Annotated in this window: 70 protein-coding genes and 1 other RNA gene (1 of these 71 cut by a window edge); 43 read left to right on the top strand and 28 right to left on the bottom strand. The window is 48.7% G+C overall.

The features are described from left to right. Window positions 1-1055 precede the first annotated feature (1055 nt). Window positions 1056-2033 (bottom strand): GlxA family transcriptional regulator, encoded by a 978-nt coding sequence (locus EJV45_RS03135; RefSeq protein WP_129714188.1) that lies wholly within the window; start codon window positions 2031-2033, stop codon window positions 1056-1058. Window positions 2034-2319: 286 nt separating this feature from the next. Here EJV45_RS03135 and EJV45_RS03130 point away from each other — a divergent pair, with 286 nt between their 5' ends. Further along, complete coding sequence (locus tag EJV45_RS03130) at window positions 2320-2748, top strand: iron chaperone (RefSeq protein ID WP_129714187.1); 429 nt, start codon at window positions 2320-2322, stop codon at window positions 2746-2748. After that, window positions 2745-3317, top strand: coding sequence for a dihydrofolate reductase family protein (locus EJV45_RS03125; RefSeq protein ID WP_129714186.1), 573 nt, complete (start codon window positions 2745-2747; stop codon window positions 3315-3317). Before EJV45_RS03130 ends, EJV45_RS03125 begins: the two co-directional genes overlap by 4 nt. On the opposite strand, the gene EJV45_RS03120 is transcribed toward EJV45_RS03125, so the two are convergent. The 3 genes from EJV45_RS03120 to lpdA all read right to left on the bottom strand — a co-directional run bounded on the left by EJV45_RS03120 (window position 3314) and on the right by lpdA (window position 7950). Beyond that, on the bottom strand, window positions 3314-5512 hold the full coding sequence (locus tag EJV45_RS03120) for a tetratricopeptide repeat protein (RefSeq protein ID WP_129714185.1): 2199 nt from the start codon (window positions 5510-5512) through the stop codon (window positions 3314-3316). The two genes, EJV45_RS03125 and EJV45_RS03120, sit on opposite strands and share 4 nt — an antisense overlap. A gap of 102 nt (window positions 5513-5614) precedes the next feature. After that, complete coding sequence (locus tag EJV45_RS03115) at window positions 5615-6454, bottom strand: MBL fold metallo-hydrolase (RefSeq protein WP_129714184.1); 840 nt, start codon at window positions 6452-6454, stop codon at window positions 5615-5617. 107 nt (window positions 6455-6561) lie between these two features. Beyond that, a complete protein-coding gene (gene lpdA / locus EJV45_RS03110) occupies window positions 6562-7950 on the bottom strand; it encodes a dihydrolipoyl dehydrogenase (protein WP_129714183.1) in 1389 nt (462 codons plus the stop codon). Window positions 7951-8445: 495 nt separating this feature from the next. On the opposite strand from lpdA, the gene EJV45_RS03105 reads away from it, so the two are divergent. Both EJV45_RS03105 and EJV45_RS03100 read left to right on the top strand, forming a co-directional pair. Beyond that, window positions 8446-11724 carry a TonB-dependent receptor gene (locus EJV45_RS03105; RefSeq protein WP_129714182.1) on the top strand — a complete coding sequence of 1093 codons (3279 nt, stop codon included), beginning with the start codon at window positions 8446-8448 and terminating at the stop codon, window positions 11722-11724. Window positions 11725-11966: 242 nt separating this feature from the next. Continuing rightward, complete coding sequence (locus EJV45_RS03100) at window positions 11967-14030, top strand: prolyl oligopeptidase family protein (protein WP_129714181.1); 2064 nt, start codon at window positions 11967-11969, stop codon at window positions 14028-14030. A 34-nt stretch (window positions 14031-14064) separates the two neighbouring features. On the opposite strand, the gene EJV45_RS03095 is transcribed toward EJV45_RS03100, so the two are convergent. Further along, entirely contained in the window at window positions 14065-15186 is a 1122-nt protein-coding gene (locus tag EJV45_RS03095) for a PLP-dependent aspartate aminotransferase family protein (RefSeq protein WP_129714180.1), read from the bottom strand. Between the two features lie 170 nt (window positions 15187-15356). Here EJV45_RS03095 and EJV45_RS03090 point away from each other — a divergent pair, with 170 nt between their 5' ends. The 7 genes from EJV45_RS03090 (at window position 15357) to EJV45_RS03060 (ending at window position 22868) form a co-directional block, all read left to right on the top strand. Beyond that, on the top strand, window positions 15357-15848 hold the full coding sequence (locus EJV45_RS03090) for a lipocalin family protein (RefSeq protein ID WP_129714179.1): 492 nt from the start codon (window positions 15357-15359) through the stop codon (window positions 15846-15848). 675 nt (window positions 15849-16523) lie between these two features. Continuing rightward, complete coding sequence (mqnE, locus tag EJV45_RS03085; protein WP_129714178.1) at window positions 16524-17717, top strand: aminofutalosine synthase MqnE; 1194 nt, start codon at window positions 16524-16526, stop codon at window positions 17715-17717. 6 nt (window positions 17718-17723) lie between these two features. Next, window positions 17724-18350, top strand: a complete 627-nt coding sequence (locus EJV45_RS03080) for a histidine phosphatase family protein (protein WP_129714177.1) — start codon at window positions 17724-17726, stop codon at window positions 18348-18350. Window positions 18351-18354: 4 nt separating this feature from the next. Continuing rightward, window positions 18355-19089 (top strand): menaquinone biosynthetic enzyme MqnA/MqnD family protein, encoded by a 735-nt coding sequence (locus tag EJV45_RS03075; protein WP_129714176.1) that lies wholly within the window; start codon window positions 18355-18357, stop codon window positions 19087-19089. A 125-nt stretch (window positions 19090-19214) separates the two neighbouring features. After that, a complete protein-coding gene (gene mutS, locus EJV45_RS03070; RefSeq protein ID WP_370291141.1) occupies window positions 19215-21791 on the top strand; it encodes a DNA mismatch repair protein MutS in 2577 nt (858 codons plus the stop codon). 11 nt (window positions 21792-21802) lie between these two features. Continuing rightward, on the top strand, window positions 21803-22318 hold the full coding sequence (locus EJV45_RS03065) for a C40 family peptidase (RefSeq protein WP_129714174.1): 516 nt from the start codon (window positions 21803-21805) through the stop codon (window positions 22316-22318). A gap of 4 nt (window positions 22319-22322) precedes the next feature. Beyond that, window positions 22323-22868: a redoxin domain-containing protein gene (locus EJV45_RS03060; RefSeq protein WP_129714173.1), complete on the top strand. Its 546-nt coding sequence runs from the start codon at window positions 22323-22325 to the stop codon at window positions 22866-22868. A 213-nt stretch (window positions 22869-23081) separates the two neighbouring features. On the opposite strand, the gene EJV45_RS03055 is transcribed toward EJV45_RS03060, so the two are convergent. Next, window positions 23082-24983 carry a DUF3857 domain-containing protein gene (locus EJV45_RS03055; protein WP_129714172.1) on the bottom strand — a complete coding sequence of 634 codons (1902 nt, stop codon included), beginning with the start codon at window positions 24981-24983 and terminating at the stop codon, window positions 23082-23084. Further along, window positions 24983-26962 carry a DUF3857 domain-containing protein gene (locus EJV45_RS03050; protein WP_129714171.1) on the bottom strand — a complete coding sequence of 660 codons (1980 nt, stop codon included), beginning with the start codon at window positions 26960-26962 and terminating at the stop codon, window positions 24983-24985. The genes EJV45_RS03055 and EJV45_RS03050 overlap by 1 nt, the downstream gene beginning before the upstream one ends. A 154-nt stretch (window positions 26963-27116) precedes the next feature. Between EJV45_RS03050 and EJV45_RS03045 the strand changes: the two genes are divergently transcribed. From EJV45_RS03045 to EJV45_RS03035, 3 genes are all read left to right on the top strand, one after another. Then, window positions 27117-28121 (top strand): 3'-5' exonuclease, encoded by a 1005-nt coding sequence (locus tag EJV45_RS03045; RefSeq protein ID WP_129714170.1) that lies wholly within the window; start codon window positions 27117-27119, stop codon window positions 28119-28121. Between the two features lie 94 nt (window positions 28122-28215). Next, window positions 28216-29235 (top strand): FAD:protein FMN transferase, encoded by a 1020-nt coding sequence (locus EJV45_RS03040; protein WP_129714169.1) that lies wholly within the window; start codon window positions 28216-28218, stop codon window positions 29233-29235. Next, window positions 29235-30431, top strand: coding sequence for a Gfo/Idh/MocA family protein (locus EJV45_RS03035; RefSeq protein ID WP_129714168.1), 1197 nt, complete (start codon window positions 29235-29237; stop codon window positions 30429-30431). The genes EJV45_RS03040 and EJV45_RS03035 overlap by 1 nt, the downstream gene beginning before the upstream one ends. An 83-nt stretch (window positions 30432-30514) precedes the next feature. Here the strand turns inward: EJV45_RS03035 and EJV45_RS03030 are convergent, their stop codons facing one another. Beyond that, window positions 30515-30925 carry an organic hydroperoxide resistance protein gene (locus EJV45_RS03030; RefSeq protein WP_129714167.1) on the bottom strand — a complete coding sequence of 137 codons (411 nt, stop codon included), beginning with the start codon at window positions 30923-30925 and terminating at the stop codon, window positions 30515-30517. A gap of 51 nt (window positions 30926-30976) precedes the next feature. Then, a complete protein-coding gene (locus EJV45_RS03025) occupies window positions 30977-33163 on the bottom strand; it encodes an FUSC family membrane protein (RefSeq protein ID WP_129714166.1) in 2187 nt (728 codons plus the stop codon). 678 nt (window positions 33164-33841) lie between these two features. Here EJV45_RS03025 and EJV45_RS03020 point away from each other — a divergent pair. From EJV45_RS03020 to EJV45_RS03010, 3 genes are read left to right on the top strand one after another with little or no spacing between them, the layout of a single operon-like run. After that, the gene (locus tag EJV45_RS03020; protein ID WP_129714165.1) at window positions 33842-35200 is read left to right on the top strand and encodes a PhoH family protein; all 1359 of its coding nucleotides are present in this window, start codon (window positions 33842-33844) and stop codon (window positions 35198-35200) included. A gap of 29 nt (window positions 35201-35229) precedes the next feature. Then, a complete protein-coding gene (locus tag EJV45_RS03015) occupies window positions 35230-35691 on the top strand; it encodes a DUF4268 domain-containing protein (RefSeq protein WP_129714164.1) in 462 nt (153 codons plus the stop codon). Between the two features lie 5 nt (window positions 35692-35696). Then, on the top strand, window positions 35697-36065 hold the full coding sequence (locus EJV45_RS03010; RefSeq protein ID WP_240755176.1) for a DUF2784 domain-containing protein: 369 nt from the start codon (window positions 35697-35699) through the stop codon (window positions 36063-36065). A gap of 35 nt (window positions 36066-36100) precedes the next feature. Here EJV45_RS03010 and EJV45_RS03005 read toward each other — a convergent pair whose 3' ends face one another. The 4 genes from EJV45_RS03005 to EJV45_RS02990 form a co-directional block, all read right to left on the bottom strand. After that, entirely contained in the window at window positions 36101-37357 is a 1257-nt protein-coding gene (locus EJV45_RS03005; RefSeq protein WP_129714163.1) for a TCR/Tet family MFS transporter, read from the bottom strand. A gap of 284 nt (window positions 37358-37641) precedes the next feature. Beyond that, window positions 37642-37839: a hypothetical protein gene (locus EJV45_RS03000; RefSeq protein ID WP_370291139.1), complete on the bottom strand. Its 198-nt coding sequence runs from the start codon at window positions 37837-37839 to the stop codon at window positions 37642-37644. A gap of 59 nt (window positions 37840-37898) precedes the next feature. Then, the gene (locus EJV45_RS02995; RefSeq protein ID WP_129714161.1) at window positions 37899-38591 is read right to left on the bottom strand and encodes a DUF3291 domain-containing protein; all 693 of its coding nucleotides are present in this window, start codon (window positions 38589-38591) and stop codon (window positions 37899-37901) included. A 4-nt stretch (window positions 38592-38595) separates the two neighbouring features. Next, the gene (locus EJV45_RS02990; protein ID WP_129714160.1) at window positions 38596-40758 is read right to left on the bottom strand and encodes a S46 family peptidase; all 2163 of its coding nucleotides are present in this window, start codon (window positions 40756-40758) and stop codon (window positions 38596-38598) included. A 160-nt stretch (window positions 40759-40918) separates the two neighbouring features. Between EJV45_RS02990 and EJV45_RS02985 the strand changes: the two genes are divergently transcribed. The 8 genes from EJV45_RS02985 (at window position 40919) to EJV45_RS02950 (ending at window position 46880) form a co-directional block, all read left to right on the top strand. Next, window positions 40919-41401, top strand: coding sequence for a GAF domain-containing protein (locus EJV45_RS02985; RefSeq protein WP_129714159.1), 483 nt, complete (start codon window positions 40919-40921; stop codon window positions 41399-41401). Then, window positions 41391-42008 carry a DNA-3-methyladenine glycosylase gene (locus EJV45_RS02980; protein WP_129714158.1) on the top strand — a complete coding sequence of 206 codons (618 nt, stop codon included), beginning with the start codon at window positions 41391-41393 and terminating at the stop codon, window positions 42006-42008. The genes EJV45_RS02985 and EJV45_RS02980 overlap by 11 nt, the downstream gene beginning before the upstream one ends. A gap of 73 nt (window positions 42009-42081) precedes the next feature. Next, window positions 42082-42573 carry a pyridoxamine 5'-phosphate oxidase family protein gene (locus EJV45_RS02975; RefSeq protein WP_129714157.1) on the top strand — a complete coding sequence of 164 codons (492 nt, stop codon included), beginning with the start codon at window positions 42082-42084 and terminating at the stop codon, window positions 42571-42573. Between the two features lie 78 nt (window positions 42574-42651). Next, a complete protein-coding gene (locus EJV45_RS02970) occupies window positions 42652-43341 on the top strand; it encodes a phytanoyl-CoA dioxygenase family protein (protein WP_129714156.1) in 690 nt (229 codons plus the stop codon). Window positions 43342-43348: 7 nt separating this feature from the next. Continuing rightward, window positions 43349-43726, top strand: a complete 378-nt coding sequence (locus EJV45_RS02965; protein ID WP_129714155.1) for a VOC family protein — start codon at window positions 43349-43351, stop codon at window positions 43724-43726. A gap of 57 nt (window positions 43727-43783) precedes the next feature. Continuing rightward, window positions 43784-45076: a kynureninase gene (gene kynU / locus EJV45_RS02960; RefSeq protein ID WP_129714154.1), complete on the top strand. Its 1293-nt coding sequence runs from the start codon at window positions 43784-43786 to the stop codon at window positions 45074-45076. A gap of 42 nt (window positions 45077-45118) precedes the next feature. Then, window positions 45119-45985: a bestrophin family protein gene (locus EJV45_RS02955; RefSeq protein ID WP_129714153.1), complete on the top strand. Its 867-nt coding sequence runs from the start codon at window positions 45119-45121 to the stop codon at window positions 45983-45985. Beyond that, on the top strand, window positions 45978-46880 hold the full coding sequence (locus EJV45_RS02950; RefSeq protein WP_129714152.1) for a histone deacetylase: 903 nt from the start codon (window positions 45978-45980) through the stop codon (window positions 46878-46880). The genes EJV45_RS02955 and EJV45_RS02950 overlap by 8 nt, the downstream gene beginning before the upstream one ends. Here the strand turns inward: EJV45_RS02950 and xerD are convergent, their stop codons facing one another. Beyond that, window positions 46881-47780, bottom strand: coding sequence for a site-specific tyrosine recombinase XerD (gene xerD, locus EJV45_RS02945; RefSeq protein ID WP_129714151.1), 900 nt, complete (start codon window positions 47778-47780; stop codon window positions 46881-46883). Between the two features lie 42 nt (window positions 47781-47822). Here xerD and aroQ point away from each other — a divergent pair, with 42 nt between their 5' ends. Beyond that, window positions 47823-48242, top strand: a complete 420-nt coding sequence (gene aroQ / locus EJV45_RS02940) for a type II 3-dehydroquinate dehydratase (RefSeq protein ID WP_129714150.1) — start codon at window positions 47823-47825, stop codon at window positions 48240-48242. Between the two features lie 303 nt (window positions 48243-48545). Here aroQ and EJV45_RS02935 read toward each other — a convergent pair whose 3' ends face one another. Beyond that, entirely contained in the window at window positions 48546-52511 is a 3966-nt protein-coding gene (locus EJV45_RS02935; protein WP_240755175.1) for a hybrid sensor histidine kinase/response regulator transcription factor, read from the bottom strand. Window positions 52512-52725: 214 nt separating this feature from the next. On the opposite strand from EJV45_RS02935, the gene EJV45_RS02930 reads away from it, so the two are divergent. The 7 genes from EJV45_RS02930 (at window position 52726) to EJV45_RS02900 (ending at window position 63673) form a co-directional block, all read left to right on the top strand. Further along, window positions 52726-55770: a TonB-dependent receptor gene (locus EJV45_RS02930; protein WP_129714149.1), complete on the top strand. Its 3045-nt coding sequence runs from the start codon at window positions 52726-52728 to the stop codon at window positions 55768-55770. Window positions 55771-55781: 11 nt separating this feature from the next. Beyond that, on the top strand, window positions 55782-57308 hold the full coding sequence (locus EJV45_RS02925) for a RagB/SusD family nutrient uptake outer membrane protein (protein WP_129714148.1): 1527 nt from the start codon (window positions 55782-55784) through the stop codon (window positions 57306-57308). A gap of 43 nt (window positions 57309-57351) precedes the next feature. After that, window positions 57352-58425, top strand: a complete 1074-nt coding sequence (locus tag EJV45_RS02920) for a family 43 glycosylhydrolase (RefSeq protein ID WP_129714147.1) — start codon at window positions 57352-57354, stop codon at window positions 58423-58425. A gap of 24 nt (window positions 58426-58449) precedes the next feature. After that, entirely contained in the window at window positions 58450-59589 is a 1140-nt protein-coding gene (locus EJV45_RS02915) for a cellulase family glycosylhydrolase (RefSeq protein ID WP_129714146.1), read from the top strand. A 173-nt stretch (window positions 59590-59762) separates the two neighbouring features. Beyond that, window positions 59763-60707: a glycoside hydrolase family 43 protein gene (locus tag EJV45_RS02910; protein WP_129714145.1), complete on the top strand. Its 945-nt coding sequence runs from the start codon at window positions 59763-59765 to the stop codon at window positions 60705-60707. A gap of 20 nt (window positions 60708-60727) precedes the next feature. Continuing rightward, on the top strand, window positions 60728-61669 hold the full coding sequence (locus EJV45_RS02905) for a glycoside hydrolase family 43 protein (RefSeq protein ID WP_129714144.1): 942 nt from the start codon (window positions 60728-60730) through the stop codon (window positions 61667-61669). A gap of 84 nt (window positions 61670-61753) precedes the next feature. Further along, window positions 61754-63673 carry an alpha-L-fucosidase gene (locus EJV45_RS02900; RefSeq protein WP_129714143.1) on the top strand — a complete coding sequence of 640 codons (1920 nt, stop codon included), beginning with the start codon at window positions 61754-61756 and terminating at the stop codon, window positions 63671-63673. A 45-nt stretch (window positions 63674-63718) separates the two neighbouring features. On the opposite strand, the gene EJV45_RS02895 is transcribed toward EJV45_RS02900, so the two are convergent. The 5 genes from EJV45_RS02895 to ffs all read right to left on the bottom strand — a co-directional run bounded on the left by EJV45_RS02895 (window position 63719) and on the right by ffs (window position 68273). Beyond that, window positions 63719-65779, bottom strand: coding sequence for an OPT family oligopeptide transporter (locus EJV45_RS02895; protein WP_129714142.1), 2061 nt, complete (start codon window positions 65777-65779; stop codon window positions 63719-63721). Between the two features lie 114 nt (window positions 65780-65893). Beyond that, window positions 65894-66733 carry an alpha/beta fold hydrolase gene (locus tag EJV45_RS02890; protein ID WP_129714141.1) on the bottom strand — a complete coding sequence of 280 codons (840 nt, stop codon included), beginning with the start codon at window positions 66731-66733 and terminating at the stop codon, window positions 65894-65896. Window positions 66734-66812: 79 nt separating this feature from the next. Further along, window positions 66813-67295, bottom strand: coding sequence for a hypothetical protein (locus tag EJV45_RS02885; protein ID WP_129714140.1), 483 nt, complete (start codon window positions 67293-67295; stop codon window positions 66813-66815). Window positions 67296-67428: 133 nt separating this feature from the next. Then, window positions 67429-68088: a fructose-6-phosphate aldolase gene (gene fsa / locus EJV45_RS02880; RefSeq protein WP_129714139.1), complete on the bottom strand. Its 660-nt coding sequence runs from the start codon at window positions 68086-68088 to the stop codon at window positions 67429-67431. An 85-nt stretch (window positions 68089-68173) separates the two neighbouring features. After that, an RNA gene (gene ffs, locus EJV45_RS02875) (signal recognition particle sRNA small type) lies at window positions 68174-68273 on the bottom strand. 377 nt (window positions 68274-68650) lie between these two features. Between ffs and gltB the strand changes: the two genes are divergently transcribed. The 5 genes from gltB to EJV45_RS02850 all read left to right on the top strand — a co-directional run bounded on the left by gltB (window position 68651) and on the right by EJV45_RS02850 (window position 78529). Then, complete coding sequence (gltB, locus tag EJV45_RS02870; protein WP_370291135.1) at window positions 68651-73153, top strand: glutamate synthase large subunit; 4503 nt, start codon at window positions 68651-68653, stop codon at window positions 73151-73153. Between the two features lie 2 nt (window positions 73154-73155). Then, window positions 73156-74625: a glutamate synthase subunit beta gene (locus EJV45_RS02865; RefSeq protein WP_129714138.1), complete on the top strand. Its 1470-nt coding sequence runs from the start codon at window positions 73156-73158 to the stop codon at window positions 74623-74625. 157 nt (window positions 74626-74782) lie between these two features. After that, window positions 74783-75409 (top strand): (2Fe-2S)-binding protein, encoded by a 627-nt coding sequence (locus tag EJV45_RS02860; RefSeq protein WP_129714137.1) that lies wholly within the window; start codon window positions 74783-74785, stop codon window positions 75407-75409. Next, on the top strand, window positions 75406-76389 hold the full coding sequence (locus tag EJV45_RS02855) for a xanthine dehydrogenase family protein subunit M (RefSeq protein ID WP_129714136.1): 984 nt from the start codon (window positions 75406-75408) through the stop codon (window positions 76387-76389). The genes EJV45_RS02860 and EJV45_RS02855 overlap by 4 nt, the downstream gene beginning before the upstream one ends. Window position 76390: 1 nt before the next feature. Further along, window positions 76391-78529 (top strand): xanthine dehydrogenase family protein molybdopterin-binding subunit, encoded by a 2139-nt coding sequence (locus EJV45_RS02850; RefSeq protein ID WP_129714135.1) that lies wholly within the window; start codon window positions 76391-76393, stop codon window positions 78527-78529. A gap of 11 nt (window positions 78530-78540) precedes the next feature. Here the strand turns inward: EJV45_RS02850 and EJV45_RS02845 are convergent, their stop codons facing one another. From EJV45_RS02845 to EJV45_RS02835, 3 genes are read right to left on the bottom strand one after another with little or no spacing between them, the layout of a single operon-like run. Beyond that, on the bottom strand, window positions 78541-79191 hold the full coding sequence (locus EJV45_RS02845) for a YdeI family protein (RefSeq protein ID WP_129714134.1): 651 nt from the start codon (window positions 79189-79191) through the stop codon (window positions 78541-78543). Continuing rightward, window positions 79181-79723 carry an RNA methyltransferase gene (locus EJV45_RS02840; RefSeq protein WP_129714133.1) on the bottom strand — a complete coding sequence of 181 codons (543 nt, stop codon included), beginning with the start codon at window positions 79721-79723 and terminating at the stop codon, window positions 79181-79183. The genes EJV45_RS02845 and EJV45_RS02840 overlap by 11 nt, the downstream gene beginning before the upstream one ends. Next, the gene (locus EJV45_RS02835) at window positions 79716-80882 is read right to left on the bottom strand and encodes a galactokinase (protein ID WP_129714132.1); all 1167 of its coding nucleotides are present in this window, start codon (window positions 80880-80882) and stop codon (window positions 79716-79718) included. Before EJV45_RS02835 ends, EJV45_RS02840 begins: the two co-directional genes overlap by 8 nt. Window positions 80883-80962: 80 nt before the next feature. Between EJV45_RS02835 and EJV45_RS02830 the strand changes: the two genes are divergently transcribed. Beyond that, a complete protein-coding gene (locus EJV45_RS02830) occupies window positions 80963-82006 on the top strand; it encodes an aldose epimerase family protein (RefSeq protein WP_129714131.1) in 1044 nt (347 codons plus the stop codon). Between the two features lie 2 nt (window positions 82007-82008). Next, window positions 82009-82398 carry a DUF1398 domain-containing protein gene (locus tag EJV45_RS02825; protein WP_129714130.1) on the top strand — a complete coding sequence of 130 codons (390 nt, stop codon included), beginning with the start codon at window positions 82009-82011 and terminating at the stop codon, window positions 82396-82398. Between the two features lies 1 nt (window position 82399). On the opposite strand, the gene EJV45_RS02820 is transcribed toward EJV45_RS02825, so the two are convergent. From EJV45_RS02820 to ribD, 4 genes are read right to left on the bottom strand one after another with little or no spacing between them, the layout of a single operon-like run. Beyond that, window positions 82400-83257: a nucleoside phosphorylase gene (locus EJV45_RS02820; RefSeq protein ID WP_129714194.1), complete on the bottom strand. Its 858-nt coding sequence runs from the start codon at window positions 83255-83257 to the stop codon at window positions 82400-82402. A gap of 30 nt (window positions 83258-83287) precedes the next feature. Next, entirely contained in the window at window positions 83288-83902 is a 615-nt protein-coding gene (locus tag EJV45_RS02815; protein WP_129714129.1) for a YigZ family protein, read from the bottom strand. Then, complete coding sequence (locus EJV45_RS02810; protein ID WP_129714128.1) at window positions 83892-84758, bottom strand: EamA/RhaT family transporter; 867 nt, start codon at window positions 84756-84758, stop codon at window positions 83892-83894. Before EJV45_RS02810 ends, EJV45_RS02815 begins: the two co-directional genes overlap by 11 nt. After that, a complete protein-coding gene (ribD, locus tag EJV45_RS02805) occupies window positions 84755-85810 on the bottom strand; it encodes a bifunctional diaminohydroxyphosphoribosylaminopyrimidine deaminase/5-amino-6-(5-phosphoribosylamino)uracil reductase RibD (RefSeq protein WP_129714127.1) in 1056 nt (351 codons plus the stop codon). Before ribD ends, EJV45_RS02810 begins: the two co-directional genes overlap by 4 nt. 70 nt (window positions 85811-85880) lie before the next feature. On the opposite strand from ribD, the gene prmC reads away from it, so the two are divergent. Together prmC and EJV45_RS02795 are read left to right on the top strand one after the other, a co-directional pair. After that, window positions 85881-86735, top strand: a complete 855-nt coding sequence (gene prmC, locus EJV45_RS02800; protein WP_165304966.1) for a peptide chain release factor N(5)-glutamine methyltransferase — start codon at window positions 85881-85883, stop codon at window positions 86733-86735. 73 nt (window positions 86736-86808) lie between these two features. Then, a complete protein-coding gene (locus EJV45_RS02795; RefSeq protein ID WP_129714125.1) occupies window positions 86809-87168 on the top strand; it encodes a hypothetical protein in 360 nt (119 codons plus the stop codon). On the opposite strand, the gene EJV45_RS02790 is transcribed toward EJV45_RS02795, so the two are convergent. Continuing rightward, complete coding sequence (locus tag EJV45_RS02790) at window positions 87162-87647, bottom strand: DUF4442 domain-containing protein (RefSeq protein WP_129714124.1); 486 nt, start codon at window positions 87645-87647, stop codon at window positions 87162-87164. The genes EJV45_RS02795 and EJV45_RS02790 overlap by 7 nt on opposite strands. Window positions 87648-88989: 1342 nt before the next feature. Between EJV45_RS02790 and EJV45_RS02785 the strand changes: the two genes are divergently transcribed. Further along, a protein-coding gene (locus EJV45_RS02785; protein WP_129714123.1) for a glycoside hydrolase family 172 protein crosses the window boundary here: on the top strand, window positions 88990-89583 show its 5' portion. Its footprint extends 603 nt past the window's final position; the window shows 594 of its 1197 coding nt (coding positions 1-594); its start codon is at window positions 88990-88992; its stop codon lies off the right edge, out of view.

Genomic DNA, 89583 nt, shown 5'->3' with positions numbered 1-89583 from the left:
TCTCAAAGGCTTCGACAATTTCACGCTTAAATTCCTGCGAATACACCCGATGTGTACTGATTATTTTTCCTTGTGTTCTCATAATTTTTGTTCCCATTTTTGGGCAACTTATATCAGGGACATACAGGCGCACCACCACTCATAACGCCGTTTTATGTCTGAAGCTGAGAACAGCCGGGCCTTTTCCCGCCGCCGTCGGACTTTTGATGCTTTTATGCAAGAAGAGATACACAGCCTTGATTTTATGCCGAACGCAGTGTAACGCGGAGGGATCTGCCTGGTGCTGGGCATTGCCGTCCCCTTGATTAAAGAAGCTATGTAACGAGCAAAGGTGAGATTCCTCACCGCACAATTCGCAGCAAAAACAATTTGGCTTGCGGTTTCGGAAGGAGCCCCGCGGCGGTGAGCGGTCCGATGCTATAGGCTCACATCTATTGGAAACCAAAGGACTATAGGCTTTCGCAAACTTTCCCCGGACAACAGTGAGCAACGAATCATGAACCAAGACCATGGCGCACCACCACTCATAACGCCATTTTATGTCTGAAGCTGAGAACAGCCGGGCCTTTTCCCGCCGCCGTAGGACTTTGATGCTTTTATGCAAGAAGAGATACACAGCCTTGATTTTATGCCGAACGCAGTGTAACGCGGAGGGATCTGCCTGGTGCTGGGCATTGCCGTCCCCTTGATTAAAGAAGCTATGTAACGAGCAAAGGTGAGATTCCTCACCGCACAATTCGCAGCAAAAACAATTTGGCTTGCGGTTTCGGAAGGAGCCCCCGCGGCGGTGAGCGGTCCGATACCACAGTTTCACCGTTGTTGGCAACCGAAGGACTATATACTTTCGCAAAACTTTCCCCAATAACAGTAAAATACAAATCATCAGCCGGGCAACAGTGCGCTACTGAAACGGATCCATGGGAAGTTTGACAACTATAGAAATTCAGGCATTTCACTGGGCCGCGTAAGAGTGATTAATTGTTTTTGGGCCTCCCGGATTGTTATTTGCCATCCGGGGCTGCCATGCAGCGGTTTCTTGCCCTCTGGTCGAAAGGTCAGACAACAGCCTCCTTATTGTATTTGTTGCGGTATTCGATAGGCGAGAGGCCGGTAATCCGTTTAAAAACGGTCCTGAAAGCCTTGGTATCTGTGTAACCGACGTTGTACATGACTTCATTGACATTCTTACGTGTGTTTTCGAGGTGTTTCTTCGCCGCCTCAATTTTTACGCGTTGGATGTATTCAACAGGTGTGTTATTCGTTGCTTTCTTGAACCGGCGCTCGAAGTGACGGCGGCCAATGGCGAAGCGCGTGGCCAGATCCTCGACCGAGATGCGTTCGGTTACATTACTTTCTATAAATTCCTGGGCTTTCCTGATTGGTTCATCCTCGTGCTTTTTCTGACCATTAAACATGGCGAATGGCGACTGGCTTTTCCGGTCAATTTCGATGGCAAAAAACTTGCTGGCGCGGATCGCCATCTGGCGGTCTGTAAACTTTTCTACCAGGTGCAGCAGCAGATTCCAGTATGAATTGGCGCCGCCGCTTGAGTACAGTCCCTGCTCTTCGGTGATGATACTGCCATCAGTAAGGGTGATCTGCGGAAACCGCTCTCTGAACTCTTCGGCAAAAAGCCAGTGGGTTGAGCACTTCCTGCCATCCAGCAGCCCCGTAGAGGCAAGCAGGAATGCGCCGCTGCATAAAGAGGCCACCTCCGCACCGGCCTGGTGTTGCTTAACGATCCAGGGTATAACCTTTTTATTGTTGCCAAGCGCCAGGTCCATATCTGCAATGAGCGCCGGTACTATAATCAGGTCAGTTTTTTTGATATCTTTCAGGAGGGCATCGGTACGGACAAAAAAAGCCCCGTTATTCAGCGGAATTTCTTTCGTAAGACCGACCATCTGTACATCAAACGCAGGCTCCAGTCCGCGGTCTGCCAGAAAACCGTTCACCGCGGTAAACATGTAACGCGGGTCGACGATGCTTGCCGGCACAGCCTCCGGCATGATCAGAATAGAGATATGCTTCATTTGCTCAGGTTAACTTTGCCGGATACAGATCCGGATTACTGCTAAAATTACGGAAACCGCCAGTGTATTTCCAAATCCGGCGGCAGCCGAAAAGATTTTGTCATTATTTTAAGCTACTCCCGTCGCAACCGGCCCCTGTCAAGGTCACAAACATGACCCATCCCGAGCCTGTAGCCGTCCTAAATTTGTAGCGGGCCGGGAAAGTGAAGTGGTCCTGTTTAGCGGCTGACTAAACGAAGAACATTGATCAGACATTTAACCGGCACAGCAAACGAATCAATCTGATATGAAAAAGCAGGAAGATCTTCCGGAAACGGTCGAAGAATACATCAGTGCGCGGAGTATGGAGGCTGCCCGTTCGCTCAGGGAAACACGTGCGCAGATCACAAGCCTGGTTCCAGGAGCCACTGAACTGATCAGTTACCAGATTCCCACGGTGAAATACCGGGATGCACCGTTACTGGCTTATGCAGCCTATCCGGCGCATTGCAGCCTCTATACCATGAGTAAGGAGATCATGCACCGCTACCGCGACGAATTAAAAACCTATAAGACTACGCTGGTTGCTATTCATTTTAAACCGGGAACCACGCTGCCGGATACACTGGTCGCAAAAATCGTTGCAGACAGGATGGCCGAAACCGACATGATGTTGAGGGAGCGGGAGCTGCGAAAACAGGAAAAACGGGCAGCAGGGAAGAAGTGGCAGGTATGAGAAAACTAATTGTTTCAATGAATGTAACCCTGGACGGATTTATGTCCGGACCAGATTGCGAGCTCGACTGGCATTTTGAGGCCTGGTCTGCTGATATGGCCCGCGAGCTTTCTGCACAACTGCAGGCTACAGACACCATTCTGCTGGGCCGGATTACCTACCAGGCCATGGCCCACTACTGGCCTTCACGCAGCCAGGACCTTTCGTTCCCCAGGGAAGACCTCGCATTTGCAGAAATGATGAACAAGCACCGTAAAATCGTTTTTTCGAAAACACTCGATGAGGCATCATGGAACAATACGATTGTGTGCAGGGGTTCAGTCATCGCAAAGATACGCGAGCTGAAGCAACAGCCCGGCCGCGACATTATTGTGTATGGCAGCGGGCAGCTGGTAAACAAACTGATGGCTGATAACCTGATAGACGTCTACACACTTTGGCTCCATCCGGTAGCAATAGGAAAGGGAAAGCCACTGTTTAAAAAACTGAGGCGCAGGATCAGCGTCTCCGCACAGTCAGTCACGCAATTCAGTTCGGGCGTGCTGGCACTTTCCTATCATTCGCGTTAATCGGTATAGTCTTCCATTGCCTGGAAAATGTGATCTACCTGGATTGGTTTAGCCAGAAAACCTGCAAAATACTGCTGATAATCCTTTTCATGCTTGGCGGTTACGTCTGCTGTCAGCGCGAAGATGGGCGTTTCCTTGTTAAGCTTTTTCTGGCTGCGGATTTCCTTTGCGGCATCAAAGCCATTCATCTGTGGCATATGAATATCCATCAGGATGTAATCAAACTGCAGGCTGGCCGCTTTTTCTACAGCTTCGTTGCCATTTGCAGCGTGTTCGCAGATAATACCCTGCCTGCTGAGTAACTTCATTGCCACCATAGCATTGATCATATTGTCTTCAGCAAGCAGAACCTTTTTACCTTGCAGGTGATAGGCCTGACCGTCTGCAGTTGATACAGGCGCCGCTACACGTTTCAGCCGCAGGCTGAAAGAGAAAACCGAGCCCTTTCCGCGGGCGCTGCGCAGATGAATTTCGGTACCGAACACGCCGAGCAGTTTTTTGACAATAGCCAGGCCAAGTCCGGAGCCACCCTGCGGACGTGTTGTAACAGACGGCGGCTGGTAAAAATTTTCAAAGATGGCTTCCTGGTTCTCGGGCGCAATGCCAACTCCAGTGTCTTTGACCGAAAAGGAAAGCTCGTCAAATACATCGTCAACCGGCTTACGCGATACATGCAGGCTGATGCGGCCGGTATCCGTATATTTGATTGCATTACCCAGCAGATTGGCAAGAACCTGGTGTAACCGTATTTCGTCTGTCAGAAAGGCGAGGCCGTCTATACCCTGTACGTCCAGCTGCAGGTGCAGGCCCTTTTCCTCCGCCATTTTCAGGTAGGTCTGGTAAAGCTGCCTGGTCAGCCTGGTCAGGTCAACCGGTTTTTCGTGCAGGATGACCTTTTGTTCTTCAAGCCGGGTGAAATCGAGAATATTATTGACCAGCATCAACAAACTTGAAGAGGCAAAATCGAGCGCATCCAGAAGCTGGCCGTTATCCTGGTCAGCCCGCCCGCGCAGCAGCGTAGCAATACTGGTTACTGCGTTAAGCGGCGTACGGATCTCATGACTCATGGTTGAAAGAAAATCCTGCTTTACACGTGCCAGTTGCTCTGCCCGGTCTTTTTTTATGATAATCGCCGCCTTTTCACGCTCGGACTGCAGTTTTTTCTGGATGGCCTCTTCCCTGAAGATCAGTTCATATTGCTCAATGATTTTCAGCGTCTGGGTGCTGATCACCTGTTCCTTTTGTTCCAGGTAGGCTTCCAGGTAAGACATCGCCGCGAGGCGGTCTCCGCCGGCTTTATGCAGCAGGTACAGCTGATAGTTGCTTTTAAAACCAATAAAAGCCATGGTGTATTTCCTGCTTAATTCCAGCGCCTCGCTGAAATGCCGCTCGGCCTGAACCGGATCGCCCTGCTGTTTGAAGAGCATGCCAAGGCGATACAACGCCATACCGGTTCCAAGTTTGTCGCCTGCTTCGCGATGCATGGAAAGGGCAAGCAGCAGGTCTGACTGGGCACGATCGTAAATACCCTGAGCCATGCAGACCTTTGCACGGCCGTATATGGAGAAGGCCATGCCCCGCGTATCGCCGGTTTGGGTCTTCATCTCTATGGCTTCATTGATCAGTTGGGCTGCCTTTTTGATATTGCCCTTCTTTAAATAAATGCCTGATAATGGATTATAGGCGTTTGAGATAAGGTTTAAATCGTTTTTCCGCTTGCCTATGCGAACAGCTTCTTCATAGGCTTTGCCAGCATTCCGCTGGTCGCCGATGTACTCGTAAACCGTACCGAGCGACTTTTGCACGCGCGCAATCTGAATGCTATCGTTCAGTTCCCTGTACAGTCGCAAACTGGCAAGCAGGTGCTTCAGGCCCTGGTCAAAGTTATTAGATTTGTAATAGACGCTGCCGATATTATAATGCGCTTCAGCAATACCTTTCCGGTTGCCGGTCTGTTCGCAAAGCCGTATAGCATGCCGTGCGTGGCGAAGTGCCTGTTTCTGACTGCCTGTAATCATGTAAAACAGCGAAAGCCGGTTCAGGCACTGAATAACCAGGCCCGTGTCTTTAGCGTTTTGGGCAATGGATAGTGCTTTGCGGCCCAGCCTGATACTCTTTTTGAGATCGGTTGTGCGTGTGGCGTAGGCGGTATCAAGAAAAGTGAGCGCGTCTGAAACCGTGTGTTGATCCCTCATTCAATACGATGGTAAAACTTAGATATTTGGTAAAGCAAAGTTAAAGTTAGCCATTTCGTTGCGGGAATTCTTATGGCAGAAAAAAGATTTTTTCGAAAGCGCTTAAATCTCTGCCAGACTAAACGTTTCACCCAACCGGGCGCCTTTTTCGGTTTGTTTCAGGGTGCAGCATTCAATAACCGGATCGTGCTCAAAAAAAAGTACATAATCGTTCGCAAGGGCTTCCTCAAAAAACAACTGTTTTTCGCTGAGTGTCTTAAGCGGAAACATATCATAAGACATCACATAGGGCAGAGGGATATGTCCCGCCGAAGGCAACAGGTCTGCCATAAAAACCACGGTGCGCCCCTTGTAACTGAGCTGTGGCAGCATCATGGCATCAGTATGCCCGTAAACAAACCTGATCCGGATGTCCTGATGAAAGGCCGTGTCATTTTCCGGGCTTACAAAGTTCAGTTGCCCGCTTTCCTGTATAGGCAGAATATTCTCTTTCAGGAACGAAGCTTTTTCGCGCGGGTTCGGTTCAGTAGCCCATTTCCAGTGCTGTTCGTTGCTCCAGAACTTTGCGTTTCTGAAGGCGGGCACCAGCAGGTCTCCTGCACGTTCAATTGAGCCACCGCAATGGTCAAAGTGAAGGTGCGTGAGAAATACGTCGGTAATGTCGTCGCGGTGGAAGCCCAGGTTTTTCAGCGAACCATCAAGCGTTGCCGATCCATGGAGTGCGTAATGACCAAGAAATTTTTCGTCCTGTTTGTTGCCAATACCATTGTCGACCAGGATGAGCCGGTCGCCATCCTCAATAAGCAGACAGCGCATGGCCCAGGTACAAAGGTTCTGTTCGTCGGCCGGGTTGCTGCGCTGCCAAAGCGATTTGGGCACGACGCCGAACATAGCGCCGCCGTCAAGTTTGAAAAAACCGGTATCAATTGTATGTAAGTTCATGCTACGATCTCCTTAAAACAAACATACTAAATTTAGTCAGGGGAGGGCGCCAGAAAACAAAAAGCCCCTTCGTGGTGCGAAGGGGCTTTTAAATAAATGATGAATAGTTATAAGTGAATGACTTCGCCGTATGCATCGGCGGCAGCTTCCATCACCGCTTCGCTCATGGTTGGATGCGGGTGCACAGCCTTAATCATCTCATGACCTGTTGTTTCAAGTTTGCGGGCAACCACGATCTCGGCAATCATTTCGGTTACGTTAAAACCGATCATGTGAGCACCAAGCAGTTCACCGTATTTTGCATCGAAAATCAGTTTTACGAAACCGTCTTTTGCACCTGCAGCACTTGCTTTGCCTGAGGCTGAGAAAGGGAACTTACCGATCTTCAGTTCATAACCTGCGGCTTTTGCGGCTTTTTCGGTGTAACCTACAGAAGCAATTTCCGGTGTGCAGTATGTACAGCCCGGAATGTTGTTGTAATTCAGCGGCTCAACATGCTGACCTGCGATCTTCTCTACGCAGATAATGCCTTCGGCCGATGCAACGTGCGCCAGGGCCTGTCCGCCAACCACGTCGCCGATTGCATAATAACCTTTTACCGATGTATTGTAATATTCGTCGACGGCGATTTTGCCTTTCTCGGTTTTGATTCCGGTTTCTTCCAGCCCGATGTTCTCGATGTTTGCTACAACACCGGCGGCGGAAAGCACGATTTCACATTCAAGCGTTTTCATTCCTGAAGGCGTTTTTACCTGTACTTTACAGCCTTCTCCCGCAGTATCCACAGACTCTACGCTTGATGAGGTCATGACCTCAATGCCTGCCTTTTTAAAGTTGCGCAGCAGTTGTTTTGAAACATCTTCGTCTTCTACGGGAACAATATTGTCCATAAATTCGACTACGGTTACTTTCGTACCCATGGTGGCGTAGAAATAAGCGAACTCAACGCCGATCGCACCTGAACCAACTATAACCATCGATTTAGGAAGCTCAGGAAGCACCATGGCCTGGCGATAGCCAATCACCTTTTTGCCATCCTGCTTAAGACTGGGAAGCTCTTTTGAGCGGCCGCCGGTAGCAATGATAATATGTTTGCCGCTTACCTCTTTGCTGCTGCCGTCTGCTGATTTAACCTCTATTTTATTACCGGGTTTTACCTTACCGGTACCCATGATCACTTCGATCTTATTTTTTTTCATAAGGAACTGAACGCCCTTGCTCATACCGTCTGCAACTGCGCGGCTGCGTTTCACCACGGCTGCGAAATCTGCGGTTGCTTCTGCGGTCTGAATGCCGTAATCGGCTGCATGGTTGATGTATTCGAAAACCTGCGCACTTTTGAGGAGTGCTTTGGTGGGAATACAGCCCCAGTTGAGGCAGATTCCGCCGAGGGATTCGCGTTCGATGATAGCGGTTTTTAACCCGAGCTGGGAAGCCCTGATGGCGGCCACATAACCACCCGGACCGCTTCCTAATACAATAACGTCGTAGTTCATACTTCTATTAAAGGAATAAAGTTTTCACCTCTGCGTTTGTTTCAGCCGCAGATGGTTCGCCAAAATTATAAAAAAATGTGGTTATGCAGCGGAACGCTTGTCTATGGTCGATTTAAAATGACCTGAAAATGCTTGTTGTCTCGTTTCAATAGGCTGTATATGCGATGGTTAGGCGAAAGAACCGGAACAGGCTGTTGGGCATGTGTTACCCATGCATCATAAAAATTACACACATATGTGCAGATGCTGAGCGGGAGCGTTCCCGGAATTCACGCCGATGTGAACCTTCTGATAGCTGACATAGGTAGGTATTCGTGGTTTAAATAATTGGGGTACAGTAAGATGTGATCAATTGTTAATAGATTGCAAGAAAGATGGTGCTTAACAATTATTTAATATCAGGGTGTTTACTTGCGCAATTTAAATATCTACCTTTGCAGCGGTGAAAAACAATACCAGCAAAGAACAACACAACTATTCATTAAAAAAACAAGCATGAACAAATCTTTACTAGTCAAATTTTTAGTAATTGTACTTGCGTTTGTAGGCGTTACGCTTGGCTCAGATGCCCAGGTAACGACTTCATCGATGACGGGTACAATTACTGACGGAAGTCAGGTGTTGCCTGGCGCAGGGATCAAGGCAAGACATACGCCATCTGGCACTGTCTACAATGCAACTACCAACGAGGGCGGAAGGTTTACAATCGCTGGCATGCGCGTTGGCGGTCCCTATACCGTCGAAGTAAGTTACGTTGGGTATCAGTCAAAAACATCGACCGATATCTACCTGAAGCTTGGCGAAACCGTCGTTCTAAATTTAGCACTGTCTGACTCTGCCCAAGAGTTGGCCGATGTTGTTGTTCGGTCTGCATCTGGCGCGAGCAAGTCGAAAACGGGTGCGGCCAATTCTGTTTCCCGCAAGCAAATCGAGGAACTCCCTACTTTTTCGAGGAGTGTGACTGACCTTACAAGATTAACGCCGCAATCAAATTCAGCAGGAAATGGCTTCTCATTTGCAGGCAGAAATGCATTATTCAACTCTTTGACACTTGATGGTGCACAGATGAATAACGTATTTGGTCTATCCTCACTCCCTGGCGGACAAACGGGAGCTCAACCATTTACGCTGGATGCAATCGAGGAACTTCAGATAAACTTGGCACCATATGATGTAAAACAGAGTGGTTTTACTGGAGCTGGCGTTAACGCGGTCACAAAAGCTGGCACAAACAAATTTTCCGGGTCATTTTATACATATTATAAAAATCAAAATCTTCAGGGATACAAAACCGGCGACTTCGAAGAACAAAAATCTCCGGATCGTGCCTTCATGTATAAACAGTTTGGTTTTCGCTTAGGTGGGCCAATTGTTAAAGACAAGCTTTTTTTCTTCGTAAATGGTGAAATAACCAGGCGATCTGCACCATTCTCAGCTTTTCAGGCTAATAGAGGTACAACAGGACCGAACATTTCTCGTGTTGCTTATGCAGATATGCTAACAGTTCAGAACTTGATGATGTCTAGGTATGGTTATGATGTAGGGCAAATTGACGGTTACACCAACGAGACTGAGGCAAATAATATTACAGCGAGACTAGACTGGAATATTAGTAATACCCAAAAGCTGACTATCCGGTATAATTATTTGAACTCTTTCGATGATAAGTCACCAAGCGGTTCGGGTGCTCGCGGTAGCGGCGGTCGCGGTCCGGGTCTGAACTCAATGATTTTCTCGAACCTTCGGTATCAACAGTATAATAACCTGAATTCAGTAACTGCTGAATTGAACTCTCGATTCGGGAACAAATTTGCAAATAACCTGCAATTAGTTTATTCCGCATTTCGCGACTATAGAAAGCCTTATGGTGGTGCATTCCCGCTCGTAGATATCGAGGATGGCTTTAGCGCAAATTACATTTCGTTTGGAGGTGAGCCTTTCAGCGGTTTGAATAAACTTAATCAGGACATCTATACCCTGAATGAGAACTTCAATATATTCGCCGGAAACCATACAATCACCCTGGGTGGTACACTTGGTTACCAAAAGTTCGCTAATGCCTTCGCCCAATTCACTGCAGGTCAGTTTAGATATAGAAATTTATCTGATTTCATCGCTGCAGCAAACGGCAACACGTCAATAGTGCCCTTACAGTATCAGTTAACTTATTCAGCTGATCGTAACGATCCTGAGCCATTTGCAACATTCAGCCAAATGCCTGTTGCAGTTTATGCGCAGGATGAATGGTATGTCAAGCCAAATTTCAAATTGACTTATGGACTTCGCCTTGACATGCCGATCTATACAGCAGATATTCCTTCCAATGACCGTGTTACACCACTTAGTTTTCGCGAAGGAGAGAAGCTGGATGTGGGTCAGTTGCCAAAAACACAACTTTTATTTTCGCCTCGACTGGGATTCAATTGGGACGTCCTGAAAAATTCCAAGTTGATTCTTCGCGGTGGATCGGGGGTTTTTACCGGTGCATCTACAGGCGTTTGGCTTACCAACCAAGCAGGAAATACTGGTTTGATGTTTGGCCAGGATTTCCTTACAAATCCTACAAACCGGCCATTCAATCCTAATCCGGCTGCGTACATCCCAGCTAATGCAAATATCCCTTCATCTTTTGCTATAAATTTAACGGCTCCGAATTTCAAGGTTCCGCAGATCTGGCGCTCGAGTTTCGGTGTTGATTACAGATTGCCTGGTGACATTCTTGCAACTGTTGAGGGTATGTACACTCAATCCTTGAATGAATTATATCACCGCAATGCTAACCTTGTAACTCCGAGTGGAACCTACGGAAATGGTGGAGAAACAAGACCTTATTTTCCTGGCGTTACGACTTCGGCAAATTCCAACACGGGCCCTAACCGTATCAATTCATTTATTACAAATGCTATTGTTATGGACAATACGACGCAGGGTTACGCATGGAACGTGACTGCGCAATTGCAGAAGCGTTTTGGTAAAATTGCCGATGCATCTATAGCCTATACACGTAGTGATGCTAGAGATATCACATCTACGCCTGGTTCACAGGCTAATTCAGCCTTCACAGGCAATCCGATTGTCGGCGATCCAAATAATCCAGTTCTTGCATATAGTAGCTTTGTTGTCCGCGACAGAATCATTGCTGCCGTTAATTTCAACTTTAACATTATCCCTAAATCGCCAACTACCATCGGAGTAATTTATGAAGGTGCACCAAACGGTGATGCCTTTGGCAATACCCGTTTCTCATACCTTGTCTCAGGTGACGCAAACGGAGATAACGCCTCGAATGACCTGATGTATGTGCCACGTGATCAAAGCGATATACTGTTAGTTCCTATAACTGCGAGCACTACCACTCGTGCGGAATCAGTAGATGCCCAATGGCAACGTTTAAACTCATATATTGCCCAGGATGAGTACCTAAGCACAAGACGTGGTTCGTTTGCAGAACGCAATGGGGCTGAGTATCCATGGATGAACCGTTTTGATGTACGTATCATGCAAGAGGTTAGAACACTTTTTGGCGCTCAAAATGGCAACCGTTTCAATTTCAGCCTCGATATCGTGAACTTTGGTAATCTCCTTAACAAGAACTGGGGACAAGCTCAAGTTCCTGCCTTGGCAAACTTTTTACAGTTCCAGGGAAGAGACGCAGCTACGAATAGGCCGAAATATACAGTTAGTCAAAATCTCGGTAATTCAACTTTCATACCTAACACATCAATTTCCTCTAGATATCAGATTCAGGTCGGAGCGCGTTATAGCTTCAACTAAGTTTCATAGATGGATATTCAACCGCCAGGCTTATGCCTGGCGGTTTTTTTTTGCCTTCTTTTTACTTTATTCAGGTTTCTTGTATGGTTCCAACAATTAATATCATTGCGGTTAGTACAGTCCCTTTCTTTTGACTAATCGGATTAGATAGATTTCATTTAGCTAACTTGCCTGCCATTCGTTATTTTTACTGTTGCCATAGGAATAACACCACGTTATCCACCTAATTCATGATTATGTAAATGTCAGTACAATATCCCATATCCAAAAAAACCGATCAAACCGACAACTATCACGGAACCGTTATCAGCGACCCGTACCGCTGGCTTGAAGATGACCAGGCGGCCGACACGGGAGAATGGGTCAGGGCACAAAATGAGGTTACAGAAAATTATCTCTCAAAACTACCTTTCCGGCAACAGATCCATACCCGCCTTACCCGGCTTTCTGACTATCCGCGCGAAAGCGCACCTGTTGTAAGGGGCGAGCTTGTTATTTATTCAAAAAATACCGGTCTGCAAAACCAGGCTGTGTTATATGTGCAACACGGATTGTCTGGCGAGCCCGAAATACTTATAGACCCAAACACATTTTCTGACGATGGTACCGTAGCCCTTCAGGCCACAGCTTTTTCTAAAACGCAGAAGTATTTTGCCTATTCGGTTGCAGCTTCCGGCAGCGACTGGCAGGAGATTTATGTGATGGATTTTCAAAGCCGGAAACTGCTCGCAGAAAAAATCACTTACGTCAAATTCACCGGGATCAGCTGGGCCGGCGATGAAGGCTTTTATTACAGCGGGTACGACCGCCCGGCCGATGAGGCTGCGAAGTTCAGCGCCAAAAACGAATTTCAAAAAGTGTATTACCATCGGGTCGGCACACCGCAGGAAGATGATATCCTGATCTATCAGGATCCCGAACATCCGCTAAGGTATGTTGATGTCAGCCTCACGGAAGATGAACGTTTTCTGGTGCTTCATATCGCCGAAGGCACAGACGGCACAGAAATTAAGGTGCGCGACCTACAGGCTGAGGATCAATCGGGCTTTACAACCTTAGTTGCGGGGTTCGGCACGAACGCTGCTGTTATTGATAATATTGACGGGAAACTGCTGATCCAGACCAATGCGGGCGCACCAAGATTTAAGGTTGTGATGGTCGATCCTGCTGAACCGGGAAGCGAAAACTGGCAGGTCATCATAGCGGAAGCAGAGGAGCCTTTGATTGAAGTAGGCACCGGCGGCGGAAAGCTGTTTGCATCGTACCTGAAAGACGCGGCAACCGAAGTGATTCAATATTCCCGGAACGGATCACCTGAGCACCGGATTACGCTGCCCGGGCCGGGAACGGCATCTGGTTTCAGGTGCAAAGCAGGTCAGGACTTTTTCTTTTATACCTTTACCTCATTCACCTATCCGGCAACTGTTTTCAGGTACGATATCAAGACGGGAAAATCGGTGTTGCACAAAACTCCCGGGCTTACTTTTGACCCTGCGGCCTTTGAGACAACACAGGTTTTTTATCCGGGGAAGGATGGCACGCGTATTCCGATGTTTATAACCGGAAAGAAAGGACTTGAACGTAACGGGGAAAACCCGGTGCTGCTTTATGCCTACGGCGGATTTAACGTCAACCTGACACCTGCCTTTTCAAGTACGAATATTGTGTTTCTGGAGAACGGTGGATTGTATTGCGTTGCCAACCTCCGCGGGGGCGGAGAGTATGGCGAGGACTGGCACCAGGCGGGCATGCTCGATCGCAAACAAACGGTGTTCGACGATTTTATCGCCGCTGCAGAATTCCTGATCCGCGAGAAGTATACAAATACAATGAAGCTGGCGATTCGTGGTGGCAGCAACGGCGGACTGTTGGTGGCGGCCTGTATGACCCAGCGGCCCGATCTGTTCAGGGTTGCGATTCCACAAGTCGGCGTATTGGACATGCTTCGCTACCATAAGTTTACGGTGGGCTGGGGCTGGGTAGTGGAATACGGCAGCAGCGACGATCGAGAACAGTTCGGCTATTTACTTAAATATTCTCCGTTACACAATCTCAAAGCCGGAACCTGTTATCCGGCCACATTGATCACGACGGCAGATCATGATGACCGGGTGGTCCCCGCACATTCGTTTAAGTTTGCTGCAGCGCTTCAGGAAGTGCAGGGCTGCTCAGCGCCTGTGCTCATCCGCATTGACGCCCGGGCCGGCCATGGCGCAGGAAAGCCGACGGCAAAACTTATCGATGAAATGGCAGACGTTTGGGCGTTTGTGTTCGCGAATCTGGATATGGTTGCCGGCGACACTTGATCCCGGCTCCACAAACATAGATCGCAGGCAAAAGTTACAGCTCAGCAAGAACCCGCCCCATATCCTCAATCAGATCGTCGATATGTTCCAGGCCTGCCGATACGCGAACCAGGTTGCGTGGTGTTTTTGAATCCGGGCCTTCAATCGAGAAACGGTGCTCGATCAGGCTCTCTACACCGCCAAGGCTGGTGGCCTGTGCAAAAAGCTTCAGGTTATTTACCAGTTGCCGGGCAGCTGCCTCGCCACCCCTCAGCAAGAATGAGAACGTACCGCCAAAGCCGGACATCTGTTTTTTAGCGGTTTCATGCTGAGGATGATCGGCATGGCCGGGGTACAGGACTGACTCAACTTTTGGATGATCGCGGAGAAAACCTGCCAGTGCAGCCGCATTTTCGCAGTGACCGCGCATGCGGTAGGCCAGCGTCTTCAGACTTCTAAGCAGCAGAAAACAATCGAACGGGGCCGCCACCGCGCCGCCGGTCTGCTGGATATTTTTGATCCGTTCCCAGAATTCGTCGCGTTTTGCCGTAATCAGCACGCCGCCGAGTACATCACTGTGCCCCCCAATGTACTTGGTGGTCGAATGCATGACCATGTCGGCGCCAAAGGCAATCGGGTTTTGAAGAACGGGTGAAGCAAAGGTACTGTCGCAGGCAAAAATAAGCTGGTGACGCTTTGCCAGCTGTCCGATAGCTTCAAGGTCAGTAATCTTCAGCATAGGGTTCGATGGTGTTTCCACCCAGATCAGCCGCGTTTCCGCTTTCACCGCTGCTTCGACTTTTTCCAGGTCTGTCTGGTCAACAAAATCAAATGTCAGCGTTTTATTAAAAATTGTAAGCAACTGTTTTTTAAATCCCCAGTACATATCGTCGGGAGCGATAATATGGCTGCCAGGCTCCAGTGCCTGAAAGAGCGACATACCTGCAACATTGCCCGAAGAAAAAGCTGCTGCAGCTTCGCCATTTTCCAAAGCGGCAAGCACAGTTTCAAGTGCTTCCCGGTTAGGATTACTCACCCGGCTGTACATGTGTCCGCCCGGATAACCACCCGTCTCATCACGAAAAAATGTAGTAGACAAGCTGATAGGCTGCGTTACATCGCCCGTAGCCGGTTTAACGAGATTAGCTGCGTGGATGCTGATGGTTTCTGGTTTCATGCTCAAACGTGTTAATGTTTCGGATGGCTTTGTATTTACGCAAATGTATCCGCTAAAAACGAAAAACAGGCCGGTTTGGCAAGATTTATGTAAAGTTCAGGACGAAAATGGTATCGTACAGTCGAGATGCCTTCAAACATAAGAAACTTAAAAACTTAAATGATCTGAAAATGAAAAAGATAGTGTTCATCATGGCGCTCGCCATCAGTGCTCTCACCATTCAAAGCTGCTCTACACAAAATGCTGCAAGCACGCCCGCAACTGTACGTCGCGGAAGTGTTGTAGGTAATTGGGTACTGAACGACATTACTTTTGAAGGTATTCCTGCGCAGGCAGTTCGCGGTCTGTTTGGTGAAAACTCTTACGCCTGCTTTACAGGCAGTACCTGGAATCTGACCAATAGCGGTAACGGATCATATACGCTTACTGGCGGCACCGGCTGCGCATCGGGAACACAGAACATCTTCTGGTCTGCAAGTCCGGCAGATCAAACGTTCCAGTTCAAAAAACTGATGGAAGGACAGAAAGCAAAAGACATTGCTGACGGCTACCGTCTGATCCTGGTTTCGGCAGACAAACAGTCTATGGTCTTGAAGTCGCCGATCGAATATGGCAGCGCCACAGCAAATGTTGTTCTTAACTTTACACGCGCCGCAAAATAAAACGCCGATAACATATTTATTCCAAGCACCTGAACGGGTGCTTTTTTTTTTGCTCAAGAAATTTGAAACCCATGTTGCCTGCTCCGGATTCATCATTCAACGATTAAACTGCTGCAACTAATCTTAAAGCGGCGGCTGTTTTTTGACAATATTCCACAAAGAACCCAGGTGTCAACCTGCGATCCGAACTGTTTCTGCTTGTTTTCCAGTTAAGAAAGTCGCGTTCATACAGCACTTGTTACATGCTGTCCGGACAGGAGAGCACCCCCGTTCGAAAGTACCCGCTTATATCCGTTTATATCCGGATATAAACGGATATATCCGGATAACATCGGGCTAACAGGTTGCGCTGTGCCCATCTTTGCATAAGCGGAAGGCAACATCGCTTATCCATTGCAAGACATAAAACAGCAAAAAATATGGAATCGACAGCAAAAATTATCAGGCTTTACACCCCCTCAGTGCCGGTACTCGGCGTTATTAGAGGCAGTCACCCAACAGATCACCAAGAGCCGGCACGGTCACAAAAAAAGTGGCATCCGGCACGCGGGCACAAGCCCGGGGGCAAACCGCCCTTTACCCTGTTCTACTGCTACAGTGCGTTAGCAAGCTTACAACAAAATGATGCGCATTCGCCCTGATAGTTGTATTTTTGCCGCACCAATACCGATTTTTATGTCATCAGCAGCAAGCCTACAGGCGCTTATACAAGATTCCGCTCTCGACGCAACGTTAAGGGCCATTGCAACGAAAGTTTCAGCCGGCGAGCGCGTAAGTTTTGATGAAGGCGTCTACCTTTACGAGCATGGGGAATTGGCTTATCTCGGTATTCTCGCCAACTTTATCAGGGAGAAAAAACACGGCGATCATACTTACTTCAACAGGAACTTCCACATTGAGCCCACAAATCTTTGTGTTTACGACTGCAAGTTCTGTTCGTATTCACGGATGCTCAAAGAGCGCGAGGAAGGCTGGGAAATGAGCGTAGACGCGATGATGGAAACCCTGAAAAAGTATGATGATGAACCTGTTACTGAAGTGCACATAACAGGTGGGGTTGTTCCCAAACAGAACCTAGACTTTTATGCAGAATTTTTCAGACGGGCCAAGGCACACCGGCCTGACCTGCATATCAAGGCGCTGACCCCGGTTGAGTACTACTATATTTTCAAGAAGGCAAAGCTGAGTCATTATGACGGAATGAAATTTCTGAAAGAAGCAGGATTGGATTCCATGCCTGGCGGGGGAGCTGAAATTTTCCATCCGGAGATTCGCGAAAAGATTGCTCACGATAAGTGTAATGCGGAACAGTGGCTGGATATTCACAGGCAGGCACACAGCCTCGGCATGCGATCAAATGCCACCATGTTATATGGACATATCGAAGCCTACTGGCATCGCATTGACCATATGGAACGGCTGCGCCAGCTGCAGGACGAAACCGGGGGCTTCCAGGCCTTTATCCCACTGAAATTCCGCAATCAGCACAACCAGATGGAGCATGTGCGTGAAGTTTCTGTGATCGAGGATTTAAGGAATTACGCTGTAGCGCGCATTTATCTTGACAACTTTGAGCACATTAAGGCATACTGGGCAATGATAAGCAGGGAGACTGCCCAGCTTGCGCTGAACTTTGGTGTAGATGATATAGACGGAACGCTGGATGACACAACCAAAATTTACTCGATGGCGGGTGCAGAGGAACAGACACCGGCCATGAGTACCCGCGAACTTGCCAGCCTGATAAAACAGGTTAACCGGAAACCGATTGAGAGGGATACGCTGTATAACGTTGTAACTGATTACTCGACCTATGTATTTGAAGAGGAAGCAAAACCTCAGTACTATAAGTTGCCCGTAATCAACTAATTATTCATGGACAAGGAACTTTATATTATAAGACACGGCGAGACCGAATTAAACCGGCTGGGCATTGTACAGGGCAGGGGAATAGATGCCGATCTGAATGATACCGGTCGCGCGCAGGCGGCAGCTTTTTATGAAACTTACAAAAACGTTGCGTTCGACAAAGTTTATACTTCAACACTGAAACGCACCCACCAAACCGTCCAGGGCTTTATCGACTCCGGTTTACCCTGGGAGCAACTCTCCGGCCTTGACGAACTGGCCTGGGGCGAATGGGAGGGACAGCCAAATACCGAGGAGGCCCGGGAAGTCTTCAGGCTGCTCGTCGAGGAATGGCTGAACGGCAACTACGACGCCAAACTGAAAGGCGGCGAAAGTCCACGTGAGGTAGCCGAACGCCTCAAAGCAGCCATGCTCACAATTGCCGCGCAGCCAAACGAAAAAACCGTACTTGTGTGCATGCACGGCCGGGCATTGCGAATTCTGCTCTGTGTTTTGCTCAATAAGCCGCTAAACCAAATGGCCGAGTTTGCTCATGTAAATACAATACTGTACCGCGTTTCGCTTACGGGCGATATTTATGATATTATCGATCCCAACAACAGCGATCACCTTCAACTACTTACACAATCATAGACCTTTGGAAAAAATCCGTATCTCTGCCGTTTCATATACCAATACAAAACCATTTATCTACGGACTTGAACACGCCTCAGTTAAAGAAAGTATAGACCTGTCGCTTGATATCCCTGCCGACTGTGCGGCAAAACTCATCGAAGGTCAGGTAGACGTCGGACTTGTTCCGGTCGCCGTTTTCCCACTGGTTCCGAACGCAAATATCATCGCCGATTATTGCATAGGTTCTGACGGAGCCGTTAACTCGGTCTTTATTTTTAGTCAGGTGCCCGTTCATCAGATCCGAACGCTTAGACTCGACAGCCACTCGCGTACTTCCAATCAACTCGCACGGGTGCTGCTTAAGTTTCACTGGAAACAGGAAGTGTCTTTGGTTAGCGGAGATGTGGCGGCAGATGCATTCGTATTAATCGGCGACCGTACATTCGGTCAGAAAGACAAACACAGTTTCGCCTACGATCTTGGCGAGGCCTGGAAAACACATACTGGGCTTCCCTTTTTATATGCCGCCTGGATCGCCAACCGGGAAATAAGCAACGAATTTAAAATGCAGTTTAACGAGGCGCTCAGGTATGGACTCGACCATCGGAAAGAAGTAATTCAGGCCCTTCCCGATTTTCCTGAATTCAATAAGGAAGATTATCTTATGAATAAGCTGGATTTCAGTCTTACCCCCGAGAAACGACGGGCTATGGACCTGTTTTTGGCTTACATAAAAGAACTGGAAAACACGCAGTAGCCATTTCTTCAACACTGCTGCGAATTTTCAACAATAAAGCGCCTTCCCGAAATTAGGCGTTATCTTTAGGGTTTTCGTAAATCGCATTTATTTTGGCAAAAAGCACGACAAAAGAAACACCGTTAATGCAGCAGTACAACGCAATCAAAGCGAAGTACCCGGGTGCTCTCCTGCTGTTCAGGGTTGGTGATTTTTATGAAACCTTCGGTGAGGATGCCGTCAAAACCGCCCAGATCCTGGGAATCGTGCTTACACGCCGGGCAAACGGAGCTGCTACACATATTGAGCTGGCTGGTTTTCCGCATCATTCACTGGACAATTACCTGTCAAAACTGGTTAGGGCGGGGCAGCGGGTTGCCATCTGTGATCAGCTTGAAGATCCGAAAACTACCAAAACAATTGTAAAACGGGGAGTAACGGAACTGGTTACTCCGGGTGTTGCCTACAGCGACAATATCATCAACCAGAAAAGCAACAATTACCTGGCCTGCGTTTACTTTGACAAAACGCAGACGGGTGTTTCTTTTCTCGATATCTCAACCGGGGAGTTTCTACTCGCCCAGGGAAACAATGCCTATGTTGACAAACTGCTGCAGGGTTTTAAGCCGAATGAAGTCATCTTTCAAAAGTCTAAGAGAGGAACATTTCTTGAAGAATTCGGCGATAAGTTTTACACCTTCGGCATGGACGAATGGCCTTTCACCAGCGATTATGCGAACGAGGTTCTGACAAAACATTTTGATGTCAGCTCGTTAAAGGGATTTGGCATCGAAAAACTACAGGCAGGAATCGTAGCTGCCGGAGTGGCGCTGCATTATCTTGGTGAAACGGAACACCGGAACCTGCAGCATGTAACTGCGCTGACGCGGATCGAAGAAGATAAATACATGTGGCTGGACCGCTTCACCATTCGCAATCTCGAACTGGTTAACAGCACAAATGATAATGCCGTTACGCTGTTTAACGTTCTCGATCAAACGGTTACACCGATGGGTGCAAGGATGCTGCAGCGGTGGATCGTCATGCCGCTCAAGGAACTTCAGCCCATTACCGAACGACTGGAGATGGTCGATTTTCTTTTGCAGCAGCCCGAACTTCGGGAAGACCTTATTGGCCGGATCCGGCAGATCGGCGACCTCGAACGGCTGATATCAAAAGTAGGCTTGCAGAAAGCTGGTCCGCGGGAACTCGTTCAGCTAAAAAGGGCCTTACAGTCAATTGAAACCATCAAGACCTTGCTGAAAGATCATGAACATGCCTATCTCCAAAAGTTTGCGGCAGCGCTCGATCCCTGCAGCGTATTACACGAGCAGATTGCCCGCCAGCTGCAGGAAGACCCGCCGGCGCTGCTTATCAAAGGCAACGTGATCGCTGATGGGGTAGATGAAGATCTGGATAAACTCCGGAAAATCGCTTTCGGGGGGAAAGATTACCTGGTTGAATTGCAAAAGCGCGAAGCCGAAGCTACCGGTATACCGTCACTGAAAATTGCCTTTAACAACGTGTTCGGCTATTACCTTGAGGTTACGCATACCCACAAGGACAAGGTCCCGGAGAGTTGGATCCGGAAACAGACACTGGTCAATGCAGAGCGTTATATTACCCCCGAGCTTAAAGAATATGAAGATCAGATTCTGGGTGCGGAAGAGAAGATCCAGCACATTGAACAACGGCTCTATGCACAATTGCTGCATGATGCCGCCCGGTTTATAAAGCCCATTCAGAAGAATGCATTGCTCATAGCCCGGCTCGACTGCCTGCTTTGCTTTGCCTGCCTGGCGGAAAAAAATCACTACGTAAAACCGGTCGTCAGCAAAAGTAAAGTGCTTGATATCAAAGGCGGAAGGCATCCTGTTATTGAAAAACGCCTTCCCGCCGGCGAAGAATATATCACGAATGATGTCTACCTGGACAACGAATCGCAGCAGATCATTATCATTACAGGCCCGAACATGGCGGGTAAGTCGGCATTGCTGAGACAAACCGGTCTGATCGTGCTGATGGCACAGATGGGATGTTTTGTGCCGGCAAAAGCTGCAGAGGTAGGCCTGACTGATAAGATATTTACCCGCGTAGGCGCGTCTGACAACCTATCCTCCGGCGAAAGTACTTTTATGGTTGAAATGAACGAGACGGCCAGCATCCTGAACAACGTGTCAGATAACAGCCTGATTCTTCTTGACGAGATCGGTCGCGGTACGAGCACTTACGATGGCATTTCGATAGCCTGGGCTATCGCAGAATTTCTGCATCAGCAGCCCAATGCCAGGCCAAAAACACTGTTTGCCACACATTACCACGAGCTTAATGAGCTTTCGGCTACTATGCCCCGCATTAAGAACTTCAATGTTTCGGTGAAGGAGCTCGGCAATAAAGTGATATTTCTGCGCAAGCTCGTGCCGGGTGGCAGTGAACACAGCTTCGGGATCCACGTGGCTAAAATGGCAGGAATGCCGCCACGGCTGGTACAGAGGGCCGGGGAGATTCTCAAAAAGCTGGAGATCGACCGGACTGAAGGGCAAAGTATAAAAGACAGTATTAAAAAGGTTCAAAACCAGGCATATCAGCTTCAGATGTTTGCCGTCGATGATCCGGTTCTTATCAAAATAAGGGACAGCCTCAATAATCTTGATGTAAATGCGTTAACTCCGGTAGAAGCGTTGCTCAAACTGGACGAGATTCAGCGCCTCATAAAGACCTGACAAACCATCATATGACCTGTATACGAAGAAACGCCGTCTTAGCAGTTATTTTTCCGATCCTTCTGTTAATGGCATCCTGCGGTGCCAGAAGACATCCCGTAACATCAAATACAAAGGCTGCCATGGCCGCAGATGCCATGTCAAAGATTGGCAATAAAGACTTGTACCGGTTTATCAATGACTGGGCAGGCGTTCGCTACCGGTTCGGCGGTCTTGATAAAGGTGGTGTGGACTGTTCGGGCTTCGCCTATCTTTTGCAGAAGGAGATTTATGGTCATGTGCTTCCGCGCAGATCGCGCGATCAGGCTACCGTGGTAAATCAGCGGTCTGAATCGAATTTAAGGGAAGGGGACCTGATCTTCTTTTCATTCGGCGGCGGGGAAATTGACCATGTCGGCGTTTACCTGAACAACGGATTTTTTGTTCATGCTTCAACAACACGCGGCGTCATTGTCGATGATCTTAACCTGCCTGCGTATAGAAAGGTTTTTACCGGGGGCGGATCCGTCAAAAATATAACAAGATAACAGCATGAAAAGAACTTTTATTTTCCTCCTGCTTTTTTGCCTGGCGGCACCGGCCTTTGCACAGAAGGCATTGAAAGCGGGCGATTTTGTCGACAACATTGAGCTCATGAATGTAGATGATCGGATGTACAGCCTCAATGCGCAAAAGAATGCCAAAGGTTTTATCCTCGTATTCATGTCAAACACCTGCGATCATTGCATCCGTTACAAAGACCGCATTATCGCCCTCGACCAGAAGTTTAAAAGCCGGGGTTATCCGGTTGTAGCCATAGCTCCGTATGGTGATGACCCCATCAAATATCCGCTGGATGCGATGCCGAAAATGAAAGAATGGGTGAAGCAAAAAAACATTCGTTTTCCTTACCTCGCCGACAGGGCATTTAAGTACTCTTTTCTGTTTGGCATCAGGCACACGCCTGAAGCAGTGGTGTTACAACGTAAAGGATCCAAGTACGAGATTAAATACATCGGTGACATCGATGACAATCCAGATCAGAAAAAACCGCTGACAAACCGGTATGTAGAAAATGTTCTGGCCAGAATCGGGTAATCTTGATTGTCCGGTCAATACCGGCAAGGGGATCCGCTCAACTACCCACCATGCCACATTCAATCAGCAACATCGTTATCATTAGTGAGAAACACGCCACGTAAAACAGACGATTCCTTCTGGACCAAATACAAGAAATTCGCTGTGACCGAAATTCTCATGTATCTGATCATGATTATCGGCATCGGTCTGGGAATAATTTTGTTAAGCTGATTAGCGCGTACCTTTCATAAACACGGCCCGATGCTGGTCAAGCTCATGAACCCGCATCCTGAATTTACTGAACTCCTCGTAGGCCGCCGGGGCGAATGTACCCTCCTTTATTACCAGTTTTCTTCTGTAAAGCAACCGGTTCCCGCTCTGCGTAACTTTCAGCTCATAAGTTCCGAATTGATTGTCTATGCGTACATCTTCAGGTTTCGTTTCCAGCCGCAGATCAGTCGGCATGGTGTATACGATAGAATCGATATCGGTATAGCCGCGGTTCAGATAAACCGGCATGGTACGTGTTCGCAACTCGGGTATTTGTCCGCTGCGGTTAAATGCGTTCAGTACAAGGTAAGTCCGGTTGGTGCTTCCTGTTGCATACGACGGGAGTCTGCAATTGAACGATTCGATGAAGCTCGGCACCGGCTTTTCTTCGTTTAGGTATTTGATATCAGAGACGATGATGTTGTCGACATCATAGATTTCCTTGAGCGCCTCCAGCTGCTCGCCAGCCTGTTTGTTACTTATATATTGGTGCGCATCGTACTGACTGCCACCAAAACGCGTTTCGACGGTACCGGTTAGTGTGCCATTGGCCGCAACCTCAAAGAAGGCAGTTCGCAGTTGAATATTATCTTCAGGTCTTAGCTTCGGCGTGCGGAGCAGTTTACCGCCCTCGGGCGTACAGGCGAGAACGGTCCGGTCATCGGTAAAGTCGCCCAGAAAACCAAACGGTAATTTTTGATTGGTACACTCAAGCCAGGTCGTATCTCCTTTGAGCGGCAGACACAGGATGATGTGGTTACCCTGCCTCATGTCTGCAAAGTCGGCCATCATACTTTGTTTATAATTTCCCGCATTAACAACACAGTAATAAGATTCGATGCCGGCTGCATCAAGCAGCGACTGCATGTAGTTTACAAGCGCTTTGCAATCACCGTACGATAGCTGGTCTACTTCCTGGGCAGACATTGGCTGCAACCCGCCAACGCCGATCTGCACACTGATGTAACGAACCTTTTGCTGCAGGTACTGATATAATCTTTTTGCCTTTGCCTTATCATCCGGTAGGTCACGTACCATGTCTGCCACAGCAGCGGCTGTGTAAGGCGATAACTGCCGTTTCCCTTTTAAAAAGTTCTCATAGGTCCATCTGCCAAGTTCAGTCCAGTCGCGATACTCGCCCCTGAAGCCATGATAATAAAACTTCTCTACAGCAATGCGTACGGCAGGCAAAAATGTTTCTGTATCCGGACCGTAGACTTCCTGTCTGACAGCCGGAAGATTTTCGGCTGTCCAGGTTATTTTATGTTGTTTTTCCGTCTTTTCTTCAAAAGGCTTTCCGGTAAAGTTGCTGGTCTTTATGCGCAATTTATCTTCCGGCTGCGAGATAAAAACATACTGGCTTTTCTCAACTGAGATATCAAATCCGGGTATCGGCTGCCACTCGGGCAACACAAGATTTTGTTTGTACCGTTTTTCATACTCATATACGACTGTGTAGGGATAGAGATGCTCATCAGGCAGGTAGTGTTTTAGCCTGTCATCACTGAAGAGCGTGCCCCCGTCAACGGCACTCTCATCTGAAAAATCAGACAGACTGAATTTGCCTTTTACAGCCCCCCATTCGTTAATTACCTGACCGCGAACATACTTAATGCTGGAATTTTTGTTGTACATAAGCACCAGGCGGGCGTGTTCGCGTCCGTTTTTGTTCAGAATGGTAATGGCTGTTTTTATCCGTACACCAACATCATTCGGTGCGCGCATGTCTACGGTAGTTTCCATGTCCCGCACAACTGCATTTGCCCTTACTTTCAGGGCGGCCGGTATTTGTGCTGCCGGATATTGCGCACTTGCAACAGCAGCAAGCAGGCTAAAGAGAAGCGTGTAAAGTGATGAGCGCATTAAAGTGTTTTCTTAAGAACAATATCTGTTTTCTGCAACTGGATAATCCGGCTATAGAATTCCTTCAGACTGAGGTACTCGTTAGGCGTATAGATCGATTTATCTAGCGTAAGCATTTGTGAAAATGTAAGTACGCTGTTTTCAAAGGTAGTCTGTGTCAGGAACCGGCCGCCTTTATCCGGAAGCCCGATTGAAAGATCGGCAGGTTTATCTACAACCGCATACTTGTCAGGAAACCGGATATTGGCAACTATGCGAACATCGCGCTGAGCACCCAGATCGACCGGATAGTTGCGCTCACTGAGGTTAAATGGGTTTTTTTGGATTCTGTCAACTAAAAACGGGTTGAAATAAAGTTGATTGTGATCGGTTCCGTCATACATATCCATCTCAATTTGATAGATCTCCGAAAGCGCCATATCGACCGTGTCGAGGTTAGAAAATGCGTATTTCAGGATCTTTGTCTTGGGCATCTTCTCGTCATACTTTTCGACATACTCATCCGGACTGTTATAACTGTTTATCTGTTTACGCCTGTCTAACGCCGCATATCCGTTGGTATAGATGTTCATGGTGCCGACGAGTTTCCCTTTCTCATTGATTTCGCCGTTCAGCACATACCGGGTTGCTTCGCGTTGTGTAGCTTTCAGGTCTATCCATTCTGAGGCTTTTTTAAGGCTGATCACACGCCCCTGGTCATTAATACAGCGTAAGGGCAGCAGACCGAAAGGAAGCAGGGGGTCGGTTGCGTCGAGCAGGTAACTTTTGTCGCCTATATTCAGCCGGGCTACGACGTAATCAAAGTCGCTGATAACCGGAAACAGCTTGTTTATTGCGCCGTTGGCCCTGGTAGAAAGCATCACGGCCTCAGCCTCGAGACCGGCCGCGGTCAGCGCTGAGATCAATGCATAGTTGATATCGGCCACATTTCCTGAATGGGTTTCAAATGCTTTTTTTACGCCCGCGTCAGAAGATATGCCCCGGTAGTTGTTCCATTTAATATTCTTTTTGATATAGGCATAGATAACCTTTGCTTTGGCCAAAGGATCTGATATGTCTTTCAGAAGGGGAGCCACAACGTCTTTGAAGACGTCTGCCCGTTTCATCTGGGTGCCAATATTTTTATCTGTTTTTAACTCATAATCGACATCCTTCCAGCTCTTGGTGTAGTTGATTTTAGCGCCCTGCAGTGTCTGCTGGTCGCTCAGCTCAAAATATATCGCCGACATAAAGTTTGATGCCGCAGTCATGAACTCTTCTGAACGAAAAGCAGGTATCGAATCCATCCTGTAAGTGATCTTAGAACAGTCTATCGCAACACCATTAATGCGCAGGCACTCCCGGTCAAGCGCTGCATCCTGTTTGCTTAATTTATAAGGTCCCCTGAGTGCGACGTTATAGTTATAGATGGCCGGTATCCTTGCAATGTAGGTACTGGTACGCTTTGGAATCTCTGATTGAAACTGCCAGGTCCTGAAGTTAAATAACCTGGGCGATTTTATCTTATAACTGTATTCAATTACGCTGCCTGGTTTGAGGTTTGGCATGCTGAATTTGACCAGTTTGTAACTTCTGTTTACATCTTCATAGTAGATCTTTTTCGGATCGAGCGGCGTTCTTACCCATACCCTGTCTTCTGCGTTGAAGGTAGCAGCGACAATCTCAGAAATTTCTTCGTTGTTATCATATGAACTGCTCTTATACAGCGGAATGGAAATATCGCCGTTCGAAAAGCCTTCCTGATTCAGGATTTTAATCCGGGCATGATAACTGAAAAGAAGCATTGTCTGTCCCTTTGCATCATCCAAATCGATTCGTGAAAGTCCAAATTCATTGAGTACGGCTGCATTAGCCAACGGATCAAATTTCCGGATATCAAATTCCGCATCAACCGCTTCCATACGGCCAAATTCAAAGTCCTGAGCTTTGGAAACAAAGGTTCCCAGCCCAAGAAAAAGGGATAATAAAAGTTTTCTCATTACAGTTTGTTTGCAGAGCCAAGATAAGGACAATAGATAAATCGTGGCACACGAGGAAAAAAAATATTTTTTAACGATTTCCCGATGAAATTGCCATTTTTGAAAAACGAAAGGGCAGTTTAAATCTTTACCTGCTGCCAGAAATCCATTCTGCATGAAACTACAACTGAAACGTCCGCTGGCTTTTTTTGATATTGAAAGCACAGGTGTGAACGTAGGCGCTGACCGCATTGTTGAACTCGCGGTACTGAAAGCTATGCCAGACGGAACCGAGCAGTTGAAAAGCTGGCGGATCAATCCGGGAATGCCAATTCCATTACAATCCTCACTGATTCATGGTATTTATGATGAGCATATCGCCGATGAACCACGTTTCGAAACGTTAGCTACAGAGATTGCCGGTTTTTTTGCAGACAGTGATCTCGCCGGTTACAACTCAAATAAGTTTGATATTCCCTTGCTGCTTGAGGAATTCCTGAGAGCCGGTGTAGATTTTGATATGACCGACCGCAAATTTGTCGATGTGCAAAACATCTTTCACCAGATGGAGCAGAGAACGCTCCGGGCGGCGTATAAATTTTACTGCAATTCAGACCTCATCAACGCGCACTCGGCAGAAGCAGACATTCGTGCAACCTACGAAGTCCTGCTTGCCCAGCTGGAAAAATACGCGGAGACCGAGTACGAGGACAAGCAGGGCAACAGGAGTTTCCCGGTCAAGAACGATGTCGAAGCGCTGCATGTGTTTACGAATCTGCAAAAACCGGTAGATTTTGCGGGCCGCATGGTCTATAATGAAAACAACGAGATCACTTTCAATTTTGGTAAACACAAAGGCAAAACGACCGATGCTGTATTCGATATCGAGCCCAGTTACTATGCCTGGATGAAACAGGGCGACTTTCCGCTTTACACCAAAAAGAAACTTGATGAATGCTGGGCAGCCTGGAATGCTAAAAAGCAGGAACAACGCCTGGCCAGGCAGCCGGATGCTGATTCAAATCAGCAGCCAAGACCACAGCAACAACAACGGCCTCAGCAGCAACAGCAGAAAACCTATCGCAAGCCGCATCCTGGCTATCAGCAGCAGAAGGCAAAACCTGACGGTCCGGTAACAGACGATATGTTGGAACAGCTTAAACTGAAATTCGGGAAATAAACGCCCGCTGTCGAAGTTGTTACACGTCGCGTTTGTTGAAGGTTATAAAAAACGGTAAATTTACCGAAACACCACTCCGCTGGGCTAACCACAGATGAAACAGTTGTGCTTCTTTATTTTGCCTGCACTGCTTTGCCTATCCTTAACCGGGCGGAAGCAGTGGCAGAAAATTTATTTCGAAGGTCCTGCACAGGGCACCAGCTACCACATTACCTATTACGCAGCAGATACCCTGGTAAGGCAGAACCAGATCGACAGCCTGCTTGCAGTGATTGATGGCTCAATGTCTTTATACCAACCATCGTCACTTATATCACGATTCAACAGGGGAGACGGGCAGATCGTTCCGGATGAACACCTGATGCGCGTCGTAAAACGTTCAGTCGATATACAACGGCGTACCAACGGTCTGTTTGATATGACTATCCAGCCGCTTACCCAGCTCTGGGGTTTCGGAACCGGCAGCCTGAAGCAGGAACCCGATACGCCCATGGTAAAGGCTGCCCTCAGCCTTGTTGGTCCGGATAAAATTGTTATCTCGGGCAATCGTTTAATTAAGCGAACCAAGGGTGCCGGTTTAGACTTAAACGGCATAGCGCAAGGTTATACCGTAGATGTCATTGCCGCTCTGCTGAAAAAAAACGGCATCTCCAATTTCCTCGTTGAGGTTGGGGGCGAGTTGCTTGTTTCAGGGCGTAAAATGCCTTCCGGCGATGCCATGCGTATCGGTATCGAATCCCCGGTAGAATATGGCCCCGGCCAGCACGCCATGCAGCGCATCCTTACACTGGAAAACGGAGCGATCACCACATCCGGCAGCTACCGCAAATTTTACGAACGCGGGGGAAAACAAATCAACCACATCATTAATCCAAAGACAGGGTTTCCGGTCAATAATGAATTGATCAGTGTAACGGTACATGCCGGTGATGCCATGACGGCGGACGGCTATGACCAGACGTTGATGCTGATGGGATTAAAAGAAGCTATGGATTTTGTAAACCGGCAAAACGAGATTTCAGCATATTTTATTTATAAAAAACCAGACGGCAGCGTTGCAGATACCGCATCAGCGGGGTTCGGGCGCCTGCTCAAACAAACACATACGAGGTAATGCAGAGGAGAAAATTTATCAGGAACACCGGCTTGCTTACGGCCGCAGCATTATTTGATGCCCCGCTTAACCAGGTTTATTCCATGACAGCGGGCCCGGCCGTTAACCTGGGGATTATCGGAACAGGAGACAGGGGAACAGGGATGATGAACGTTATCAATTCCATGAAAGAGCGGTTCACCATCAAAGCAGTCTGCGATATCTTTGATTTCAGGCTGGCCGCAGCAAAACGACTGAGCCCGGCTGCCCGGGAAGTAAAGGATTACCGCCGTATTCTGGATGACCGGAATATAGATGCAGTGGTGATTGCGACCCCTTTGAATCTTCACTATCAAATCGCGCTGGAGGCGCTAGAAGCCGGCAAACATGTCTACCTCGAAAAAACGATGACGTTCGACATACCGCAGGCGCTGAAGCTCGTCGAACAATCGGCCCGTTATAAGGGGCAGATCCTGCAGGTCGGGCACCAGTACCGCTACTCGCCACTCTATTACAAGGTAAAAGAGATGATTGAAAAGGGTTATCTGGGCAAAGTTTCACAGATCGACTGCCATTGGGACCGTAATTGGGACTGGCGCAGGTCTGTGCCGGCGGGTTACAACGACAAACAGATTAACTGGCGGCTGTATCGGGAATTCTCAGGCGGACTACCGGCCGAGCTCCTTTCTCATCAGATTGATTTTGTGAACTGGGCATTTAACACTCATCCTGATCAGGTGCTTGCTACCGGGGGTGTGGATGTGTACAAAGACGGACGGGAGACTTTTGATAATATTCAGGCCTTGCTTCGTTACAATAAGGAAGGCATGGTAGGAAACTTTGGTGCTACCTGCGGAAACGCGCGCGATGGTTACATATTTAAGATCAAAGGAAGCAAGGGCATGATTTCGCTGCTGGTCAATGAAGGAAAGTTTTACCCCGAACCGGAAACGCGGAAGGAATTGCAGGTAGTTGATGGTGTATCAGGCGCAACCAAAATTGAATGGACACGCGATGGCGGAATTGCTGTCCTTCCTGAAAAAACGAAAGACGGAACTTATTATGCCTTTGAAGACTTTTACCGCGCCATTCGCGAAAACAAACAGCCTTCCTCAAACGTGCACACCGGTGCAACAACCGCCGTATGCGTGCACATGATCAATCAGGCGGCGTTTAATGGTACGGTAGAAAACTGGAAGCCGCGGTATCAGGTATAAAAAAAGCCCGGACGTTTTCATATCCGGGCGCTCGTATGCATAAACAGGGTTGATTGCCCGAAGGCGTTGAGTTGATTAATTTATCAGACGGCGGTTACGCGTGTTTCCACATTTCCACGTGTGGCTTTTGAGTAAGGGCAGGCACGGTGGGCCTTATCCGCAAGTTTTTGAGCTTCCTCAATGGTTATTCCCGGTATATGAACATCCAGATCCGCTGACAAGACGAAAGCATTTCCGTCTTTATTAAACGAGATGTTCGCAGTCACAGTTGCTTCAGTTACGTCTACGCCTTCACGTTCGGCAACCGATCCGAGTGCCCCAAGATAACAGGCGCCCCATGCTGCGCCGAACAATTGTTCAGGATTTGACGCGCCTCCCTGACCGCCAAGTTCTTTTGGCTTTTTTAGGTCAAAATCAATAATTCCATCGTTAGATTTAACATGCCCGTCGCGGCCGCCTGTAGCTGTAACAACAGCTGTATATAATTTTTCCATTTCTTCCAAAGGTTATCGTTGTACTTAAACAACCAGCCAACACTTTGGTTTTCAGATGTTGATCTTTTCAGTTAGCCGGTAAATGTCGTAAGCGATCTTCTGGATGCGGTCAAACTGTTCAGCGATGAACAATTCCTCTGAATCACCCGCATCGGCAGGTGCATCTTTCTGTTTGATCAGTGGTACGTTTGCACGTGTATCGCTGGCTTTTGACAGGATATCCATCCCGTTTTCGAGCAGGTAAAGTGTATTGCTGTAAACGGGGCGAATGTCATCCGGGTGGTCATGGCTGAAATCATGCTCCTTATTGTAAAGTGAAAGCGTGGCGATATGGGAAGACAGGAGATGATTAAGCGCTGTAAACTGATGTACTTCTTTAATATAGAGTTGCTTACTCTTTGGCTCCGAGAACATGCGCTGAAACAAACTTGCAAGGTTGGCGGTGCTTACATAGACTTGTTTACGGGCAAGCTTGTAACTGGTACGGTCATAACTGCGGTCAAAATAAAGCCTGGCGACCTGCTTAAAATAGTTCATGTTGGCTTCCAGAATTTCAAGCATTGCTTCCTTTAGCTTTTCCGATTCCCAGTTCGGAAACAACGAATAACTGGCTAAAAAGGCGATGGCCGATCCAATCAGCGTGTCATATATGCGTTCCTTCGCAATATCCATGGTTCCCATGCCGAGAAAATCAAACAGGATCAGGATGTATGGCGTCATAAACAGCACACTTACCACATAGTTCTTCCGCTGAAAGCTGTAACTGCCGATCATGCAGATCAGCAGGATGACGAAAAGCGTTCGCTGGTCGTTGAAATAGTAGAGTACAACGGTGCCCACAATCCCGCCAATCACTGTGCCGATAATTCTTTCAATATTGCGCTGTTTGGTCAGGCTGAAACCAGGCTTGGAAATGACCAGGATTGTAAGCAGGATCCAGTAACTGTGCGAAGAGTTTAGTGATTTCGCTACCACAAAACCTATCAGCATGACAACAGCCACCCTGAGCGAATGCCTGAAAACGGAAGATTTAAGCGTCAGGTTATCAAAAAACAGCTTTTTGTCAATCGACTGCCTGGTAATAAATTTTTCCGTATCAATTTCCTCACGTTTTTGATCACGGCTGTTTCTGGTCTTAAAATAACCGATAATGGTTTTAACACGGCCAAGTATATTTTCCAGGTTGACCTCAATATTCTTGAGCGCCAGAATTCCATTTGTACTTATTTTTTGCGCGGCTGCATTTCTTTCCAGATTGGCGATTTCTTCCTTTAAAGCGTTGATGTCTTTAGCCAGCTGCCGTGGAGGAGCGGGGCGCCCACCGCTTTTCAGTGCAAAAGCCACATCATCAAGAGACTGCGCAATTTTGTTGATGATCCGTTCGTAAGTATGCAAAATACCGATCGAATCAAATTGTTCATGAAGCGAGCGATAGTTATAATAGGTAGACATGACCTGTTCAAACAGATCGACCATATCTACAAAAACGAGCAGGAGAAACCTGCTCTCTGGATTGGAATCGCGAACAATTTCCCTGGTCTTAAACATGATCTCCCTGACGGCCTCCTGCTTTTCATGCACGGAGACCTGAAGTTTCAGCAATTCAGCATACTGCGCATCGTAGTCGACGTTCTGGTGATAAAAGCGAGCCTTTGCGCGAAGGAAATCGCTCACCTCAAGTATTGAGTCGCTGAGAAACTGCTGCAATACACGGTAAGGACGTAAACGGTAAAACACGTAACTGAGTCCCGAGTACCATAATGCTCCGATCAGGATCAGCACGGCATGTAAAAGGACTTCCTGCCACGGCCTGATGTCGTCAATGCTCAGCACCATGACCAGCAGCGTAGCCGTGCCGATTGCCGCGGCCCTGGTTCCGTACAGGTTGAACATGGACAGGGCAAAACTGCTTACGACAAGCAGAATTCCGATAAAATAAGTATTCCGGTTCGTTAAGCCGGTTAAAATAGAAAATATGAAGATCAGCGCGGTGGTAATAAGCATGGCATTGCGCCGGTGAACGGCGGGGCCGGGCGTATCGACAACACTAGCACAAAGCGCCCCCAGAGAGAGTGTCATGCCATAATTAAAATGACCAAATTGTGCCAGGATCAAGGGCGGCAGCAGGACGCCTGTTGTGATACGCAGCCCGTCTGCAAAATAGGTGCTCAGCAAAAAATCCTGTATGTTTCTGACCGGTTCGCGAAGCTGCATGTATCGACTTTCGTGTTGTGGCATAAAGATAGTCTTTTAGCGTTAATTGACCTTTGAAGCGACAAACAACTTTTGAAGCCTGGTAGTTTTTCAGGAAGGATGTTAACAAGCTATGAAGTTCTGAATGTTAATAACGACATCGTTCAAATAACAAAAGTTGCTGTATACAAGTCAAGTCAACGATTTCATTTCAATTGATGTGTTAACAAAAAGACTTTATCAGGTTGATAACGTGTTAAAAAAATAAGGCAGTCAAAATTTGCATCTTCGAAAAAAAGTTCTGAAATTAGATAGTATCAAACACGTAGTACTTTGATTGTCTGAATGAAAACCAAAAGATACCTTGATCGACAGATCAGTATCGGAATTTCAAAAACCAAATTGGGACAACGGAAACGAAAGTTACCGCACAAGCCCGTAAGTCGCCGAGAGGCAGACAACAATGGACAGACGCCGACGGAGTGAGGAATGTTCTATGGAACAGTAATCAGGAAGACGGGTTGGAACCGGAAGGCAGCTCAGCGCTGACCGGAAGGAGAAACAAAGTGAAGACCGGTTTGATGCCTTGCTTGATTTTACGAAAGAAAGCAAGGTCGAACGGAGAAAAGATTCGCAAGAAGACGTTCTCCGTTTTTTTTTTGCTACCACTAATTAATTCGGTCATCCATTTTATTAAAGCGCATGAAATGCTAATTTTAGCGCATGGCCGAAAAGAAAACCGGGAACCGCCCGGACAATCAGCGCAAAATATTCGTATTGGACACCTCGGTGATACTCTATGATCATAACGCCATAAATAGTTTTATGGAGCACGACGTTGCCGTACCGGTTCAGGTCCTTGAAGAGCTTGACAATTTCAAAAATGGCAATGAGACGCGAAATTTTGAGGCAAGAAGTTTTTTCCGGCTGATTGACCGGTTATCAGGTCAACACCTGATCAGCGAGTGGATACCTTTGAGCGGCAGCGGCAGCGGTCAGTTCAAGATCGCCCTCGATGAACAGCCGGAAGGTCCTGATGCCGCCAGGATCTTCGGAAACGCAAAGGCAGACCACCGCATTCTAAATTCTGCGCTGGTTCTGAAGGAACGGTATCCGGCACAACGCGTGGTACTCGTATCTAAGGATATCGGGTTGCGTTTGAAGGCAAAATCACTCGAATTGCAGGCAGAAGATTATGAAACCGGAAAGGTAAAGAACGTCGAGGAATTATATACCGGACGCACAATCTGCAAAAACTTTCCTTTGCAGTTATTTGAAGCTGTCAGGGCCGGAGCTGCCGGGGGCGATGCTGTCAGGGCCGCTCTACCCGTTAATGATGCCAATCACTTTTATACGCTCAGAGCCGGCCGCAAAGGTATGAACGCATATTTCAGTCAGGCCTCCGGGACGCTCATACCGGTTCATAACCGCAATGCATTCAACATCACACCGAGAAATCCCGAACAAGCATTCGCGATGCATGCCCTGCTTGACCCGGCGCTGAAACTCGTCACCATCCAGGGCAACGCAGGTACCGGAAAAACGCTGCTGGCATTGGCCTGCGCTCTGGAGCAACGCAAAGATTTCAGACAGATTTATGTAACCCGGCCGATCGTCCCACTGAGCAACAAAGACATTGGTTACCTGCCCGGCGACGTAAAATCTAAGATCGATCCGTATATGGCGCCTATCTGGGACAACCTTCGTTTTATCAGGGAGCAGTTTACCGGCGACGACAAGACGGCACAAAAGATCGATGAGCTGGTCAGTACAGATAAGATCACCATATCGCCGCTGGCTTTTATACGCGGACGCACGCTGACAAAAATATTTTTTATCATTGATGAAGCCCAAAACCTGACACCCCATGAAGTAAAGACGATTATTTCCAGGGCGGGGGAAGGCACAAAAATCATATTCACCGGCGATATTTACCAGATTGATACACCATATCTTGACACGGCCAGCAATGGCCTGAGTTACCTGATCGACAACGCCAGGAACCATCCGCTATACGCACACATCACGCTGCAAAAAGGCGAGCGGAGCGAACTGGCGAACCTGGCTACCGAATTGCTTTAATGCTTCACGCCATCGCATAATTTCTGCACATGTATTCAAAAGACGAAGCAAAACGCATCAGACAGGCATTCTGGACAGCCCTGGGACAGTATATGGGGCTGCATGCATCTGCCGAAGGTCAAAAAGTAAACTGGATCAATTATAAGACCGGCCTCAAACATCTTTATTTCAGGATGGAAGCAGGTAGTCGGGAAGCTACGATCTCGATCGAAATAGCTCATCCCGACGAAGGAATCAGAGCGCTCATGTTTGAACAATTCCTTTCATTCCGGTCGCTGCTTCACGGAATGCTGGGCGAAGAGTGGAATTGGATACAGGAACATACTGATGAATACGGTAAGACGACAGCACGGATCAGTCAGACTATAAGCGGGGTAAGTGTTTTTAACCAGGCAGACTGGCCGCAGTTGATCTCGTTTTTCAAACCGCGCATGCTCACGCTGGACGAGTTCTGGACGGATGCGCAATATAGTTTTGACTTATTCAAATAGACTCAATGATGTATTTGTTTCTGGATATCCTGCTTACCTCTGTACATCTGGTCATTATACTTTTTAACCTGTTCGGCTGGCTCTGGCGTCGAACCCAACGACTTCATCTCGTTGTTGCCGGTCTCACCGCAGCGTCCTGGCTTCTTTTGGGCATCTGGTTCGGGTTGGGCTATTGTCCCGTTACCGACTGGCAGTGGCAGGTAAAAGAAAAACTTGGCGAACGTAATTTGCCGGCCTCCTTTATACAGTATTGGCTGAACACCGTATGGGGCTTTGATCTTCCGACTCCGCTGATCGACGCCTGTACGGCGGGCGGTTTTGCTGTGGCAGTGATCTGCAGTGTTTGGGTAAACAGAAGAAGGACCGTCGCATAACATGGACAATCCAGTGCTGACTACTCCCCGTTTTGCTAATGCTCAGTTACCGGTACTACCGGGATTGCAGCATTTTTCAAATTGTGATATTTACGCAGCGAACGGAGACAAATCAACAAGCCGGCAAGCGTCAGCACGGCACTTAGATAAAACGGTGCACCAGGCAAATAGGCGGGTGCACGTTTGTCAATAAAAAAGGAGAACAACTGTGTCATGATCAGCGGGCCGATCATAGCCGTAAGACTCATCAGCCCTGACATAATACCCTGGAGTTCACCCTGTGCATTGTCAGGGATAACATTTGAAATAATTCCCTGTACCGCCGGCCCGGAGATACCCGCCAGCGCATAAGGCACCAGGAAAGCAAACATCATCCAGCCAGATGTTGCCAGGCCGAAGCCGATAAAACCGGTTATGTATAGAAACAGTCCGATGAAAACGGCCCGCTTTGCACCCAGTTTGGGCATGATGATCCGTATCAGCCATCCTTGGATGACTGCCATGGCCACACCGACAAAACCGAGTGAGTACCCGACCATTGTTTCACTCCATTGAAAACGGTGCATGGTGTAATAGGTCCAGACTGATTGAACAGAATGCCCGGCGATGTATAGCAGCACCATAGACCCCAGAAGTCCGGCAATTGAAGGATAACGACCCATGTGTCGCAGCGAGCCCACCGGGTTTGCACGCTTCCAATCAAATCTGCGCCGCTTCTCGACGGGGAGTGATTCCGGTAAAATAAAATAGCCATACAGGCAATTCAGCAGCGACAACCCGGCAGCAAAAAGGAAAGGGGCCTGAACACCAAACTTGCTGAGTAAACCGCCGACAACCGGCCCTATAATAAAACCCAGTCCAAACGCTGCCCCAACAAGACCAAAGTTCTGGGCTTTTGTTTCGGGTGTACTTACATCAGCGATATAAGCCTGCGCGGTACTGAAACTTGCGCCGGTAATGCCGGCAGTGATACGACCAACAAAAAGCCAGAAAACAGTAGGAGAAAAGGCCAGGAAGAGGTAGTCAAGTCCGAGTCCAAGCAGTGAAGCAAGCAGGACCGGCCGTCTGCCAAACCTGTCGCTTAAGCCGCCCAGGATTGGCGCACTTATAAACAGCATGGCTGAATAGGCAATCGTTAACCAGCCGCCATAATCGGCAGCACGGGCAATGCCCCCGCCGGTCAGGCGCTCAATGAGTGTAGGTACCACTGGGATAATGATGCCGACTCCTGTAAAGTCGATCAGCATAGTGATAAATATGAACGTGATCGCAGCGTTACTCTTTGATTTCATTCGAGCAGGGATTAGAATCAAAGATATTAATTGACAAACTATCTGACCGTATTTTTATTGACAAATAATGATGATCACATCCAAAAAAATGGAATATATCAAGACAAAATGTAATTTTGCTAGACATGATAATATTTTGATATTCAATTTAATATATAACAAATATAATCTGCTACTTTACGTGATACAGATCGAAGTTTAGTCTGGGTATCCCTGCCGCCGAATTAAATTCTGTATTTAAGTAAATGCGATTGATTATCAGATATTTATACTATTTATGTAATCTAATACTGCTGACGCTGGTAAGCATCTTTGAAATCGCTGCGCATCAATGCAAACCTACTTACTACGGTGGCAATAAAAGCTTCATCAATGATCTGAAAGACCTCATCAACACCCCCGCCGGTCAGGTCAAGTTCGGCAAGCTTGTAAATTTGTTCAAGTGTTCCCTGTTCAAACTTCACAATGTATTTTTGATTCATTGAGAAGATTGTAATCTTACAATCGGGATGTGGTAGCTCGGCAATGACGCGCATATCTGTTATTGATTTGAATAGGTTGTTCCGTTTAACGATCCTTCGATCGCGATAATTTTGAAGCGGGCAAAAAGCTCTTCGGTATACCAGCCATCTTCGCGGGTACGCTTGATGACCGCAGCATGATCAACATGGCGGTAGGCGTAATCTTTCATAAGCGCTGCGTTCTCCCAAATCGAGAAAGTAGCCTGTCTGAAAAAGGGGTTTTCGCCGAGGCCGGCTGCCAGTACAAACCCCGGGGACTCGCGCATGGCTGCAGAAGCCTTTTTTATATCGGCTCGGAACGCTTTCATTTTGTTGCCGCGAATCGTTGCACGGGTGAGTACGCCGACCTGGCCGTTATATGAACCCGTCTGCTTTTTGTAAATGAAGGGCTGTCGGCCGTCCCAAAGGCCATGCGCACTGATCGGTTCAAGAACAACGTTAAGCTGCTCTGCCCCGAAAAAACGGAACCAGGCTGAGACAAACGATCGCGTGGCGAACCGGGTTAACTGTTGATCATTTTCAAAGCAAACCAGCAGTCCCCAGTGCCGGTAATCCGCCGGGACATCTGGCTGGGCCTGGCCACCTGCACCCAGAAGCTTGTAAAAGCTGATTTTTCGGTTCAGCCATAGCGGAAGATGCAGCAGCGCCATTCCGACAAAGGCGAAAGGAATAAATACCGTTTTGAAACGCGTTACCGTTAACAATACCCGCATGCGTTTAAATCCTTATGCCCATTTCGCGAAGCAGAAAATCTGCCTGATCGATCTTTTGCGCCACCCAAAGCACATAACGGATATCTACACCGATTGACCGGCTGTATTTTTCATTCCAGGCATAATCGTTTATGGTCGCGCCATACGCACGGTCAAAATTTACACCGATCAGTTCGCCGTCTGCGTTCATAATAGGCGATCCGGAATTGCCGCCTGTGGTGTCCATATTATACAGGAACGCTACAGGTACGTCGTTCAGGTCTTTTTTTGCAAATGCACCAAAATCCTTCGCTTGCCAGCGCGCTTTGATTTGCGGCGGATAGACAAAATCAGGATTACCTGAAGCGCCTTTTTCGAATATTCCGGCTATCGTGGTGTATGGTTTCATGTAGGTGGCATCTGCCGGACTATATCCGCGAACATAGCCGTACGTCAGGCGAAGCGTACTGTTGGCATCAGGAATAAAAGAGCGCTTCATGAACTGCTCTTTCACGTTGACGTAATCGCCCATTAACTTGTTCAGCAGCCCATCACGACGGTCTTTTTCCGGTTTCAGGCGGGCAATAAGCTGGTCTGTCTCCCGCGCAAAATCAAGGAGCGGATCTTTTAGCGCAAGCAGCCGGTCAGGACTTTTCAGGACATCTTCCAACACAGCACCTCGTTCCGCTAATTTGCTTTCCGTAATCAGTTTCCCCGCCAACTGATCTGCACCCTGGCCGGTCTTTGCGCCCATTAAACGATCGACTGGCGCAATACGCTGATTTTGAGGAAGGGCGGACGCATCAGCCAGCATACGTCCAAATATGCGCCGGTCGGCTTCCGCATCGAAAGAGGAGTAAATGTTGTCCAGTTCTTTTTTTAATGCCGGCAGCCTGTCATTAAACCAATTCTGCCGGCTGCCACCTGTCTGCATGGCAAGCTCTGTTTTAAAACCATTTATGGTCGTAGCGACTTTAAGCAGGCTTGTGGAATTATAGATCTGACCCAGCCACATATCGCGGCCGGCATCGCTGTAGATAAGCTTGTAGAGGGTGTTGATGTCGGTCATCAATGTTCCGTAACGAGACTTCAGTGCCGGGTTTTTCTCAATAAATGCGGCGAGATCTGCATCCTCTTTGCGCTTGTCATTTATCAGACCTATGCCCTGCAGGCCCTGGAGTTTTCCGCGGTAGTTTTTCATCACGTTCGCGTTCCGTTTGATGCGCGTGGCCAGGCGCAAGGCAGTAGCAGCGTCCTTTTTGCCGGCAGCCTCCATCGCCTTGTTTTCAAATTCGTAAAGATCTGCTGTATAAGGCAAGAGGTAGTTCTGCTGATAACTAATGAAATCTGCCGGTCTGTGACGGAAGGTGCGTCCGGGATAACCGAGAATAAAAACAAAATCCTCCTCATTCGTTCCCGCAGGATTCACCTTAAGAAATTTCTTTGGCCTGTAAGGCACATTGTCTTTTGAGTAAGCAGCAGGTTTGCCGTCTTTACCTACATAAGCGCGCATAAAAGAAAAGTCACCTGTATGACGCGGCCACACCCAATTGTCGGTTTCGCCGCCAAATTCTCCTATACTTCTTGTAGGCACATAGACCAGGCGCACATCCCGGATGATCCGGTATCTAAAAAGCACGTAGGTTTTCCCGATAAACATTTCCGAAACCTCAGCTTTAATTCCTGGATCGCGCTTTTCTGCTTCTATAGCCAGGTGCTTCATTGCATTGTTAATGACCGCCAGGCGTGATGCAGGATCGCTGATTTGTGACGCTGCTCCAAGGACCTGATCAGATACATCTTCATAACTTTCTGTAATTCGGCAGGTTAGGCCTTTAGCCTCAATTTCATATTCATGTCCTCTGGCAACAAATCCTTTGTTCAGGTAGTCGTGTTCCGGGGTACTTGCCTGTTGCACGGCTGCGAAGGCACAATGATGATTTGTGATAATCAATCCCTGCGCAGATACGAAGGATCCCGTACAGCCACCCACATTCACCAGTGCATCAACAAGACTGCTTTTGCCGGTCGTACTGTAAATGTCTTCCTGACTGATGCGTAGACCGGCCTTTTTGAGGTCGACTCTGTTTAATTCACTAAGCGGGTACATGCCCTCTTCAGGTGGCAGCCCGGATGAGAAGAAACCCAGACATAAGAGTGAAGTGGCCAGTAAGCTTTTTATATTCATGTTAGTGGATGTTAAGCGATAATGCGGTAAATCTAGGCAATTTTATGCGCTGCCGGTACCTGTGTTGAGAAGTTAGCCTAGTGTTGAACACTTGTCACGATTCCTACAGCCCGCACAAATTCGACGGTTAATAGTTAATTTTGTTGAAATACTATATCAAATGGCAGAAGATCTCATTATTAAACATCATATCGATAAGTCTGAACAGTATGAATCGCTGCTCCCTCAGATCGCCGCATTGGTCGAAGGCGAAGTCGATCGTACGGCCAACCTGGCGAACGCCTGTGCTGCGCTAAAAGAACAGTTTAACTGGCTTTGGGTAGGCTTCTATCTTGTTAAAGATGCGCAACTGGTGCTCGGACCGTTTCAGGGACCTGTGGCCTGCACCCGCATAGCAAAAGGCAAAGGTGTCTGCGGGAGCGCCTGGGCGGAAAAGAAAACACTGATCGTGCCCGATGTTGAAGCCTTTCCCGGCCATATTGCCTGCAGTTCAATGTCAAGATCAGAAATCGTTGTTCCGATGTTTTCAAACGGAGAAGTGGTCGGCGTCCTCGATGCTGATAGTGCGGATCTGTCGGCCTTCGATGAAGTTGATGCTAAATATCTTGAGCAGCTCATTACATTTATACTGAATGACAAATAAGCACAAATTACCACTCAGTTATTACCTAAACAATAAAGTGACTGAACTAGCCGTAAGTCTTTTAGGTAAAGTGCTTTACACAAACATCGGTGGAGAAGTTACAGCAGGGATCATTGTCGAAACCGAGGCCTATAACGGTGTAACTGATAAAGCGTCGCATGCGTTTGGCGGGCGCCGGACGAACAGAACAGAAGTGATGTACAGACAAGGAGGTCATTCTTATGTCTACCTCTGTTACGGAATGCACTGTCTCTTTAATGTGGTCAGCTCGGTTGAGGGGGAGCCACATGCTGTTCTGGTACGTGGCATCGAACCGCTCGAGGGGCTTGATATTATGCTCCGAAGAAGAAAGGCTTCGGTACTGAAGCCGGGCCTTACCGCCGGGCCCGGCTCGGCAGCCAAGTCCCTTGGCATAGACCGGAACCTGAATGCCCTTGATCTGACAGGCGAAGAGATCTGGATCGAGGATCATGGTATCAGGCATGCACCTGAAGATATTGTTGCGGGCCCCCGCATCGGGGTCGACTATGCAGGCGAAGATGCCTTATTACCCTGGCGTTTTTATGTCCGGGGAAACCCGTATGTGAGTAGACCAAACAAGGGATAAAGTATTTCCGGAAACCTTTCAGCGGGGTCATTGTTTGCATGGTAGGACCATAGGTCTGTTTAAACTAAAATCCATGAAAAACGAGAAAAACATAGCCATTCTTAAAGAGAAAGCAGAATCAGTACGCATCTGCATGTTTACCACACTTTCAAAAGATGCTGACGAATTATCGGGACGCCCTATGGCTACAGCAAAAATTGAGGAAGATGGAAGTATCTGGTTCTTTACCAATGAATACTCGCTAAAATCAGCGGAAATTTCCAGAGAAAATGAAGTGCTGCTGGCCTATAGCAACCCCGCTGACAACACGTACTTAGCGGTAAACGGCAAGGCTGAGCTGGTAGACGACCAAGCGCGTAAAGAAGCGTACTTTAATCCATTTGTAAAAGCGTGGTTCCCCGACGGTTTAGAAGATCCACGTCTTACACTTATCAAAGTTACACCAACCGTTGCCGAATACTGGGACAGCAGTTCATCTAAGATGGTTGTTTTATTCAACATGCTGAAAGCCGTTGTGACAGGTACCACTCCGGACATGGGCGAACACGATAAAATCAAATTTTAGCAATTGCCTGAACTGATTGGTATCTTCGGAAATGGAAATTCCGGAGAATGCTCTCGAATCTTTTGCTGAGCAGGGCTTTTGTTTCTTAAACGATATTTATACAAGCACGGAGCTCGATTAATTTGCAAACGCATTGATGCGCTTAAAGATAATGGCGAAGACTTTCGGAAGAGTTCGGAAGTTTTTGCCATTCGTCGTTTTTTAATCCAGGCTCCTGAGCTTGCCAAAGACTTATTTAATCCGAAGGTATTATCGCTGATCAGATCCCTGTCACCGTACGCGGCTGTGGTGAGGTCAGTCTATTTCGATAAGCCTGCCGCTTCAAACTGGTTCGTGGCACCACATCAGGATCTCATTGTTCAGGTTAGTGACCGTATCGTTTCTCCCAATTACACAAATTGGACTTTCAAACACGGGCGGTATGCGGTCCAGCCGCCGGTTAAGATTCTGGAAAATATGTTCACATTACGGCTTCATCTCGATGCCGCAGATGAAAGGAACGGTGCCCTGCAGGTCTTACCCGGTTCGCACCTTAAGGGAATTGTTCGTCGTGATCAGCTTGGCAACCAGGCAGCGTATGTAAATTGTTATGCAGCGGCTGGTACGCTAATGCTGATGAAACCACTTTTAATGCATCGTTCATCAAAAAGCAAACATCACGGCAGGCGGCGGATTATACACATCGAACTATCGGGAGATGAACTTCCTGATGGCCTGAGGTGGTCGGAACGTATGGCGGTATTTGATTCAAACCTTTCACTTCAATAAATTTATTATGGCATTAAACATTCCGCAGGGGCACAGCAGGGTAAATCCTTACTTGATCCTGCAAAACGCAGAAAGATTTTTCCATTTTGTACAAACGGTTTTCGGTGCAACAGAAAATTCGCGGGTACTGAGAGAAGATCAGCAATCAGTTATGCATGGCGAATTGCAGATGGGTGACACGGTCATCATGTATGCAGGTGCAACTGATGAGTGGCCCGCCCAGCCGGCCGGCTTTTTTATTTATGCTGAGGATGCTGACCTGACTTACAAGACGGCGCTTGAAGCCGGTGCACAAAGCTTAATGGAGCCTTCCGATCAGTCTTACGGGCGCAGCGGCGGGGTAAGGGATCCCTTCGGCAATACCTGGTGGATTACCACACCGTAGCGTCAAAAAACACCCGGTGCTTCAATGAGCGCAATCTTTTTGTTATAATTGACACCTATGGATTTTGAGAATACGCTTGCCTTTGCGCAGTTGCTGGATGAAGCCGACGTCCTGAAAGACTTCAGAAATGAATTTCTGTTTCCCACGCAAGAAGGGAAACCGGTGCGGTATTTCTGCGGCAATTCCCTCGGACTTCAGCCCGTGTCGGCCCGTGCTGCACTTGAATCGCAATTGGATAACTGGCAGCAGCATGCGGTAGAAGGCTGGTTTGACGGCCATCAGCCCTGGATGTTTTATCACAAAGAATTAAAACGCCTGATGGCGCCTGTCGTTGGCGCCCTGCCTGCTGAGGTTTGCCCGATGAATACGCTCACGGTTAACCTGCATCTGTTACTTGTCAGCTTTTACCGGCCAGACCTGAAGCGTTTCAAGATTATCATGGAGGCAGGCGCCTTTCCGTCGGACCAGTATGCATTGGAAAGTCAGGTTCGCTTTCATGGACTGGACCCCGCAGACTGTATCATTGAAGTATCACCGCGGCCGGGCGAATACCTGCTCCGCACTGAAGACATTCTGGATGCAATTAATTACCATCGTAATGAGCTCGCGCTTGTGCTCTTTGGCGGAATCAATTACTACAGCGGGCAGCTTTATGATATGAAACAGATCACACAGGCCGGTCATTCGGTGGGTGCACTCGTTGGTTTTGATCTTGCACATGCCGCGGGCAATGTCCCCCTGTCTCTGCATGACTGGGGGGCGGACTTTGCCTGCTGGTGTTCTTATAAATACCAGAATGCTGGTCCCGGCGGCATCAGCGGTATTTTTGTACACGAAAAACACTTCAGTAATCGTGATCTGAAACGTTTTGCAGGCTGGTGGGGCTACCAGGAAAACACGCGTTTCCTTATGCAGAAAGGATTCGTCCCCGAGGCCGGCGCAGACGGCTGGCAGGTTAGCTGTACGCAGGTCATGCCAATGAGTCTCTACCACGCGTCGCTGCTGCAGTTCGAGCGGGCCGGGTTTATGCCCGCCTTGCGGGAAAAAAGCCTGAAACTAACCGCCTACCTCTACTGGATCATTAACGAGGTAAACCGGAGCCATGGCTCGGTCTTATTTGAGATCATTACTCCTCAGGCTCCCGAATGGCGGGGTGCGCAGCTTTCAATTATTGCAAAAGCACGAGGTAAGGAGGTTTTTGACGGACTTGTTGAGCGACAAATTTTAGGCGACTGGCGCGAACCAAATGTAATCCGTCTGAGCCCTGTTCCGCTTTACAATTCGTTTGAAGATGTGTTCATTCTGGGTCAGGCATTCACCGAGAACAGCGGCAAACTATTTGTTTCATAATTTCGTTATGACATCACCTGTAGGTTTACCGAACAAGACTTTATGATCAATTATAACCCCAAAGACTGGATCAGCTTTATTTTCAGAATCCACCGTGCGGATACTTTTTACAAACTCTGGCCGCTTATGATCAGCGTCGCTGCGCTATCGGGCGGCATTGCGTTTCTGGAATTGAATTTTCTTAAATTGTCTGAGAGCGATCATGTAAAAAATGTAAGCATGATGCATAACCTGCTTGGCTTTGTTATCTCAATGCTGCTCGTGTTCCGAACCAATTCATCATATGATCGCTGGTGGGAGGGGCGCAAACTGCTCGGCGGGCTGACAAACGTTAGCCGGAACTTCGCGATGAAGATCAGGGCATTGAAGCTTGACACGAAGGATAATGAGTTTTTCGAGTATGCGATCCCAAAATACGCCTTTGCGCTCAAGGAGCATCTTCGGGAAAAAAAGTATTTCGGCAAAAACAGCATCCTGATTGAGGTAGAGGAGTCAAAACATATCCCCAACCAGATTGCCGGCAGAATGATCAGCAAAATTTACGAGTTGGTGGCTGCGGGAAAAATTCCGCAGGAGCAGCTGATCAGCCTGAATGCGGACCTCAATGCTTTTACAGATATCTGCGGCGGTTGCGAACGGATCAAAAACACACCGATCCCATTCTCCTACAGCGTCTTTATTAAAAAATTTATTTTTGTATACGTCATCACGCTGCCAATAGGCTGGGTTTTCAGCCTGGGTTATTGGGTCATTCCGATTGTTCCGTTTATTCTTTATGTGCTCGCCAGCCTTGAGTTGATTGCTGAGGAAATTGAAGATCCCTTTGGTTATGATGCCAATGACCTGCCGGTTGATACGATCTGTAACAATATAGAACGTCATGTGGGTGAGATTTTAGGACATGCTTAAGATTGCCTACGATCCGATTTATGCTCATCCGCTGCCGGAAGGGCATCGCTTCCCGATGCTCAAATACGAGCTGATACCCGGGCAGCTGATGCATGAAGGCACAATCAGCCCGGAAAACCTGTTTGGTCCGGAACCCTTGCCAGAAGAATATGTACTGCTTACGCATGATGCCGGTTACTGGTCATCATTAAAAGCACTCACACTGGCTGCTGCTTCACAAAGACGAATCGGCTTTCCGCTTACAGCGGAGCTGGTAGAGCGTGAGATACGCATAGCACAGGGGACCCTCGATGCCTGCAGGTATAGCTTTGATCATGGGATCGCATTTAACGTAGCCGGCGGCACACATCATGCCGGCACCAGCTGGGGGGAAGGCTTCTGCCTGCTGAACGATCAGGCCATGGCAGCAAACGTATTGCTAAAAACCGGTGAAGCCAAAAACATTCTGGTCATTGATCTTGATGTTCATCAGGGAAACGGAACGGCGCAGATCTTTGAAAATGAACCACGCGTTTTTACTTTTTCTGTTCATGGAGAGAAAAATTTCCCATTCAAAAAAGAGCGCTCTGATCTGGACATTCCCCTGGCCGACGGGACAGATGATGACACCTATCTCGGCTTGCTGCACCACCATTTGCCACGGCTTTTTGAGCGTGTAAAACCCGACTTTGTATTTTATGTAGCGGGGGTCGATGTGCTTGCTACAGATAAACTTGGCAAATTTGCGCTTAGCCGCGGCGGCTGCAAGGAAAGAGACAGGCTTGTACTGGAGGCATGCAAAAACCGTGGTATTCCTTTGCAGGTAAGCATGGGCGGCGGTTATTCAGAAGACATCAGGCATATTGTGGAAGCGCATTGCAATACTTTCCGGCTCGCGCACGAAATTTTTGGCTGATCAGCTCCGCGGATGGTATTGAGTAATCACTTCGCGCAGATAGTTTCTGTCCAGATGGGTATAGATCTCTGTGGTTGTAATGCTGGCGTGGCCGAGCATTTCCTGGACCGCGCGAAGATCGGCGCCGCCTTCAACAAGATGTGTGGCAAAAGAATGCCTGAACGTGTGCGGGCTGATCGTCTTCCTGATGCCTGCCTTTAGAGCGGCAGCCTTTACCAGGTTGAATACAGAAATACGCGACAGACGTTTGCCGAAGCGGTTAAGGAAAACATAGTCCTCATGACCTTTTTGCACCGCCAGATGAACGCGAACTTCACGCAGGTATATATCGAGCAGTTTTGACGCAACACTTCCCATAGGAACGAGCCTTTCCTTGTTGCCCTTACCGGTCACCTTTAGAAAACCGATCTCTGTGTGCAACCCCGAACGTTTCAGTTCGGTGAGCTCAGAAACCCGGAGCCCGGAGCCGTATAACACCTCAAGCATGACTTTATTGCGCATTCCTTCCGGGCGGGAAGCATCTATCGTTGCAATCATAGAATTGATCTCTTCCAGACCAAGCGTGTCCGGTAACTTTCGCGCCAGGCGCGGTCCCTCGAGCAGGCTTGCCGGATCATTTTCAATGGCGTTCTCAAGCAGGAGGTAGTGGAAGAAAGATTTAAGACCCGAAATGATACGTGCCTGGCTGCTGGCTTCCATCCCCATCTCATACAACATAACAAGCAGGCCTTGGAGGTCGTCCAGTTTTATTTCGGCTGCCGCCGGATCTTTCCCTTCCAGCGCCAGGTAAGACAGTAGCTTTTGTACGTCTTTCAGGTAAGCAGCGATGGAATTGGCGCTTAGTCCGCGCTCCAGTTGCAGGTAAGATCTGAAGCCGTTGATATAGTATTCCAGCTGCACAAAGATTTTTTAGTGAGTGATTTTAAAGTTATGTTTGGAGGCATGAAGATACAAATAATTAACGGACCGAACCTGAACCTGCTGGGTGTCCGCGAACCTTCGGTATACGGAAATATGGATTTCGAAACCTATATTGCACAGCTAAAAGAAATATTCCCTGACGTGCAGATTGATTATTATCAAAGCAATATTGAAGGCGAGCTGATCAATAAACTTCATGAAACAGGATTTACCTACGATGGTATTGTGCTGAACGGCGCAGGCTTTACGCATACCTCTGTAGCCATAGGTGATGCGATTGCGGCTATCAAAACACCTGTCGTTGAAGTTCATATCTCAAACATTTATGCCCGTGAGGAATACCGGCACATGTCGCTCACGGGGAAACATTGCAAGGGTGTACTGACCGGTTTCGGCCTGGATGGTTACCGGATGGCAATTGATTGCCTGATCAGAAGTTAGCCGCCCGTAACAAAACTGATAGGGTTTTGTGATTGGTCGCTTAAACGTTAATTTTACGATGAGCACGTTAATTTAGATATGGCGGTTGTGGCTTTGGCCTCAGCCGCTTCTTTTTTGGAACTGGCAGGGGGGCGGGGGCAGCGTGGCGATGGAGCATAAATCCAACCTGGACGTTCCCACCCGTTCCGAAGCGCCGAAACATGCCCGGCAGCAGACACAATCAATCACCTTTCAGTATACCGGGCCGTTGTAATGTTCCACGCTGTGCCTGTGGTCCGGCATTCACGGTCCGGCATTTGCCGGCTACATCACCCTCGTCTTCCGCGACTGCACATAATCCTTCGGACTTAGTCCGAATTGTTTCTGGAAACTCCGGGTAAACTGAGATTGTGAGCTGAACCCGGTTATGGCCGCAATGCGATAGATCTTGAAATCGGTTTCGAGCAAGAGCTCGGCACCCTTTTTCAGCCGTGTCAGGTTCATGAGTTCATGCGGCGTCATTCCTGCCACGGCTTTGATCTTGCGGTACAAGGTCGGACGGCTCATATTCATGTGGCCGGCCAGCTGATCGATATCAAACATGCTGTCTGCCAGGTAACGTTGAATAATATGGTCTAATCTATCCAAAAAGTCCTTATCTGCCCTGTTACTCGCTACGCTCGGCAACAAGGCAGCCGGCGAGCTGGCAAAATGCCTGCGGATATTTTCACGGCCGGTAAGCAGGGTAACGATTTGCTTTTGCAGGTGTTCGGGCGAAAAGGGCTTTTCAATATAGGCGTCGGCGCCAGACTCCAGACCTTCTATACGCGAGCGCATGTCGTTCCTTGCAGTAAGCAAAACAACAGGTATGTGGGTAAAGGCCGTATCCTGTTTTACCTGTGCACACAAAGTGAATCCGTTCATGCCTGGCATCATGACGTCACTTACAATTAATGAGATGTCTTCACTGTTTAAAGCAGACATCGCTTCTTCACCGGTAGCTGCGGTAAACAACTGATACGAAGGGCTCAGAAGGCGGATCAGGAACTTGCGGATATCTTCCTGGTCTTCAACCACGAGTATTTTTATTCGTTCGTCACCCTGGCAATCATCAATCGCAAAACCCGGTTCAGGAACGGCCAGCCCGGGTGCCGCAAACTCAAATTCATCAGTATGGTGATGCGGCAACCGGAGCACAAATACGTTCATGCCCGCTTCATCTGCCTCGGCTGCCAGGATTCCTTCGTGTAACTGCGTGAGCGCAGCGGCCAGCGGCAGGCCAATGCCCGTTCCCGATTCCTTCTCTGATATCCGGTAAAAAGGCTCGAAAATTCGCTTACGAAGTTGAACCGGGATCAGATCTCCGTCGTTTGTGATCCGGATCTCAAAATGCTGTGACGATGTTGTCAGCGACACGTTCACCTGAAGATCAGCATACTTAAATGCATTTTGGAGCAGGTTGCTCAAAATCTTATTTAATGCTTCAGGATCCGCGTAGGCCTCAAACGGGGAAGCAGGAAGGTCAAGACTGAATGAGAAACCTTTTCTTACCGCTTCCGACTCAAATTGCCGGCAGTTTTCCCTCAGCAAGGCTGCAATATCCACCCGTACAAAGCTCAGACTGAATCCGCGCTGCTCGGCTTTACGGAAGTCAAGTAACTGGTTTGTCAATGACAACAGCCGGTCCGTGTTTTTTTCAACCGACTCTAAGTTCGCGCGCACGTTACCAGACGGACCTGCCTGCCGCATGACCTCCTCGAGTGGTCCTTTGATGAGGGTAAGCGGGGTACGGATCTCATGCGTCAGGTATGTAAAGAATTCAATCTTAGCCCGATAAACCTCTTTTTCCTTTTCTGCCTCAAGCAGGTCATATTTTCTTCGGTTCTGTTCGTCTATCTTTCTATGATAGTTACGCAGCAGGAAATAAAACAGGCAGGCGCCCGCCAGAAAATAACAGAGATAAGCCCAGCTGCTTAGCCAGAAAGGCGGTAAAACTTCAATCTCAAGTTTCGTAACCGGGCTGTTCAGGGAACCACCGCCCGTCGCTGCCCGGACAAGGAACGTGTACCTGCCCGGCGCCAGCTTTGTAAAGTAAACTTTTCGATTGCCCTTCAGATAGGTCCATTTTTTTTCCAGGCCCTCCATTTTGTAACGATAGCCGGTCATTTCAGGCGCTGTGAAACTAAGTGCCGCAAAATCAATGCTGAAGGTCGATTCCAAGTGCCGGAGTTTGATTTTCCTGGTAAAATTGATTGACTGCGAAAGCGGTGATCCTTTTTCCTTAATCGGTACTTCGTCGTTATAAATTTGAAAGCCTGTGAGATAGACGGGCGCCGCGTAGGCGTTTTGTCTGAAGGCGTTAGGATTGAAGCGCACAAGGCCATTAACGCTGCCAAAATACATTCTACCTTGTTTGTCTGTGTATCCCGAATTGTAATTAAACTGGTCACTTAACAAGCCGTTGGCCTTACTGTAGTTTGTTATTTTTTTACTTTGCAGCCCATATGAACTGAGGCCACCGGCTGTCGTGATCCACAGGTTTCCCTTTTTATCTTCAGCTATCTTATAAAAAACGTTGCTCGGAAAACCGCTGTTTTTATCCAATATGTCAAAATCGCCTGTTTTTTGCCTGTACCGGCATAGTCCATGTTCGGTGGCTATCCAGAGATCGCCATGACTGTCTATAAAAAGACCGTTGATGGAATTATTGCTCAGACTGTGCCGGCCGCTTCCGGAGGTGAAGGAAGTTGTTTTGCGCGACTTTTTGTTATATGAAAGCAGTCCGTTGCGCAGCGACCCGGCCCAGAGATTACCGCTGCTGTCTTCGGCGAATGCACAGTAGTGGTACCAGGCAGGAAAATATTGCAGCCGGTCAAAGTTGTTCTGCATCCTGTTGTATGCGTAAACGCCCATTGAGGTGCCGATCAGGATGCGTCCCTCGCTGGTCCCGTAGATCGACTCAACGAAATTGCTTTTGAGATCGTTCGGGCCGCTTCCTGCAGCATAGTGCCTGATCACCCTGCCCGTGCCAACATCCATCACATCCAATCCACGCTCAAAGGTTCCGATCCATAGTTCATTACCGTGTGTCAGCAGTCCGTGGATGTTATAGTGTGCAATTCCGGAACTACCCGTTGGACGGAAGTTAACAAAACTTTCAGAAGCCGGATCAAACCGGTTAAGACCGCCGTCTTCTGTACCCACCCAGATTTTGCCATTGCGATCGCTGGTAATCTCGCGCACAGCGTTCCCATGCAGCGCACCAGGTGCTCCTGTATCAAAAAACTTTTCAAAAGGTGCGTAGGGGACAGCGCAATAGTTCAACCCGCCGAAATACGTGCCACACCAGATTCCGCCTTCCCGGTCTTTGCACAGTGTATACAGTGCATTGTCTGAAAGTGCGTAGGGATCCGGACGGTGTTTTACCAGCTGTTCATAGGCGCCGGTTGTCAGGTTGTAGATCAGCAGTCCGGATTCTGTAGCGATCCAGTATTCATCACCACCGCGGTGTATGAAGTCGCGGGCATAAATTTCGGTTCCATCCTGATTGTAGGTAATCGCATCCCGGTAACTGCCGCTCCGGATATCAAATAGCTTTACACCCTGGTTGGATGTCCCGATGAGGAAGGAGTTCCGTCCGGTATCGTAGATCTTATCGACCCAATTTGAAATCACCGGCTTCGAGTTTCTGAATACGTTATGAGGCCGGAAGGTATCACGCCTGGCGTCGTATTGCTGGAGAAAGCCGTCGGTTGTGGAAACCCAGATCTCACCGTTTTTTCGAACGCAAATGGAAGTGGCATTAAAATATCTCCCCGGAGGGTAAGTTCTGACGATCCGGGTAACAGGATTATAACAAGTGAGGTTATCGCCAGCAATATACCAGAGGTTTCCCGCGAGGTCTGATTCGATATCACGAATATCATCGTTCCTGGAAGGCGCAAAGAGAGCGAATGTTTCTGTCAATGCATTGTAGCTGTAAAGGCCGCGGAGCGTGCCTACCCATAAAATGCCCTGCTGGTCTACGTGCAGGCTGTGAATAAAATTACTGCCCAGACTGGAAGGATTACCGCGTTCATTGCGGAATACCTTGAATGTGTAGCCGTCAAACTTATTCAGCCCGTCTTTGGTACCAAACCACATAAAGCCGCGACCGTCCTGTACGCTGCAAAGCACCGAATTATAAGACAGTCCGTTTTCTACCAGGTAGTGTCTGAAACTCGGCGGTTGTGCCTGAAGACCGAGCCCCCCCAGCATGATCAGGAATAAGATGAGCGATAGTTTTTTCACAGGTTATATTTGGTTGATAGCGAATTTATCCTTTTGCAGCCAGATATCCGAGTACTATTGATAAATCGCCTTCTGGGCGCCTGAATAGCTAATTTTGACACGCCGGGACAAATTTTTGATCGGAAAGATCAAAAAATAATGATTCATTTTGGGAGATACGGACGGCCGGTCTTCACCAGCAACCAGGAAGCCGTCCTGAAAAACCTAACCAGATATGAGCAAAACTTTACCATTTCAGCGGCGCTTCTGGCGCCCCGGAAAACGGTTGTTCCCCGGCGGAAAGACCGTTCTCACCCTTTTAATTCTGTGGCTCGGAATCTCAGCGGCAGTACATGCGCAGAACCAGAGAGTCACGGGTACAGTGGCCGATGCAAAAGGCGAAGCTGTTCCCGGCGTCACCGTGAAAATCAAAAACACGAACCGCGTTACAACCACAGACGGCAGCGGCAGGTTCAGTATCGATGTACCAGACCTTCAGGTTACGCTTGTTTTCAGCAGCATCGGTTATGCAGAGCAGGAACAGGCCCTTGGCGGCAGGACATCCATCACCCTAACCTTACAGAGTGACGAGCAGGCCCTTGAGGAGGTTGTTGTTGTAGGCTATGGAACGCAGCTGAAGAAGGATTTGACAGGGGCAGTTTCGGTTGTCAGGGCGCAGGATGTAAAAAAACGCCAGTCTACAACTGTTTCCGAATCCCTTCAGGGACTTGCGTCGGGCATAAAAGTTCGGGGTGGCGGTCAGCCTGGTTCTGAAGCACAGATCCAGATCAGGGGATTAAAAAACCTGTCAGGAACGAACCCTTTGTATGTAATTGACGGGCTTGTTACCAACGCAGGCCGTGACTTTAACCCGGCCGATATTGAATCAATCCAGATCCTGAAAGACGCCTCTGCAGCCGCAATTTACGGCTCGCGTGCGGCGAACGGGGTCATCATTATTACAACCCGGAAAGGGAAAGAAGGTCCGCTGCAGGTAGAATTCAGCGGTAAAAGCAGTATCCAGACTATTCCAAGGTATGATCTCGCCGGCACCGAAGAATTTTCCAGGATCAATTTCATGGCTTATGACAATGCCGGCGCCAACAGGCAAAATCTTGATCTGACCGTCAATACCGACTGGCAGGACGTGGCCTTCAGAACCGGAAATGTTCAGGATCATAACATCACTTTTTCAGGTGGATCGAACACGGGCAACTATCTGGTGTCTGCAGGTTATTTTGGCAACAAAGGCGCGGTGATCAGTACCGGCTTTGACCGCCTGAGCTTCCGCGTTAACACCCAGGGAAAAAAAGGAATTTTCACAATTGGTCAGAACCTGGCTATCACAAACGCCAAAGCGGATGAAATGTCAGGCAACCCGATCATCGACGTCATCCGGATGCTGCCGACAATTCCGGTTTATAATGCGGCAAATCCGGGTGGTTATGGCTACGGAGACGAGCAGCGTGCCCGTACGTTCGGCACGAATCCGCTGGCTATTGCAGATCTTGAAGACCGCTCCCTGGAAAACCTTCGCCTTCGCGGAAACATCTTCGGCGAACTTCAGATCTTAAAATCGTTGAAATACCGCCTCAATCTTGGGTACGAAACCAGCAGAGACCATTATAAATATTTAAAGAAAGACGGTTTCTGGACGCTAAACCAGGCATTTGATCCGGCTATTGCCAATGAAAACCGGGCAGAGTCTGCGACCAAGCTAATCGAAAACACCCTGACCTTTACTGAGAACTTTGGTAAACATAGCATCAATGTGATCGCGGGGCAGTCTTACCAGCAGGACAGTTACGCACAGATATGGGGAACGAAACGAAACCTGCTTCCGAATCCGAGCGGTGGTTACTATGATGTGCTGGATCAAGGTAACGAAGGTTTGACCGGTGGTTTCCGCAACCGCACAGACATCATTTCTTACTTCGGCCGGGCAGAATACAATTATGCCGATAAGTATTTGATCAATGGCGTATTCCGTCGTGACGGCGTTTCGAGATTCGGACCGGAGTACAAGTTTGGTAATTTCCCATCGGTGTCTGCTGCATGGCGGATCAGTAACGAGGAATTTTTTAAAGTAAAATGGCTCAATGACCTGAAATTACGAGCAAGTTATGGTACGCTTGGCAGCAGTAACATCGGGCCATACGACTACATCCCGCTTATCAATACATTTTCTACCATCGTGCTGGGACCAGGGCAAAACGTTCAGCCTGGCGCAACACAGGTGAAACTGGCTAACAGCGACCTGCGCTGGGAAGAACTGGTACAGCAGAATTACGGGTTCGATGCTGCTTTTCTTGACAGCAAACTTACCGTCAGCGCTGAATATTTTATTGCAAAAACCAAAGACGTGCTACTCGAATATCCGTTGCTGATTTCGACCGGAAACGACGGTGGAAATCCACGCGTGAACGGTGTGACGCTTGGAAACCGCGGATTCGAAGTAACTGCAGGTTATGCAAACAATGATAATCCCCTTAAATACAATGTCACGGCAAACTTTACGACCCTGCGCAATAAGGTGCTTGACCTGGGCTACAATAAAAATAAAACATATGTTGGCAATACGGTGACTGAAGTTGGTCAGCCAATCGGTATGTGGTATGTGCTGCAGACAGACGGGCTTTTTCAAAACCAGGCAGAAGTCGATAACTATCGAAACGCCCAGGGAACGGTCATCCAGCCTGGCGCCAAACCAGGCGACATCCGCTTCAGAGACAACAACGGCGATGGACAGATTACAAATTCTGACAAGGTTGTTGTAGGAAGCCCCTGGCCGAAATACGAGCTGGGCCTGAACTTTGGTTTATCTTATAAGAACTTTGAATTTTCGATGGACTGGTTCGGCTCTTTTGGCTCGACGGTATTTAATGGCCCGCGCAGCGTTATTGAGCGGTTTGACGACAACTCAAACTATCCGGCCGGCATACAACCCTGGACACCGCAAAATCCCAACACCACAACACCACGCGCATACTACGCATCGACCCTCAATTCTAGGGGCGATACTGACCGCTGGCTGGAGAACGGAAGCTTTGCCAGGATGAAATATGTTGCAATTTCATACAATCTTCCTGCTGATTTTGTAAAGCGGGCTGGTTTCAGCCGGGCGCAGATTTCAGTTTCGGGCCAGAATCTGATCACCATTACCAAATACACAGGTTTAGATCCTGAATTCAGCAACGGAAGCATTTTCGAGAAAGGTTACGATTTTGGTGCCTTCCCGAATCTTCGCACCGTTTCAGTTGGCCTACAGTTTGGATTTTAACACAGAACAAAATGAAAAAGACTTTTCTCATCATATTTTTTGCGGGTCTGCTTGTCAGCACGGCCGGCTGTAAAAAAGACCTGCTGGACCAGAGCAATCCGAATACCTTAACAACGGATCAGTTCTGGAGAACCGAAGCAGATGCACAAAAGGGCGTCAATGCCATTTATCACATGTTTTATCAGAACGGAGGCTTCAACCGCTGGATTTATTTCCGACTCGACCTCACCTCTGATGAAGGCTTCAGTAAAAGTCCCTGGGTAGAGCTTGCCGACTGGACCCGCTTTCAATACGTAAACTATAATTTCTGGGAAGGTAACGTAAACACCTACCGCGACTTTTATAAAGCTATATTCAGGTGCAATCAGGTACTTGAAAATGTGCCGAATATACAATTTGACCAGACCCGCAAGACTCAGCTTATTGCGCAGGCAAAATTTCTTCGCGGTTTTTACTACTATTACGCAGCCGTACTCTGGGAGAATTTCCCCATCGTAACCACAACGCAGCGTCCCGAAGACATGCCAAAACAAAGCACACTGGCTGAAGTATGGGCGCTTGTAGAAAAGGATCTGACTGAAGCGAGTTCAGGCCTTCCGGAGCAATGGACAGGCAATGACCTTGGCCGAGCTACGAAAGGAGCTGCGCAGGCCATGCTTGGCCGGGCACTTATGCAGCAGAAAAAATGGGCTCAGGCAAAAACCGCTCTCGACTACCTGGTTACGGGCACGGGCAGAAACTTTTATGACCTTGTTAACTACCAGGACAATTTCAGGGCGGAAAATGAAAATAACAAGGAGTCGGTTTTCGAGATCCAGTTCTCTGATGTAAATAAGAATGCGGAGGGCGACAATCCGAACTCAAATATGGGCAGTAACCGCTCACAGTTCTTTGCGCCGCGGAGTATCGGGTGGTCTGACGGCCAGGCCAGAAACTGGATAGTAGCAGAATTTAAAAAGGAAAAAACGACAGACGGTCAAATTGACCCGCGTTTGCAGCATACGTTGTTTTATCCCGGGTCTGAAACTGATTTCGGTGTAAAAACCTACGGCCGGAGTTGGCAGTGGGATGCCGACGAGGCCTGGTTTAAGAAATACTCGCGCGATTACATGCGCAGTAACGAAGACTACTTCAACCAGATCAATAACCGCGTAATCCGCTATGCTGACGTCTTGCTGATGTATGCCGAAGTGCAGAACGAGCTTGGCCAGACTGCAGATGCGTATACCTATGTAAACCGGGTTCGCGCGCGGGCAAAGATGGCGCCTTTGGCCACCGCTTACCCCGCCATCGGGAATGATCAGGCTTTGTTCAGGGAACGCCTGAAAACCGAAAGACTGCTCGAACTATGCGGAGAAAGCGTTCGCTGGGCCGACCTGAAACGTTGGGGAGACCTGGATACGCAGGCTGGCGTAAACCGGGTGGCTGAACGTGATCCGGATTTCAGAAACTTCGTTGTCGGGAAAAGCATTCGTTTGCCGCTTCCTCAGATCGAAGTAGAAAACAATACAAACCTCCGGCAGAACCCGGGGTACTAACTTATATGGCCGGCAGCACGGCTGCCGGCTTTAACTCATATCTATGAACAGACGTTTCTATTTTTTTTCATTATTCATTCTGCTGGGCTGCGGAAAAACGGACCAGGCGACACAGGAGCCTGTTCCTGAACCAGTCAAAAAGACAACTTATACCAACCCGGTATTTATCCCTGTTATGGCAGATCCGTCTATCATGCGCGATCCGGCTACCGGCTATTTTTACGTTTTCGGAACAGAAGATTTCTGGGGTGCAAGCCAGGGGCATAAAGTTGTTCCTATTGCCCGGTCAAGGGACCTCACAGACTGGGTATACATCCGCGACGCATTCGCAAGCAAACCCGCCTGGAAAGCAGAAGGCGGTATCTGGGCTCCCGATGCACATGTTATAAACGGGCAGTATTTTCTGTACTACTCTTATTCGGTCTGGGCCGATTCAAATCCCGGTATCGGCCTCGCAACGGCTGCGAAGCCTGATGGCCCGTATACAGACCATGGAAAACTTTTCCTGAGCTCAGAGATGGGTGTTCCGAACGCAATTGATCCGTTTTATATGGAAGACAATGGCCAAAAGTACTTGTTTTTTGGCAGCTACAGCTCTGCAGCTAACAACGGTACCTGGGGAGTGCCGCTTGCTGCCGATGCTAAATCGGTGGCAGACAAAAATGCCAGGTTCAAGATTGCCGCCGGCGACTTCGAAGCTGTTATGATTCATAAAAGAGGTAACTATTATTATTTCTTCGGTTCAAAAAACAATTGCTGCGATGGCGCCGCAAGCATTTACCAGGTGCGTGTCGGCCGTTCTGAAAATTTGCGCGGGCCCTATCTGGACCGGGATGGAAAGGACATTGCCCAGCGTGGAAACGGGACCCTGCTAATTGCACGTAACGATAAAATAGCCGGCCCGGGCCACAATGCCAGAATCATTACCGATGATGCGGGCACCGACTGGTTTATCTACCACGGTATCGAAGTCTCAAATCCGATGATCCCTAATGGTCCGAACCGCAGGGCTTTGTTCCTCGATAAACTTACCTGGGCGGACGGCTGGCCGGCAATATCCGGTGCAACACCTTCCACAACGGCTCAACCTATTCCTGTCTTTAAAACGAATAACTAATCTTTACATATTAATTTAAAACACATGAAAAAAATGAACCTGAACCTTCTGGTTCTTCTCAGCCTCTTTCTGTTCTGCTGCAAACAGCCGGCAAAAAAAGACGAAGCGCGGCAGATCTGGACCAAAGAAGAAGCCGGCGAATGGTACGGAAAACAGAAGTGGATCGTAGGCTCGAACTTTTTACCCAGTACAGCCATCAACCAGCTCGAGATGTGGCAGGCGGACTCTTTTGATACCGTTACAATTTCAAAAGAGCTGGGCTGGGCAAAGTCTCTTGGTATGAATACCATGCGTGTATACCTGCATGACCTGCCATATCAGGAAGATTCAACCGGCTTTCTTAAACGCATTGATTCTTTCCTTGACCTCGCTAAACAGCAGGATATCAGACCCATTCTCGTCATTTTCGATTCTTGCTGGGACCCCAACCCAAAATCAGGCAAACAGCGCGATCCGAAGCCGTTTGTTCACAATTCAGGCTGGGTGCAGAGCCCTGGTCTGGAGGTGCTGCGCGATACAACAAAACAGGCGCGCCTTGAAGGTTACGTGAAGGGACTTATCTCTCACTTTGCCGGTGACAACCGCATTCTGGCCTGGGATGTTTGGAATGAACCGGATAATCCGAACACATCGTCATATGGGCCGATTGAATTAAAAGACAAGGAAAAATACGTGCTGCCACTGCTACAGAAAACATTTGCCTGGGCACGGGAAGCAAACCCGACCCAACCACTTACATCGGGTGTCTGGAGAAATGATTGGTCAGCCGATTCCCTGTTAACACCCATCGAAAAGGTTCAGCTTGATGAGTCTGATGTAATCAGCTTTCACTGTTATGACAAGCCCGAAGATTTTGAGAAACGCATTCATCAGCTTGAGCGTTATGGCCGGCCAATGATTTGCACCGAATATATGGCCCGGCCGAACGGAAGTACCTTCCAGGGATTTCTGCCTATTGCAAAAAAGTACAACGTAGGTATGGTAAACTGGGGTTTCGTAGACGGTAAAAGCCAGACGATCTATCCATGGGATAGCTGGCAGAAAAAATATACCGGAGACCCTCCTTTGTGGTTCCACGATATCTTCCGTAAAGATGGTACACCTTACAAAACCGAAGAAACCGATTTTATCAAACAAATTACCGGTGTTCAAAAAAGCTCGTAGCACAGCTAACCGTTTTTAAAAAAACGAAGAAAACATATCCTGCCGGCACAACAGTCTGCTGCCGGCAGGAATTGTTGCGTAGCGGCTTTTCCGCCAGCAGCAACCTTACTGGTCAGAACAACTTACGCCTATCCTGCGAAGCAGAAATCTATATATACCACACATAAATACAAATGAAACCTGTTTACATCTTTATACTGCTGATTTTCACGCTCCTCAAAGTCACCGCCCAGGACCCGCCAGCCAACAACGTTTTGCTGGCCGATCCGACAATCTATGCCGAAAAGGGCATTTATTATTTATATGGGACGGGCGAGCCCGACGGGTTCAAGGTCTATACCTCCCGCGACCTGAAAAATTGGAAGGAGCAGGGGTATGCCCTTAAGAAAGGCGAATCTTTTGGCGACCACGGGTTTTGGGCGCCCCAGATATTTAAGTACCGCGGCCGTTACCATATGGCTTATGTAGCCAACGAACAGATTGCCATTGCAAGTGCAGACAGTCCGCTGGGCCCTTTCAGGCAAACTCAAAAAAAATCACTTACTTCAGGGCAACGGCAAATCGATCCCTACATTTATATGGAAAAGGGAAAGGTCTATCTCTATCACGTCCGCGTACACCCGGGCAACCATTTGTACGTAGCTGAAATGCTGCCCGATCTCTCAGACATAAAACCCGAAACGCTGAAACATTGTGTCTCTGCAACACTTCCATGGGAAAACACAACAAACAGCGGCCCGGTTGCCGAAGGCCCGACATCGATTAAACACAAAGGTCTGTACTACCTTTTTTACACGGCAAATGATTTCAGAAACCCTGATTATGCAGTGGGGTACGCCACCTCTACAAGTCCGGCAGGGCCCTTTACAAAGTTCAGCGGGAATCCAATTTTGAACCGGAGCCTTACTAAAATTAACGGGACGGGGCATGGCGACCTCTTTACCGGGCCGGCGAACAAATTATATTACGTGTTTCATACCCACTATGACAACAAGCGCGTAGGCCGGCGGCGTACAGCCATCGTGCCCATGAAATTCGACAAGACAAGCGGTCCGGACCAGGCGATGCCAGATGCGGAAGGGCTGATATTCCCGGTTCTCGATAAAATAAGCAATTGACAGTACCATGCACCTTTAACATGAAAGCCATAGCCATTCTATCCATCTTGTTGTTTGCCGGGCTAGGCAGGGGTTATGCCCAGATTCAGAACCCGGTCATTGCCCGCGATTTTCCTGACCCGACAGTTGTTCAGTTCAATGGGGTGTGGTATGTGTATGCAACTGAAGGGAAATCGAATATCCAGGCTGCCCGGTCAACCGACCTTCAGAACTGGCAGGAACTGCCTGATGTGTTACCTGAAAAGCCATCCTGGGCAAGCGGACATTTTTGGGCGCCACATGTCATATATGATGCACGCTTAAAAAAGTATGTTCTTTTTTACTCAGGGGAATCTACCGATGATAAAACCGGGAAGTGCCTGGGTATTGCTTATGCCGACAAGCCCGAAGGACCGTTCAAAGATAAAGGCAGCCCGCTGATCTGTGGTGAGACATTCGTCAATATTGACCCTTTCGCTCTTCGGGATTCCGCCGCCGGGAAAAATCTGCTGATCTGGGGTTCCGGTTTCCAGGCTATCCGCCTCCGGGAAATGAATGCAGACTGGAGCGATTTCGCACCTGGCTCAACTGCGCGTGACTTGTTGCCGCCAGGGCAGGAGAGCCGCTATACCAGGCTCATCGAAGGTGCCTGGATAGACCATCATGACGGCTACTATTATCTGTATTATTCGGGCGATAACTGCTGCGGCGACAAGGCCGACTATGCGGTTCTGGTTGCGCGTTCAATAAAAGTCGAAGGACCTTATGAAACACGCGGCCAGGTTTCAGGCTCAGGCAGCAGCGCCATTCTGGAAAGCCGTGGCAAATGGGTTGCGCCAGGACATAATTCAATTCTTCGTGATAGAAAGGGAAGGACCTGGATTGCATTTCACGCTATAGACCGGGATGCGCGGAAAAAAGGCCGACAAATGTTGCTCGCACGACTAAACTATGAAAAAGGCTGGCCGCGGGTAACCTGGTAGCCGGTATTGTATAACATGTAGCGCCGATAGTTGATAAGTTTGAACAGTCCTGTATTTATTGCTTTCGTTGACCTATATTGTGCTATGAAATCTGTCGTTCGACTCTTCTATTGTATCACGCTGATCCTGCTGAGCAGTACGCTATCGGCACAGCAGGCGGCGCCGCCAAAACCATATGGTCCGCTGCCTTCTGCTGCACAGCTGAAATGGCATGAGATGGAAATGTATGTTCTCGTCCATTTCACGCCAACAACATTTGAAAATAAGGAATGGGGCTATGGCGATGCGGATCCGAAAATATTTAATCCCCGGTCATTTGATGCAGACCAGATTGCGGGCGCTGTGAAGTCCGGAGGTTTCCGTGGATTGATCAGCGTAGCCAAACATCATGATGGTTTTGCGCTCTGGCCGACCAGAACAAACCAGTACAACATTAGCAAAAGTCCGTGGAAGAACGGCAAAGGCGACATGGTAAGGGACTTTATGCTTGCTGCGCGTAAGGCGGGGATGGAGTTCGGTGTGTATTGTTCGGCCTGGGACCGCAATGATCCGGAATATGGCAGGGCGGCTTATGTTGATCATTACCGTGAACAATTAAAAGAGCTGTACACGAATTATGGCAGACTGTTTACAAGCTGGCATGATGGTGCAAACGGGGGAGATGGATATTACGGCGGGGCCCGGGAAACCCGGAAAATTGACCGTTCTGCATACTACGGTTGGGAAGATCTCTGGCAAATAACCCGCCGGATGCAGCCTGAGGCAGTTATCTTCAGCGATATTGGTCCCGATGTGCGCTGGGTAGGTAATGAACGCGGTGCTGCAGGCGAAACATCCTGGGCAACCTTTACGCCCGTGGGCCCGGAAGGCACAAAACCGGCACCGGGACATGTAGTCGAGACGTTTCTGACCAGCGGTCAGCGAAACGGCCGTTTCTGGATACCCGCAGAATGCGATGTTCCGCACCGCGTGGGTTGGTTTTACCACGCCGATCAGGACCACCAGGTGAAAACGCCCGATCAGTTGTTTGATATTTATCTTAAAAGCGTTGGCAGAGGCGCCAACCTCAGTCTGGGTATTGCGCCCATGCAGGATGGCAGGCTACATGCTAACGACGTACAGTCCCTGCAGGGTTTCGGTGATAAACTGCGAAAGACATTTGCGACAAACCTCGCCACCGGTGCGCGCTTATTTGCCGCCTCTACCAGGCCGGGAACTAACTATCAGCTGCGCAATCTTCTGGACAACGACCGTTATACCTACTGGGCTCCCGATGACGACGTACATCATCCGGTTATAGAGATCGACCTGAAGGGAACTAAACGTTTTAACCTCATCCGCCTGCGCGAAAACATCAAACTTGGTCAGCGTCTGGATAGCGCGGTGGTTGAGGTGCATCTCAAGGGTGCCTGGCACAGACTGGCTTCCGCTACCAGTATTGGTTCCACAAGACTGATCAGGTTGAGCGCGCCGGTTCAGGCAGCCCGGCTCAGACTCAGGTTGTATGCGCCCGTGGCACCGGCGCTCAGCGATTTTGGATTGTTCCTCGAAGCTCCGGGCCCTGCGATGCCATACGCCAGAATTTCTGAAGGCCTAGAAAAGTCGGGATGGAAAATGATTTTGCCTGATTCGTCTGGCGGCAAAAATGCAGTCGACGGAAATAAAAACAGCGCCTGGCTTCGCGACGGCGTCAAATTACCTTTGCAGGTTGTCTTTGATCTGGCAAAAGAAAGCCATTTCACCGGCTTTTCTTACCTGCCACGGCAGGATGGGAAAGCTGAAGGACTGGCTGACCGGTATGAGTTTGCAACCAGTATGGACGGTGTAGTCTGGGATACACAAGCTGCGGGCGAATTTTCAAACATCCGGGCTAACCCTGTTCAACAATTTGTTCGACTGTCGAAACCAGCCAGGGCACGTTTCATTCGGTTTACGGTATTGTCTACCACGACCAGCGCAGCGGCAGGCACCGTAAGCATTGCAGAATTTGACCTTTATAAATAATGAAAGCCCGGATGTCCGGGCTTTTCACTTTAAATATCGATCTGGCTACAGTACAACATCATTTTTTTTCCGGGCGACCCGATAGAGCACAAATCCCATCAGGGCAAAGAACAACACGCCCAGCAGCGCATAACCTTCGTGGCCAAGAATCCCTGATAACCAACCTTCAGCGTTAACCAGTTGAAGGTTATCGTTTACAGCCGGGATAACCGACAAAATTGCCACGATTACTCCTGCAATAGCACCACCTGCCACCAGGCCGGTGGCAAATAAATTTCCGGTACCAAGTTCTTCTTCTTCCAAGCTGGTTGCCTTTGCTTTTTGCCTCCAGTCAACCAGCGCACGAACGGCACCACCGGCAAAAATGGGCAGCGTTGTAGACAGCGGGAGGTAAGCACCCACCGCAAACGATAAAGACTTGATACCACAAAGTTCAACAGTAATGGCAATGAACACACCGACAAGTACATACTGCCAATCCAGGTTGAAAGAAAGCATGCCTTTGATCAGCGTTGCCATTAGCGTAGCCTGTGGCGCAGCATAGGTTTCGGTCCCAATGGCGTGCGTAATGCCTTGTTTCACCATTTCTGTGGTAGGGGTATCAAGGATACGCACAGTCAGGCCGATCACGATAGAAGAAACAATTACCCCTATGAATAAAGCAATCTGCTGGTATTTTGGCGTGGCGCCTACCAGGTAACCGGTTTTCAGATCCTGCGAAGTGGCACCGGCGTTCGCAGCCGCTATACAAACCATACCGCCAACAACAAGGGCCATAGGTTCGTAGATTTTTCCCGTCCAGCCCATGCCGATAAAGATCAGACAGGTACCCATAATCGTGGCAATCGTCATACCCGATACCGGACTGTTGCTTGAGCCGATCAGGCCTACAATACGGCTCGCAACGGTTACGAAGAATGCACCGAATACCACAACCAACAGCCCCAGAAGGAGTTTGCCAATAAACGTATCGCCCGGTACCTGCGGCAGCAGCGCCATAAGTATAATAAGACCGACACTGCCAAAGCCAACAATTTTCAACGAAAGATCGCGGTCCGTTCTCTTTATGGTAGATGCGTCTTTTTTCTCCTTGACAGAGCTGATGCTTTCTTTAAAAGAGGTAACGATGGTCGGCAGGGTTTTAAGCAGGGTAATAAAACCACCTGCTGCAACGGCGCCGGCACCGATCTGTTTTACAAATGCCTGGTAAATCGCTTTCGGATAATCAGCAAAAGTCCGGGTAACCGGGTCCCAGTTGCCCGCACCACCGGGCTTGTTTATATCTGCCAGCAGCCCGATCTTAACCAGCTGCTGTGCCGCACGCACAGGATCAATCAGCGTAGCCAGCAAGGGAATGAGCACCAGCGACGCCAACACACCACCGGCCACGAGAATACCTGAAATACGCGGACCGATGATATAACCTACGCCCATATATTCAGGCGTGATCTCGCCGCTTACCTGTGCCGACGGTAAAAACCTGTTTGTTTGTTTGGTAGCCCATGCAGGCACCTCAGCAATAATGTGAAAAACCTTTTGGCAAAGTGCGTAAACCAGCGAAAAACCCAAACCCCAGAATGCTGTACGGGCAAACGTACCTCCGCGTTCGCCAGCCTGAAGCACCGACGCACAGGCCGTTCCTTCAGGATAGGGAAGGGTATGGTGTTCCTTAACAATCAGCGAGCGCCTTAGTGGAATCATCATCAGCGTACCCAATATACCGCCCAATATGGCCAGAATCAGGATCGTCATATAATTGAAGAAAGCTTCACCCGAACTCTGGCCACCGATTCCCGTACTTAAAAAAAGGAAACCCGGAAGCGTGAACACCACGCCGGCAGCGATTGATTCGCCTGCAGAACCGGTTGTCTGGATGATGTTATTTTCAAGAATGGTGGTTTTGAAAAAACGTTTGCCAAGTGTTATGGCGAGAACAGCTATTGGAATTGATGCAGAAACGGTCAGGCCTGCTTTGAGGGCAAGGTAAACGGTTGCGGCCCCGAAAATAATTCCGGCGAGTGCGCCGAGCAGAACAGATTTGACTGTTAGTTCTGCCACCTGCTTTTCTGCCGGTACAAAAGGCTTAAATTCTTTAATATCACCCATTATATTGATTTAAAGAATCAAAGTTAGCGCTTTTTGCTGCTTATGCAAGTTGGGTTAGCTGAGCCCCTGGCTGAGAAATTGGCATTCCGGCTGCTCCGGAATGCCACTCGAAATTTATTGCTTCAGAAAGTCAATGAGCCTTTGGTTCAGCATATCGCGGTCTGTTATAAAAAGGCCGTGCGGTGCGCCTTCAAATACAATGTATTCTGCTTGCGGCACCCTGCCGGCAACAATTTCGCTGGTCGCCTTGATCGGAACTGTTTTGTCAGCGTCGCCGTGAATAATGAGCAGCGGCAGCCGGATCTTGTCCAGTTCACTTCTGAAATCAGTTGTAGAGAAAGCTTCCAGACATTGAGCCGTTGCGCGGGGGCCGGCCTGCAGAGAAAGGTTTTGATGCCAGTTCAGAATAGCCTGACTAACGGGTTTACTCAGTAGCCCCTCGCCATAAAACTGTTTCGCAAAGTCTGCCAGAAAAGCAGGACGGTCAGTTGCAATTTTCTCGGCAAAGCCATCAAACATCGCTTTTGGCACACCTTCGGGATGGTCGTCGGTTTTCAGCATAAAGGGCACAACAGAGCTGATGAGCACAGCCTTTTTTATTTTTTCTATTCCAAACAGGCTGATGTAGCGCACTACTTCACCGCCACCCATAGAAAATCCGACGAGCGATACAGATTCGAGATCGAGCGCATCTATAAGCAGTGCCAGGTCGGCGGCCAGGGAATTGTAATCATAACCGCTCCACGGTTTCGAAGATTTACCAAATCCGCGACGGTCGTAAGCAATAACGCGGTAACCGGCGCTGACGAGCGCATCGATCTGGTATTCCCACATTTCATGCGAAAGCGGCCAGCCATGAATAAGCACAACAGGATCGCCGCTTCCCCAATCTTCGTAGTAAAGTGTAGCCTGATTGAGACGCTCATCAGGCGAGTTTTGGTTTAGATAAGGCATATAGTTTCGTGTTAATTTAAACACTCAACATGCTTACCCTTTGATTGTTTGTCTTTGTTTACAACCTCAGGAAGAAAATCTAACGGGATGCTGTAAGCTTTCGCTGAAGCCTGACTTCCAGGTAGCTGATTGCCCCATCACGCAGCTGTGCAGTCGCTTCGCCACGGAAGACCGGAACAGCGCCTTCAGGGCCAAAGTTTACCGGAAATACCACATGGTCTCCCGAAATAACCGGAGCGCCCGCTGTGCTGAACACATAATTCTTGTGCTGGCGCTGAACATCATTCACGGCAGCGTCAATCTCGCTGTAGGTTGTAGCCGTTGCCACCGGTGTTACCACGCGGCTGTCGGCGGTATACGTTTGCTTAATTTTACGCAGACGTTTTACCTGGTCACGTTCGTTCCAGACGTCAAGGTGATTTTTGAGAGCAGTGGTGTAGTTTGCAGGTGAAGTTTGGGGATGAGTGGCTTTCGCTTGTCTTGCCGGTACCTGTTTGGCGGACTGGGCAAAACCGCTGACCGAAAGGATGAATCCGAGTGCAGCGAAGTAAAGAGTTTTCATGGTTTGCGCAATTAATGCTGCAAGTTTACGAACGCTTTACGAGAACAAGTTCACAGAATTGTAAAAACTGACGATTGTAGTTTTTTAGTCAGAAAGTAAACCCGGACCAGTGTGGTCCGGGTAACTAAACTTTTTATTTTTTTGCTGCCTTTTCGTGATCGGCCAGGAACTGCGCCAGACCGGTATCGGTTAGCGGGTGTTTCAGCAGGCCGAGGATAGGCGCCAACGGACTTGTGATCACATCAGCACCCAGTTTGGCGCAATTTACAATATGTAAAGGGCTGCGGATTGATGCGGCAAGGATTTGCGTTTCGTAGCCGAAATTATCAAATATGGTTCTGATGTCTTCAATCAGTTGCAGACCATCATGCGAAATATCGTCAAGGCGACCAAGGAACGGAGAAACATAACTTGCACCGGCCTTTGCAGCCAGTAAAGCCTGACCAGGCGAGAAGATCAGTGTACAGTTTGTACGGATTCCTTTACCGCTAAGGTATTTAATGGCTTTAACGCCATCTTTGATCATCGGAACTTTTACAACAATCTTCGGATTTAATGCTGCTAGTTCTTCGCCTTCCTTGATGATTTCCTCATACGTAGTTGAGATCACCTCTGCACTAACATTGTCTTCGACAATTTCGCAGATTGCTTTATAATGATTGAGGACATTTTCTGTGCCGGTGATGCCTTCCTTGGCCATCAGGCTGGGGTTGGTGGTTACGCCGTCCAAAACGCCGAGGTCCTGTGCCTCCCTGATCTGATCAAGGTTGGCCGTGTCAATGAAAAATTTCATGTTAAAATATAAAGTGGTTTACGCCTTATCCTTCCGGCCTTGCACTTTCAACACCAGAACGGGTAAATGCAGAATAGATTAAAAAAAAGGGCAAGCACCTCTTATCGCACCGCTACAACCTTCTACCCTTGCTGTGTTCCCACCCTGGGGGAGTTCAAAGGGAGCTGGTCGTAAAAGACTTGCCCGGCGCAAATGTAGGAAAACCTTTTATTCTGCGAAAAATAATCTGTATATTAAGCTTTGAAGGCTGCTATATCATTGATACATAAGCGCATTATTTTTCACGTCTTTGATCTGTTTATATATGTCGGGCTAACCATCGGGCCGAGCCGGCCCTGCGCCCATTAAAAATTATTAGAATAAGGTTAAAAACAAGCATTTTTCTCAATTATCAATATTTCAATATTATCGCATAAAATTGGTCGATTTGCAAAAAAACGCCTGCCACGCTGATCATATAATCAAGTATTCGAAAAAATAATACTAAAGTTATAAAAAATCCATAATTTTTTTGTATCTTAGTGTTATCTATACACTAACTAACAATACAAACGAACGAGCAATGATGGAACCAAACCAAGGACTTTATGATGAACAGTTTGAGCACGACGCTTGTGGGATTGGCTTTATAGCACACGTGAAGGGCAGGAAGTCGCATCAGATCATTTCAGACGCGCTGACCATCCTGGAGAACCTTGACCACCGCGGTGCATGTGGGGCGGAGCCCAATACCGGAGACGGCGCCGGACTGATGATCCAGGTGCCGCACGAATTTCTTTATGACGAGTGTCTCAAAACCGGCTTCAGCCTGCCTGACTATGGCGACTACGGTGTCGGCATGCTGTTTTTACCAAAAAACGTCCGTGCACGTGAAGAGTGCCGCGAAGTTATCTACCGCGCCGCAGAGAAACTGGGATTCGAGGTAATCGGCTTCCGTAAAGTACCTGTCAACACCACCGATATCGGCGAGACAGCTTTATCTGTCGAGCCTGAAATCGAACAGCTTTTTGTTGCGCGGCCTTACCACATCGCGCAGGGCGCAGATTTTGAACGTAAGCTTTACGTATTTAAAAATTACCTCAATAAAACTATTTATAGTACGGTTGCAGGCGGGAAAGAATTTTATATCGCTTCCTTTTCGGCAAATACCATCGTATACAAAGGTCAGCTCACCTCGTTACAGGTACGTACATATTTTAGTGAATTGAATGATAAACGTGTGGTATCTGCCTTTGGCCTGGTACACTCGCGTTTTGCTACCAATACATTTCCTTCCTGGCGGCTGGCCCAGCCGTTCCGCTATATCGCACATAACGGCGAGATCAACACCCTGCAGGGAAATCTGAACTGGTTCCGCGCCAGGGTTAAATCTTTTGCTTCGCCATACTTTACCAAGGAGGAGCTTGATATCCTGCTTCCGGTGATTGACGAAAGCCAGTCTGATTCGGGCTGTCTGGATAACGTAGTTGAACTGCTGTTACATACAGGTCGCAGCCTGCCGCATGTGCTCATGATGCTTATTCCAGAAGCGTGGGACGGCAATGAGGATATGGATCCGCTTAAAAAAGCCTTTTACAAGTTTCATGCTTCGCTGATGGAACCATGGGACGGGCCGGCAGCGATCGCCTTTACAGACGGCAAACTGATCGGCGCTACGTTAGACCGCAACGGCTTACGTCCGTCACGTTATGCCATTACTGATGATGACCGCGTGATCCTGGCTTCTGAAGCGGGTGCTGTGGCAATTGATCAAAGCACAGTGATTGAAAAAGGCCGGCTTACGCCCGGCAAGATGTTCGTTGTCGATATGGAGCAGGGCCGCATTATCAGCGACGAAGAAATCAAAAAGGAGATTTGCAGCCGCAGGCCTTACGGCGACTGGCTGAACCAGTACCAGATCCGTCTGGAAGAACTGGCTGATCCGCGTGTAAGTTTTACCGGGCTGTCTGAGGAGTCTATATTTAAATATCAGCAGGTTTTTGGCTACAGCAGGGAAGATATCGATCTTTTGCTTAAGCCGATGGCAACAGATGGCAAGGAGGCAATCGGCTCTATGGGAACGGATACGCCGCTAGCTATTCTTTCAAAGCAACCGCAACATCTCAGCTCGTATTTTAAGCAGCTGTTTGCGCAGGTAACCAATCCGCCGATCGACCCGATCCGCGAACGCGTGGTCATGAGCCTTGCCGGGTTTATGGGTAATGCGGGTAACCTGCTTGATGAGAATCCGATGCAATGCCACTGTGTAGGAATTAAACAGCCGGTTCTGACCAATCTTGAGCTGGAGAAACTGCGCAGTATTGATACCGGTGTTTTCCAATCGAAAACCTTGCAGATGTATTTTCGCGCAAATGACAAACCGGGATCACTTGCCAGGGCACTTGACCGGCTTTGTCGCTACGCCGTAGATGCCGTAGAAGACGGTTTCCAGGTTATCGTGCTTTCAGACCGCGCTATCGATTCTGAACACGCTGCCATTCCTTCGTTGCTGGCCGTATCGGCGGTGCACCATCACCTGATTCGCAAGGGCTATCGCGGTGCTGTGGGGATCGTGGTTGAAGCTGGAGATGTATGGGAAGTACATCATTTCGCCACCCTGCTTGGTTTCGGCGCAACGGCCATTAACCCTTACCTGGCGCTCGAAACGATTTCCTGCATGGAAAAAGAAACGGGAATCAAGAAAGAGAAACTCGTTCAAAATTATATCAAAGCTGTAGATGATGGCCTGTTGAAGATCTTCTCAAAAATGGGAATCTCAACCCTGCAGTCATACCATGGGGCGCAAATATTTGAGGTTCTCGGGCTTAACAAACAGGTAGTAAACACATACTTCACAGGCGCAGTGTCACGGATTGGTGGCCTCGGACTCGATGAAATCGCACTCGAGACCCTGATCAAACACCGCCGTTCCTTTAATTCCTCGTCTACGCATGAAGATATCCTGCCGGCGGGCGGTACATATAAATGGCGTCGTCGCGGTGAGAAACACCTCTTTAATCCGCAGACCATTCACATGCTTCAGAATGCCACCAGGCGGAACGATTACCAGACCTACAAACAGTACTCGAAGCTCGTGAACGAGCAAACCGAGCAGGCATATACCATCCGTGGTTTATTTGAATTTAATTACAGCCGCACACCTGTGCCCCTGGAAGAGGTAGAACCGATCGAGAACATTTTCAAGCGTTTCGCCACCGGCGCCATGTCTTTCGGCTCTATTTCTCATGAAGCGCACTCTACGCTGGCCATAGCCATGAACCGCATTGGTGGTAAAAGTAATACCGGCGAAGGTGGCGAGGACGAGATCCGTTATGAGAATCTGCCGAACGGCGATTCGATGCGTTCTGCGATCAAGCAGATCGCGTCTGCACGTTTCGGCGTGACCAGTTATTACCTGACAAATGCAGATGAACTGCAAATAAAGATGGCTCAGGGCGCTAAGCCCGGAGAAGGCGGACAATTGCCGGGGCATAAGGTCGATGACTGGATTGCCAAGGTACGTCACAGCACGCCTGGTGTGGGTCTGATCTCACCGCCGCCGCATCATGACATTTATTCAATCGAGGATCTGGCGCAGCTGATCTACGATCTTAAAAATGCGAACCGGGCAGCGCGTATCAATGTTAAACTGGTTTCAAAAGCGGGTGTAGGTACAATTGCAGCAGGGGTGGCCAAAGCGCATGCTGACGTGATCCTTGTTTCAGGATACGATGGCGGAACCGGTGCCTCGCCGCTGACTTCTATCCAGCACGCCGGTCTGCCGTGGGAACTCGGCCTCGCCGAAGCACACCAGACGCTGGTACGCAACCGGTTGAGAAGCCGCGTGGTCCTGCAAACCGACGGACAACTCAAAACGGGACGGGACATTGCTATCGCAGCATTGTTAGGTGCAGAAGAATGGGGTGTAGCCACCGCGGCTCTTGTTACCGCAGGCTGTATCATGATGCGTAAATGCCACTTAAATACCTGTCCGGTAGGCGTAGCCACGCAAGATCCTGAACTCAGAAAGCTGTTTACAGGGCAGGCAGACCATGTTGTTAACCTGTTTTACTTCCTCGCTATGGAATTGCGTGAGATCATGGCTGAGCTCGGTTTCCGCACAGTGAATGAAATGATCGGTCAATCGGACCTTTTGATGATGCGTACCATTCCTGATGCAGACTGGAAACTAAAATATGTAGACCTGAGCGGCATTCTGCACAAAGCGGAAGATAATGGACTGAGCCTGTATAATACAGAAGTACAGGATCATGGGCTAGAGCAGGTGCTTGACCGCAGACTCATCGAAGCTGCCCAGCCGGCCATTCTGAACAACGAGCCGGTATTTGCAAACTTCGATGTAATCAACACCGACCGGGCTGTGGGCACCATGTTATCGAATGAAATTTCAAAGGTTCATAAAAGTGCCGGGCTGCCGCATGACACCATCAACTTTAAGTTCGTTGGTTCGGCAGGACAGAGCTTCGGCGCTTTTGCCACCAAGGGACTTACGCTGCACCTGGAAGGCGAAGCCAATGACTACGTTGGTAAGGGGCTTTCAGGAGCGCGACTGGCCATCTATCCATTCGCCAATGTGAAATATGTTCCTGAGCAGAACATCATTATCGGCAACGTCGCGATGTATGGCGCCACTTCCGGTGAACTGTTTATTCGTGGAAAGGCCGGCGAGCGCTTCGCCGTGCGCAACTCTGGCGCAACTGCCGTTGTAGAAGGCGTTGGCGACCATGGCTGCGAGTACATGACGGGAGGCGAAGTACTTGTGCTTGGCAGTACCGGAAGTAATTTCGCCGCCGGTATGAGCGGAGGTGTAGCCTGGATCTACGATACCGATGGCACATTTGCCAGAAAGTGTAACAAGGAAATGGTCGATCTCGACCCGCTTTCATCAGAAGATGAGGAAAGGATTATTGACCTGCTCAAGAAACATATCAAGCTGACAGGCAGTAAGGTTGCAGACTTCATTTTAAATGACTGGAAAGCTCAGCACAATCAGTTTATCAAGGTATTCCCGAAAGAATACAAAGCAGTATTAAACAAACGTAAAACACAGGAAGTGATCAAATAGCCATGGGAAAAGTTACAGGATTTTTAGAATACGACAGGAAGTCTCCTGAAAAGGAATCTCCCCAGACGCGCCTGGGTCACTATAATGAGTTTGTGGCACCGCTAGGCGAGGAGCAATTAAATAAACAGGCCGCACGCTGCATGGACTGCGGCGTTCCGTTCTGCCAGTCTGGCTGCCCGCTCGGTAATGTCATACCAGAATTTAACGACGCGGTGTACAAAGCAAACTGGTACCAGGCTACCGAAATCTTGCTGAGCACCAATAATTTTCCGGAATTTACGGGCCGCATCTGTCCGGCACCATGCGAATCTGCATGTGTGCTCGGTATTAATAAACCGCCGGTTTCTATAGAAGAAATTGAGAAACATATCATTGAGATTGCCTATCAGAAAGGTTACATCAAACCCAATCCGCCTTTAATCAGGACCGGTAAAAAGGTTGCTGTTATCGGATCAGGCCCGGCCGGCCTTGCGGCTGCCGCCCAGTTGAACAAGGTGGGTCATGAGGTTACCATTTTTGAACGTGATGACGCCGCCGGCGGATTACTTCGTTATGGCATCCCTGACTTCAAACTGCAGAAAGACGTGGTGCAGAGAAGGGTTCAGCTCATGCAGGATGAAGGCATTATCTTCAGGTTCAACGCAAACGTTGGAACCGATGTAGAGATCGGAACACTGCTGCGCGACTACCACGCGCTCGTTCTGGCCGGCGGTTCAACTGTTCCGCGCGATTTACCCGCTCCGGGCCGCAAGGGCGCCGGCGTTCATTTCGCAATGGAGTTTCTGAAACAACAAAATAAACGTGTTGCAGGCATTGGCTTTGCAGAAGACGAGATCTCTGCTGCAGGTAAAGATGTCATTGTAATCGGCGGCGGTGACACCGGATCTGACTGTATCGGAACCTCCAATCGCCACGGTGCGAGGTCGGTTACGCAGTTTGAGATCATGCCTTTACCGCCTGAGATGCGTACGGATCATATGCCATGGCCAACATACCCGATGCTTTTGAAAGTCACTTCATCACACGAAGAAGGCTGTGAGCGCGGCTGGTCTGTCAATACCAAAGAGTTTGTACGTGATGAAAATAATAATCTGGTCGCCTTACGTGTTGTAGATGTAGAATGGGAGATCGATGCGATCGGCAGACCGGTATCTTTCAAAGAGGTTGCCGGAACTGAACGCGAACTGCCATGTCAGCTGGCACTGCTTGCTATGGGCTTTTTGCATCCGCAGCATGAGGGTATGGTCGAGAAACTCGGCGTCGAACTGGATAACCGGGGTAACGTGAAGGCTACTGAAGGTATTTACCAGACCAATATGGCAAAAGTATTTACCGCAGGTGATATGAGAAGAGGCCAGTCGCTCGTTGTCTGGGCAATCTCTGAAGGGCGCGAAGCGGCCAGAAAAGTTGATGAGTATCTGAACGGGGGTGTTACGAAATTACCGTCTAAAGATGCCATCGCTTATGCATAGTGAGCACCTAAAATTAAACACCATACTGGTCCCCTCATGGGGACCTTTTTTGTTTCAGCTGGAATCATTCTAAATTTTAGGAACAGCTGGTTTTAAGCTGCCTATTGCCGAACTTAGGGCATGGTTTTTTATAACCTCATACCATCTGATTCGCTTTATGGCAAACAACGATAAAAAATCAGGCGCAACATCGTCGGGGCGACGCAGTTTCCTCAGAGACAGCACGCTGATCACGGTACTTAGTCTGACCCCGGGCGCAGTGCTTAAAGCGGCCGAGGGAAAGGCCGATGAACGCGTCGCCGAGCTCTTTGAAAAGATCCCGCTTCAACTTAAAGTAAACGGGCAGTCGCACCAGCTGTCTGTAGAGCCCCGCGTGACCCTGCTGGACATGCTGCGTGAGCAGCTGAAGCTGACCGGAACCAAGAAGGGCTGCGACCATGGCCAGTGCGGCGCTTGTACCGTCCATGTGGATGGTCAGCGGATCAACTCCTGTCTGAGCCTGGCGGTTATGAACGACGGCAAAGAGGTGACAACGATCGAAGGCCTGGCCAATAATGGTACACTGCACCCTATGCAGGCTGCATTTATAAAACATGATGGTTTTCAATGCGGTTATTGTACACCCGGGCAGATCATGTCGGCAATCGCATGTGTACGGGAGGGGCATGCCGGTAGCCGCGATGACATACGCGAGTATATGAGCGGAAATATCTGCAGGTGTGGTGCTTATCCCCATATCGTCGATGCAATTGAGGAGGTTCAGAAGAAAGGAGAAAACATATGATCAACTTTCAATACCTCCGGGCCGCAAGTGCTGAAAAAGCGCTTTCCCTGCTTGCAAAGGATAAACAAGCCCGGTTCATTGCCGGGGGGACAAACCTTGTCGACCTGATGAAAAAGGGCGTGATGAGCCCGGAAAAACTGATCGATATCAACCGGCTGCCACAGCGCGAGATCTTTCTTCGAAATGACGTGATCCACATCGGCGCACTGGCCACCAACGCTGCAGTTGCCGATCACCCGCTTGTCAATGAAAAACTGCCGCTTCTGGCTATGGCCCTTAAAAAGGGTGCATCAGCACAGTTGCGCAATATGGCAACCGTGGGGGGCAATATGATGCAGCGTACACGCTGCGGTTATTTCTATGATATCGCCATGCCATGCAACAAACGCAGTCCGGGCAGCGGCTGTGCGGCCCGCGAAGGTTATAACCGCATGCATGCTATTTTCGGACAATCGGAAAACTGCATAGCGGTACATCCAAGCGACATGTGCGTGGCACTTGCAGCACTGGATGCTGTAGTCGTAATTGGCCAGACCAAAGGTGAAAGGAGAATCGCTTTTGCTGACTTTCACCGGTTGCCCGGAAACACGCCCGAGCTGGACAACAATCTGAAGAGCAACGAAATAATCCTGGGACTTGAAGTTCCTCTGAATGGATTTGGCCACCGGGTTCAGTATCTGAAAGTGCGCGACCGGACATCATATGCTTTTGCGCTCGTCTCGGTAGCAGCGGCCCTCGATATGGATGCCGGCAAGGTGAGAAAGGTACGCCTTGCCATGGGCGGCGTAGCGCATAAACCATGGCGGCTAACCGAGACTGAAACATTTCTGCAGGGGCGCGAACTCACAGATGACCTGATCCGTGAAGCTGCCAGCCGGTCGGTTTTAAATGCAAGAGCATACAAACACAATAATTTTAAAGTTAGAATGGCAGCCGAAAGTATTATTCAGGCGCTGACAGACGCCCGCCAACAAAGTTAATATGATTGATCAATTGAGTTTTCCGGATGATACCGACCGGGTAGACGGAGTCGCAAAGGTAACCGGCAAAGCGCGTTATTTCGCCGAATTTGACCTTCCCGGGTTAAGTTATGCCGTTCTTGTGACCAGCACCATTACCAGGGGCCGGATAACACGGATCAATACGCGAAGCGCCGGGAATGCGCCCGGCGTACTTGCCGTTGTTTCGCACGTGAACAGGCCGGAAACGCCGGGTTACGAAGCCGAAAATGCACCTGCCATGCGCATCTTTTATACAGATCAGGTGTTTTTTAACGGCCAGCCCGTTGCAATGGTGGTTGCAGATACATTTGAACGCGCAACTTATGCCGCATCACTCGTGGAGGTTAGTTACGAAAAAGAAGCTTTTAACACCGATTTCGAACATAGCCTTGATAAGATAAAAAAACCAAAAAATCCGGCCCAAGGTCAATACAGACGCGGAGTGGAAGATGCCTATAAGACAGCCCCGGTAAAGGTCGAAGCAACGTACACGTTACCAATCGAAACACACAACCCGATGGAGTTGCATGGAATCGTTGCTTTCTGGAACGCCGCAGATAAACTGACCGTTTATGCCAAAACACAAGGTGTGAAGTCTACGCAGTCATCCCTGGCGAGAACGTTCGGCTTGCCGCCTGAAAATGTCCAGGTTTATTCTGAATATGTTGGCGGCGGTTTCGGTATGGGCCTGCGTACCTGGCCTCTTGAGATCGCTTCTGTCATGGCGGCAAAACTTACGGGCAAGCCTGTAAAACTGGTGCTTACACGCGACCAGATGTTCACCATGGTAGGCAACAGGCCCGCAGCGTGGCAGCAGATTGGGCTTGGCGCCTCAGAAAACGGAAAACTCGTCGGCATTACGCATCATTCGCTCGCGCAATCGTCCGTGTACGAAGATTTTATGGAAAATATTACCGGCATGTCGAAGTTCATGTATGGCTGCCCCAACGTGAACACCACTTCAGCCATCGTTCCGCTCGATATGAGTGTGCCGATCTGGATGCGTGGTCCGGGAGAGGCGACGGGGGCCTTTGCGCTTGAGAGTGCCGTTGATGAGCTAGCGTTTAAACTGAATATGGATCCGCTGGATTTCCGGATACTGAATGACCCGGATACGGACATGGAAAAAAACCGACCGTTTTCTGATAAAAATGTAAAGGAGGCCTACCGGCGCGGAGCAGAGGCAATAGGCTGGAAGAACAGGAGCCAGCAACCCGCAAAACTTAGTCAGGGCGACTGGCTGCTCGGCTACGGTGTAAGTACCGGCGTCTTTGGTGCCTTCCGGCGGTCAGCGACTGTTAAAGCCGTGTTTAGTTCAGACGGGACCCTGGTCCTGCAAAGTGCGGCAAGCGATATCGGACCGGGTACGGGAACCGGGATGGTGCGCATTGCCTCGGGTGTGACCGGGATTCCCGCAGAGAAGATAACCTTCGAGCTTGGTGATTCATCGCTTCCGCCTGCGCCAAGCCAGGGCGGATCGGCCACGCTTTCAACAGTTGGCGCAGCCGTAAACGATGTCTGCGTGCAACTGATCAGTAACCTGAAGGAACTTGCGGTCAATTCCGGACTCAAGGCCGATGCGGCATTCACCGACATACTTAAAAAAAATAACCTGCCGTTTGTAGAGGTGACGAAAGAATCAAAAGGCGGTGCCGAACAGGGGAAATACTCGATGTACTCGTTCTCGATCCATTTTGTACAGGTCAAAGTGCACAAACGAACGGGCGTGGTCAAAGTGAACAAGATTGTCTCAGTTGGCGATGCGGGAAAAATTGTGAGCCCGAAAACCGCGCGCAGCCAGATGGTAGGAGGCGCGGTGGGCGGTCTGGGTATGGCATTGACTGAAGAAGCAATTATTGACCATAGGTATGGCCGTTATGTGAATAACAACTTTGGAGACTACCACGTTCCGGTGAACGCCGATATTCCCGATATTGATGTGATCTTTATTGACAAGCCAGATCCGCATATCAACCCTATGGGTGCCAAAGGAATGGGCGAGATCGCCCTGATCGGATTTTCGGCAGCGGTAGCAAATGCGGTATTCAACGCGACTGGCAAAAGAATACGCTCATTACCAATAACGCCGGATAAGGTATTGGAACAACCGCAGGTTTGAGGAACAACTGCTTATTTTTCCATCGGATTTTTCTTGCCTGCGCTCAGTTTGTCGATCGTTTTCTGAAGACGCGCAGCCCTGGTTGTTTGTTGCCGGGCGCTGAGCAGCCAGATCACGTATTCTTTTCTGTTTGTATACGATAGCGTATAAAATAAATCGGCAGCGGCGGGATTTTCGGCAAAAGCATATTCCAGATCGTCAGGCAGGCTAACCGTTTTATTCACCGGGTCTATGAATTCGCCGTAAGCGTTCTGCACAATTTCAGCATTACCGAGTCCCGAACGTTTGATGGATTGTGCGAATTTAAGACGGATCCCCGTCCAGACCGCATCAAGACTGACCGAGGCGCATGGAGCCAGCCCAAAGCGGTCCAGGTCATGCCACGTGTTCATCGACAGATCGGTTGGTATACCGGAATCTTTTTTTGGATAGGCCGCCCAGAAAACAGTCTCAGGTTTTAACACAGGCATCAGCTTTTCTATTCCTGTAGTCAGTGCCTGCTGATTCTTTGCAAACAGCAAAACCCCATCAGGCGCCGGATTTGTCTGCGCTACAACTACATCGCCCAGTTCTTTCACCACGGCGCTATCGGCATCAGCCTGGGAAACAAGTAAACGCTGTCCGGGTTTCAGCGTGAGTTTTTTAAGCAATTTATTTTCCATAGTTCAGGCGTAACTTTGCGCAAAAATCCCACAAAACAATTCCTGCCGAAATGACCACATTGAAAGAGTGTTTTGTTCCAAATTGTGGAATTTCAATGCAATGGTCTATCAGGGCCATTGCCTCTTCACTTACTCCATCCACCTCATTTCCGAGTATCAGTGCATATTTCTGGTCCTGAGCAGGGAAAAAATTATGCAGCATCGTGCTTCCTTCTGCCTGCTCAAGAGCAATGATGATGTATCCTGAATCGCGCAGCTCTTTTATAGCATCTGCAGTGTCCTGCACGTAAATCCATTCAACAGAATCTGTAGCACCTAGGGCCGTTTTCTCGATCTCGCGATGCGGAGGCCTGCCCGTTATGCCGCATAAAATGACCCGTTCAATCGAAAAACCATCTGCAGTTCTGAAAACGGAGCCTACGTTATGAAGGCTCCGCACATGATCAAGTATCACTACAACCGGCAGTTTTTCCTGTTCCTGGTAGGCTTCGAGGTCCGGCCGGTTTAGTTCATCAAGTTTAAGTTTACGCATCGACTGCAGCAAGCTGATGTGACCCTTCTCCGATTTCACTGATGTATACATCCGGTTTATAGCCGATCTCGCTGGTATAGGCTGCAGTGAGTTTTTCGGTGAAATCATCTTCCTGACCTTTCTGAAGAAGGGCAATCGCACAACCCCCAAATCCCGCACCAGTCATCCTGGCACCGGTTACGCCGGGATAAGTACTGCAAAAGGCTACAATAGCATCAAGCTCTGCACCGCTAACCTCATATAATTCCCTGAGCGATTCATGTGAGGCATACATCAGTTTACCGAACGTGTTAAGGTCGCCGTCATTCAGCGCCCTGGCAGCCTGATGCACACGGTCGTTTTCCTTCACCACATGTGTAGCCCTTTTCAGAATGACCTCATCCTTGATCAGGTGGCTGTGCAGCGCGAATTTTTCTGCATTTAGTTCACATAAATTATGAATAGTGATTTCCTGCTGCAAGGCCTCAACTGCTTGCTGGCACTCAGCCACACGTTCATTGTATTTTGACTCTGCCAGCTCCCGCGGTTTATTTGTGTTGATGATGGCCAGAACGTGTTCTCCGATATTGCAGTCGACCATTTTGTGCTTAAGCGTATCGCAGTTGAGCAGAATGGCCTTGTCACGCTGGCCGAAAGCAACGGCGAACTGGTCCATAATTCCGCAGTTTACACCAATAAATTTGTTTTCAACACGCTGTGCAAGCTGGACAAGTTCAAGCCTGGTATAACCCAGATCAAAGTGTTCGTTCAGGGCGTAAGCCGTCGCCACTTCGATGGATGCAGAAGATGACAGGCCTGAGCCGATTGGCACATTCCCGAAGAAGAGCATATCCAGCCCGCCCGGTTTCTTGCCGTCTGCAATCATTTCATGAAACACACCCAGCGGATAATTAAACCATTCCTTACCGGTTTTACTAAGTTCCTCGGTCAGATCGAAGGTGGCCGTTTCCGGAAAGTTAATGCTGCTGAAACGGACTTTATTATCTGCGTTCGGAGCAAGTAGGACCCAGGTTCCTAAAGTAATAGCCGCCGGCATAACCAGGCCACCATTGTAGTCAATGTGTTCACCGATCAGGTTGACCCGGCCGGGCGTAAAATAGGTTTCGGTGTTTTCCCTTCCGTATGTCTTAAAAAAGTCCGCTTGTAATTGCTGCTCCATTAATAAAAGTTTAGTTGTTCTTTTTGGTTTAGTTAAAGTGTTGTAGTATTGTGATTCAATTTAGTCATTTCATTATGCCCATGAATGTCACAAAAACACCGACCGGAAAAAGCATTAACGGCGCGGAGATCTATGCCATCGACCTTGAGAATAACACAGGTACCAAGGTAAGAATTTTTAATTACGGCACGATCATCAATTCCTTCGAAATCATTAATAAAGATGGGAAAAAGCAGGATATTGTATTGGGATTTGATACAATTGACGGTTATCTGAGCGATGCCTACCTGGCTAACTACCCATACTTTGGAGCCATTATAGGCAGATATGCAAACCGGATTGCAAACGGCAGCTTTTCGATTGACGGGACAAAATACGAACTTTCAAAAAATGCGGGTGGCGCCACGCTGCACGGCGGAACTGAAGGCTTTGATAAAAAGCTCTGGAACATTGATCAGGTTGCTACTGAACCGCACGCATCGGTTACATTTTCGTATACCAGTCCTGACGGTGAAGAGCAATTTCCCGGCACGCTGGAAACTCAACTTTCTTTTGAGCTTACGGATCATAACGAGCTGATATTAAGCTACCAGGCTGAAACAGACCTGGCTACTGCGGTTAATCTTACGCACCATAGCTATTTTAATCTGTCAGCCGAAGGCGGAAATATTGCCGGGCACCTTCACCGGATGAACGCTTCCAGATACCTTGAGCAGGATGACAATTTTACGGTGACCGGTAACCTTCTGCCCGTTGAAGGGTCACACCACGACTTCCGGTTGGGAAAAACAATCGGGGAGAACTGGGACGCCGAAACCGGCTACGATCAGACCTACGTTCTTGACAAGCCATACGGCGATCTGACGCTGGCATCTGAAACGACAGATCCGGTCAGCGGATTAAGACTTCAGGTCTACACCACCGAGCCTGTCGCACACTTTTATACCGCAAAACATCTTGAGGTACAGAACGGTAAGAAGGGCCAGGAATACAGGCCGTTTGATGCCTTCTGTGTTGAGACGCAGCATCATCCCAATGGCATCAATATTGCTGACTTCCCGTCGACCGTGCTAAAGCCCGGACAGACCTACTATCAAACCACCATTTACAAAGTAATTATCTAGATATGTTTACTGAAGAGCAGATCAATGCGGCAAACGCCAAAGTTAAAAGCGGTAAAGATTTTCCGGCGCTGGCCCGCGAATTGAAATCTTTAGGGGTAAAACGGGTCGACTTTTATGTAATGAACGGTCTGACGTATTACTATGGTGCAGACGATCAGAACACGGAAGATGCCCCAATGTATGAGCCGCGTGAAATTCCTGACGAGTCTTCGGTAGAACAGTTGCAGGAGGCGTTGCGCGCGCATCAGAAGGGGGAGACAGATTACCTGACCTTCACCAGTGATGCCGGTAATGCGGGTGTCGAAAAATGGGTTGTAGATCTTGAGCTCATGAACGTGACCTACTACAACAAGGCCGGCGAGGAGATGGTAGTTGAACAAATCCCCGCGTAGCTTACAAGCGCTCTAACACCGATTTTATTGCCTTTTCTACAATTTGCTGCGGCTCTTTGGCAAACCTGTATTCCAGACGGCTTGCCAGAATTGCATTGACGGATAACGCACGGTGACCAAGAACCTCTGCCAGTGCATAAATGCCTGCGGTTTCCATTTCGAGGTTTGTGACCCTGTGTCTTTCAAACCGGAAACTGTTGAGTGCAGCGATAAGGTCCGGGACCTTATTTTCAGCCCGGACGGTTCTGCCCTGGGGCGCGTAGAAACCAGGTGCTGTCGCAGTTATACCTTGCTCCAGTCCGTTTCCAATTCGGCTTAATAGTCCGGCATCAGCTTCAAAGATATAGGCATTGGCCAGGTTTACCGGGCTAAGGTGATCAGTTAAAGCCTTACTGATGGGTGTATGCTGATCGTACCGGTAAAATCTCATCAGCGCGTCCAGGCCAAGGCCATAGCTCGATGCCAGGATCGTACCCATAGGAATGTCGGCCTGAATCGATCCCGAGGTACCTATTCGAATGATTTCGAGCGAATTCAGCTGTTCTTTCACTAAACGGCTGCTGAGATCAATATTAACCAAAGCATCCAGCTCGTTGAGCACGATGTCTATGTTATCCGTGCCTATGCCGGTAGAAATTACTGAAACCCGTTTACTGCCAATGTAACCGGTATGCGTTAAAAATTCACGTTTGCCTTTGACAAGCTCAATACGGTCGAAATATTTACTTACTTCCGCAACGCGCTCAGGATCGCCTACCGTGATGACAGTGGCTGCAAGGTCTTCAGGCATCAGGTTCAGATGGTACACGCTGCCATCGGGATTTAAAATCAGATCGGCTTCAGAAATAACTTTGCTCATCATACAGGGGTCAGGTCAGGTAAAGTTTAGTCAGTACGAATACATGTATTCGGCTCTTAGTCCATCAATCTTCTGCACCTTGTCGAGTAGCCGGTTTGTTGCTGTCTGTCTTACTTCGACATCCATGGTGCAGTTGTTATCAAAGTCCTGTGCGAGAACTTTAATATTTTCATCTTTTACGAGACGCATAACGATATTCATTTCCAGGTAGCCGAATGCGAGCCGGTACACGTCATTCACAGTGCGCTCCTGGATGGTTGCCGTAGCCAGTGCTTCCACCGCTGCCGTACGGTAAGCATTTATAAGTCCCGGAACGCCCAGCAAAGTGCCGCCAAAATATCTGACAACGACGATCAGGACATTGGTCACATCTGCAGACAGCAGCGCGTTCAGGATAGGGCGCCCGCCCGTACCAGATGGTTCACCATCATCATTTATACGAAAGACCGAACGGTCGGGACTGAGCCGCAGCGCCGTACAGAAATGCCTCGCTTTGGCATGCATGGCGCGTACCTCGTTTATCTTACCCCGCGCTTCTTCCTCGCTCCGAACCGGAAAAGCGTAAGCGATAAATTTGCTGCCGCGATCACGAAAAATTCCTTCGGCCGGGGCTGCAATTGTTTTGTATGTATCGTTAAACAGCATAGATCTGTGACAGCGTGATTAAAACGATCGAAACAATGGCCAATGCCAGGCCGGCATAGTTCAGCTTGCTCAGCCGTTCGCGGAAAATAAATATGCCAACTATTGTTCCCAATGCGATCACGCCAAAATTCATGGTAGCAAAAACAGTAGAAGGGTTACCCGCAAATGCGCGATGGGCTTTCAGGTAAAACACGATATTCCCAAGGTTAAACAAACCGAGCACGATGCCGCAAAAGAAATTGATAAGCTGAAGCCGTGTTTTGCGCCTGACTATCATAATGATAAGCGCAATCATTGAAACAAGGAATGACGCGCAGAATACAACGAATAAAGACGTGGTATAAGGTCTGTCCTGGATGAGCGCCATTCTTTTAAACAAAAGATCAATCACGCCATAACCAAAAAATACGAGCAAGGGATAGATCCAGTTATTGTTCCCTCTTGCCACCTTCTCCGGCCGGTAAACCGTAAGACAAATTGCCGCCAGGCCGGTAGCAAGCCCCATCCACTTTAAGCTATTAAAACGCTCGTCAAAGAGAAAAAACGCGCCAAGAATGGAAATAAAAAGTGAAAGCCGTTGAGCAATGTCTGTACGTACAATTCCCGAATTCCGCACGGACGCACCAAGCAGCCAGAACACGGAGGGCAGCAGAAAGGCGAGTGAAAGCGTAATGTCAAAAGATTGCGGATTACTTAAAGCTGTTACATCGGGTTTAAAAAGAAACCAGCTGGCCACCATTGCCGTCAGGTAGTTCCATGTAATGGCCTGCGGCACGCTGATGTGGTATCTCTTGGCGAGTTTCAGCAGCACCGAGACGGTCACGCTGCAGATAATGCTAAGTAGGAAGAGGATCATAGGATGATGTTTTTATAAATATGGAGCCGGTCTGCGCCGACAGCACGTGTTTCGACCGGGTCGATCGGCAACAGCGGGGCAGGCAGACCGTCCGTCCAGTTTGCAGGGGCCGTGAAAATACGGGCTTCATCCCACAAACCGGCACCGATAAAAAGATTCAGGATCTGCGTACCGCCTTCAATGATCAGCGACTGTACATCCATCAGGTAGAGCTGATAAAGGATCTTTTGTGGCAGGTAAAAGTCCATGTCTTCTACAGATATATAATGCAGATTACCGATTACATCGCTTTTCTGTTCGTTCAGTATGATTGTTCTGGCCTCGGCGTTTAAAACCGGATTGTCAGGGGCGGTCTCGAGACGGCGGTCAACCAGCACACGAATCGGATTTCTGCCCTGGACTTCGCGAACCGTCAATTGCGGACGGTCGGCCCTGGCTGTTCCTTTACCAACAAGCACGGCATCTTCTTCAGCCCGCCATTGATGCACGAGTTTTTTTGCTTCCGGTCCGGAGATCCACCGCTGACTCGCATCGCGCGGAGCAAAAAATCCGTCTGCTGTCTGTGCCCATTTCAAAATGACATAAGGCCGCTGTTTTGTTATCCGGGTAAAAAATCGCCGGTTCAGCCAGGCACAGGCATCGTTTTCAATGCCCGACTTGACAAAAATACCCGCTTCACGAAGTTTTTGTATGCCTTTACCGTTCACACCATGAAAAGGATCAGTATTGCCGATCACAACTTCACGTACCTCATGCCGCACCAGCAGGTCTGCACAGGGCGGGGTTTTCCCAAAATGCGCACATGGCTCAAGGTTCACGTACACGGTAGCTGTTTTAAGAAGTGCCGCGGCTTCAGTTTCTCCAAAACGTTCAAATACGGCATTGACAGCATTTACTTCCGCATGCGCCTGACCATAACGTTCATGATAACCTTCACCTACAACCTGTCCGTTTGATACGATGACGCATCCGACAAGTGGATTTGGACTTACCTGACCTGCGCCGCGGGCTGCAAGTTCCAGACAACGCAGCATGTATAATTGGTCGTTCACAGCGCAAAGGTATAGAAAGAAGGTAAGATCAGAATATGCAAACCTTCGATTTAAATTTTACTTTTACGACATGATACTTCGAAATCTTCAAAACGAATATGTGAAGCAGCTTTCTGAGATGTATGAGCCGGATGAAGCAGCTGCAATTTTCGCGGCCTTCGCTATGCACCATCTGCAGTTGGACCGGGCCGCTTTTCAATCAGCGCTGAATAAAAGCATTGATGACCGATTTATAGATCTGTCAATACGCACGCTAATTAAACTGGCAGGCGGATATCCGTTGCAGCATCTGACGGGTGAGACACGCTTTTACGGTCTTGATCTTGCAGTGAATGGCGATGTACTGATACCGCGCCCGGAAACCGAAGAACTGGTTGACTGGGTGGCGCAAACCATCAGATCAGAAAAAAATGAAAAGACCCCATTGTCAGTAATGGATTTTTGCACCGGAAGCGGCTGCATTGCAATAGCCCTGAAAAAGAACTTCCCTGAAATGCACATGTCTGCTTTGGATCTTTCTGAGGCGGCTTTGCGCACTGCCCGGATGAACGCAAACCGGCACCGTACAGACATCCGGTTTATCTTGTCTGATATAAATGATTACGCAGGCGAAATTCCGCTCGACCTCATTATCAGCAACCCGCCCTATATTCCCGATGCAGAGGCGGCCAATATGCATATCAATGTATTAATGCATGAACCGCAAATGGCGCTTTTTGTCCCAGACGATGAGCCGCTTGGCTTTTATGAGGTAATCGGGGAAATTGCCGCCGCCGACCTCAAGCCGGGCGGGTCCTTATTTTTTGAGATCAATCCGAATTTTGCCAGGGCGGTCGTCGAACTTCTTTATTCGTTTGGCTTTAAAAGCGTCGAGTTGAGAAAAGATATGCATGGCAAAGAGCGTATGGTTCGTGCAGTGAAATAAGTTTATGGAATCCGGCAAGTGGCGGCATCAACGATGATAGAGTTTCTCTGATAGACCTAAACATGCAGACCAGATGAAAGCAACAACTTATTACAGACTCGGCGGATTGATGCTTGTGTTATTTATATACGCACATGCGTCTAAAGCTCAACAGCCCGCTGACGACGGGTCGTATCGTGATTCGCTTACCGCGACGCCCCTTCATTTGTTACCGCCGGCAGGTACCCCGGCCGATTTTATGCCTGTGCGCCGGGCCCGGGAATTCGCCAGCAATATGCCCGTCAGGCGGGATCCACCGGGATTTTCCAGCCGGATGCCCGTTGCAGGTCTGCGGCCTGCGCTACGATTAAAATCGCTGCCAGAAGGTCGCGGTACAGAGGGCGGACTCCAATTTCGTTTTCCGGCCGCGCCCGCTGAGCCTGCTCATCAATAAGCTACCGCGGCAGCTTCCCCCTGGTGAAGGTTGCGTATGTACACCTCATTCATCACCGTTGCACAAAGCTCGCCGGCCCGGTTGGTAATTTCCATCGGAAAAGCTTTGACGAATTTACCGTTGCTACGCAGCGTAGCGTCGGCTTCAGCCAGCATATCGTCTGTAATCCGGATGGTGAAATACAGGGCACTCCGGCCTGGCTTAAGGTATTGAATTGAGGCGCTTTTAAGCCATACACGAACTTTAAAGCCACGCCTTTGCAGCAGTTGATCGAAAAGAATAGCAAAAAACGGATCGGTAGCTGCATAGATCGTTCCGCCGAAGATCGAGCCATTGTAATTCTTATTGAAGATGCTTTTGGCAATTTTTACTGTCACGCTTCGGTAGTCGGCGGCAAAGCCAATTACCCAGATTCGCTGAAAGAACAGGGGCGGGTAGAACCGCATTGCCCATTTTAAAGTATTTGGTGAAACCTGCATCGGTTATAAATATCCGGAAGATTTCTTGGATTAAGATAAAATTGTTTGCCGGCGGACTTGTAAAGAGGTCAACACACCCCGCCGGTTCCTGGGGCTGCAAGAGATGGGTAGTAGGTCGGTAAAGTTTTTACCGTCGATCCTGATTGCAATGTATAATTAGGTAGTGGAGTAAAAATCCGCGGTTCGGTCATCCCGATTACAAATCGGGAGGGACGGGGTAGCAAGCTGTGGTCCTGGGTCGAGGATTTAAAGTTATTCATCGATGTCCCGTGGTGCTAAATTCACTATCATATATTTTATGTTGCGGATAGAAAATGCGCGGTTCGGTCATCCCGATTACAAATCGGGAGGGACGGGGGAGCAAACTGTGGTCCTGGATCGCGGATTTAAAGTTATTCATCGATGTCCCGTGGTCCTAAATTCTCTATCATATATTTTATGTTGCGGATAGAAAATCCGCAGCTCGGTCATCCCGATTACAAATCGGGAGGGACGGGGAGCAAACTGTGGTCCTGGGTCGAGGATTTAAAGTTATTCATCGATGTCCCGTAGTCCTAAATTCACTATCCCATATTTTATGTTGCGGATAGAAAATGCGCGGCTCGGTCATCCCGATTACAAATCGGGAGGGACGGGGGAGCAAGCTATGGTCTTGTGGTTCGGATAAAGGTTTTTCACCCAGGTCCAGTGGTCATATTTTCGACTATATATTTTGTACGCGGATTAAAAAAATCCGCGGCTCAGTCATCCCGATTACAAATCAGGAGGGACGGGGGAGCAAGCTATGGTCTTGTGGTTCGGATAAAGGTTTTTCACCCACGTCCAGTGGTCATATTTTCGACTGTATATTTTATGCTGCGGATTAAAAAATCCGCGGTTCAGTCATGCCGATTACAAATCGGGAGGGACGTCGGGCCAACAGCCGTTGACCGGTATGCGGTTATGACCCCCGGCGACACCGGCATGATTGCGATCGGCCAATACCGGAGAAAAAATTATCCGCTACGCCCGCTTAGCAATCAGAAACGGATAATCGTTTTAGCAGAAGGGATATCAATGACAGCAAACACATCAACCTACTCTGCTTATAAAAAGCATAAAAAAGTTTAAAATTTATTTGATTGTTTAAACGTTTAAGCTTATGTTTGAGATAAGGAACCAATTATAAACCGAACGAGCTGTCTCTCACGCACTGATACACAGCCCTTTTTTTTACCCCAATAGCTTAAACGTATAAGCTATATTGCATTGTATTGTCTTTGCAGTTCGTCCGGTTTTAAAAATAACCAAATGTAAAACAGCCTGCCGGCAGCGCCGGAGGGCAAGATCTAAAACCGCACAAATGAACTTAAAAAACTTACTCAGCTGTTTCATTTTATTGCTGCTTGCAAACCAGCTTTCCGCACAGAAACAGAACACCTTCAACGGTCTTGATATGAACATGGGGAATCTGTCCCGGCTATCTGATGCCCAGACCAGATCAATCAGTCCCGAAAACTTTACCGGCGCCAAGGGAAAGGGCGGCATGGCCGACCCGGTCAGGCAGAAGGGCCAGCGCAATGTCGCAAATGCAGCAATGGCCTCACGCGATCTTGGTCTTGGGTGGAAAGTAAACCCCTTTATCACCATTAATGCAAAAGAGACGATCACAATCGCCGAGATCAGCGGCTCGGGCGCCATTCAGCATATCTGGATGACCCCGACCGGCAACTGGAATTTTTCGATTATCCGCTTTTATTGGGACGATGAAACCGAACCGTCTGTCGAAGCACCGGTCGGCGCTTTTTTCGGCATGGGCTGGGGGCGATACTCGCCGCTCAACTCAATGGCAGTAACAGTTAACCCGGGCAGCGCCTTTAACAGCTACTGGAAAATGCCTTTCCGCAAAAAATGCCGCATCACTATGGAAAACATTGACGAGCGGCCAATGAACCTG

The sequence above is a fragment of the Pedobacter sp. SYP-B3415 genome, from assembly GCF_004138205.1.
GTDB lineage: Bacteria > Bacteroidota > Bacteroidia > Sphingobacteriales > Sphingobacteriaceae > Pedobacter.
This window is presented reverse-complemented; position numbering and strand designations above follow the sequence as displayed.

Coding starts and splice junctions, on each gene's coding strand:
- EJV45_RS02890 (WP_129714141.1), bottom strand. CDS start 66,733: ATGCCTTATCTAAACCAAAACTCGCCTGATGAGCGTCTCAATCAGGCT.
- EJV45_RS03045 (WP_129714170.1), top strand. CDS start 27,117: ATGAAACTACAACTGAAACGTCCGCTGGCTTTTTTTGATATTGAAAGC.
- lpdA (WP_129714183.1), bottom strand. CDS start 7,950: ATGAACTACGACGTTATTGTATTAGGAAGCGGTCCGGGTGGTTATGTG.
- EJV45_RS02920 (WP_129714147.1), top strand. CDS start 57,352: ATGAACAGACGTTTCTATTTTTTTTCATTATTCATTCTGCTGGGCTGC.
- EJV45_RS03040 (WP_129714169.1), top strand. CDS start 28,216: ATGAAACAGTTGTGCTTCTTTATTTTGCCTGCACTGCTTTGCCTATCC.
- EJV45_RS03135 (WP_129714188.1), bottom strand. CDS start 2,033: ATGAAGCATATCTCTATTCTGATCATGCCGGAGGCTGTGCCGGCAAGC.
- EJV45_RS02930 (WP_129714149.1), top strand. CDS start 52,726: ATGAGCAAAACTTTACCATTTCAGCGGCGCTTCTGGCGCCCCGGAAAA.
- EJV45_RS02950 (WP_129714152.1), top strand. CDS start 45,978: ATGCTTAAGATTGCCTACGATCCGATTTATGCTCATCCGCTGCCGGAA.
- aroQ (WP_129714150.1), top strand. CDS start 47,823: ATGAAGATACAAATAATTAACGGACCGAACCTGAACCTGCTGGGTGTC.
- EJV45_RS03125 (WP_129714186.1), top strand. CDS start 2,745: ATGAGAAAACTAATTGTTTCAATGAATGTAACCCTGGACGGATTTATG.
- EJV45_RS02820 (WP_129714194.1), bottom strand. CDS start 83,257: ATGAGCAAAGTTATTTCTGAAGCCGATCTGATTTTAAATCCCGATGGC.
- EJV45_RS03010 (WP_240755176.1), top strand. CDS start 35,697: ATGATGTATTTGTTTCTGGATATCCTGCTTACCTCTGTACATCTGGTC.
- mqnE (WP_129714178.1), top strand. CDS start 16,524: ATGTCATCAGCAGCAAGCCTACAGGCGCTTATACAAGATTCCGCTCTC.
- EJV45_RS02885 (WP_129714140.1), bottom strand. CDS start 67,295: ATGAAAACTCTTTACTTCGCTGCACTCGGATTCATCCTTTCGGTCAGC.
- EJV45_RS03115 (WP_129714184.1), bottom strand. CDS start 6,454: ATGAACTTACATACAATTGATACCGGTTTTTTCAAACTTGACGGCGGC.
- EJV45_RS02965 (WP_129714155.1), top strand. CDS start 43,349: ATGGCATTAAACATTCCGCAGGGGCACAGCAGGGTAAATCCTTACTTG.
- EJV45_RS02910 (WP_129714145.1), top strand. CDS start 59,763: ATGAAACCTGTTTACATCTTTATACTGCTGATTTTCACGCTCCTCAAA.
- EJV45_RS03065 (WP_129714174.1), top strand. CDS start 21,803: ATGACCTGTATACGAAGAAACGCCGTCTTAGCAGTTATTTTTCCGATC.
- EJV45_RS03120 (WP_129714185.1), bottom strand. CDS start 5,512: ATGAGGGATCAACACACGGTTTCAGACGCGCTCACTTTTCTTGATACC.
- EJV45_RS03100 (WP_129714181.1), top strand. CDS start 11,967: ATGTCAGTACAATATCCCATATCCAAAAAAACCGATCAAACCGACAAC.
- EJV45_RS02835 (WP_129714132.1), bottom strand. CDS start 80,882: ATGGAGCAGCAATTACAAGCGGACTTTTTTAAGACATACGGAAGGGAA.
- EJV45_RS02990 (WP_129714160.1), bottom strand. CDS start 40,758: ATGAATATAAAAAGCTTACTGGCCACTTCACTCTTATGTCTGGGTTTC.
- EJV45_RS03000 (WP_370291139.1), bottom strand. CDS start 37,839: ATGAATCAAAAATACATTGTGAAGTTTGAACAGGGAACACTTGAACAA.
- EJV45_RS02900 (WP_129714143.1), top strand. CDS start 61,754: ATGAAATCTGTCGTTCGACTCTTCTATTGTATCACGCTGATCCTGCTG.
- EJV45_RS03035 (WP_129714168.1), top strand. CDS start 29,235: ATGCAGAGGAGAAAATTTATCAGGAACACCGGCTTGCTTACGGCCGCA.
- EJV45_RS03025 (WP_129714166.1), bottom strand. CDS start 33,163: ATGCCACAACACGAAAGTCGATACATGCAGCTTCGCGAACCGGTCAGA.
- EJV45_RS03005 (WP_129714163.1), bottom strand. CDS start 37,357: ATGAAATCAAAGAGTAACGCTGCGATCACGTTCATATTTATCACTATG.
- EJV45_RS02860 (WP_129714137.1), top strand. CDS start 74,783: ATGGCAAACAACGATAAAAAATCAGGCGCAACATCGTCGGGGCGACGC.
- EJV45_RS02915 (WP_129714146.1), top strand. CDS start 58,450: ATGAAAAAAATGAACCTGAACCTTCTGGTTCTTCTCAGCCTCTTTCTG.
- fsa (WP_129714139.1), bottom strand. CDS start 68,088: ATGAAATTTTTCATTGACACGGCCAACCTTGATCAGATCAGGGAGGCA.
- EJV45_RS02850 (WP_129714135.1), top strand. CDS start 76,391: ATGATTGATCAATTGAGTTTTCCGGATGATACCGACCGGGTAGACGGA.
- gltB (WP_370291135.1), top strand. CDS start 68,651: ATGATGGAACCAAACCAAGGACTTTATGATGAACAGTTTGAGCACGAC.
- EJV45_RS03090 (WP_129714179.1), top strand. CDS start 15,357: ATGAAAAAGATAGTGTTCATCATGGCGCTCGCCATCAGTGCTCTCACC.
- EJV45_RS02985 (WP_129714159.1), top strand. CDS start 40,919: ATGGCAGAAGATCTCATTATTAAACATCATATCGATAAGTCTGAACAG.
- EJV45_RS02895 (WP_129714142.1), bottom strand. CDS start 65,779: ATGGGTGATATTAAAGAATTTAAGCCTTTTGTACCGGCAGAAAAGCAG.
- EJV45_RS02905 (WP_129714144.1), top strand. CDS start 60,728: ATGAAAGCCATAGCCATTCTATCCATCTTGTTGTTTGCCGGGCTAGGC.
- EJV45_RS03060 (WP_129714173.1), top strand. CDS start 22,323: ATGAAAAGAACTTTTATTTTCCTCCTGCTTTTTTGCCTGGCGGCACCG.
- EJV45_RS02795 (WP_129714125.1), top strand. CDS start 86,809: ATGAAAGCAACAACTTATTACAGACTCGGCGGATTGATGCTTGTGTTA.
- EJV45_RS03055 (WP_129714172.1), bottom strand. CDS start 24,983: ATGCGCTCATCACTTTACACGCTTCTCTTTAGCCTGCTTGCTGCTGTT.
- EJV45_RS03030 (WP_129714167.1), bottom strand. CDS start 30,925: ATGGAAAAATTATATACAGCTGTTGTTACAGCTACAGGCGGCCGCGAC.
- EJV45_RS03130 (WP_129714187.1), top strand. CDS start 2,320: ATGAAAAAGCAGGAAGATCTTCCGGAAACGGTCGAAGAATACATCAGT.
- EJV45_RS02825 (WP_129714130.1), top strand. CDS start 82,009: ATGTTTACTGAAGAGCAGATCAATGCGGCAAACGCCAAAGTTAAAAGC.
- EJV45_RS02975 (WP_129714157.1), top strand. CDS start 42,082: ATGAAAAACGAGAAAAACATAGCCATTCTTAAAGAGAAAGCAGAATCA.
- EJV45_RS02845 (WP_129714134.1), bottom strand. CDS start 79,191: ATGGAAAATAAATTGCTTAAAAAACTCACGCTGAAACCCGGACAGCGT.
- EJV45_RS02830 (WP_129714131.1), top strand. CDS start 80,963: ATGAATGTCACAAAAACACCGACCGGAAAAAGCATTAACGGCGCGGAG.
- EJV45_RS02855 (WP_129714136.1), top strand. CDS start 75,406: ATGATCAACTTTCAATACCTCCGGGCCGCAAGTGCTGAAAAAGCGCTT.
- EJV45_RS02840 (WP_129714133.1), bottom strand. CDS start 79,723: ATGCGTAAACTTAAACTTGATGAACTAAACCGGCCGGACCTCGAAGCC.
- kynU (WP_129714154.1), top strand. CDS start 43,784: ATGGATTTTGAGAATACGCTTGCCTTTGCGCAGTTGCTGGATGAAGCC.
- EJV45_RS02865 (WP_129714138.1), top strand. CDS start 73,156: ATGGGAAAAGTTACAGGATTTTTAGAATACGACAGGAAGTCTCCTGAA.
- EJV45_RS03095 (WP_129714180.1), bottom strand. CDS start 15,186: ATGAAACCAGAAACCATCAGCATCCACGCAGCTAATCTCGTTAAACCG.
- EJV45_RS02925 (WP_129714148.1), top strand. CDS start 55,782: ATGAAAAAGACTTTTCTCATCATATTTTTTGCGGGTCTGCTTGTCAGC.
- EJV45_RS03105 (WP_129714182.1), top strand. CDS start 8,446: ATGAACAAATCTTTACTAGTCAAATTTTTAGTAATTGTACTTGCGTTT.
- EJV45_RS02790 (WP_129714124.1), bottom strand. CDS start 87,647: ATGCAGGTTTCACCAAATACTTTAAAATGGGCAATGCGGTTCTACCCG.
- EJV45_RS02995 (WP_129714161.1), bottom strand. CDS start 38,591: ATGCGGGTATTGTTAACGGTAACGCGTTTCAAAACGGTATTTATTCCT.
- EJV45_RS03080 (WP_129714177.1), top strand. CDS start 17,724: ATGGACAAGGAACTTTATATTATAAGACACGGCGAGACCGAATTAAAC.
- EJV45_RS03015 (WP_129714164.1), top strand. CDS start 35,230: ATGTATTCAAAAGACGAAGCAAAACGCATCAGACAGGCATTCTGGACA.
- EJV45_RS03020 (WP_129714165.1), top strand. CDS start 33,842: ATGGCCGAAAAGAAAACCGGGAACCGCCCGGACAATCAGCGCAAAATA.
- EJV45_RS02810 (WP_129714128.1), bottom strand. CDS start 84,758: ATGATCCTCTTCCTACTTAGCATTATCTGCAGCGTGACCGTCTCGGTG.
- mutS (WP_370291141.1), top strand. CDS start 19,215: ATGCAGCAGTACAACGCAATCAAAGCGAAGTACCCGGGTGCTCTCCTG.
- EJV45_RS02955 (WP_129714153.1), top strand. CDS start 45,119: ATGATCAATTATAACCCCAAAGACTGGATCAGCTTTATTTTCAGAATC.
- prmC (WP_165304966.1), top strand. CDS start 85,881: ATGATACTTCGAAATCTTCAAAACGAATATGTGAAGCAGCTTTCTGAG.
- EJV45_RS03050 (WP_129714171.1), bottom strand. CDS start 26,962: ATGAGAAAACTTTTATTATCCCTTTTTCTTGGGCTGGGAACCTTTGTT.
- EJV45_RS02980 (WP_129714158.1), top strand. CDS start 41,391: ATGACAAATAAGCACAAATTACCACTCAGTTATTACCTAAACAATAAA.
- EJV45_RS02815 (WP_129714129.1), bottom strand. CDS start 83,902: ATGCTGTTTAACGATACATACAAAACAATTGCAGCCCCGGCCGAAGGA.